Genomic DNA, 115,343 nt, shown 5'->3' with positions numbered 1-115,343 from the left:
GACGCAGGGGGCTTTCAAAAATAAAGGAGCTTTTCATGGGGAGTGTAACCAGAAAGATTTTAAACAGCTCTATTGGGTTGACTGTCTGGATCGTTCAATAATATGCAAACAATCCATCCTCTTGTTTACATAGGCCTGCTTCTTCTCTTGAGCTATACAGGCGGAAAAGCAGCAAACTACTTTAACGCCCCCCGTGTGACAGGATATCTTGTAATCGGAGTGCTGCTCAGCCCTTCGCTTCTGGGGTTGTTCCATGAGAGTCTGGTTAAAGAAGAACTAACTATAATTACAGATATAGCTTTGTCGATAATTGCCTTTTCAATCGGCGGATCTCTTAGCCTGATAAAGTTGAAAAAGCTTGGAAAGCATATTTTCTGGATTACATTTACGCAGTGTTTCGGCGCTTTCATCTCCACGACGCTGATGCTTTCCCTGTTTTTTTATTTTATTCACAGCCTGGGAGCGATTCAGTTATCTTTCCGGACATCGTATTTTCCCATGGCCTTTGTAATCGGCGCTATCAGCGCTGCCACAGCTCCTGCCGCAATCATGGCAATTGTTCATGAATACAGGGCAAAGGGGCCGTTTACTACCATACTCCTGGGAGTAATTGCCCTTGATGACGCTCTTACGATTCTCTTTGCTGCTTTTGCTTTTACCATGGCCCAATTCTTTATAAACCAACAGGCCGCATCTTTTGCCAACCTGTTTTTCCCCCCCATGTTTTCCATTCTTCTTTCCCTGCTTATCGGAGGCGTGTTGGGAATCTGCCTTCAAAAGCTGATCGGTTTTGTATCGCGAAAAGGGGCAATCCTTGGAGTGATAACAGGAGCCATTTTTTTAGCAGGCGGTCTGGCAATAAGCCTTAAGGCATCTCCTTTGCTTGCCAATATGGTGATGGGATTTGTGGTGGTCAATTTTGTAAAGCACAGTGAAGATCTTTTTGCAGTGGTGGAGAGCATAGAAGAGCCTATATTTGGAATGTTTTTTACACTGGCAGGGGCTCATATGGATTTCAAGGTAATGCAGACCGCTGGGTTGATCGCCCTGGTTATCGTACTTGGGCGTTTTACCGGGAAGCTGCTGGGGAGCCGCTTGGGGGCTCAAATATCCGGTGCGCCTGAGGCGGTTAGAAAATATCTGGGCACTGCTCTTTTGCCAAAAGCCGGAGTCACAGTTGGGCTTGTTCTGGCAGCAGGGGAGGTGTTCGGAGATACATATCTGTCGGAAATAATGGTAAACGCTGTATTGGGGTCGGTAATAATTAATGAACTGATAGCACCGTTTTTTGTCCGGTTTTCACTTAGAAGGGCAGGGGAGGCGTAAGGACAGAGCATGAAGCGTGTTGAAAAAGTTACAGAAAATACAAAGGTAGCCGAACTGGTTGCTCTTCTTAAAAAGAGAAGGGTTCCGATTATTCATGAGAATGCCGATATTAAAGAGGTGGTTGACATCGTGATCAGTTTTGAGCCCAGGCGCCTCCTTTATGTGGTGGATGATGAAAAAAAACTTGTCGGCTGCATCTCTTTGGGGACTCTTGCAAAACACGTATTTGCTCCAAGCCATGAACCCCAAATCCACCCGAGGTTTTTAATCAATATGATTACCGCTGAAACAGCAAAGGACATAATGAAAAGAAAAACAGTGGTGGCGACCGAAAATGAAGAGGCGGGGATGGTATTGGATAGAATGATCAGGACCAATACGCATGAGATGCCTGTTCTGGATGATGGAAAAAGGGTGGTTGCCGATATTACCCTCATCGATCTGTTAAGATTTTTAGTCAAGTAAAAAGGGCGGCTTTGTAAATCGCGCTATTTTTATATTCACCCTGGTTATTTTCCTTGTTTTCCATAAGCGCTTTGACCGGTTCGAGGCCGTAAGGGGTGCCTTCTTCTATAGCCTTAAGAACCGTGCCGCCTCCGGTGAAAAAGAAGTATTTGGCATTGTCCATGGCCGCAAGATAAAGGCCGGGGCTGAGGTTTTTGAATTCCTGGAGAGTATCTCCGCCGCCGTAAAGCTTTTGAGCTTGTGTATTCTTGTCAATTGTACGGTCAAGTTTTTCAGAACCTTCGAAAAAGTGCGGTGTAAATCCCATGACAGCATTGACAAAGATGGTTTTTGCGGAACCGATAACATCGGCGACTTGTGGAACTTCGAACGATTCAGGAGCAACATCAAGGAAGTATCCATATTTGTTTCCGGGCTTAAAATCCATGATGTTGAGCGTCCTGTATTTTCCATTAACACGCCCCTCAATAGTATCCGACTCAACTACAAAGGGCAGCTCCACAACCTTTCCGGCCTTTTCATCCTGCTTGACAAGATTTTTGGCCGCATTAATGTCTGATTCACTCACACCTGCCACCCGAATATCGTATTTGGCGCATAAAAAGGTATTATAAATAATTCCGCCAAGCAGCAGGTGATCAACCTTTTTGTAAATCTCAGTTAGCGGCCCGATTTTGGTGTCGTATTTTGCTCCGGCTACAACAGCCACAAAAGGTCTTTTGGGTTCCAGAACCATTCTCAGGTGAGCTATTTCCCTTTGCATTAGAAACCCGGCAAAACCCGGCAAGTATCTGGTTATATCACAGGTGGAAGCATGGGGCTGCCATGAACCAAAAGCGTCGTTGACAAAGACATCGGCAAGTCCGGCAAGTTGCAGGGTAAAACGCTGTCTTATATCGCCCCGCGCCTCCTCTCCTTCAAACCAGCGTGTGTTGGGAAGATAAATGCCTCCTATTCTGCGGGCGCGCAGATCACGTATGTGCCAGTTGATGGATGTGTCGATCTGTTTAATACCTGCATCAGGATCAACCGGAAACTCAGGCACCGAGAATTTTGTGTGCAGTTTCCGTTCCAGGTATTCAACAACAGGCTGTACAGAGGTGTTATTCTCAACTTTGATTTTACCTGTTTTCTTGTCCCGTGTTCGGCCCACGTGCGTCATAAGAATCGGCCGGCCGCCTCGTTCAACAATGCTGTACAGGGTTCCCAGAGTAGCGTCAATCCGATACGGGTCCGTGATTATACCTTTTTTAACCACATTATGGTCTACTCTGACCAGAACGATTTTATCTTTCAAGTCAGCGTTCTGGACAAGCGGCAGCCTAGGGTCCAATTCTAAATCCATTTTTTTACCATCTTTTTACGAATTCATCATTATTCGTTAGGTTCATATTTATTAGAATTTATTAATTATCTGATTTTATCAAACAGAAAAGTTATGATGAATGAGGGGCAGCTGAGGCAATCTTGGGGATTATCAACAGATACTGAAGCTATTTACAGCTTAGTGACGTTTTTTGCCTCAGGGCCGCGATCACTTTCTTCAACGTCAAAGCTAACCTTGTCCCCCTTTCCCAGGCTTTTAAACCCTGTCATATTAATAGCTGAGTGGTGAACAAAAAGGTCCTTATTCCCTTCCTGCTCAATGAAGCCGTATCCTTTTTTATTGCTAAACCATTTTACTGTTCCTTCTGCCAAAACACTTACCCCCTTAAATTAGCTATTATTAAGTGCGCTGCTTCGGCAAAGGAACCGGTTCCTTGATGCGGCGTAAGGCTTAAAACCTTAATCCTTGAAATACTCAATGTATTTTTTTCGTAGCTCTTTGGTCGGGACGACTGGATTTGAACCAGCGACCCCAGCGTCCCGAACGCTGTGCTCTACCAGGCTGAGCCACGTCCCGACATTTCACAATTTTTATTTCAATAAACTTTATATGTCAATTAATAATTAAGGATCATCTCCAAAAGAGTTGGTAGGATTATAAGGATTAAAGGGGTCAGGGGTTCAAGTAAAATACCTCGAACCCTTTGCCCCTTCTATTCAAAAGGATTACTAATCATTATTGTTTCATCTCTTGCAGGGCCAAGCGATATTATTTGTATCGGGGTTTCGGCAATCTCTTCAATCCTATTGAGATAATTTCTTGCATTTTGAGGCAAACCTTCAAGTTTTCGAATATTAGAAATATTTTCCGACCATCCAGGCAGTGTTTCATATATTGGTTTACATGCGGAAAGGACATTGAGGCTTGCCGGAAAATCATTAATAATTTTTCCATTATACTCATAGCCGGTGCATATTTTAAGAAATTCCTGCCCCCCCAATACATCCAGCTTGGTTATGGCCAGGCTGGATAGACTGTTTAACCGCACGGAATTACGCAGTATTACCGTATCAAGCCATCCGCACCTGCGCCTTCTGCCGGTTGTCGCGCCGAACTCCGCCCCTTTTCCCTGAATGTTATCTCCTGTTTCGTCAAAGAGTTCTGAAGGGAATGGGCCTTGCCCAACCCTTGTGGTATAAGCCTTTACAATTCCGATTACATCTGTGATTTCTTTCGGGCCGATGCCGGCGCCGGCGCAGGCATTCCCGGCAATAGTGTTGGATGAGGTGACATAAGGGTAAGTGCCGTGATCAATATCAAGATGGGTTCCCTGAGCGCCCTCAAAAAGGATTTGCTTCCCCTCTTTGATTGCCCGGCCTATTACAAGAGAAATGTTTGTAACAAATGGGGCTAATATTTCGGCATATTCAGAATACTTATTAATTATATCATCAAAATCTAATGGATTAGAGGAAAGATATTCTTTAAGATAGAAATTTTTTTCTTCCAATATGGGTTTTACCTTTTCGCTAAAAACCTCTGGATCAATAAGATCGACAAACCGTATTCCCCTGCGGGTTGCCTTGTCTTCATAGCAAGGCCCGATCCCGCGTCCTGTTGTTCCGATTTTTTTATCGCCCTTCATCCTTTCACGGGCATGATCTATCTGTTTATGATAGGGCATGATAATATGGGCTTTTTCGCTTATCATAAGATTATCCTGCCCAACATGAATGCCCTTGCTCTTTAAATAATCAAGTTCTTCTATAAGCACTTCAGGATCTATTACCATGCCGTTTCCGATAAGGCAGGTTTTTTTCTGCAATATGCCGGAAGGAATTAAATGGCTGATAAACTGTTTGCCGTTTACAACCATTGTATGGCCGGCATTATTTCCGCCCTGGAACCTGACAACAATATCTGCAAATTCTGCAAGCAGATCCACGACTTTACCTTTTCCTTCATCTCCCCATTGAGTTCCAACAACAACAATGTTAGCCACAGCTTACTCCTTTTGAGACCTGGTTTAAATTTAATTATACTTGAAACGCATTTATTTTCAAGGGGCTAAAGTGTTACAAAAGATTTTGTTTCTCTTCGCGCGGAAAAAAACCTGAATTATGTTTTTGCATTCATCGTTGCAAACATTGCAAATAATTTCAGGCCTGTGATTTAACCTCATATCATCTGCCAGGCTGTACAGCGAACCTGCCGCTCCCCATCTTGGATCATTCGCGCCAAAAACAACTCTTGATATTCTGGCGTGTATAATTGCGCCCATACACATAACACAAGGTTCAATCGTAACATACAGAGTCGTCTTTAACAATCTATAATTTTGAATCTTTTTGGCTGCTTCACGTATTGCCAATATTTCCGCATGGGCTGTGGGATCGGCAAGACTTATGACCTGGTTGTGTGCGGATGAGAGTATTTCGCCCGATTCCGCAGCAAGAAGCGCTCCAATTGGAACTTCATCTTTTTGTTCGGCTTTTGCCGCTTCCTTTAATGCCAGTTTCATAAATTTTATATGAATTGTATCCATGATATAAAATAAAATAAGTAACCGTTCCGAATATATTTTAACTTACCATTGACATGAAGATTGGTATGGCATAAAAACAGTCTGATTTTATGTGCGCCCGTAGCTCAGCCCGGATAGAGCGCCGGACTACGAATCCGTAGGTCGCAGGTCCGAATCCTGCCGGGCGCACCAATAAAATTTATTCAGGGCCGTTTCCACAAAAGTATCATGCTGTTCGCATCAAGGGAAGGGATTTTGATTTTTTCAATATCTTCGGAAACTTTAACGGAAGAGTCGTTTAAATACTTTGTTCTTAACTGGTAAGAACCTGGAGCAATTTTAAGACAAAGGATATGCACCGAGTCGGGCAGGTTGTCCCAGTAGCGCGTGTCGGCATAAGTACGCGTTCTCGCTGCAAGTGCCATTTCAGCAACACCCAGAATCCCCAGCGCTGCGCTTACCCCGGACAGAGTATCGGAATGCGAAGTTAGAGGGCTTGCCAATAGCATGTTTGACGAGATATCCGTCAAGGTGGTGCCGATTTTTTCGTGAGTTTTGCGGAATTGAATCTGACCCTTGATTATCTTGTCAACAGGTCTTCCTCCGCGTGTCATGGCCTGCCATGCGATATCCTCTATCGGGTAGGCTGCGAATTCCTTATCATCTATATTGAGCGTAACCCGTTTTTCCATGATATTGCGGCCTCTGAAGAATTTTAGCTCTCCATGGCCGACACCGTCGGCAAGTTTACGCGGTGACGTTCCTGTCTCAACAATTATAAGAAGATTAGAATCGCGGGGGGGAAGAATGAAGTCCGGCCGCAGTTTTTTCAATTCATCAAAAGCCGCTGTTGCCAATTGATGATCTCCAAGCTTCAGGGAAGAATATCCTTCCAGAAACAACAACAGAGCAAAATCGCAGCGGTTTTGGTTTTCTTCGGCAAAGGCATCCTGGATGATGCCGGATTTGAAACATGCTCTGGCATTCTCGTAATCTTTGTCTGCCAGGTATAGAAGCCCCCTGTAATAATATGCCATGGCGCGTTCATAGGGCTCACCCTTAAAATCTTTCATACCCTCTTCATACCATAAACTTCTTGCTTTTTTTGCCTTTTCATTGTCGGCAAAAACAGCTTCAATATAATTTAAGGTATTGTCAAAACAGTTTTTTGCAATCTCACGATACCCCAGCTTCAAAGCATCTATGCCGACACGCATATTATTTAAAACATAATTTCTTTTTCCCTCCTCAAGCATGACACGAAAACCAGGTCTGAGTTTTGCGGGTTTGTCGGCAAGATATGACTGCATATCTGCATCAGGAACATCGATTTTCTTAAATTGTTGTCTTCCCGCACAACCGGCAATAACCAGTAAAACAGCAGCTAAGATAAAGGGAAATTTAATGCGACTAAAATTTTGCATTACAGACTTTTTTCATTTTTACGTCACTTCCGCGAAATCGGGAGTCCGGTCGGAAAAGCATTCAGTGGTTGCATAAAACCGTGAACCTTGTGAAACCTGAACCAGTGAACGGCTAGTTATTATTTTATCTGTATATAATGTCTTCCTGGCCGACTTTTTTAAAGTTATAGGAGCCGCTCCATACTATTTCGCTGGTATTTAAATCTATCATTTCAAACAGAATCTGGTGATATCGGGCAAAGCTGCCGGTTTTGGGATCAACCGAATCCATAGTGGAAATACGTCCTCCCAGCCGAAAATCACCTCCGTAAGCCTTGGGTTCTGATGTGGATTCCCCTTCATTGATTACGCCTAATTGTTTTAATTGCAGTTCTTTTAGCATCATATTCAGATACTCTCGGCCGATAAATATCATTTTGCCTCGAGCAGCTCGGTTGAGCTCTGTTCTGAGCCGATCTGTAATCATATTCTTATTGATTCTCGTAGAACTTTCATTCTTAAAGTATTCTGCATCAATGATAACCTTAGGATGTGTCTTAGTCTGGAAGAATAATGGTGTGGCCAGTATATCGCTCATCATTTTATCGGTCATATTAATGATGTCTTGAGATTCAATGCCGACGCCGGAGACTTCGCTCTGTTGGCCTGGATCAACATAGTGCGCTGCAGTACCACCCGCGTGCCTTGGGGCTGTTGCACAACCGGAAAAGAAAATAGCCAGGGAAAACAGAGCCACACCGAGTTTTATCAACTCACGATTAATTGCAAAAAACATATTTGAATCCATAATGTACTATTTGGCTGGAGCGTTTAAAAGGGCGTTATAATACCCTTTTTTTAGCTCCGGGTATATTTCCATGGTTGCCTGGAGGACTTCCTGGAAATGTTCATTAGCAGAGTATGTTGCATAAATATACACTGCAAGATCGTTTGCATTATCAAAAGAAATATCGCTTGTGCTTTTTATGTAATCCCATCCGCCGCTCGCCTTAATGGCAATTGCTCGGCCCGCTGCTTCACCGGCCATACTTCCTAACCATCCGCCGACAAAGGGGACATTCTCTAATGCTTTTTGTCCAAGATAGGCACCGGCGTGTTTGCCGATAGTTGAACCCATTTTGGCATTTATGGCCTTATCTACCCACTCAGCGACAACGCCATCCTGTGTATATGGACACAAATAGGCGCCTTCATTATCAAGCCTTGCGGATGGTGGCATTATTTGGTTTGGTTGGAGTGGTTGTCTCATGGGTACGCAACTTGTGATACTTAAGACCACCATGATTGCGATTAGTGTCGCAGGAAAGCTCTTTTTAACAGATGTCAGGTTCATAATTTTAACCCCTTTCTTTCAATAAATGAATCGTCAACGACCTTATTGTTTTTATGAAGAAACAGGCTGAGTGTCAAGAAAAAATATGGTAATTATTCAGGTTGTTTAGGCTGAAGGCTGTTAGTTATAGGGTTAAGGCCTGAATGCCTGCGCAGCTACAAAAATATGCAAGCACGTGATTTGCGGGGAGCAAGCCGGTCAAGAGTCGATTTAATTTGACAGACAAAAAAGAAGTTTGTAGTTTTATATAATTCGGTTAAACTGAGACAGGCAATATGTAAACCAACTTTGAGACCTTTAAAAACTTTAACTGAAAGGATCTTGCTGTGGAAAAAACAGTATTTGAAACTAATTTCCCTGAATTAAATTTAATAAAAACCGGTAAGGTGAGGGATATATACGACCTTGATGAATGCCTTTTAATGGTAGCGACCGATAGAATTTCCGCATTTGATGTTATCATGCCGGAGCCTGTTCCTGAAAAAGGAAAAATTCTAACACAAATTTCGCTCTTCTGGTTTAAGGTAATGGAGTCTGTTTTATCCAACCATGTTATTACCAGCAATGTGGATGAATATCCTTCTGTATGCAAACCTTATGCTGAAATACTTCGGGGAAGAAGCATGCTCGTTAAAAAAGCAGAGCCGCTTCCTGTCGAATGTGTAGTCAGAGGATATATATCCGGATCAGGCTGGCTGTCTTACCAAAAATCAGGAAGTGTTTGCGGCATAAAGCTTCCTAAGGGCCTGAAAGAATCAGACAGACTTCCCGAACCTGTTTTTACCCCTTCAACAAAAGAGGAGAAAGGCACCCATGATATAAATATAGATTTTGAAGAGACCGCAAAGAGAATAGGGCAGGCAGATGCAAACAGGGTTAAAGAGCTTAGCATCGCAATCTATAAAAAAGGTGTTGAGTTGGCTGATAAAAAAGGGATAATAATTGCAGACACAAAATTTGAATTCGGCCGCGTTGGTAAAGACATAATCCTTATTGATGAGGTGCTGACACCTGATTCATCAAGATTCTGGTTAAAAGAGACTTACAGACCAGGCGGTTCGCAAAAAAGTTTTGACAAACAATATGTTAGAGATTACCTGATTTCCATAAACTGGGACAGAAAGCCGCCGGCGCCCAATCTCCCGAATGAAGTAATTGAAAATACACGTAAAAAATATATGCAGGCATTGAAACTGTTAACAGGGGTTAGAGGGTTAGAGGGTTAGAGGATTACAGCAACCATCAACGAGAATCTTATGCGCTTTAAGATAAAGACAGTTCCTGTCTCATGTATTGATTCAGAAGATAATACCTACCGTGTAACAACCAAAACAAAACTAGATGATCTTATCAATTCCATTAATAAGGTGGGGTTGATAAACCCGCCGTTATTAATAGCAAAGGGATCGGCATTTATTATAATATGCGGTTTCTGCAGGATTGAAGCATGTCGATATCTTGGATGTGCAGCTCTTGAAGCAAAAATACTTGATTCTGATACAAGCAGACTTCAATGCGCAAAAATTGCAATAACAGATAATGCCATGCAAAGGCAGCTTAACCTGATCGAAAAGTCTAAAGCGTTAAGCATGCTTTCCAGCTTTTATAAAGATTCTGTCAGCCTTTCTAAAGCAGCTTCGGACCTTGGTTTTCCGGAAAATCCAGCTTTGATAAAAAAAATTAAAAATATCTGCCGTCTCCCATTGGGTGTTCAGGATTGCATACTTTCAAACAGTATTCCTTTAAGTATAGCCGTGGAGTTAGGCATGCTTGAACAGGATGCGGCGATTTTACTGGCAAACCTTTTTCATGAATTTAAATTAAGTTTAAATAAGCAAAAAGAAATAATTACCCTGATTAAAGAGATCGCATTTCGCGAAAATATCTCTATAATGGAAGCGCTGCACAAATGCGATTTTCCGGATATTTTAAACAGAGAGGATATTGACCGGACGCAAAAAACCCAAAAAATTAGAGCTTATTTAAAGCAGAGGCGATTTCCTGAAATAACAAGAGCAAAAAGAGAATTTGAAAACAATGTCAAGGAGCTAAAGCTTGGCAGCGACATAAAACTAATCCCTCCAGCTGATTTTGAAGGCCGGACCTATATGTTAAATTTAAGGTTTAACACTATTAAGGAGCTTCAAGAATGTGCCGTCAAACTAAACAACATCGTGGAAAACCCCATCCTTGAAAAAATACTTTAAGGTTTTATACTGGCAGGACTATAATGAACTTGAACAAGCCTACAGTTTTTTAATGCAGCTAAGATTTATTCGGCAGATTACATCGGTTATTGATGAAAATAGAAAGCTGGACAATTACGTTAATCCAAAGAAACTTTCCAGCATAGAACAGGCAATGCTGAAAGAAATATTCAAAAGGATAGAAAAGATTCAAACAAAATTAAGCTTTGAATTCACAGGGTCGCCCTGATTTTTTTCTTGACTAAATAAAAAAAATATATTAAAGTAAGTTTTAACAAATAAATCAGATTCAGCAAATTATGGGAATACAGGAAAGAAAAGAGCGTGAAAGGGGAAGAAGGCGTCAGCAGATCATGTTGGCTGCAAAAAGGGTGTTTTATAATAAAGGCTTTGCCAAGGTAACAATGGAAGATATTGCCAGGGAAGCCGAACTCAGCCCGGGCACCCTTTATCTTTATTTCAAGAACAAAGATGAGCTATGCGCCTCCCTTTCTCTTAGAATACTTCAATATCTAAATATCAGATTAAGGCATGTAAGCTCTGAAAAGGAGTTGGATGGACAACAAAAATTAGAGGCATTAAAGAAGACTATAATTGATGTTTATGAATTTGATCCATTAATCCTTATAAACCTGTTTCGTCTTCAATCAAGTGAAATTCTCAAAAACTTATCACCGCAACTCCTTGCAGATATCAAAAAACTTTTTAACAGCTCTCTTAGCGCAATGTCCGATATATTTAATGAAGGGATTAACAAAGGCGTTATTATTGACAAAAAACCTGAAGCTCTTGCCGACCAGCTGTGGGCGTTATTTTCCGGTATTGTTCTCTGGGGAGAAAGTAAAAAAATAATGTATAATAATAAAGATTATTTAAAACAGGCTCTTGAAACAGCATTTGAAGTATTTTTGCTTGGAATAAAAAAGGGGAAATAGAGCTTAGAGTAGTTTTGAGATTGATAAAAAACAAGAATGACGTTTTTAACAACCCTTGGTGTTTTCAAGGGTTTTTTTGTTAAATCACAGCAGGGTTTTATTTCCCGCCCCTTGGGGCGTTCAATATTTTTAAAGATACCCCTCTGCTTGCGGCAGGGTAGTTCATTTTTGAGGAGGTTAATTATGACAAAAAATGAAGCAGTAGAAACATCAGAAGCTCAAATAGCTGTTCACTGGAAGGAGGAGGAATATGTTTATCCTTCCAAAGAATTTATTGAACAGGCCAACATAAAGGATAAAACAATTTACGAGCGTTTTGCTTTGGATAATTTCCCTGAATGTTACACGGAATATGCTGATCTTTTACACTGGGACAAGAAGTGGGATACTGTTTTGGATACAAGCGATGCCCCGTGCTGGAAATGGTTTACAGGCGGAAAGATAAACGCGTGTTACAACTGCGTTGACAGGCATCTTGAGAAGAATAAAAACAAAACCGCCATTCATTTTGTACCGGAACCTGAAAACGAACGGGTTCAGCATATCACATATCAGGAACTTTATGTGCGGGTTAACGAGGTCGCGGCACTTCTTCAGGATTTTGCGGGTTTAAAGGCAGGAGATACGGTAACACTTCATTTGCCTATGACGGCTGAACTCCCAATAACAATGCTTGCCTGCGCCAGGCTCGGAGTTATTCACTGTGAAGTATTTGGAGGGTTCAGTGGAAAGGCGTGTGCAGACAGGATAGTTGATTCTAAAAGCAAAGTGCTTATTACCATTGACGGTTATTATAGAAACGGGAAATTGATTGACCATAAACAAAATGCCGATATAGCTGTTGATTTTGCAAAAAAGGACGGCCAGAATGTTAATAAGGTGCTTGTATGGCAACGTTATCCCGGGAAAAATTCAACTCCTGCACCGATGATTGAAGGACGTGATTATTTTATAAATGATTTACTTAAAGATTACCGTGGGAAAAAGGTAGATTCTGTTCCAATGCCGGCTGAAGATCCTCTTTTTCTCATGTATACCAGCGGTACGACAGGAAAACCAAAAGGGTGCCAGCACAGCACAGGAGGCTATCTTGCCTATGTGACGGGTACATCAAAGTATATTCAGGATATCCATCCGGAAGATGTTTACTGGTGTATGGCTGATATTGGATGGATTACAGGCCATTCATACATAGTTTACGGTCCCCTGTCTCTATGTGCCTCAACGGTGATTTACGAAGGGGTCCCCACCTATCCTGATGCGGGCCGCGCATGGAGGATAGCGGAAGAGCTTGATATAAACATCTTCCATACAGCTCCGACCGTTATACGGGCATTAAGAAAAATTGATCCTGATCTGCCTAAAAAGTATAATCATCATTTTAAGCATATGACAACTGTTGGAGAGCCGATTGAACCCGAAGTCTGGCGATGGTATCATAAGGTGATCGGAAAGAATGAAGCTGTAATAGTTGATACATGGTGGCAAACAGAAACCGGTGGGTTTCTTTGCAGCACCGTGCCGGCAGTAAAACCGATGAAGCCTGGAAGCGCCGGCCCTGGAGTACCCGGCATTTATCCGATTATTTATGATGAGCTTGGAAATGAAATAAAGGCCGGAGAGGGCAGGGCAGGCAACATTTGTATAAGGAATCCCTGGCCTGGCGCGTTTCAGACAATATGGGGAGATAGGGATCGATATGTTTCAACCTATTATGCAAAATACTGCAAGGACAAAAACAGTAAAGATTGGCGAGACTGGCCGTATCTTTCAGGCGATGCCGCTATGAATGCTGAAGACGGATACTATCGTATTCTTGGTAGAATTGACGATGTAATCAATGTTTCAGGCCACAGGCTGGGAACCAAAGAAATCGAGTCTGCCGCCCTTACGGTAATGGAGGTTGCCGAGGCAGCCGTTGTTCCTGTTTCCGATGAGATAAAGGGGGTTGTCCCTGATCTGTATATTTCTTTAAAGCCGGGATATGAGCCGACCGATGAACTGGCAATGAAGATTTCAGCAAAGATTTGTGACACAATAGGAAAGATTGCAAGGCCGAGAAAGGTCTGGCTTGTATCTGACATGCCCAAGACACGTTCCGGCAAGATCATGCGCAGGGTGCTTGGAGCTATTTCAAATAAAAAGGACGTAGGTGATGTATCTACGTTGGCTAATCCTGAAATCGTTGATGAAATCAGGAGGGTCACATCGTGATCAGCTGATTTTACGAATCACGATTCCGCTGAAAAATGCCCTTTTCCTGTCTCAGCCGTATGGTTTATGTTTTGATTTCCTTTTTAGTCTTAATTTTTCTGAGGTCCCGCCATTTTTCAAGTCTTTGTTTTATTGTCTTTTCATATCCCCTGTTTGTCGGAGAGTAGTAAAACCTGCTCTGGAGTTTTTCCGGCAAATAGTTCTGGGGAGTAAATCCTTCTTCATAGTCATGCGCATACTTGTAATCTTTTCCATACCCTATCTCTTTCATCAATCTGGTTGGAGCATTCCTTATGTGCAGCGGAACAGGTTGCGAGCCTGAACTTTCAATCTCTTTTTTAACCATTTTAGAAGAGGTGTATATACTGTTGCTTTTCGGCGCTGTTGCAAGATAAACAGCAGCCTGGGTTAGAGCCAGATCCCCTTCAGGGTGTCCTAAAAACTTAAATGCTTCCATGGCGTTTAAAGCGATTCCGAGCGCATATGGATCTGCATTCCCCACGTCTTCGGATGCAAACCTGACCATCCTGCGGGCAACATATAAGGGGTTTTCTCCGGCAGACAGCATGCGCTCGAGCCAGTAAATAGCCGCGTCCGGATCGCTTCCCCGCAGGCTTTTGTGAAAGGCCGATATAAGATTAAAATGCTCTTCACCTGACTTGTCATATAAAAGAGCCTTTTTCTGCAAGGCTGTCTCAATAACCTGCAAAGTTATATGCCCGGTTGTCGCGTTTTGAACAGGTTCTGTTTCAGGCATGAGCAAAGAAGCCGCTATTTCAAGGTTGTTTAACGCGATGCGGGCGTCCCCTTCGGCGATTTGTATAAGAAATAAGAGAGCATCCCTGTCAAGCACAAGGCTCATTTTTCCAAGGCCTCTTTCACTGTCTTTCAGGCTATGATCAATTATAGCCGCAATATTATCAGATGACAGGGTATTTAAGATTATCAGGCGGCATCTGGATAAAAGAGGCGGTATTACTTCAAAGGAAGGATTTTCCGTGGTAGCACCGATTAATGTTATAAGGCCGCTTTCCACATGATGAAGAAATGCATCCTGCTGAGCCTTGTTGAATCTGTGTATTTCATCCACAAAAAGTATGGTGCTTTTCTGGTAAAGCTTTTGCTGATTTTTTGCATCTTCTATAACAGATCTTATCTCCTTGACGCCCGAAAGCACAGCAGAGAAATGAACAAAATATGAACCGGTTTCATTGGCAATAATCCTGGCAAGAGTTGTTTTCCCGCATCCAGGAGGCCCCCAGAGAATCATTGAAAAAATTCGGTCTTTTTCAATGGCTTTACGAATCAAAGTCCCGTTGCCCACAACATGGCTTTGTCCAATAAATTCATCAAGACTCTTCGGACGCATCCTTTCGGCCAGTGGTTTTGATGCGGCTGATGCCTTCTGCGCTCTATATTCAAACAGATCCAAATTTTACCCTTCGAGAGTTCTTTGACAGGATTAACAGGATGTTCAGGATTAAAAAAAAACATCAAAACCCATCTTGTAAATCCTCATCAAAATCTTTTACTTTGCGTTTGATTTTAATTTTTAGTTCACCAAAATTAATAATTAGTGCCTGAACAAAACCTTTTTTTTTGTTGTTATCTTGTTTATCCTGTTATCCTGTCTAATTTTTTTCAAATGGCTTAAATGTTACTTTCTTTTTTTGTTTTTTGAATACCTTTTATCATCTTTTCCTGTTCGCTGCCGGAAGAATAGCCGGACAGGTGTTTTGTCAAGACCTGCTTCAGCCCTAATCTGATTGATAAGATATCTCTTGTAGGAAAAATGGATGGCATCAGGATAATTGACAAAACAGATAAAGGTAGGCGGTTTTGCTGATGCCTGCGTGGCATAATAGAATTTAAGCCGTTTTCCCATGTGAATAGACGGCTCATTTTTTTCGACTGCCCGTTCTAATATCCTGTTTATCTGACCGGTTCCTATACGCAGGGCATACTGGTCGTAAACTTCATCCACAAGTTTAAAGATTGTTGAAACTCTTTGACCGGTTAATGCTGAGATCGTTATGGCAGGAGCAAAGCTCAGATACTTTGCTTCCATTTTCAGCTGGTCGTAGTATTTTTTTGCCGTATTGGTGTCTTTTTCAACAAGATCCCATTTGTTCAGCATAAGAATACAGCCGCAGCCGCGCTCAAAAGCATATCCAGCGATATTTATGTCCTGTTCTGTAATCCCTTCGCCGGCATCCAGGACAATAAGCGCCACGTCACACCTGTCAAGGCTTCTTAGCGCCTTTATGATTGAAAACTTTTCAAGCTTTTTCGACACCTTTCCTTTTCGCCTTATTCCGGCAGTATCAATAAGAAGATATGATTTGCCGTTAATATCGCAGACAGAGTCAACAGAGTCACGCGTTGTGCCGGGGATATCGCTGACAAGAACACGGTTTTCTCCAAGAATGCGGTTTATAAGTGATGATTTGCCGACATTTGGCCTGCCGACCACGGCAAGCTTTATGATATCTGATAATTTTTCCGGAGCAGATTTCGGAAGAGCGAGAATCAGATCATCAAGAAAGTCATATATGCCGTAACGATGTTCCGCGGAAACAGAATATAACTTTTCAATGCCAAGACTGTAAAAATCGAATATGTTTTTTTCATGCTCTGGCCCGTCAATTTTATTTACTACATAAAAAACAGGCTTTGTAACCGAGCGGAGAATCTTGACAATATCTATATCAAAAGGAGAGAGCCCCTGCTTTCCATCAAGCAGAACAATAATAACATCTGCGTCTTCAATTGCCTGCTTAACCTGGAAGCGTATCTGATACGCAAAATCATCCTTATCTTCCAATGAAAATCCACCTGTATCAACAAGTGTAAATTCAATATCATTCCAGCTTGCATCACCATAAATTCTATCCCTTGTAACACCAGGGAAATTGTCAACAAGAGCATCCTTTGATCTGGTGATACGATTGAAAAATGTTGATTTGCCGACGTTGGGCCTGCCGACTATGGCGACAATAGGTTTCATATAATAAATATCCTTTAATCATTTTAGTTGTAACCGACCACACCTGTATGATAGTCGACCATCTTATATGTTTCAATAAAAAAGATTGATATACTGATTGCGAATCAAAATGCGCAAAAACTGACAGTCTGCAGCCCGAACAGCCTGACCTGAATAGTTTGGAAATTATGATAATACTCGGCATTGAAACCTCATGTGATGACACAGCCGCGGCAGTTGTGGTTGACGGCACAAAAATTTTATCCTCTGTTGTGTCATCTCAAATAGACATCCATCATCCATACGGCGGAGTCGTGCCTGAACTTGCTTCAAGGAAACATATTGAAGCTATTGTTCCGGTAGTCAACGAAGCAATAAGCAGGTCCGGCGCTGATTTAAAACAGCTTGATGCTATTGCCGTGACACAGGGTCCAGGGTTGATTGGATCATTGCTTGTCGGTTTTTCCTTTGCAAAGGCATATGCTTTTGCCCTTGATATTCCATGGGTGGGTGTAAATCACCTTGATGGACATATTAATTCGGTCTTTTTAGAGCCTGACCCACCTCCTTTTCCTTTTGTGGCGCTGCTGGCATCAGGCGGCCACACAAGCATTGTCCATGTTGTTTCCCATGCCGGAATTGAGCTGATGGGGCAAACCAGGGATGATGCTGCCGGAGAGGCATTTGACAAGGTCGCCAAACTGCTCGGTCTTGGCTATCCCGGAGGAATAGTTATTGAGAGACTTGCTAAAGACGGGGATCCGGGGAAGATTGATTTTCCCCGGACATATCTGGATAAGTCTGAATTTGATTTTAGCTTCAGCGGGATTAAGACAGCCGTAAGCCGGTATGTGAAGATTCATAAAGACACCTATAAACAGCAGATTCCTGATATTGCGGCAGGATTTCAGGAATCGGTCATTGATGTTTTATCATATAAGGTTATTAACGCCGCGCTGGAAAAGAGCTGCGATCATATCGCTCTGGTTGGGGGTGTGGCGGCAAACAGCAGGTTAAGAGAAAGGGTAAAACAGGATGCCGGCAAAAGAGGCATTACAGCTCATATACCATCTTTAGATCTTTGTGGCGACAATGCGGCAATGATTGCCGCAATCGGTTACCATTATTTAAAAGACGGAAAGGTATCAGGCATGAATGATGATGTGTTTTCAAGGGTTTCATAGAATATGTTTGATAACAATTTGAGCTGTTTTCCCGCCGTTCCAGTGGTTCCATTGCAGTTTGAATGCGATCTGATCGAAATTTTCCTGCAGGTTTTTGCTTGTATCTACATTAAAACAGATGGCATTAAAGGAATTACCCGTCCTGGAATCAGGCTGCTTTAAAAGCATGCGTCTGTGGTTTTTACCAACGATTTTTGAATCCATCACCCTGACATTTTTGGCCATAAAGAGAGGTTCATGGTTGCCTGTGCCAAAAGGTTTTAAGGTTTCAAGTTCATTGATTAAGGCTTCTGAAATGTCGTCAAAATTGAGTTCATAATCAATGGAAATTGTCTGCACAAAATTATCCGGCGAGGTCATCTGTTGAACAGCGTTTTCAAAGTTTTTTTGAAATGCATCCATATTCTCGGCCTTTATTTTCAGACCTGCCGCCATTGAATGGCCGCCAAAGGCTTCAAGAAGATCAGAGCATGACATAAGCCCTTTATAGATATTAAATCCAGGTATGCTTCTGGCCGATCCTTTGCCGATCCCGTCCTTTATCGCAATAAGGGCTACCGGCCGGAAGTATTTTTTTACCATCCTGGATGCAACTATACCCAGAACTCCTTCATGCCACATGTTACCTGATTTATTATCTGATAAGACCAGTGAGCTGTTTTTGAGCAGGTATTGATTGTTTTCTAAATATTCGAAGATATCCTCCATTATCTTTTGTTCAATGTCATGCCTTTTAATGTTCATGCTGTTAAGTGACAGGGCAAGTTGTTTGGCGGTTTTAAGGTTGTTCGCAGTCAGGAGCTCAACGGCAGTTGAAGCATGATTGATCCTGCCCGCGGCATTTAACCTTGGCGCCAGCCTGAAGGCGATATCTTCCGTATCCACGGAATTATTTTTTGTTCCACTGGATTCTATCAAGGTTTTTATGCCGCATCGATCGCCTGTATTTATTATTTCAAGCCCTGTTTTTACCAATATGCGGTTTTCATCTATAAGGGGGACCATGTCGGCCACGGTTCCAAGAGCTACAAGATCGCAAAGATTTTTAAGGTTGAGTTCCTGCCTGTTTTGCCAGAAATGATTATCGCGCAGGTGTTTTCGGAGGCAGATCAGAAGATAAAAAGCCACTCCGACACCCGCAAGTATGTGAAAATCGGATGAGCAATCATCACGCTTTGGATTTAGTACGGCAATGGCATGGGATGGTTTGTCGGATATTTCGTGGTGATCTGTAACTATTACATCAATTCCGGAATTTTGAGCTGTTTTTACGGCATTGTTGCTGCTTGAGCCGCAGTCAACGGTGATTATCAGGTTTATTCTATTTGGTATCGCGTAATCTGTTATATGTTTTGTGTGAAGACCGTATCCTTCTTTGGTTCTATGTGGGATATAATATGAAACATCTGCTTTGGTATAATTTAAAAACTCGAAAAGGATTGTTGTTGCGGTGATTCCATCAACATCGTAGTCGCCGAAGATTAATATTTTTTCATGATCTGTTATGGCTGAATAGATACGCTTTACAGCAGCATCCATATCTTTCATTGAGAATGGAGGCCGCATATCGTTAAGAGAAGGTTTCAGGAAGCGCAGGGCATTATCTTTTGAAATAATTTTACGATTTACCAGAATAGTTGCTGTAACATGATTGCATTGCAACTCCCCGCGGATTTTTTCGACCACATCAATATCTGGTTGTAAAAGCTGCCAACATTTTTTCATGAGAAGGATTATATATCCGATATCAATAATTTGAACAAGCCATTAAGACTTTTTTATTGATAAATTAATTCGTATGATGGTAATCAGTACTCAAGTTCCGCACCCTTGATTTCTATTAAGAATATATAACTTACTGAACTCGTAAGTGGTTTGTTATTGGTGTTGTTGTCGAAGCTTAAGAAATAATATTTTACTTTTAAAATTTATCTTGGCTCTTATTGTATTGGATTTACCTTGCAAACAATACAGAAATATTATCGTGTTGATCGTAGAAAAATCTGCTTTTTAAGATTTATTTTTGAGGCTTATGACGGCATCGCAATATTAACAACAATCGATCCTGGTTCAGGTTTTGTGGTTTTTAATATTTCTTACGGATGTGAAGAGGATGTTGAGATGATTTTGCAGGATCTTAAAAAAGAGATTATGATAGAGCCGGTTGCGAATTTCGATAAATCAAGGGAGGTGTCATGAAAAAAGGATTCTATTTTAGCCTCGTGGTGATAATATCTTTTTGTACGCTTGGACTGGGAGGTATGGGACAAGGGGACGCTATAACAGTGCCTGAGCCTGAAGAAAACTATGCGGTAACTCTTATAGACCAGTCTGACGTGTCAATTGAGCTTGAGAAATTTTCCTGTGACGGGCTGACCTGTCTTATAGGTAAACTAGGCAAGGTTGAAATATCTATAGGCTTTGACAAGATAAACTCTGTTTTTTTTCTATTACAGGATAAGGATGTTAAGGCAAAGGTGAATTTAAAAGACGGGAAGGTTATCGAGCTTATTGTGGACAAGACCAAGCCCTGCTATGGCGTATCTTCATTTGCAGATATCAGGATAGAGATGCAGGATATAAAAAGGATCACTATTCATAGGCAGATATCTGAAAAGGATTAATGAACACTAAATACTTATACATTAATACTATCGGATGTCAGATGAATGTTTACGACTCCGAACAGATTTCAAGAGTATTAAAACCGCTGCGATATAACATGACCTCATCTCCTGAGAAGGCTGATCTGATTATTGCAAATACATGCGCTATAAGGGAAAAGGCGGAGCAGAAAGTATTCAGCTTTTTAGGGCGTGTTGCGCATCTTAAAAGAAAAAAGCCGAATCTTATTTTAGGAGTTGGCGGATGTATGGCACAACAGGAAGGGGCTAAGATGCTGGAACGTGTGCCGTATCTTGACCTTGTTTTCGGGACCCATGCTATCGGCCGTCTGCCGGGCATGATCGAACGGATAGAGGCTAAAAAATGCCGTATTGTGGATGTTGAGATGCCGGAGCTAATAGACGAATCTGTTTTTAGCGCTGTCACAAATGATAAGGACAAGGTTACGAGTTTTGTAACTATAATGCAAGGGTGTGATAATTATTGCACATACTGTGTGGTTCCATTTGTAAGGGGCAGGGAGGCAAGCAGGAGACCTGAAAAAATAATTAGTGAGATCCGCAGCCTTGTTGAATCCGGCATAAAAGAGGTTACCCTCCTTGGCCAGAACGTAAACAGTTTTGGTAAAAAGGAGGAATCGTGCTCATTTCCAGAACTTCTTTCTCTTATTAATGAAATTGACGGTCTTTTAAGAATCAGATTTACCACTTCACACCCAAAGGATCTTTCAGATGATTTAATTTATGCCTTTAAAAACCTTGATAAATTATGCAGGCATATACATTTGCCTGTACAGTCGGGATCGGACAGGATATTAAAAAGGATGAACCGGAAATATGCCAGAGATTATTATCTTGCAAAGGTGGATAAACTGCGAAATATTTGTCCTGACATAGCTATTACCTCTGATTTTATTGTAGGTTTTCCAGGGGAGACCGAGGATGATTTTAATGAAACGCTGGGCCTGATCAAAACAGTGCAATATGATGATATATTTGCGTTTAAGTATTCCGATCGTTCAAAGGTTCCTTCAGCTCTTTTTCGCCACAAGATATCTGAACAGGATAAAAAGGACAGGTTGATGGAATTGTTGAAATCACAGGAGTATTGTACGAAAAAAAAGAACAAAGCTTTGGCAGGATCGACACAACCGGTACTTGTAGAAGGGTTGAGCAAAAAGCAGCTTCAAACCGACGAAAAAAACAAGCATGCCCAATGGACGGGAAGGACATCAACAAACAAAATCGTAAACTTTATCTCAAGCAATGATATTTCGGTACATGATGAAAATTTTTCAGGAAAGATAATTAATGTAAGGATTGAAAAAGCATTAGCCCATTCTCTTCAAGGGGTAAGAATGAAATAACTACTGGTTTGAAAGGAGAAAAATGCTTATGCTGCACAGGGTGAGCATAGCCGGTTTGACCATGGATCCTGCGTCCAACAACCCGATTATTATTTTAAAATCAGAGGAGGACGGTCAGACCATTCCAATATGGATTGGATTACTCGAAGCAACATCCATAGCTTCGAGCATTCAGAATATAAAGTTCGATCGTCCCATGACACACGATCTTTTCAAGAATTTTACCACTATGCTTGATATTGATGTGTTAAAGGTTGAGGTATGTGATTTAAAGGACAATACCTTTTATGCCCGAATATATTTTATCTCCAAAGAGAAAAATTTCAGCATGGATGCCCGTCCGAGCGATGCAATAGCCATTGCTCTGAGGTTTAGCGCTCCTATTTATGTTGATGATGAGGTTATTGCTAAATCAAAGCATGGAGATGTTAAGGCAGAAGCTGTGGACAAAAGCAAAGAAGGAAAAAAATGGGCGGAATATCTTGAACAACTTTCTTCAGAAGATTTCGGCAAATATAAGATATAGGTAACAGGTGTTAAGTGTTAAGGGCAAAAGGCTGAAAGGATTACAGGATTAAGAGGATATAAATAATCTATGATTGATCTTCATACACATTCAATTTTTAGTGATGGGGCTTTGATCCCGTCCGAGCTTGTCAGGCGCGCCGAATTTGCGGGGCTAAAAGGGATCGGGATTACCGACCATGGTGATTTGTCCAATCTCGATTTTATAATTCCCAGGATAGTCGCAATAGCGGAAGAGCTAAATAGAGTTCTAAAGATAAAGGTTATCCCAGGCATAGAAATCACACATGTTCACCCTTCCTTGATAGCTAACAATGTCAGAAAGGCGCGTTCTCTGGGCGCCAAGATCATCATCGTTCATGGCGAAACAATTGTCGAACCGGTCGCTGCCGGCACCAACAGGGCTGCTCTGGAAGCAGATATAGATATACTTGCGCATCCGGGAATGATTAGCGAAGAAGATGTTTTAACAGCAAAAGAAAAGGGGATTTTTTTGGAGATATCGGCACGTAAGGGGCATTCTCTAACCAATGGACATGTTGCAAAGCTTGCCGGTAAAATCGGCGCAAAGCTTGTAATTAATACCGACGCGCATGATCCTGGTGATTTGATCGATAAAAGCATGGCGCAACGCATTGTTTGCGGCGCTGGTTTGACCGAGAATGACTTTGAAATAATGCAGGGGAATGCATCATCTTTTCTATAATTATCTCGTGGATAGTATTGACAAGCTCGTAAAAAGTCAAAAAACACGTCATTGCGAGCAAAGCGAAGCAATCTCATAACACATAAGCCACGAGATCACCGCGCCGCCTTGCTCTTCGCAATGACCAGAATCGACCAAAAGAGACCTTCGTAAAACTCCACAATTTTGATTAAAATTTAGTTTTATGCTTTTAAGTGTAGAAAACAAATTTTATTGATAAAAAAGACCTCGAAAATTCGCTGTTAACCTCTAATAATTTGACTTATCCAATTGTTTTTACTTGATATAACATCTATTTTGTGCTATATTATCTGTTAAAATTTAACCGTAGCCTTAAAGAACCACTTATGCCTATGATACCAAAAACCAAATTACTTTTTGTTGATGATGAAAAAGGTTATCGGGAGAGTTTTTGCCGGTCCATGAGGAGAGAGGAAGCACTTTTGATCGAAACCGCCTCTGACGGTATGGAGGCTTTAAAAAAGCTTAAAACCTTTCCCGCAGAAATTGTTATTACCGACGTCCTGATGCCGGGCATGGATGGGCTGAGCCTGCTAAAAGAAATCAGAGAGCGCTATCCGGACATCTTTGTGTTTGTTGTAACCGGTTACGGCTCAATAGATAATGCGGTTCAGGCCATGAAGTTAGGTGCTTATGACTATATTTTAAAGCCGTTTGACTTTGATGTGGTTAAGCTGGTCTTTAAAAAGATTATTAACCATAAAAGGATTTTGCAGGAAAATATTTTTTCAGAAAAGGAGCTGAAAAAAGGGTATTGCTTTAAAAATATCATAGGACGGGATCCCAAAATGTACAGGGTATTCCAGATGATTACAGATGTAGCTAAAACCAACGCTACAGTCTTAATCACCGGAGAAAGTGGGACAGGCAAGGAGCTGGTTGCTGAAGCAATACACCATTGCAGTCTTCGAAGAGAGAATAGCTTGATTGCGGTGAACTGCGCGGCAATTACCGAGACACTTATCAACAGTGAACTGTTTGGTCATGAGAAGGGGGCCTTTACAGGCGCAACATCTCAAAAAAAAGGGCATTTTGAACTTGCCGACGGAGGGACTATTTTCCTGGACGAGATCGGCGATATCCCGCTGCCGACACAGACATCCCTTTTGCGTGTCCTTGAATTAAAAGAATTTCAGCGTGTAGGCGGCACCAGGACCGTTAAGGTGGACATCAGGGTTGTTTGCGCAACCAACAAAGATCTCTCCGAAAAGGTTAAGGAAAATCTTTTCAGGGAAGACCTGTTTTACCGGATTGATGTGGTTTCCATTCACATCCCCCCGCTTCGGGAAAGAAAATCCGATATACCTCTGCTGGCAAGTTTCTTTATGAAAAAATATTGCACGGAAACAAAAAAGAAGATTATCCGTATATCCGGAGCAGCTATGAGAATGTTGACTGAACACAATTGGCCCGGCAATGTCAGGGAGTTGTCAAATGTTATTGAGCGAGCTGTTATTTTTTGTAAAGGAAGTGAGATCATTCCAGATAGCCTGCCGGAAGATATTAAAAAAGGTTCTCAAGCAAAGGTTTTTGGACTCAGACTCTCTTCAAGGTCGCTTCCCCGCGCAGAATCGACACTGATCCGTAGAGTCCTGGAGGAAACAAACTGGAATCTGAAGCAGGCAGCTAAGGAATTGGATATCGCCAGGGGAACTCTGTACAGCAAGATGAAGAAATACGGGATAGATAAACCTTAAGGATCTGTTTCCCTTAACCCCCACAGCCTGATTTGGCATCTGAATTGCATCCTGTTTATCAAAGAAAGACAATGGACATTCCACTATCAGCCCCTCCCCGCATTCGGAGCCATCGACAAGGAGTGGTGTTTTTCTTGAATTTATCGGCTTTAAAGGAGCTTTTTTTATGTCAGATCACTTCGCAACAGAGACAGCAAAGGATGAGATCCTCCTCGACCTGATTGACCATTCTCTTCCCAAAGCAGAGGCGACCTTGATTCACAGGGTCCTGGAAGAAACAAACTGGAACCTGAAAAAAGCGGCGATGAAGCTTGAAATTGCTCGCGGCACATTGTACAGCAAAATAAAAAAATACAATATCAAAAGGCCTGCTATGCCTGTCCCCCTCTGAATGAATCGCAAGATAAATTCCTTATTCACAGGTTTCCGCATATTATTCAAATATTCTATCCATCCTAATAATCCATTAATCTACCCATTCAGCATCTTCCATGCTTTGGCTCCACTAATCATTAATCGCTTAGCCCATGTCGATTATTGAACACCCCTGCATTTCAACTTTTATAATTTAATATCAAGTTGTTATCCAGTCAGATCGCCACAGAACATCTATCATGTGTGATGTGTTTTGAACACTATCCCCTTTTTTTATGGGCGAAAAGAGCCTACTCTTTCAAGACCAACCTAAGTGAGATATAACCTGTTGATATTCCAAGAATTTTTGTAGATTAGCGCCGCCGGCATGATAGTTGCTATTTACAAAGATAAAACCCCAATACAGGTTTTTTGTTGTTCGACCAACACCAGGAAAGGAGATGGCCCAATGATTAATATAGATAATACGGATAATCAGCCTAAAATTCTAATTGTAGACGACGATCCTGTTTCCCATATTATTTTGGAAGGATATCTCCAACCCGATAATTATCAGATACATTACGTTGCCGGCGGCGAAAAAGCATTGAAATTGGTCAAAGATATCAAGCCGGATCTGGTTATTCTCGATATCATGATGCCGGGGATTTCAGGATTTGATGTTTGCAAGATATTAAAAAACGACAAGGCTACCTGTGATATTCCTGTTATTTTTACTACCGCTCTTTCAGATCCTTATTCTCATGAAATGGGGATTGAGTCTGGGGCAGAGGGATTTATAGTCAAGCCTTTTAATCAGGGTTTAATCCGTGCCTACGTAAAGGTATTTATCAAGATGAAAAAAACTTTAGACAATTCCAGGCAGAGATTGGCTCGTAATAAAGACTTTACGAGCATGATCATTCACGATTTAACCAATTTGAATATGGCTATTTCAGGTAATCTCGAACTGGCTATGACGGAGCTTGATGAATCCGCAAGCGCCAAGAACTATATGAGAAAAGCCTTATATATCCTTAAAAGCTCAAGCAAAATGCTTGAAAAAGCTCAGGACATAACATGCTTTAAATCAACCGTGAGCAACATGGATTTTAATCCTGTCAATCTTATCGACCTGATAAAGAAGGCTTCAGGGCTCTTTGAGACAGAGATGGAATCAAAGAATCTAAGATTTGATCTGCAAAAATCCGATCCTGTCCTTGTCCGTGGAGACAGCGGCTTACTACTGCGGGTATTGGTAAATCTTATAGGTAACGCCATTGAATCTTCCCAGACTGGAACCGAAATCGATATCGCAGTCACAAAGAAAAAAGAGGAAACAAAAGGCCCTGTTCAGTATGTGGAATTAACTGTTTCCAACCAGTGCAGCCCTATCCCGGAAAAATACCATAAAATGATCTTTGAAAGATTCAAACAGGCTCCAAACAGAGGAACGATAAGGCAAGGCCATGGCCTTGGCCTTGCCTTTTGCAAGCTGGTCATAGAATCACATAAAGGAAGAATCTGGGTTGAGTCTCCTCTGCCCGGAGAGGAAGGGGGCGTTGCGGTTCATTTTACATTGCCGGGTGCATTAATGGAAGAGGCTGGTCTGGAACTTAAAAGAGGTGTAAAATTTAAGAAAGCAACAAATCTTACCAAGCGAGACCTTTGCATAACCCCGGTATTGTCATTGCGGTTAGCCAAAGCTCCGAACGTAGCGAAGGGGGCAAGCAAAGCAATTTCATCACTGATAAGCCACAAGATTGCCACGTCGCCTTGCTCCTTGCAATGACCAGAATTGACCAAAATGAGGGTTGTGCAAAGCTCTCTAAATCGGAGGTCCTGCATTTCGAGACCTTTGCAAAACGCCCCCTTTTGCCCAATTTCGGCGTCAGGCTCAAATTTTAAGCCTCGAAATACTCAATGTATTCCTACGTTTAAGATTTTCGCCTTCCTTGAACTTGAACAAAATTGAGCATTTTTCAAAGGTCTCATTTCGCGGAAGAAAAATAATATGATGGCTATTCCAAAATACTTTGCTGCATTTGTTTTTATTATAGCGGTTCTCTTTTATGATAATTTATTTGCTTTATCAAAAAATGAGATACAACAAAACGAGTGTTTGCCATGCCATGAAATTGTTTACGAGAAAGGTATTTCCAGTCTTTATCAACAGTCGCCTTTTGAAAAAATAGAATGCGTTATATGCCATTTGAAAGGTGAAAGCATTACACCTGTTCGATATAAGAGCTCCGTTAATTTCGATATAGAGGAACCTATGATTTTATCCAGTCCTGATTATCTGGAAGAGCATACAATTTTTCTGAAGGGATTTGTCAGGAACGCCATGTATGACATTAATATTATGCTTAGTGATATGTCAAAAAACACGTTAAGGAAAGAATTTAAAGGGATGACCCCTGCAAAAGTTCAGAACATAAAAACAGATGATGAGAGGCCGCCTGTGATATCAGGAATCAAGGTCGGCCCCATAAAAAAGGCGATATTTCTTGAGACTACCATAACCTGGGATACTGATAAGCCGTCAACCTCTTATCTGCAGTACTGGATTCGTGAGCAATCCCGGAACAATGTCTCAGAGGATAACACTCTGACCAAGCATCACCGGGTAACACTGTATGGTCTGGTGGCAGGGAAGAACTATCACCTTCGCGTAGTGTCGCGGGATATGTTTGGCAATGAAGTTATATCTGAGGATATGGTTTTTAATACAGCAACAACCTCAAAGAGTTTTGAAGTTGAGACAACAGATAATATAGAACAAGTGGGGCAGTAGAATTAGCGGTAAACAGGATGGACATATCTTTATGCTTAATTCGGCGTTTGGTTTACACCTGGAGACCACAAAGCCCGTAAATGTATGTATAGAGTATATCAAGGTGGATGACCCAGCTGTGATAAATAATCCGCAAATTGAATCAGTTTCAGCCCTTAGAGACCGATGCCCGGAATTGAGGTCTGGAAAGGAGCTGACCATTGAGGTCTGTTATCAATGCCACTCGCCGGAGGATCTGGGATTGACCCATCCTGTCGGGGTTGTTCTAAAAGGAACAATGAAAACTCCAAATGATTTGCCGGTATTGAAAGGCAATATAATCACCTGCGTTACTTGTCATAACGTCCACGGAGCAAACCGACCGTATCTTGCTCGACAGGAGATGACCCATGATGTTTGTGTCTCCTGTCATGACGAGTATTGAAAAACATGATAGATATTATCTGAGTAAATTAATATACCAGGATATCAGACCAGGTCCGAAAAAGATATAGGTAGCGGCGCCTATAGATAGAAACGGGCCGAACGGCACGGCGATTTTCATTCCCTTTTTCGTGCGCAACATGATTGTGATTCCGACAAGAGTTCCGATAAGAGATGAAAAAAAGATTGTAAAGAGTATGCCTTTCCAGCCAATGATTGTTCCAATCATAGCCATGAGCTTTATGTCTCCGCCTCCCATGCCTTCGGCCTTTTTAATTAGATAATAGATACACCCAACCAGCAGGAGACTTCCTCCTCCGGCAAGCAGCCCCAGCAGAGATCCCTTGTATGTTATTGACGGAAGGGCAAAGGATGCCAGGAAACCGGCTGGTATGCCGGGAATAGTTATTATATCCGGTATGATCTGATGATCAATGTCGATAAAGGTTATTACGAGCAGAGTTGTAATAAAGGCAAAGTAAACAAGTGCTTCGAGGGTAGGCCCAAACTTGAGAAATGTGCAGAGCGCAAAAGCGCCGCTTATAATTTCCACAAGTGGATAACGGAACGATATCGGCTTATTACAATAGCGGCATCGTCCTTTAAGCAGGAGATAGCTTAAAACAGGAATATTATCGTAGAATCGTATTATACTGCCGCAATCCGGACAGATTGAACGAAGTGGATCAATGATTGATTTTGAGGCCGGCAGCCTGTATATACATACATTTACAAAGCTTCCTATGCACATGCCGAACATGAAAATTATTATTTGGATCAGGTAAGAAAACATTTTATTTATTCCTCAATCAAAATTTTAAATATTATAAGTATGTTTCATTTAAAAATCAAGATTGATATTGTCAAAGATAAATTATGTTTTATATTATTAGTTTTGAGTTTAAACTCTTTGCCTTTAAATAACCCTGAGCTTTTTTAAGCGGTTGTGAAGGGGAATACATTATAAGGAGAAATTATGGCTGAATCTGACAGAGATGACCTTATCAGCATTATTGACGGAGATGGAAAGGATGCTGACATACCTTCTGTTTTACCTTTAATGCCTGTTCGTGATGTAGTGATTTTTAATGATATGTTGCTTCCTCTTTTTGTTGGGCGTGAAAAATCGGTGCGTGCCGTAGAAGAGGCTGTAACAAAGGACAGTTTTTTAATGCTGGTTACCCAGAAAGATCCAAGTGTTGAAAGCCCAAAGCCCGGTGAAATTTACAAGGTTGGAACCGTCAGCCGTATTCTTCGCATGTTAAAACTTCCTGACGGCAGTGTTAAAGCCCTTGTGCAGGGAGTTTCCAAAGCCCGGATTGTAAAATATGTAAAAAGGAAGGATTTCTATATTGTAAAAATTGAAATTATTCCTGAAAATCCTGTAAAAAAAATAAACCTTGAAACCGAGGCTATGATGAGGAATGTCCGGGGTAATTCCAAGAAAATCCTGGCGCTCCGCGGGGAATTAACAGGAGATGTGAGCAGTATTCTGGAAAGCATAGATGATCCAGGCAAGCTCGCAGATCTTGTTGCCTCGAATTTAAAGCTGAAAATAAAAGAATCGCAGGCTTTGCTGGAGCATATTGATCCTGTAAAACGCCTCAACAAAATAAACGATCTGCTTTCCCGTGAAGTTGAGCTTTCATCCATCCAGGCCAAGATTCAGTCTGACGTCAGGGAAGAAATTTCTAAAAATCAGAGAGATTATTTTTTAAGGGAGCAGGTGAGGGCTATCCATAAGGAATTGGGCGAACAGGATGAAAGGAAACAGGAAATAGCCGAGTACAGCAAAAATATCAAAAAAGCAAGGATGTCAAAAGAGGCGGAAAAAGAGGCGAAAAAGCAGCTAAAACGGCTGGAACAGATGCATCCTGATTCTGCGGAAGCTTCGGTAATACGAACTTACCTGGACTGGCTTGTTGATATGCCATGGAGCATAACGACCAAAGATGTAATCAATATAAAGAACGCAAAAAAGCTGCTTGATGCGGACCATTATGCCCTTGACAAGGTAAAGGATCGCGTGCTGGAATATTTAAGCGTTCGCAAGCTTAACCCGGACAGCAAAGGCCCGATTCTTTGCTTTGTCGGCCCCCCGGGCGTTGGAAAGACCTCGATGGGCCGTTCAATTGCCAATGCCATGAAACGAAAATTTGCTCGGATTTCTTTGGGCGGCATACATGATGAAGCAGAAATAAGGGGTCACCGTCGCACATATATAGGGGCTTTACCCGGACGCATATTACAGGGCTTGAAACAGTGCGGCACAAGGAATCCTGTTTTTATGATGGACGAGATCGACAAAATCGGAGCTGATTTTCGAGGCGATCCATCTTCTGCTCTTTTAGAGGCTTTTGACCCTGAGCAGAATTTTAGTTTTAGCGACCACTATCTTAACCTGCCTTTTGATCTGTCAAAGGTTATATTTGTACTTACAGCAAACCTGACGGATACTATCCCTTCAGCTCTTCTGGACAGGATGGAGATTATTTCAGTTTCCGGATATATGGAAGAGGAAAAAAGGATAATCGCCGAAAAGTACCTTTTGCCTCGGCAGATAAAGGAAAACGGTTTAAAGCCCAAAACCATGAATATCAGCACAGGGGCGTTGGAGCAATTAATCAGAGAATACACGTCAGAGGCAGGCTTAAGAAACCTTGAACGGGAGATAGGAAGCATATGCCGAAAAGTGGCCCGCAAAATAGCCGAAGGGGAAAAAAGTCCTTTTAATATCACAAAAACCAACCTGCAAAAATATATGGGTGTGCCGAAATATTTCCCTGAAATGGATCAGGAAAACAGTCAGGTCGGCTTGTCTACAGGCCTTGCCTGGACACAGGCCGGCGGTGAGGTCCTGTATGTGGAAGCTTCTTTGATCAGGGGAAAAGGTGATTTGATTGTAACAGGACAGCTTGGAGATGTAATGCAGGAGTCTGCTCGTGCGGCCGTTACTTATGCCAGGTCAAATCTTGGTTTGTATAAAATAAAGGAAAACCTGTTTGAAAATCATGATGTGCATATCCATGTTCCGGCAGGCGCTATACCCAAAGATGGGCCGTCTGCAGGCATTGCAATGGCTACAGCCCTTATTTCCGCCATGACTAATAAGCCGATTTGCAAAGATGTTGCCATGACAGGTGAAATTACCCTTAGAGGGAGGGTCCTTCCCATAGGTGGTTTAAAGGAAAAATCTCTTGGAGCTTTAAGGGCCGGAATCCATACTGTTATATTGCCCGAGAAGAACAGAAAGGATCTGGCCGAGATCCCGGCGAATGTAAAACGTAAGATAAAATTCATTCCTGTAAGCAACATGGATGAAGTCCTTAGCATAGCCCTTGAAAAGCAAAAGAAATCAAAGCAACCGGCAAATAAATGAAAATACTTGCTGTTGATACTGCCGTAAAAAGTTGCAGCGTTGCGATAATTGATAAAGAATCCTTGCTGGCCGAGGTTACTCTGGGCGTTGAACAAACACATTCAAAGCATTTAATGGAAATGATAAACACCACGGTTGAATTATCGGGTATTATTATTTCCGAACTGGACGGATTTGCCGTAACCAGAGGCCCTGGAAGTTTTACAGGTCTTCGAATAGGAATAAGTTCAATAAAGGGGCTGGCTGCGGCAACCCGCAAACCCTTGGTAGGTGTTTCAAGCCTTGATGCGCTTGCCATGCAGTGTTTTTTTTCTCAACACCTCATCTGTCCTCTTTTAGATGCCTGCAGGGGGGATGTCTATTTTTCACATTACAGATTTAACAACGGTATTTTAAAAAAAGAGATTGACGAGCAGGTTCTGCCTGTTGGAGAAGCTGTTTGTGATATTAATGAAGAGTGTATATTTGTTGGAAACGGTGCGTTTGTTTATCAAAAAATTATCAGGGATAAGTTGGGAGGTCTTGCACATTTTGCCTTGCCCCATCAAACCACTATTCGGGCTTCGACGATAGCAAACATCGGCAGGCATAGATTTGAAAACAATGATACGGATGATATAAGCGATTTTGTACCCTTCTACATGCGAAAAGCATATGCAGATCTAAGCAGCAACAGCAGCAAAAGCTCTCATTGACATTATTGTTTGATATGATAATATAATTAAATGAATAATTTTTCTTTTTCCGATCCACCCGGGCAAACAGCATTTCCTGTGGCAAAAGCCGGGTATTCTTTTATTTTAGCCTCAGCATTTATAACTGCTGTGTTTGCTTTGTTGGGACTGACTTTTTTGTCTTTGACAGGGCTTGCGGTTACCATTTTTATCTGCTATTTTTTTAGAGATCCGGATCGGGTTACTCCCAATAAGAACGGCGCAGTTGTTTCGCCCGCAGATGGAAAGATTGTTGAAGCGTGTATCAAGGATAGCAGCCCGTATTTTGAAGGCCGTTGTCTTAAGGTAAGCATCTTCATGACGGTGTTTAATGTCCATGTAAATCGCATTCCGCATGAAGGGACGGTTGAAAAAATAAATTATTATCCAGGAAAATTTATTTCCGCAAATTTCAACAAGGCATCAACAGATAATGAACGAAATGCGGTTTTTATTAAAACAGACCAGGGGAAAAAATATTGTGTTGTCCAGATCGCAGGGCTGATTGCCAGGCGAATTATCTGCAAGGTTCATGATGGCGACCAAATGGCCCGCGGGCAACGTTTTGGTATGATATGCTTTGGCTCACGGCTTGATGTTTATTTGCCTGATGACACAAAGTTAAACGTGTGCATTGAAGACAGGGTAAAAGCAGGGACATCAATATTGGGATATCTGACATGAAAAGAAGAAAAATTAGAAAAAAGGACTTTCGTCGCGGGATATATATTCTGCCGAACATCTTTACTTCTCTTAATATTTTTTGCGGCTTTTATGCAATTATATCTTCGATAGATGGTAAATATATTGCAGCGTCTATAGCGATAATGATTGCGGTTGTGTTTGATACGTTAGACGGTAAGATAGCCAGGATTACAAAAACCACAAGCAGATTCGGCGTGGAATACGACTCTCTTTCAGATCTTATATCCTTTGGTCTTGCTCCAGGGTTAATGATCTACCTGTGGGCGCTTAAACCTCTTGGGAGGATCGGATGGCTTGCTGCATTTCTTTTTATGACGTGCGGAGCCCTGAGGCTGGCACGTTTCAATACACAGACAGGCAGTATCAGCGGCGAGTATTTTGTCGGTCTTCCAATACCGGCTGCAGCGGGCATGCTTGCCGCAACCATCCTGTTCTGTCACAGGTTCGACATAGCGGTGGATGCGAATCCAGTGGTAATTCTTGTAATGCTTTACATGCTTGCCTTTTTAATGGTTAGTACGATTAAATATAATAGCTTCAAAAAGAATTCAGAAATTTCTCGAACGATGAATTTTAATGTTCTGGTTACTGCGATACTGATATTGATTTTTATCGCTGCTCAGCCGCCTATTGCCCTGTTTCTTTTAGGGATTGCCTATATTGTCTCAGGTCCTGTCACTACAATAAGGTATCATAAACTTATAAAACAAAAAGAAGCCGAATTTCACGAAACAGATATGCACGACACAAAGCCTGTTTAATTAAGGATGTAAATATCAGGAGTCAGGTGTCTTGTGTCGGGTTTCAGGTTGTCGGCTATTGGGGGAGCATAGCATCATGTCAAAAGAATATAGAATTTCAGTTATTCCGGGTGATGGAACAGGCCCGGAAGTTATAACAGAAGGCATTAAAGTAATTGAAACAGTGGCGGATAAATGCGGTTTTATCTGCAAATTTACACATTACAATATCGGCGGTGAGCATTATAAAGAAACCGGAGAGATCCTGCCGGACAAGGTTCTTGAGTCGCTTGCGCTGTCGGACGCAATATACCTGGGTGCCATTGGTCATCCTGATGTTAAACCTGGTATTCTTGAAAAGGGCATACTTTTGAAACTCAGGTTCCATTTTGACCAGTATATCAACTTAAGGCCTGTTAAGCTGTATGAAGGGGTTAATACTCCGTTAAAGGACAAAGGGCCTGAAGATATTGACTTTGTTGTAGTGCGTGAGAATACGGAAGGCCTTTACGTGGGCGCGGGCGGCTGCTTAAAGTTCGGGACCGCTGATGAAGTGGCAATTCAGGAATCGATAAATACACGCAAGGGAGTGGAAAGATGCATAAGATATGCCTTTGAATGTTGCAGAAAACGCAACAAGGCAAAAAAGTTAACTCTTTGCGGAAAAACCAATGTGCTGACCTTTGCATTTGATTTATGGGAACGCACCTTTAATGAGGTTGCAAAAGAATACCCGGACATTGAAACAGATTATGCGCATGTTGATGCTGTCTGTATGTGGATGGTAAAAAATCCTGAGTGGTTCGATGTTATTGTTACTGATAACATGTTTGGGGATATTATTACAGATCTGGCTGCAATTATACAGGGCGGCATGGGGATTGCGGCAGGAGGAAACATCAACCCCGAGGGTGTTTCAATGTTCGAGCCGATCGGCGGATCTGCCCCCAAGTACACAGGCAAGCAGGTAATCAATCCGATTGCCGCTATTTTAGCGGCTAAACTTATGCTTGAAACATTAGGTGAGAATAAGGCGGCATCTTTGATAGAAGGGGCGGTAACAAAGGTTCTTCGAGACGATCTAAAGGATGTTGCAGCAGGGAAGATGGGATTTACGACAAAAGAGGTCGGCGACCTTGTGTCAGAATATATTAAAGGGGAAGGTAATCGTGTCTGAGAAGAAATTTAATGTTGCAGTGGCAGGAGCTACAGGCGCTGTCGGGAACCAGATGATAGCCTGCCTGGAAGAGAGGAACTTTCCTGTCAAGTCTATTAAGCTTTTGGCTTCCAGTCGATCAGTCGGCCGCAAGCTTTATTTTAGAGGGGATTTAGTGGAAGTTGAAGAGTTGAATAAAAATTCTTTCAGAGGCGTGGACATCGCCCTTTTTTCGGCAGGCGGGGGTATAAGTAAAAAATTTGCGCCAATTGCCGCAAAGGACGGGTGTGTTGTTATTGATAATTCCAGCGCCTGGCGGATGGATCCGGAAGTTCCTCTTGTTGTTCCTGAAGTTAATCCTCATGCAGTTGCTGCATATACAAACAAAGGTATTATTGCAAATCCGAACTGTTCTACAATCCAGATGGTTGTTGCTCTTGGTCCTATTTACAAAAAATGCGGAATAAAGAGGATTGTGGTTTCAACATATCAGGCTGTATCCGGCACTGGAAAGAAAGCAATTAATGAACTTTTTGACCAGACAAGATCCATGATAAATTTCATCGATTACAAGATAAATGTATATCCACACAGGATAGCCTTTAACTGTCTTCCCCACATAGATGTGTTTCTGGATAATGGATATACCAAAGAAGAAATGAAGATGGTAAATGAGACAAGAAAAATCCTGGAAGACTATAATATAGGGGTCACGGCGACAACGGTTCGTGTTCCAGTGTTTTTCGGCCATTCTGAATCGATTAATATTGAAACCGTAAAGCATATTACGGCTGCTGAAGTAAGGTCTCTTCTTGAAAATGCGTCTGGTGTTAAGGTTGTGGATGATCCTGCAAAGAATGTTTATCCGCTGGCTGTTGATGCCGCTGGTCAGGATTTGACACTTGTGGGCCGCATCAGGGAAGATGAATCGATTCCAAACGGGATAAATATGTGGGTTGTTGCCGATAATATAAGGAAGGGAGCTGCAACCAACACGGTTCAGATAGCGGAAATCCTGGCGGAAAATTATTTATAAAGATCGAAAATGGGGTTTAAATGGAGAGAGTACCAATTACAAAAGCTGGTTACGAGAAACTAAAAAAAGAGCTGGAATATCTTCGACAGGTTGAGCGACCCCAAAACATAAAAGCCATTGAAGAAGCTCGCGCGCATGGAGATCTTAGCGAAAATGCGGAGTTTGAAGCGGCAAAGAACAGGCAGAGTTTTATTGAAGGCCGGATAGGTGAATTAGGATATAAGCTGGCCAATGCTGATATCATTAATCCTGATACACTTACCAAGGATTGTGCTGTATTCGGCTGCACTGTTTTGCTTGAAAATATAGATAATGAAGAGAATGTAAAATATCAGCTTGTGGGGCCGGACGAATCAAGTATCGAGGAAGGTCGAATATCAGTATCCTCACCACTTGGCAGAGCGATTGTGGGAAAAAAACCAGGAGACGAGATCCAGCTTCAGGCTCCTGGTGGAAAAAGATTTTATGAATTGGTAGAGATATTGTAGCGTTAGTCGAGTAGTTAAATAGTCGAGTCGTCGAGTTGTAAGAGTCTTTGAACCACTCGACCAATCAACCGGTTGACCAAACTTAGTTCATAATGGAGGGTTTTATTTTGGCACGTATTACAATTGAAGATTGCCTGGAAAAGGTACCAAACCGTTTTTTGCTGTGCAACATGGCTGCAAAGCGCGTTAGGCAGATTAGCGAAGGTTCCGAATATCTGGTAAGTTCGCCGAAAAACGAAGACATTGTTATTGCCCTTAGAGAAATTGCCGCCGGCAAGGTAGTTCTAAGGCAAGATAAAGAAAAAAAGTAACCGTAAACTGTTTTCAATATCCAAAATGCTTGAATCGTTGCATAGTTCATTGAGAAACCTGTGAACTGTGAACCGACAACCGTGAACGGTTATTTTTTGTCAAAACCCGGCTATATATATAAGATGTTGAACAGGTTTGTTGGTAAAGCCCTGCATAAATATAATATGATATCTGATGGAGATAGAATATTAGTGGGGCTCTCCGGAGGAAAAGACAGTCTTACTCTCCTGACGATTTTAAAGGAACGTCAGCCTCGAATTCCCATAAAATATGAGCTGTTTGCTGTTTGTGTTGATCCCGGGTTTGAGGGAGGCCATAGTAAAGCCCTTGCAGGTTATTGCGATAAAAACGGCTTCAAGCTCATCGTAGAGTATACAGATTATGGAATTCTGGCTCATAGCCCGACAAATAGAGAAAATCCCTGTTTTTTGTGTTCAAGGTTACGCAGGAAACGGCTTTTTGAAATTGCCGATGAGCTTGGATGCAACAAGCTGGCCTTAGGGCATAATAAGGACGATATCATTGAGACACTGTTCTTAAATATGTGTTATTCAGGTGAGATTAGCACCATGGTTCCTTCCCAGTCTTTTTTTCAGGGAAGGTTCACGGTAATAAGGCCCCTTGCATTTGCGGATGAGAATATCATAAGCCGTTTTGCCGGTGAAAAAGGGTTTCCAGCCTTTGTCAATCCATGCCCTTCAGCGAAAGTATCTAAACGACAGGAAATAAAAACTCTTTTAAGGCAGTTATACACCAGCAATAAAAAGATAAAAGGAAATATTTTCAGGGCCATGAGCCATGTGAATACAGACTATTTATTGAAGTAGGGTAACACCTAAATGAAAGATATCCAGGACCAACACGATTTTCGCAATATACCTGTTGACAAGGTGGGGATAAAAGATATTCGATATCCCATCACGGTTCTTGACCGGAAGAACGGTTTTCAGCATACTATTGCTTCAATCAACATGTATGTGGACCTGCCTGAGAGATACAAAGGGACGCACATGAGCCGTTTTGTTGAGCTGCTCCATCTATTTCGATCTGAGATTTCTTTGAAAAAAATTTCAGATATTCTTGACCAGATGAAGAAGCATTTAAAAGCGGCTTCGGCGCATATTGAGATCACATTTCCTTATTTTATTGAAAAAAAAGCCCCTATAAGTAATTCTCCCGGACTCATGGACTATACATGCAGGATCATCGGATCAAGCGGCCATGACGGCAGACTAGACCTTGTATCAGAAGTAATAGTTCCTGTTTCTTCTGTTTGTCCCTGCTCAAAGGAAATAAGCGATACAGGCGCTCATAATCAGCGGGGAGAAGTGAGGCTCAGCACAAGATTTAAGAAATTTATCTGGATAGAAGATATGATAGAGCTGGTGGAGAAATCTGCGTCATGTGAAGTATATTCTGTGTTAAAACGTGTTGATGAAAAGCATGTAACTGAACAGGGCTTTTCAAACCCTAAGTTTGTTGAGGATATTGTTCGGGATGTCGCTGAAAAGCTGAAAAAAGACGGAAATGTTACCTGGTTTTCCGTAAGCGCTGAAAATTTTGAGTCGATCCACAACCATAATGCGTATGCATTCATTGCAAGCGGAAGAAGATAATTACACTTTTACATCCCTTAACATGTGCAAGGTGCTTCAAACTTTCGCCAAGATTTCTTTAATCTTTGCCATTATGGTCGTGGGTTCAAACGGCTTGACGACGAAATCGTTTGCACCTGCTTTAATCGCGTCGATGATGCGGTTCCGCTCGCCTTCGGTTGTGCACATAATGATAGGAACATTGTTTCCGCTTGCGCGAATCTTTTTCACAGCCTCAATCCCGGTCATGTTAGGCATGACCCAGTCCATTATTACCAGGTCCGGATTCTCTTCAGCGACTTTTTCTACAGCCATTGCTCCGTCCATGGCCTGCACTATAGTTTGTACACCAGCCTCATTCAGGGTTTTGACAAGGACATGACGCATTAACGCGGAATCGTCAGCTACCAGAACTTTCATGAGTTAACACCTTTCTTAATAATAGTTTTTTATTGGATTGAAACCCTCTGCAGTCCCGCCCAGCGGGCTTCGACTGTAAGGAGGTTTTTGCCCCCCCCTTATTTGATTCGCTTGCTAACCCCGTTTACCTTCGGAGGGCCTCAGGTGGACGTGGAATGCGCTCGCTTTTGCTGTTCAAAAGTAACATGGAGTGTAAACGGACCCAGGTCGCTTGTAAAGGGGACTTTAAACCATGTTGACTTTGAAGGGTACTGAACAACATATTCGTTGCCACTTAACACTGTCGGAAGGCCCAGGTCAACCGGAGGGCCGTCGTCTGAAGATAACTTTTTTTTAGCTCCGCCGGCAACCATATTTACCAGCTCCGCAACACCATCAGCCACAAGATCATCAACGACCCGCGTCTCGGAACCGAGCATACGATTAATAATAGCAAGCACGGTTTTCACTGGAAAAGTGAGTGCAACATTACCTCGAACCGGTCCGCTTAAACCGATAAGGGCTGTAATGTACCCTGGATTTACCGTGCTATCAGCGAGCCCGGTCTTCCCGGGAGTTGCCTTGCAACCCAGCATGGATACAAACAGGTTTTGGACACTTTCTATAAAAGGATTTATATGCTCTGCCTTCATTTCCGGGTTTTGCCTTATTCCCCTGCTTGCAATGCAACTGTTTTTATTATTCCGTTTCTTGGGGATAGCATGGCACCTCTTGTTCCACTTGTCTCAGTACAACCTTTTCGCCGGATAGAACAGCTTCCAGCGGCCCCGTGAACACCTTGTTTGCCAGCACCTTGTAGCCTGCGACGCATAAAATTGTCCCCGGATACAGCAATCCCCTGATTAATATGTGCGGTTTTGCGCGGGCGCGAGAATCAGCTTCGATTTTTTGCATCTCTGCTTTTACTTTTTCAACAGCCTCTTCCGCCTTTAAAAGCCTTTTTGTGGCAGCTTCACGTTCATCTAGCGAAAGCTCTTTCTGTTTGACCATCATCGGATCTAACAATTTGTGTATTCGCTCCACCTCTGCCTGAAGAGGCACGAGTTCCTTTTCCCTGGCTGCTATTTTAGCCGGGAGCAAATAGTCCTCGGCAACAACAAGTTCAGTGATTGCATGCCCGTTATTACCTACCTCTCTTGCAACGATACCACCAAGCGCTGTTATGCTCCCTCCAACCAGTTGCCCATCCGGGATGATCACCGCACCTTGTGCCTTTAGCGTGGACTGCATGATCTTATCCTTGACCACAATATCCCCCTTGGATTCAATGTGCCCCCCCAGGATATAGGTCGTCTTGATACCACCCTCGACCTTGATTTTTCGATCCTCCCCGCCGGCTATTCCCTTACCTACAATTAGATTTCCACCTGCATGAATAATTGCCGACTTCAGGGCTCCTTTAATCTCGATAGTATCACCAGTGGTGATCTTTGCGCCCGCCGTTACATCTCCCTCAATCACGAGCGATCCCGGATAATTCAGGTGGCCGTGTGTTATATCCACATCCCCGGATATTGTTTTTTCTGTGTTAACAGCGAGCACCCCTGAAACCCACTTAACACGGCCCCTTCTGGTCGCAAAATATTCCACTCTGTCATTTTTCTTCTGGACTTCGACATTCAACCCCGGGCGTATCTCAGCAGATTTTGGTTGGCGCGCTGCAATAGGTTTTCCAAACACGTTGCAGCCCTCCTGACCTTCCTTTGGGAGTGTGACGTATGCCAGAAGCTGGCCATTTTCGACTACCGGTCGTTCTGTCTGGAGCATATAGTCTCCATTTGTCGATTTTTTATCGACCATGGACCCTTTATCGAAAAAATCGCCGGCCCATTTGATAGTTTCGTCTATCGGTGGAACCGGTGGTCTGCCTTCGACGATAGGCATTTCACTTATACGAGTAGTTCCGCTTTTTATTGACCAGCGCAGGAGTGTTTCCAGTTCTTCCTCGCGTGGAATGGGGGTTACGCCGGCAGCTTCGAGCTCTTGCTTGATATGGGGTACAATCTCATTGGGATTGGTCTCTGATATGGTGCAGTCAAGCATAACCGCCATGTCGTCATCGGTGATACGCAGCTCGAATTTAGACTGATCTTCTACCATAACACCTTTTAAATATCCGCCATTCCCCTTGGCGAATGGCAAAATCATTATGCTCCTGATACTACCCGCACAAGAAAAAACAAGCTCTCTTCAACCCGCAATATGGAAGGGAAGGAAAAATAAAATAAATATAAGAAGAATTGAACTTGTATGTCAATTAAAATAATGCTGCAACAACATATTTTGGTAACGGGTATCAGACTGTCGGAGATTCTCAAAACACCGGAGCTTGTCGATGTCAAAAATAAAGCTATTCAAACAGGGGTAAGGGGGAATTGGCAAATTGTCACGGTTTTGCACGTCACCTCTTGCAGGCCAATTACGACGTTCGGACGATTCAACAAATATTGGGGCATAGCGATGTGCGAGCCACAATGATTTATACACACACGATTAAGAGTCAGACTACTAATTCCACCCTGACCGCACAGACCTTGAATCCCGGTATTCGAGATACCGGGTCGAGGGTGTCGCTGGTCAAAATATTGGCCGCCGCTTCCCCAAAATGAAACGGAATAAAGACAATTCCCTCCGGGCTTTTCCTGGTAAGGCAGGCGCGAGTGGTAATCTCTCCTCGCCGTGATGTTATTTTAACCATACTGCCGTCTGCTATCCCCTTTTTTTCCGCATCTAACGGATTAATCTCCGTGATTGCTTCGGGAGAAATCGAGTTAAGCCCCTCGACCTTGCGGGTCATGGTGCCGCTGTTGTAATGGTAAAGGACTCTTCCTGTTGAAAGAAGAAAAGGATATTCTTCATTTGGAAGTTCATCCGAGAGGATGAATTCCACGGATTGAAACAATCCTTTTCCACGGGTAAAACTACCTTTATGCAGATACGGAGTGCCCGGATGTTCCCGGTTCGGGCATGGCCACTGGAGACTATTCTTGTTGAGACGTTCATAGTGAATTCCACCGTAAATCGGCACAAGACAGGCGATTTCCTCCATGATCTCTTCAGGATCATTGTAATTCATAGGCATTCCCATCTTTTCAGACAGGCTGCAGATTATCTTCCAATCAGGTCTGGAATCCCCCAAGGGGGCTAATCCCTGCCTCACCCGTTGGACTCGCCTTTCCGTATTGGTAAAAGTACCCTCTTTTTCAGCAAAACTGGTAGCAGGAAGGACCACATTGGCCAGTTTTGCCGTTTCTGTCATAAAGATATCCTGAACCACCAGAAAATCTAATTTTTTCAGAGCCGCTTCTACATCTTTTGAGTTGGGATCGCTCACAACGGGATTTTCTCCCATGATGTACATCCCTTTTATCTTTCCTTCCAGAATGGCAGACCACATGTCTGTTACAGCCATGCCTGGTTTTGGCGGAAGTTTCTTGCCCCAGGCATCTTCGAATTTTCCGACGATCTCCTGGTCGGAAACAGACTGGTAACCAGGGAGTACATCTGGAAGGGCGCCCATATCGCAGGCCCCCTGCACATTGTTTTGACCTCGCAGCGGGTTAACCCCGCCCCCTTCGATTCCAACGTTTCCACACAACATGGCGAGATTGGCAATCGATTTAACATTGTCAGTGCCAAATGCGTGCTGGGTGATGCCCATGGCATATGCAATAGACCCTCTTCCGGCTTTGGCATAAAGACGTGCGGCCTTTCTCAAATCTTCAGACGGTATACCGGTGATCAATTCAACAAATTCCGGGTTGTATCGCATTACCGTCTCTTTCAAGGCCATAAAGTTTTCTGTTTTGTCTGCCACATAAGAGATATCATACAGTTCTTCATCTATAATTACATGCATCATTCCGTTTAACCAGACCACATCCGTACCAGGCTTTGGACGGAGCCAGATTTCAGCATACTGCACCATTTCTATCTCCCGGGGATCGACCACAATCAGTTTTGTTCCGTTTTCCTGTATGGCCTTTATCATCCCAAGGGCTATGACGGGGTGATTTTCAGTGGGATTGCTCCCTGTAAGGAGGATTACATCAGCCTTTTTAAAATCGGCTATCGGGTTGGTCATTGCCCCGCTCCCAAAAGACTGGGCTAAACCGGCCACTGTAGACGCGTGACAGAGCCGCGCACAGTGGTCCACATTGTTGGTGCCAACCACTGCGCGCATAAATTTCTGCATAAGATAATTTTCCTCATTGGTGCACTTCGCCGAACTCAAACCAGCCAAGCTGTCAGGATCATTATCCCTTATTTCCAAAAACTTTTGGGCGACATGAGAGATCACATCTTCCCAGCTTGCCTCCCAAAAATATCCCCTTTTTCGGATAAGCGGTTTTTTTAACCGATCCGGATGACGAACAAATTCATTTCCAAATCTCCCCTTTACACAGAGATTCCCAAAATTGGGGCCATCTTCAGGATCAGCGGTTACTTCAACAATTGAGTTTCCTTTCATGTTCAAGTCAATGGTACATCCGCAACCGCAGAACGGGCAGACTGTTTTGACTTTTTTGATTTCACCGGGGACAACAGGAAAGTCGACCGATTTTTTTGTCAGAGCGCCGGCTGGACAGTTATCCACGCAAGCGCCGCAAGAAACGCACCTGTCGTTAATTATAATGGCAATGCGTTCGGGGAATCCGTTTTCGTCAAACCCGGTCCCCTCTAATTCCAATGCACCATATTCACAGCTATTCTTGCAACGCTGGCAGAATATACACTTGTTCGGATCAATAATAATAAAAGGATGATGGCTGTCGATTCCGTACTGGCGCCTACGCAGCATTTCGGACACAGGAAACCTCACCCCATATTCTATGGATAATTCACGCAATTTACATTTAGAAAGAGCTGCGCATCCACACTGCAAGCATCGTTTCGATTCCCGAAACGCGGTCTCCTCAGTAAATCCCAATTCGATCTCATCAAAATCCCGGACGCGTCTTTCCGGCGCCCTTACAGGCATCTTTTCTCCCAGGCCGATCGGAATACCTTCAAAGTTATGCAGATCAATATCTTCGAACTTTTTACCTTTTGTGAAATTGATCTGCCGTTTGGGATGGTATAAGGGTTTTTTTCTAAGATATATATCGATTGATCTGGCCGCCTTTCTTCCCCCATTGATTGCCTGGATAACCGTTCTTGGGCCGCGTACCACGTCACCTCCTGCAAAGACTCCCTTCTCCGAAGTCTGAAGCGTTTGAGGAACGGCAACAATAGTTCCCCCGGGAAGGACATGCGGTTTCACCCCTTCATCCAACATCTCCATCCAGGAAAGATCAGGGGTCTGTCCGGTCGCTACAATCACATTATCTACTTCACAGGTCTCTTCGGATCCCGGATCAGGAATCGGCCAGCGCTTTCCACTCTTATCCGGCTGACTCAACTTCATACGGACTGTTTCAAGCCTGAGAAAATCTTTCTCTTTCTTTATCTTTGTAACCCCTGTCATAAATATAAACTTGACACCCTCTTTTTCGGCTTCAATGACTTCTCGATGGCTTGCCGGCATTTCCATCATCGAACGTTGATATATGACGACAACTTCATCCAGGTCCATCCTTACACATGTCCTGGCCGTATCTACGGCTATGTCAACCCCTCCGATCACGGCTACCCTCTGGCCTATGGACGGCATCTGTCCAAGGCTTATACTCTTGAGAAAATCAATACCTGAAATAACCCCTTCAATGTTCTCTCCATCGATACCCAACTGTTCATTCTGCCAGGCGCCGATACCGATAAAAATAGCCTTAAAACCATCCTCCTTAAGGCTCTTAATGGTAAAGTCAACTCCCAGCCTCTTTCCGGTTTGTGGGCGAACACCTGCTCTGAGTATATCCTCTATCTCTTTGTTAACGATCTTTCTGGGAAGACGAAATTCCGGAATCCCATAACGAAGCATTCCGCCTAATTGAGGCATTGCCTCGAATATAGTTACCTCATGCCCCATATGGGCCGTATAATAAGCAGCGGAGAGCCCGGCAGGCCCACCACCGATCACCGCAACACTGTGTCCGGAAGATGGGAGAGGAGGCAAAGCACGCGTTTCTTTGTGATAGATAGAAAAATCCGCCACAAATCGCTTTAGATGATTAATAGAGAGGCATTCGTCCACCAGGATACGGCGGCATCGAGTTTCACAAAAATGTGGGCAGACCCTTCCAACGGAAAGAGGAAGGGGATTCTTCTCTTTGATAAGTTTCAGGGCTTCTGTAAACTCACCCTTTGCAATTCTATTGAGATAACCCTGAATGTTAATACCGGCTGGACATGTCAGAGAACAGGGTGCAATACAATCGCCATAATGTCGCGACAGCATCCGTTCTAAAACATCTTGTCTTGCTTTTATAACCCGATCGCTTTGAGAAGTTACCACCATGCCGCCTTCCACAAGGGTGGAACAGGCATGAACCAATTCTTCTCTTCCATCGACTTCGACAACACATATTCCGCAAGGGTGCTCGTTGTCTTTGCCGGGCATATAACACAGCGTTGGGATAAAAATTCCAGCCTTGAGTGCGGCATCCAATATTATTGTGCCAAGATCAACCCATAACGTCCGGCCATCAATTTTTATTTCTAACTTAGCCATTTTGTGATTGTTGATTGACAATCATCAATCCTAAGTGGTTAACCACGAATGTGAATACAGAACCTTACCCATGAGAACACGTGTGGTTTTGTAATATTCCAATTCGGTTTGTCCCAGGGATGCAGGGTCAGGTTCGTTTCCGTCCATTATGTCATGCACTAATTTAACATGTTCAGGCCTTTTACCTCCGGCAATCGCGAGCAGTTCATTGTCAAATCCATCGACAATTGCGGAATAAATATCATATTTCATAAGCATCATTAAATAGGCGCGATTCAGATATGGACGGAGATTTTCCGGAGCGCCGTTGGAAACATTTGAAAGCCCTACAATCGATTTGGCTTCAGGCGCTATTTCACCCAACATGCTCATGAATTCCAGACCAGACAAAACCTGATTTACATCAACGCATATCGGCGTTGCAATCGGATCGATCCAGATGTTTGAGGTGGAAATTTCCGCCTCATTTGCCTGGTAAATAAAATCGACTGCCATAGCAGCCCGCTCATCGGCATCCCGCGGCATTCCATCTTTTCCCCACAGAAGTCCTATCGCGTCCGCATTATACTTAATTATCATGGGAAGCCCTTTTTCCAATCGCTCAGGCTGAAGCGAAACAGAGTTTATCAATGATTTCCCTTTTATGTTCGCCTTTAATCCTGCTTCCATGGCAACCGGATTAGTTGTATCAAGTGAAAGAGGAAGATCGGTTACTTCCTTAACCGTCTTAACCAGCCAATCCATCAGCTCATCGCCGCCCTTTCTGGCAGGTCCGATATTCAGATCAAGATAGTCAGCGCTGTTTTTAGTCAGAGCCCTTGCCATATCCTGAATCGGACCGGCATTTTTCTCCTTCATTGCAGGCCCGAGCGTCTTTGACATAATATTAATATTTTCCGCAACACATATTACCATAGTCGCTTTGCTCCAATGTTAAATGTTGAATGTTGAATTAATTTAAAATTAAGAATTAAAAACTCAAAATTGTTTTCACGCGCTCCATTGTTTCAAATAGGCAGGCAGATGGCTTGCCTCTCTCGGCCCGATGAGAATTTCCCAACCCGGAAGCTCTTCTTCCAGCTCTCCGCTGATGGATGCAAGATAACCCGGAATCACCAATTTGCGATGTTTGACCTTCTCCTCAATACCGCATTTCTTTACAAAGGGCGCAATGGTGTCTGCTCCGAATTTGCCGGCAGCCCATGCGGTTAAGACCGAAAGGCCCTCTGTGTCCTTAATCAATAGATATGACGGCACACGGCTTGCATCTATCTCACCTGAAACAATAAAATAGGTAAGAGAAAAATTTCCTGTAATAAGAACAGGTGAATTTTCATTTGTAGCGCCGATCTCATAAATCTTTTGTTCGACGGCCATAGGCCTTTGCGGATCCGTAAAGATATTCATACTCGCAAGGAGAAGCGGGAAGATGCTGTGGCCTTCTATTTCAGAGAGAATAATGATGCTGCCGTATTTTACAACCATCTGACAGGCGATCATCGCTTCTTTCATCGGGTTGTCGGTCATTTCACACGGGAAGACAATTGTAGGAAATCCAAAGGGCTTAAATTTTTTCATCAATGCTGATCTTCGGATAATAATCTGATCTTCCAGGGACTTTCCCGCGGTTCTTGCCCCTGAATCAAGAATCAGATCCTTAAGCCCCATTTTGATCAGTTTTTCAGAGAGTTCTGCCAGCTCCTCCAGGCTATTTCCTTTAACCGCTAACGGACATGAAAGTTCCCTGGCAAGGTTTCCCAGTGTTTCCACATTTTCCCTGGTAGCGGCATAAAGGAGCGGCTTTCTGTTTGAACAGGTTTTGGCAGCCTGTGAAAGCGCATCTGTATCTTCGTTCATCAGCACAAGCGCCGCATCTGTATCATTACAGACCTTTTCAACCAATGCCATAAATAAGGCGGTATCTTTGGATTCTCCTTTAACGGCAACCATTGCAGGCCGCAGCACAATGCCGACGCGTTCATAGGTGGTTTCTTTAAACTTGGTTAGTTTAGCCGAAATTTCAGCCTTATCCATCTTGTCCGAAAGGAGAAGGGTAAATGCAGGGGGATTTTCAAACCGCTTCTCGTGACGGAACAGAACTGTTTCCCCGCCCAGTTTTACCGCGCGTTCACCAATACCGATAACCACTGTTCTTACAGGAGGAGCCGAGGCCTCCCCGAGTTCTTCTTTCATATCTTCAGACAAATCCGGGCACGCGTCAAGTTCAGCCTTACCCGTAGCCAATTTCATGGCAAAAGCCAGGCAGGTAGGAACCCCACACTTGCCGCAATTTGTCTTTGGTAGTTTTTTAAATATCTCTATTCCCGAAAGTCCCATAATTATTCTTTCCCCCTAAATTCCTGAATTCATCCATAGATTTCGCATATTTCCACAGATTATTAAACAACAATCCCTCAATCCCTCTACATCAACGGATCCATGGTAAGAGCCGGATGCCCTTTTTCTTCGAGAAACGGAAGGATCTCCTCTTCCGTGGTTCCGATTGTTTCATCGGCTATCATCTCAGGGAAATTTGGAATCCCCATTTCTTCGCATATCGGTTTTATCCGTTCGGCGATCTCCTCTTTTAACATTTTAGGCAACCATACCACACGCTTTAAGCCTCCTTCGGCCTTGAGAAATTTTCTGCTGCAAATGTAATGTTTGCTTACTCCTAAAAAACCGGGTGTCTGGTTTCCGCCGCCCACCATTCCGGCCAGGGTAGTAAATTTCATGCCGCAGGGTGTCATGCCCATAAAATTCCTGTTTACTATCATAATGCCATTGCACAGGGGAAGGATTGTCGCCACGCACTCAAAGCACCCACACGCAGTCATCGGTGACTCCATCAAGCTGTAAGCGCTTACCTGCTCAATTTGTTGGCGCGAGGCATTGAATACAAAATCGTTGATTCCTTTCCACTGGCCAGTTATCGGATTGGTACATTCTCCCTTTTTGATCGGTTGATTTGGGCCTGTAGGGTTGATTTCATAAGAGACCTTGCAGTCGAGCCAGTTGTAAGCGCCGCACATCCCTGTTCGTTCCGGCGTAATTACGCAGACATGGCTCGGGGCAAATGACTGACACAGGGTACATGAATAGAAGGTCTCTTCTGTTTCGTCGGTCATATTCTCAACCCGACTATCTCTTTCTTTATACAGCCTGTTTGCCATTTCCAGGACTTCTTTGACTCTTTCTTCATCCGTGTAAATCTTTATCTGCACCTTATCGATAATATTCCCAAAGTCCTGATGGTATTTAGCATGTATTACCTTGCCTAAATGTTTGAGTAAAAATCCTTTTTCAACAGCCGCCTTTCCTACCCGTATCCACATAATATTTCTCTGTCCGATATGCATTATACCCTGGACATAGTTAATCAGGTGATGGAGCTGGCGTTCTAAGATCGGCTCAAATTCCGGCTTCATCTGCCGACCCGCTACTTCGATCAGTGCCGCAAAGGGGAGTTTGTCCCCCTCTTTAATCTGATCCAGGTCAGGACCGATCATTTCAATTTTTCCGTCCTCAACTTCCGACATATTCTTAGAGATAGTCAGCTCTACTCCAAGTGTTCTCCCCCCGCCGCATTCAAAGTAGAGATCGTCCTTTCTGATACGTTCTCCCTCAAAAGCAGGCCCATAGGACATGGGGATATCCACCTTGGTTATAGCTACCTTTAACCCCCGAACTTCAATTGCCCTGGCGACTATCTGATCATGCGGCACGTTGCTGACCACATGTTCATAGGTGCATATCCCGGTCGGCAGGATCTCAGGAATAGGTGTGTCGGCTATGGTGGGGAAGCCCCAGTTGATGGCTCCGGCTGCATTGGCATACCATTCATCCGTCACGGTTCCAAGCGGCATTGCAAAGGCAAAAATCCTGTCTTTATTATAACGTAAGTTTGCTGCAAAATCTCCGGGCTTGACCCCGCCGAATGACATGGCGGCGCGTGTCGCAAACCCCATTGCAAACACGGCCGCGGTATAGCTCGGTCCAAAAGAGACCAGACGGGTAGGCCAGCCTATCTGAACGCCGGCCTCTACCAGTTGCTCGGACATGGTCTTTCCTTCGTGATCCGAACACATAAAGACATACAGATTCTTTTCTTGAAGCTCTATTGCTATTTTTGCCGCAATCTCAGGGGTAGGCGCAGCGCCCAATATAGCGGCAAACCCCGGAGCTGTCCCGTCAACAAATTCCACACCACGTTTTCGCATGATAACGTCATCGGCAGCCCCCAGCCATATATTATCAGAAAGCGGGTCCTCTCCCTGTGTATAATAATCTGGTTCTTCCAAATATCTTATCGCCTCAATGATCTCTTCCGCGAAAAACGTAGCCATGCCGGCTTCCAATGCAGGCGCCAGATAGGGGAGCCATACATTATCGCTTACCTGTGCTGGAAGAAGTTCCTTGCACTTGTCAAGCACCTGCTTTGCATCCCCCAGTGTCTTTACTGGAATACCGAGTATCCCGTAGATAATCGGAAGATAATAGGTGGTATTCGGAAATCCGATCTCTTGATCAGGCCCCCACTTTTTTAATGCCACCTCGCACTTTGCCTCTGCCGTACCCACGATCTTGTGAGCGCCTCGAATAGCTGCGGAACAAATTATCTTAGACACTATTAGCCCTCTCCTCTGATCATCAAATCTCTAATCGATTCTTTTACTAAATTAACAGCTTCAGGGTGCCTCATTACCAGAATATCAGCACCGGCAAGGAGTACGCACTGAGCCGTTAAGGCCTCCATCAATATACCTCTCTTTTTTTGATCTCCTAAAAGCGGAGCTTCCATTTCACTCATTTTTACCTCTTTTGTCTTCCATACCTCTTTTGCAAAATTGGCAATGATGGGGAACTGGAGTCTTTCGTCGTTCTGAACAAGCGCGGCCATTCGGATTCGTTCCATTACGCTGTAACAATACTCAAGCCCGTATCCAAGAGCGCCGGTCGTCGGATCAATAATGATCTTATCGTCAGGAACGTTCAAGTTTCCCAAAAGGATATTGAGCTGCTTTGCCAGGTTTATGTCGATTGGTGTTGAAGCCATAACAGTATGTTTATAACCGATTGCCGTGGCTCCGATCGCCCGATAGTTTCCTTCCGATAGAGGGCCTATAATCAGGTTTTTCCCCTCACACGCCTCGCAAACCGCCCTTAATACCTCGGTATCTTTATCCACATTTGAACTTCCAAAAACAATCAAAGGAACATCCACCGCATCAGCGACTTTTTTTGTAATCGCGGCGGCCTCGTCAGCCGGTATGTCCTCAGCATTCGGATCAGTGCTTGCCAGTTGCAGCGCTATCATTTCAGCCCCATAAGTATCGACACATTTTCGAGCCCATGCCACAGGATCATCTGCAACATCGGCAAACGGTTCCAGCACTATATCGGGCCAATCCACAGGCGCCCTGTCATACACCTCCATCGCTATTTTAGGAGCATGCGTCATAGCCCCTTCGAACAGATGAAACGGATAGCATGACTCGCCACCTACTGTTATGGTATTCCCTTCACATCCCAACGGGATCTCTTTTATCTTTCCGGCATAAGCAACCCTTGGTATTTCTATGGACAATTTATATACCCCCTTATATCTAAGTTAAGTGAGCTAAGGTGCCTAAAGTGAGCTAAAGTGCCTAAAGTTAAGGAACGCGCTTGTCAGGCACCCCACGCTTTATCATCTTGGTCTCGGAAGCAGGCCGGCTCGCTTCGTGATCTCTGGTATGGCGCTCTCCCATTCTATTGCCATGATATGTACACCGGCCACACCTTCTATCTCTTTTACCTTGTTAATAATATCTACACAAATATTGATCCCTTCTTCCTGCACGTCCTTTTTGGCATCTTTAGCCCCCTGGAGGCGAGCTATCACATTGTCGGGAATATCCAGGCCAGGTACATTGTCTTTCATGTATCTGGCCATTCCAATCGACTTTGGAGGTGTAACCCCGGCCAAAATGTAACATTTTTTATGGAGTCCAAGATCTCTGACCGCTTTCATCCACGCGGCAAATTTATCGATGTTATAAACAATCTGCGTCTGAATAAACTGAGCGCCTGCCGCAATTTTTTTTGCCAGACGAAGGGCTCGAAACTCAAACGGATCTGCAAAGGGATTGGCTGCAGCTCCCAGGAGAAAGTTCGGTTCTTTCCCTTTGATTTCCTCTCCACACTGAAAGACCTTTTCGTCGCGCATCATCCTTACCATCTGCAAAAGCTGGATCGAATCCATATCAAAGACGCCGGTAGAATTAGGATGATTTCCGAATTTTTGATGATCCCCTGTAAGACAGAGTAAATTTTTCAGACCCAGTGCTGCAGCGCCCAGGAGATCGCTCTGAATGGCGATACGATTCCTGTCTCTGCACGTCATCTGGGTTATCGGCTCCAGACCTTCCTGCATCAAGACAACAGATGCCGCTATACTCGACATCCGGACAATGGCGGTTTGACAGTCGGTAATATTTACCGCGTCAGCGCAGCCTGAAAGCAACTTTGCCTTTGCGCGAATAACTTCTGCATCTGCATTTTTTGGGGGACCCAGTTCCGCTGTTACGGCAAACTGTCCGGATGTCAACACCTTTTTCAAATTGCTTGCTGAACTCATAGTTTTAGATCCTCCCGGACGATTTTTCTGGGACCTCCGTGCAGGCTGCTCGACCAATCCTTCATGGGAAATATCTCTTGCAGCTTCTCCAATTGATTCAACCCCTTTAAGCGATCATATATTAATTGCCAGACACAGGCAATATCAGCATTAATTTCACACTTCCCGTTCTGCGATCCTCCGCATGGGCCGTTAAACAAACGCTTTGAACAGCGTGCAACAGGACACAAACCGCCGGTCTTATCAAGAACACAGTTTCCGCAGCCCGCACACCGTTCCGACCATACCCCCTGCTCATCTGAAACACCCATAAAGCTGGTGTTTAAAGCCGGAAGAATAATGGTTTTTGGATAGATGTCAGCCATAAAGTTCACCCCCACACCGCAGGCCATGGAAAGGACAGCGTCATATTTGTCAACCTCATCTTTTAATTCTTCCAGATATTCCATATCGCACTGCCGGGCAAGAGTCTTTTCTTTTGTTTCAACCGGTTCCCCCGTTTTTTTGCTATTGATCCGAAGGATTGAAGCAAGAATTTCAACCTCCTTTTCTCCTCCGGCAGAACAGACCGTAACGCATCCACCGCATCCAAGGATCAGGATCTTTTTAATTCCTTTCAACATTTCGAAAATTTCCTGAATCGGTTTTCTCTGTCCGACAATCATATTCTATTTCCCCTTTAAAGGACTTGGTCCCAACTTTTTGATACGCATGGTCATTTCTTTGGCTACTTCAATAAATCCGCGATTCGGCTCGCGAGAAATCATAAACATCTCTATCCGTTCAGGTTCTATATTAAGTTGGTCAAAAACATCTTTTGCGTAATCAACCCTTTTTTTTGCAACCCGGCTTCCTCTTATATTGTGACAGGTATCATCCTTGCATCCGGCAACGTAAATTCCGTCCGCGCCTTGTTCAAATGCTTTTAACAAACGGATTATGCTGATCCTGCCGCTGCAGGGCAGAATTTCCAGCCTCACGTTCTCCGGAAACCCCAATCGAGGTAAGTTCCGCAAATCCTGTGAGCATGCATAGGCGGTATAATGGCAACAAAAAGCCACAATATCCGGTTCATTTGAATTAGTCATATTATCATAGTTCCCTTGAGAGCAAAAATTCACATGAGGCAAACTGCCTTACGTCTTCAGATGTTTTCAGTTCAATAGCCCCGGCAGGACATTCGGCCACACATATTCCGCACGCCACACATTTTACCGGCTCAATATGAGCAAGCCCGCTTCCTTTTTCCATATAAGGCGCTTTGAACGGGCATACTCTCACACAAGTCAGGCAACCTGCACAGTATTTCTCGTTTACAACGGCCAGCTTTCCCATTTTACTCAGGGTGGCCGTATCCACATAGCCGTCACGCAAAGCCATGCTCCTCAGCGCCTTGATCGCATTGCTGAAGTTCACATCCTGCGGACACACAAACTCACAGGTTTGGCATCCTGTGCAATACCAGATCAAATCGGATGAAAGGAGACGATTTTTCAAACCAAGCATGATCATATGAAGGATCTTTCGCGGATCGAATTCAGGGATTACCTGGCTGACAGGACAAGTGCCCGTACAACTGCCGCACGCATAGCATCCCTTGACATGTTTACCTTCCGGAAGTTCCGCTACTTCAAATTTGAACCGAGGTTCTAAATCATCTCTGTCTATTGCCATAATTTCCTTCTGGTTACTCGTTACTCGTTACCGACAGGTACCCGTCAGTTTCCGTTATCAGCCCTTTTTTGCTGAAGGTGGAGACATATTTCTCGATCTCTGAAAGAGTTGCGCCGATCTTTTTTTCCAGGTCATTAAAAGAGACCGGACCATCTTTTTGGATCCGAAGAAATGTTTCCTGTTTTGCAATTTCAGTATTTATGACACCGGCTACTTTCTGATCCAACTTATCATGAATAATCTGTTCGGAATAATCACCTTTCTTGTGCAGATCCTTTGCAAGATTTCCAAACATGGTTCGCAACTTCATCTGCTTTACCGCTGACTTTGCTGCTGATATCTTTAACCTTAATTCATCCTTGTCTTTCCCTTCCGCCTTGCCTAAGGGGCCTAAGCTTTTGATCTTGTTTGTGAAATTCGTTATAATCTCCACAAAGCGAGGTCCCTCTGCAGCGGAGGCCCATTCAAGAAGAAATCTTTCTGCTGAGAGTCCGGCCTCTTCCAATAACTTGCGCGTTAGGGCAGCAACCACCAGTGCCTCATAGTTTCCGGTCTGGTAATGACATTCCCCGAGGTGGCATCCACCAATAAAGACTCCATCTGCTCCACAGGAAAAAGCCTCAAGGATAAAGACAGGATCAATCCTTCCTGAACACATCACCCTGATGACCCTTATATTCGGCGGATACTGGTATCTTGCTACCCCTGCTGAATCTGCCGCTGTATAACAGCACCAGTTACATAAAAAACCGAGTATCTTCGGCTTAAATAAATCCTGAGACATTTTATCGTCCTTGTTATATCAAAACAATTTTTAATTAAGAATTCCGTATTCCCTGTTAAGTCCATCAAGAATCAGACGCTGTAATGTTTTTCAACATTTGAGCTGATGATTCTGAAAGACCGCCCCCGGCCATCGCAATATCGACCGTATAAAAGCCCAGTGTCTTGTAAAGGCCGAGAAGGTCGGGCGTCTTTAAACCTATCTGTACTAAATGCTTTTTTACGGTTTCAATATCTCCCCTGGCAATTGGGCCGGTGAGCGCCCTGGTAATCCCGACTTTTTCTATATTGGAAAGCGTTCCTTCAATTAGTGGTTTTAGCGCCTTTAAAGCATATGCGCCTGATATTCCCGCTGCTTCAATAAGCTTTAATGAAAGGCCGATCACTGTTACAAGGTAGTTTGATGCAGCCACTGCCGAAGCATGGTAAAGTGTTTTGGCCTTTGTTTGTATTGTAAAGCAGGTTGCGCCAAGGTCGGTTGCAATTTTCTTTGCCTCACCGACAGCTTCTTTTTCACCTTCCAGGGAAATTATTATATCCTGAAAAGGATTTTTTTCAATTTCAACTGAAGCAAAGCTCTGGAGAGGATGCATTGACCCTGCAAAAGCGCCACACTCTTTTACAGACGATAAAATAGTTGAAGGGAGCGCACCACTGCAGTGCAGTACCGCAACATTTTTACAGAAACCTGAATGAAGGGAGATGCTGTTGCACGTGTCGGCTATAGCGCTGTCAGGTGTTGTTATAAAAACAATATCGGCCTTTTTTGTTATTTCCCAGGGGATCCGGCTGAAATTATCAGAACCGATAATTTCAGCAGCCCTCTTGGCAGATGAAAGGCTTTTACTGGCAAACCCGGCTGGTTTATAGCCGGCCTTTGCAAGAAATTTCCCCAGCGTGGTGCCGACCTTTCCGCATCCTATAATGGCAAAAGATGGTTTCATATTTCAATAACAATGTTTTTTGGCAGGAAATTTACCTGCCTGCACTTCCTCTATATACTGTTTTATTCCGGCTTTCGCATCATCAAGCAGATTAGCGTATTGTTTTACGAACTTTGGCACATGCCTGTCATTTAACCCCAGGAGGTCGTGCAGCACAAGTATCTGCCCGTCGCAATGTGGACCCGCTCCTATTCCTATTGTCGGTATTGCAAGCGCTTTAGTTATCTTTTCTGAAATTTCGGATGGGATACCTTCTAAAACAACGGAAAAGGCTCCGGCGGATTCTATCTCAAGGGCATCTACCATGAGCTGTTCTTCATTGCGCTGAACTCTGTAGCCTCCCATCTGGTGAACAGATTGCGGTGTAATGCCTATATGGGCCTGTACCGGAATTCCAGCTCCTGAAATTGCTTTTATTGTTTCACTGACCGCTCTTCCTCCCTCCAGCTTGATTGCAGCAGCGCCTGCTTCTTTAAGAAAACGTCCTGCATTGGTAATCGCATCTTTTATGCTTGTCTGGTAAGACATAAACGGCATATCACCGACAATCATCGCGTTTCCGGCGGCTTTTGACACAATGCGGGTATGGTATATCATTTCATCCATTGTAACCGGCAGGGTGCTTGATTTTCCCTGAACCACCATTCCTACTGAATCCCCTACAAGGATCATATGGACCCCTGAATCATTAACTATCTTTGCAAACGGATAATCATAGGCGGTAAGGGCAACAATTTTTTCGCCTTTTTTCTTCATCTTGTAAAGAGTGGTAAGGGTAACTTGTGTTTTCATGATTTTATTGCCTGATTTCCACCAAACGCCCTTATCTGGGCTATTATCTCTTCATTAGTGAAGCCCCCCATTGATATGGCAAATGTTGGGCAATGTGAGGCGCATATACCGCACCCCTTACATGAAGCTGAAATCGTCTCGGCTTTTTTACCCTTTCCCACCCTGATTATTCTGATCGCACTATATGGGCAGAGACTCTCACAGATGCCGCAGCCGATACAGGCATCGGTGTTAACTGCCGAGACAATCGGTTCCACCGATACAAATCCCTTCGCCAGCGAGGCGCCGGCTTTTGATGCCGCAGCCTTTGCCTGTGCAATCGATTCATCGATAGGTTTAGGGGAATGCGCCAGCCCGCACAAATAGACACCGCTTACAGAGAATTCTACAGGGCGAAGCTTGGCATGAGCTTCCAGGAAAAACTTATCACCGGTAAGAGGAACCTTGAGTTCCTTTGCCAGGTGTTCCACATCATTTGGCACAACCCCTACGCTCAATGCCAGTAAATCCGGTTTAATGGCTATCTTTTCATCAAGCAGGGGGTCCAAAAATTCAATCTTGACCTTTCCGCCTTCTTCAATAACTTCAGGGAGAGCATCCTTTTCATAGCGGATGAAGATTACACCTTTTTCTCTTGCCTTTCTGTAGTAGTCTTCCGCAAATCCATAGGTCCTCATGTCCCGGTAAAGAATATATACAGTGGCACGTGAATTTAATTCCAGTATCTTCAAGGCGTTTTTAACCGCCTGCATGCAGCATATCTTGCTGCAATAGGCAAGGTCTTGCCCACGTGAGCCCACGCATTGAATCATAACGATGTCCTGAATCTTCTGAACCTCGGCAGGAGAAGAGATTATCTTTTCCAGTTCAAGCTGGGTAACTACCTGCTTTGATTTTCCATAAAGATATTGTGTGGGCTGGTATGGTCTGCCGCCGGTGGCTACCACGATGGCGCCATGTTCCACATCCTCGGTCTTGGAACCCGAGTTAATTGACGTGGTAAAATTCCCCACATAACCGGACACGTTTTCAACAAATGCATTGGTATAAACATGTATAAGCGGTTCCTGTTCTATCCTGTTTTTGAGTTGATTGAGAAGGGTATGCGGATCGTCTCCGGAAAGAGTAAAAACAAGATTACCGATATTTCCGCCAAGTTGACCGGCTTTTTCTACAAGAAAGCACTCAAACCCCTGGTCTGCGATACTTAAGGCCGCAGTCATGCCGGAGACACCCCCACCGATAACAAGCGCCTTTGGGATAACCGGAACTGTCTGTTCAACAAGGGGCTCAAGGAGATTTGCCTTTGCCACAGCCATCCTTACAAGCTCTTTCGCCTTGTCTGTTGCCTCTTTTGGTTCATGCATATGCACCCATGAACACTGATCTCTTATATTAACCATTTCAAATAAAGAACGGTTCAGGCCCGCATCTCTCAGTGTCTCCTGGAATAATGGTTCATGGGTACGAGGGGTACAGGCAGCGACTACTATCCTGTTTAACCCATGTTCTTTAATTTTTTCTCTGATTGTAGTTTGAGTATCCTGCGAACAGCTATAAGGATTCCTGCCCGCATATACTACATTGTCTAATGTAGAGGCATATTTCATTACTTCAGGCACATCCACCACGCCACCGATATTGATCCCGCAGTGACAGACAAGCACGCCGATTCGGGGTTCTGCTTCTATCTCTATTTCGACCGGATATTCTTTTTTCACCACACCGGTTCCACGAACATCCCGCAGGAGTTCCGAGGCAAGAGCGGCCGCGCCACATGCCTGAGTTACGCTGTCCGGGATATCCTTTGGCCCCTGGAAAGCGCCTGCCACAAAAACCCCCGGCCGGGTTGTTTCAAGCGGTGAAAAGTTGCCTGTCTTGCAAAAATTATAGTGATTGAGATCTATTTCAGCGGCAGATGCCAGTGATTCAGCATCAGAGGGTGACTCAAGGCCCTGGGCCAGGATCACCATATCAAATTCTTCGGCTATGTGCTCCCCCTTTTCGTTTACATAGGGGATCCTTAAGTTTTTGCCGTCTTCCCGGACACCGGCAACCCTTGCTCGGACAAATCGGAGGCCATACTCTTTTTCGGCCCTTTGGCGAGCAGCGTCAAATCCCTTACCCTGAGTCCGCATCTCCATATAGAAAATAACAATTTCAATATCAGGGGCATGCTCTTTTACGACCGTGGCCTCTTTTATGGCATACATGCAGCAAACCGATGAACAGTATCCATTGCCGCATGTTACATCTCTTGAACCCACGCACTGTAAAATGGCGATACGTTTTGGATGCTTTCCATCTGACGGCCGAAGTATTTCTCCATTGGATGGACCCGAGGCGCACATCATCCTTTCAAACTCGAAGCCGGTAAGCACATCAGGGTAGTCGCCGTAACCAAAACGACTCAGCACATCTTCGCTGATCGAGCCATAACCCGGGGCAAGTATTACAGCGCCTACTGCCAAGTCAAGCGTCTCTTCCTTTGCATCAAGGTCGATCGCCTGGGCCTGACAGGTAGAGGCACATATACGGCAGGTCTGATTGTTGACAAAAAGGCACTCCTTTGGATCAATATGGAAACTGGCAGGAACAGCCTGGGGATAGTCCATATGAGGATTTTTTGTTACAGTAAAACCCTCATTGTAAGCGTCAGGAATGACTATGGGGCAATACATGGTACACATTCCGCAGGCAGTGCACAGTTCTTCATTAATGTATCGTGGCTTACAGCAAACCGTGGCAGTGAAGTCGCCTGCCTCTCCGTCCACGGATGTCAGGGTTGCTTTTGTTATAATCTTTATATTCGGTGACCTGCCGGCCTCAACCAGTTTAGGCGCCAGGATACAGATGGAACAGTCATTAGTAGGGAAGGTCTTGTCGAGGCGGGCCATAGCCCCCCCAATTGAAGTTGACTTTTCGATAAGATATACATAGAAACCCAGATCAGCAAGGTCGAGCGCCGCCTGAACGCCGGCAACCCCTCCGCCTACGACGAGGACAGCCCCTTTTTTTGTTTTTTTACTTTCTTTCATATCTGTAAGTATTCAGCCACTTTTGATTTTTAAATATTTATTACAGCTCACGCCTCATAGCCATGTCAAATAGGACTCTTTTCTTTTTCTCCTGGATACCGAGAGCATCTCTGCCTTTTTCTATACGCTCAATCATCATTCTTGCCATCTTTATCGGATCGGATTCAACCGCCCACATTCCGCCGTACAGCTCTTCCATTTCCCTGAATAGAAAATCGGTCACAACCTTGCTTCCGGTCGTTGGAAAGGTTCTGCCGAATACAACAAAAACGCCGCTTGCCACAAAATATTGTCCAATTGCTATGGCCTTTTCGCTCATCCACTCTGGTGCGCAACCTGCCGCAGGTATCTGTGAAATATCGTCACCAAGCCCCCCCTCACGGACAATCTGCGTTGCAGCGATTAATATCCGGCTGTTATCCACGCACGAGCCCATGTGCAATACCGGCGGCATACCGACTGTTTCACATACCTCTCTGAGACCCGGCCCCGCTAAACTGGCAGCTTCCGGCCTAAGCAGCCCCTCACGACCACAGGCTGTGGCAGCGCAGCCCGTCGTAAGAACCAGAACATCGTTGGCTATCAACTCCTTGACCACTGTAGTATGCATGTAACCGGAGCGAACACGAGCGCTGTCGCAACCAACAACAGCTCCCAAACCCCTTATGCGGCCGTTAATTATATTGTCATTTAAAGGCCTGTACGAGGCGCGAAACGTTCCGCCAAGCATGTGATTTATGGTTTCGTGGCTGAATCCCGCCACAACATCCATCTTATGACTGGGGATATTGATCTCCCCGCGCTTCGGATACAGGTCAATAGCGCGTTGGACTATCTGCCTTGCCGCCTTCAATGCATTGTGATGATGTACTTCTATATGTTTTGCGCCAGGGATTTTTGCCCGGTCAGACGTGGTAATAACCTCGGTGTGGAAACACTTGGCCACAGCAGGAAGAGACTGCATGACGCACTGAACATCTACTACCATTACCTCTACAGCGCCTGTTGCAAGTACGATCTCCTGCTGGATAAAGCTCCCTGCAACAGGAATCCCGTGACGCATGAGAATCTCATTGCCGGTACAGCATACACCAACCAGATTGATCCCCTTTGCCCCTGCCTTTTTGGCTGCCTCTATCATCTCCGGTTCCTCGGCAACCAATACCATGGCCTCAGACAGGATAGGTTCGTGACCGTGTACAACCACGTTGACCTCGTCTTTGGAAAGGACGCCGAGATTTACCAGCGATCGAGTCGGAGTAGGGGTTCCGAACATGATGTCCTGAAGTTCGGTAGATATCATGGAGCCGGCCCAGCCGTCTGCCAGGGCGCACCTGGTGGCCTGAAGAATCAGGTTGCGATAATCCTGGTCGGTCCCCATATGGGTCCGATGCATCATCTCTACTACTTCCCGCTGTATGCCACGCGGGACAACCCCATTTTTCTTCCATATTTGCTGCTGCTTTTCAGGGGCCCGACGTATGCAGTAGAGGCCTCCTTCCTGCTTTCCGAATTCAGCCAATGCCTTTTCACCAAGCTCGATAGCAATATCTTTAGTGCTCCGGTTTTCGGTCTTTATATCAAAGACCTCTGCCAGCGCGCAAAGCTTCTTTTCATCCTTGATTTTATACTCGGATTCTCCCCTGGCCGCGGCCAGAAATGCCATTGTTGTCTCAAGGGCGTGGTCCATGTGAGCGGAAGCTCCTCCTGCAACCATACGGCAAAAATTACGCGCCGCCACAGTAGCTGGAGTGGCCCCGCAGATTCCAATCGATGTTGGAACATCATCGATCATCATGCACGGACCAAAGGAACAAATACGACAACACGTCCCGCCCTTGCCGAAAAGGCAAGGCTCAATAGTGCGATTGTTCACCCGTTGCATGTAAGTAACAACACCCTTGCCCTCGGCCTGTTCTGCAACACAGGTGCTTCCTTCACAATCAATGCCTAGACAGCGAGGCGCCGTGCCTATAGGAGATCTTCTTGATCCCATAATCAGTCCTCCAAGTTAGCTGGTAAGCTGTTGAGTTATTAAGTTTACCAGCTTATATTGTATTCTTTGCGGATTCAACCGTATTCTTCATCAGCATGACTATCGTCATGGGACCTACGCCACCTGGTACAGGTGTAATAGCAGCGGCTTTTTCTTTTACACTTTCAAAGTCCACATCACCAACCAGAATCGCCTTTCCTTCCGGGGTCTTTCCTATCCGGTTTACCCCCACATCGATAACCACAACCCCTTCTTTTACCATGTCCCCTGTAACTGTCTTGGGATAACCGGTAGCTACTATCAGGATGTCTGCCCGCTTTGTGTGGAAGGCCAGGTCTTTTGTTCTTGTATGGCACAGCGTTACCGTTGCATTGCCTGCAGGTCGTTTTTGGAGCATCAGATTAAGGACAGGTTTCCCAACAATGTTGCTCCTGCCGATAACCACGACCTCGGCGCCTTCTGTTTGCACACCGGAACGGGCCAGAAGCTCCAGTATTCCATGAGGGGTGCAGGGGAGAAAACACTTTTCTCCGACCACCATCTTCCCAACATTTACAGGATGGAAACCATCCACGTCTTTAGCAGGATCAATGGCATATATAACACGGGATTCATTGATCTGTTTCGGAAGAGGGAGCTGAATCAATATCCCGTGAATCCGCGGGTCCTTGTTCAATTTCTCAATTTGCGAGAGAAGCTCTTGCTCCGAGATATCTCCAGGCAAATCGATTCTTTCCGAATATATCCCCAAATTGCTGCACGACTTCTCCTTTTGCCCTACATATACCTTGGAGGCTGGATCGTTGCCTACAAGAACTGTAGCCAACCCCGGAGTTACACCATGTTTTTCCTTTAATTCCTTTATCTCTTTTTTCAGTTCTTCCCGTATCTGTTTGGCAATCTCAGTGCCGCTGATGATCTTTGCAGACATTTATAATCTCCTTAAAAAAGCCCCTTTACCTTTCCGGTCTCCACATCTACATCAACACGCCTGTAAGCAGGATCAGAAGCTGTTCCAGGCATCAGACTTATTGCCCCCGCTACCGGCACCACGAATCCCGCCCCTTTATAGGTCAGGATATCCCGGACAGGAAGAGTCCATTCCGTTGGCACACCTTTTTTAGCCGGATCATGAGAAAGACTTAGATGAGTTTTGACCATACATGTTCCCAAATTTGCCAGTTCAGGATCCTGTTCTATCCTCTTTGCTTTAGACTCAGCCTCCGGGGTATAACTTACACCGTCCGCGCCATATACCTCTTTGGCAATCAATTCAATCTTCGCGCGCAGGGGAGTTTCAATATCGTAAAGAAAGTGGAAATCGTTTTCCTCCTCACACGCATCAACAACTGCATCGGCAAATTCCAGAGCCCCGTCACCACCTTTAAGCCAGTGTTCGGAAATGGCAACGCGGGCGCCTGCGGCCTCTGCGGATCTGCGAACAGCCGCTATCTCATCCTTGGTGTCGGTGTAAAAGGAATTGATGCAGACCACTGGGTTAATCCCTGCTTTCTTTACCGTTTTTATGTGATGAACCAGATTTTCACAACCCTTTTCCACCCAGTCCACATGCTCCTCAAGGTAGGCCGGATCCATTGATTTTCCTGGGGGCAGGGGAGGTCCTCCGCCATGACATTTCAACGCGCGAATAGTCGCTACAAGCACAGCGCAATGCGGTTTCAAGCCACTAAAACGGCATTTTAAATTCCAGAATTTTTCAAATCCGATATCCGCCCCAAAACCACTTTCCGTAACATTGTAGTCCGCAAGTTTCAGCCCAACCCTGTCAGCTATAATGGATGACTGGCCTATTGCAATATTTGCAAAGGGTCCCGCGTGTACAAATACCGGCTGCCCTTCTAAGGTCTGAAGAAGATTAGGATTGAGCGCTTCCACCATCCATGCGGTCATGGCGCCGTCAACCTCAAGGTCTGCCGTGGTAACAGGCTCCCCTTTTTTGTTATAGGCAACAACGATTTTTCCCATCCTCTCACGCATGTCTTTCAGGTCGGTGGCAACCGCCAGAATAGCCATTATTTCCGAGCTTACGGCAATACCGAATTTAGACTGCATGGGGAAACCATCCATTTTTCCGCCAAGGCCTATAATAATATTCCTGAGCGATTGAGCGCAAAAATCGATAATCCATCCCATTTCCACATTTTTGGGATTAATATCGAGCCGTTTCAGATTTTTTTCCGCCAGTATCTCGTCAGAATAGTTGTTTTCATGCTGCATCCTGGCTGTCAAAGCTACCATGGCCAGATTATGCGCATTCATGATGGCGTTAATATCACCTGTAAGCCCTAATGAAAACGGAGCAAGAGGGATACACTGGGCCAGGCCGCCGCCTGCCGCACTCCCTTTTATGTTCATGGTCGGGCCACCGGAAGGTTGACGGATAGCGCCGACAACCCGTTTTCCTCGCTTGCCAAGCCCGGACACCAATCCCATGGCAGAAGTGCTTTTGCCTTCTCCAAGCGGGGTGGGAGTAATGGCGGTAACATCAATATATTTACCGTCTGGTTTATCTTTTAAGCGTTTTAAAACCTTTGCGAAATCGATTTTTGCTACATAATGTCCATGCGGAAGGAGCTCCTCTTTCTCCAATCCGAGCTCCTCTCCTAATTGATAAACTGTTTTCATGCTCTTTTCAGCATGTTCGGCAACTTCCCAGTCTTTATATCTGGTTGGATCGAGAGCCATGATTCCCCCCCCTTTTTCTGTATTTAAATAATTTACTGAATCACATTTATTTATTTAATCTTTATAAATAGCACGCTTTATTTAGTCAAGCATAAAATATCTATTTTTTTATGCAACAACAAATTTTATTGCTGGTTGCTGGTTGCTTTTTCTCTTGACACATAATTCAATTACCCCTACTTTTTGGCCTACCCAAAAGAGAGTTTATCTATAGGAATAACAATGAAAATCGCAATCACAGGCAAAGGCGGTGTCGGCAAGACCACACTCGCGGGCACGCTTGCCCGCCTTTTCGCAGCGGACGGCTTTGCAGTTCTTGCAATCGATGCCGATCCTGACATGAACCTGGCATCTGCCATCGGCATTAAAAACCCACCGGTTCCACTCACCGAACATAAAAAACTAATCGAAGAACGTGCAGGCACAGGCATAGGGGGTATCTTCAAGCTGAACCCAAAGGTAGATGACATTGCTTGTCGATTTGGTGTAACCGAACATGGTGTTTCAATGCTGACCATGGGAACTATCGACAAGGGAGGGTCGGGATGCATGTGTCCCGCATCCTCGCTGCTGCGTGCGTTGCTGCGCCATGTGCTGCTTAAGGAACAGAGCATTGTGATCCTTGATATGGAGGCCGGCATTGAGCATCTCGGACGCGGAACCGCCAGCGGTGTTGATCTGATGATCGTGGTGGTCGAGCCTGGAACCAGATCAATCGAGACAGCGGCGCGGATACGGAAATTAAGTAAAAAGATCGGAATCGGAAGATTGTCTGCCGTAATCAACAGAGCAAGCGAGCGCGATATCGGCGCAATCAGCGAGAATCTGGACAGACTCGGAATATCCGTGATCGGCGCAATTCCGTATGATAATAATCTGATACAGGCGGATATCAATGAGCAGTCGCCGTTTGATGTTGGTGGCGATGCAGTTTCGGCGATCAAAAGAATAAAGGATGCAATTATAGCGTCGACATAACCGAGAATTGCTGACGCACGGATAGATGATTGGGGTGGTTAGTGGATGAATTGATAATTCTTAATCTTCATGCATCCGCCTGTCTGCAAGTTTTTTCAAAGATTCTTTGACTGTATATAGTACTGTAAATTTCTCTTCCAAAATATCGACTAGTTTTGCCAGCTGTTCCTGTTCCATATGCTGAATGCGAAAATAGACATTTCTGTACCCTTTATCCGCCAGGTCATAGCTTGTAAGTATACTCACAAGACGACCGCCCATACCGCGAATAACATCTGCGGTTTCATGCACTGATCCGGGTTTATCTTTCAGGCAGAGAGCAAACTGGATATCGCCGCTGTATACTCCGGTAATATGGATTAAAGCTTTAAATACATCTGTTTGGGTAATAACGCCGATTAAATTGTGTTGATCATTTACTACCGGAAGTCCTGAAATCTTGTTTTCGAGCATCAAGACCGCTGCGAGTTCAATTGTCTCATCAGGTCTCACATAAATTACATCTTTTGTCATCAATTTTTTGACTTTAATCTCAGATAGCAGATAACTTATTTCATAGATATCCAGAGTGGTCGCCTTTGATGGAGAAGCCTCTTTTAAGTCCGTATCGGTAACAATCCCAACCAATTTTCCTTTTCTGACTACAGGAAGACGACGAATATTGTTCTCCTTCATAAGGACGGAAGCCTTCATCATAGAAGTCTCTTCTTCGACCGAAACTACATCGCTTGACATCCATCCCTTAACTAACATAATATTTCCTCCATTGCTCGCAACCTGTATTTTTATTATTTTATGCCATTAGCTTTTAACCGGTTTAGTAAAATATAGGTATAATTAAATTGTGTGTCAAGAAAAAAAAGTGACGCAACATGTTGTAGTTCAAGGTTATCCTGCCGCTAAAGGCTTGTGCGGAGGGGAGATGCGGGCACACACCTTCACCGAGCGAAAAAGCGAGGGATCAGTATGGGGTAGAAATCCGGCAGCGCTGAATCTGTTCATGAATTCCTGATTTACATTTAATTCAAGATAGGTAACGCTGTCTCTGATCTTATCGATCTCATCTAAACACTCACTCGATGTAAGCGCCATGGTTGCTCCGCCAATAGAGCTGTTGCCCAGTGATTTATAACGGTCAATCGGCAAATCAGGAAGCATTCCAATAGAGATGGCAGACCTGGGATTGATAAAAGATCCAAAGGTGCCTGCCACATAAAATGTCGAAAGATCATTAAAAGAGATTCCAACAGAAGATGTAACAGTTTCAAGTATTGTATACATGGCAGCCTTGGATCTGATAAGGATGTCAATCTCTGCCTGACTTATAGTAAGGTCAGACCCTGTGGCGGAATCTATTGCAGGTACTACCACAAGATGCCTGATACCTTCTTTCTCCTTTAATATGCTGCCGCATATCGACGGCAGTATCTTGCCCTTGATGTCGATCATGCCACAAAGAAAAAGGTGGGCTGCAAGGTCTATCAGACCTGAACCGCAAATCCCTTTAGGCGGCATATTGTCAATGGTATGCAATTGAATATTATAAGTATCATGATCAATCGCAACCCGATCAACCACCCCTGGGCCCGCCATCATGCCAATCCCTGTTACTCCGCATTCCAGGGCAGGCCCGGCTGCTCCGGCACAGGCAATAAGCCAGTGTCTATTTCCTAATACAACCTCTGCATTTGTCCCAACGTCAACCAGAATAGCCGTATCCTCTGTTTTGTTTAAGCCGGAAAACAGAATTCCTGCGATCAGGTCTCCACCAAAGTAGCTGCCGACATTTGGAAAGATCAGAACTCTGGCCGCAGGATTAACCTTGATTCCCAGCTCTTCAGCCTTTACAAGTCCGGGTCTGTTTATAACCGGAATATATGGCTCACGTATTATCCAGTGAGGACTAAGACCCATGAAGAGATGGGTCATGGCTGTATTGCCGGCCACAGAAAGGGAGTATATGTTATGTGGCTTTATTTTACAGGAATCGCACAATTTTATGATCATTCGGTTAAGGCCGTCGATAATCATTTTGTTGAGCCTGTTCAGCCCTCCATCCTGGTCTGCAAAGTGTATCCTTGTCAGTATGTCGGGTCCTGCTGATATTTGAGGATTGTCAAAAGATGTTTCTGCCGGAATCCGGCCTGTTGAAAGATCTATAAGGCGCAAGACAATTCTGGTGGTGCCGAGATCAACGGCCAGGCCGTATATGGGACTTGTATCCTGCGGATGCGTAATACCTGTAACAAGCCACCTTTTCCGATCCTTGAAAAGGATGCAGTCGACATTGTATTCGCATCTCCTTAAAAGATCCGGCAACCTTTTTAATAAGTAAAGGTCTATATCAACGGCATCGGTATCAAGTTTGCTTTTTAATTCTCCTATAAGCCGATCAGCATCTGCGGTATTGTTTTGCAGAGTCGGGGGAGTGATAGAAACATGTCTTATCCAGCCGGTGTTGTTTTTATTCGTCTTCAATAATAAAGGTCTCCGAAATATTAATGAGAATAAACTATGCGTAAACTTATCGAATTGCAAATGGAATTTTGGGGAAAAAGTAGCCGTGACAATAGAAAAAGCGGTTTCCCCTTTTACACATAATTCTTGACACTATTTATATAATAACATAAAAATTACATAAATGGTAATAGATCAACCATAAGGTCGCAAAGGCATTAAGATTCTAAAATTATTACTTATTTTTATGCAGGCAAAAAGCAATATCTGTAATTTTTTTGGGGAATGAATTCTTCCTTTGTGACTTTGTGGCTGAACTTATAAAACGGTTTTTAGAAAATATGAGAGAATAAGGTAGGGACGATGAGTATTAATGTTGTTGAAAGGATCGATGATTTAATTACGGTGAAGCACATACTTGTAAGTGTTTCAGACAAAAATGGCCTCGACAGGCTAATACCGGAGCTGCTTTCAGTAAATCCTGAGCTAAAAATTTTTTCAACCGGAGGCACATACAGCAGTATAAAAGAGATACTCGGCTCTGATGCCGCATCCTGCCTGACACAGGTGTCAGATTACACAGGGCAGCCTGAAACTCAGGGGGGGCTTGTTAAAACACTGGATTTTAAGATATATCTTGGTCTTCTTACCGAGACTTATAATGATGCACATAAAGATGACTTGAACAGGACGGGTTCAATGCCTATTGATATGGTTGTTTGCAATCTGTATCCTTTTAAAGAAACTATTTCAAAACAAGGAGTAACAGTTGAGCAGGCCAGGGGTAATATAGATATAGGCGGTCCCTGTATGATAAGGGCGTCAGCAAAGAATTTTTTGCGGGTTGCATCTGTTGTTGAACCATCGGATTATGAAAAGATTATTTCTGAAATAAAAGCAAATGACGGTAAGACCTCTCTTGAACTTCGTTTTAATCTGGCGCAAAAGGCTTTTGCGCACACGGCAGTTTATGATCGCACTATTGCAGATTTTTTTGGTTCTAAATCATCTAACGATGCAAAAAGCTGTTATAAGGGTTTTTAAAGGAGATATAAATGGCTGAAGATCTAAAGAAAATATATAAAACAATCATGGATGACCATTTTACGCCGAATATGGAAATCAGCTTTGTGGACAAAGATAAAAGGCAGACTCTTTTTTATGAAAAAGTTACCTGGACTATAGATAATGTTGAAAAAGGCTTAAGATACGGTGAAAATCCAGGACAGGAAGCCGCACTTTACAAACTTGTTAATGGGAATCTGATCCTTGCAGAAACAGAAATTATACAGCCCGGCCAGTATCTGGTGTCGGATATTGAGCTTTTGCAGTCAGGCAAGCATCCCGGCAAGACAAATTTAACCGATGCCGATAATTCCCTTAATATCCTGAGATATTTTAAAGACAAACCCACTGTGGTAATTGTAAAGCACAACAATCCATGCGGGGTCGCCCAGTCTGATACACTTGAGGATGCCTATATTAAGGCTAATATGGCAGACAGAGTTGCTGCATTTGGTGGTTGTATCGCTGTAAACAGGGCTGTTGATAAAGCAACGGCAGAAGCGATTAACAGGCAATATGCTGAAGTTGTGGTAGCTCCTGACTTTGAAGCCGGGGTTATGGATATTTTTGCAAAGAAGAAAAACCTCAGGGTAGTAAGAATAGGAAATATAGACAGATTAACAGATTTTGTCGGGCAGAGATTTGTAGAATTCAAAAGTCTTATTGATGGCGGTATTGTTGCCCAGTGGTCTTTTGTACCCGCTGCCCGGACGAAAGATGATCTTAAGATAGCTGAGTGTGAATACAAAGGGAAAAATTACAAAGTTAACCGGGAGCCGACAGAGAAGGAATATAATGATATGCTGTTTGGATGGCTGGTTGAGTCAGGAGTTACATCTAACTCGGTTATTTTTGTAAAGGATCTGGTAACAGTTGGTGTTGGCACAGGAGAACAGGACAGGGTAGGGGTTGCCGAGATAGCCAGAGATAAAGCATATCGAAAGCTTGCCGACCGTTACTGTTTTGAGATGTATCAAATTCCTTATAATGAATTAAAAGACAAGGATAAAAAGGAAGAGATTGACAGCAGAGTCGCAGACGAGAAGGGCGGGCTGATCGGTTCTGCAATGGTTAGTGATGCATTTTTCCCGTTCAGGGATGGTGTTGAAGTCGGCCTGAATGAAGGTATTTCCGCTGTGATTCAGCCTGGCGGTTCTAATAATGACTATCAGTCGATTGAGGCATGCAATGAGTTAGATGTTACAATGGTATATACGGGACAAAGGAGTTTTAAGCACTAAGGGAGCGGGGGAACGAAGGCATAGCTCTCATAATCAACTATCTGATGAACACTGTCCATAATGTTTTGCATTGATTTGCCGGGCGAGTTCAGCATTACTGCAAAGCGATACACTTCCCCTTTTTTATTTTCAATATAGCCTATCCTTGTTGTTATGCCCTTTAATGTTCCTGATTTATAATACTCTCTGTTTGAGCGGCGCATTAAATTGTAGTATGGTTCAAATTGTTTGATAATTTCAGCCAGATTCTTTGCGGAAATCCTGTTTTTTTTAGATATTCCAGAGCCTTCAACAAGGCAAATGTTGTCTATATTAAGCACGTTTTTTACATAAGTTGATGCCGCGAGTATCCCTTTGGCCAGTGTTCCAGGAGGACCGAAAACCTTTGCCCCTGTCGCAATTAATATCTGGTTTGCCATAAAGTTGTTTGAATGCTCAAGTAGTTTTGGTATTATCTGTTTTAAGGTAAATTGTGAAGTATATTGATAAATTAGTTTATCTTTGTCTTTCCGAACCTTTCCTAATCTTATCTTCCCCTTTATTTTGATTCCTTCCTTATTCAGGAAATATTGAAAAAGATGTCCGGCATAGAGTGTAATTTCATTTTCAGCATGAGTAAGCACTATTCTTTCCTTTTTGAGGCCGGATTGTTTAATCCTTTTAAAAGCGATCGGCAAAAGAGGTGTCTGAGGCTCAGCGCTGATAAAGGAGCCGTCTTTAAGCTGTTTAAAATAAACAGTGTTAAAATTGACGCACAAGGCGCCGTTTGGCGCATCATACGGCTCTAATGATTCTGTTTTCCCGGGGATTATTAGCTTTTTTGTAAAATATGAGTCATCTAAAACAAGATCGTTGATTTTTTGAGTCTTTATTGAAAGGTCGGTGCTTAAGGATTTTGATATTTCCGTTAAGACTTCTGATATCAAAAGCGGATCGCCGTAGCCCTTTATTTTCAGATTTGCCTTTGCATCCATGTAGAATTCAGTTGTGAATCTGTAATCAGGGCCTAAATAATGAAGCGCCACAAGAGATGTCAGTATTTTCAGGGTGGAAGCGGGAATCAGGGGCTTTTCGGCATTTTTGGAAAAAATAATTTTGCCTTGCTGGTTTGCGACAAGCACAGCATCATTACTGCCTATGTCATGTTGCAGGGCTTGAAGCGCCTTGCTTATAGAGCGCTTTGCCGGATGATTGTTTTGAGCATATTGATTTTTTGCCCATAAATTTTCCGGTTGCCCGAAATGCAAGAAACAGAAAAACAATAAGATCCAGGCAGATGATAAGGAAGGTTTCAATATATTCCCCTTAATAGGTTTTGTTTCCCCGTTTCAACGGGGCATGGCATTTCAATATTTGACAAAATGGCGGCGCAGTTATAATTAATAATTTAGTAAAGCGGTTTTTGGGCCGGAAGCATCTTATCTTCATAAAAAAGGATATTATAATAACTGATAAAAGAAAAGAGCCTGTTTTATGAAATATTAGGTTTTTATGCTTTCAAGAATCAGAGTAATCGGTCCGTCATTAATTAAAGATATATCCATTATTGCGCGGAATCGGCCGGTTTTGACGGTTATGCCCCTTTGCTCAACCTTTTTTACAAATTGTTCGTAAAGTTCGTTAGCCGCCACCGGTTCGGCGGCATCAATAAATGACGGGCGCCTGCCTTTCCGGCAGTCACCGAGCAGGGTAAATTGCGATACCACAAGCATTTCGCCACCTGTTTCAATCAACGACCTGTTCATCTTGTTGTTTTCATCTTCAAAGATCCTTAAATTAGTTATTTTATCTGCGAGGTATTCAGCGCCACCAGTATCATCCCCTTTAGCTATGCCGAGAAGCACAAGAAGGCCGGAGCCTATTTCATTGATTATCTCATTGTGTACAGATACAGAACTCTTTTTTACTCTTTGTATTACAGCGCGCATCTTCCTGCCCGGTATTATGTTTTATTTGGATTAATATATAACATGATTATCAAAAATTGACAACAAACTCAAACCCTGATTAAAGTGAACTGCAAGCTGCTCGTTAATGAAAGTCCTGTGGCGGCTTTCCGAGGGGTACTCTGTCGCCGTGAAGCTCTTTGCAGATGGTTTGTTGCATAAGACTAAAATATTACAGCTATTTTATTGTATAAATAAACAGCTTTTTATGTTATCAATCAAAATTGATAAGCTCGTAAAAAGTAATACACCAGGTCATTGTGAGGAGTACAATGATGAAGCAATCTCAAAACATGTTGACAACCCACAAGATTGCCACGTCCGGCCGCTTTACTCGCGGCTAAAGGCTCACTTGCTCCTTGCAATGACCGGAATTGAGCAAAATGGGGGTTGTGCAAAACCCCTGAGAACTTTTGGCTGACAAGGGTATAGGAGGAAATGTTGAAACGGTGTATAATAATATTTTTGATTGCTTTATTTTTTTTTGCGGATACAGGATGGACAGAAGAGGCTGCAGAAGAGTGGTTCAGTAAAGGGGTTAAAAGCATTGAAGAAAAGAATTATGAGCAGGCTATTAACTGTTTTAAAAAAACTATAAATATTTATCCCAACCATGTGCCCAGTTATAACAATTTAGGTTATATTTATAATATTATGGGAATGTGGGATAAGGCAATCGAAACATATAAAAAGGCCCTTACCATAAATTCCAATGATGTTAGTATTCATCATGATCTTGGAGTTTCATTGTATAAAAAGGAACTGCTTGATGAAGCAATTGCGGAATTTAAAAAAGCCATTGCTCTGGATTCTGAATTTGATCTTCCATATCATACATTAGGAGTTATTTACCTTGAGAAAAAGATGTTTGATGAAGCAATTGCGGTGCTTAAAAAGGCTTTGGAGATCGCGCCTGACAATCCTGTAGCGCATCGTAATCTTGGGCTGGCATATAAAGAAGTCGGCAAAAATATTTTGAGCGCCGATCATTATTATCAGGCAGGTATTCTTTATTTGAAAGCAGATAATAGAGAAGAGGCATTAATCGCCTATAAAAATATTCTTCAGTGTTCCAAGGAAATCGCCGGTGTTTTTTTAATAAAACTTTATCCGGACAAAGAAGCTTCTGATCCAACGACTCCGTTGTCTTTCAAAAAAAAGAGTCGGTGGTATGTTCTGCTCGCCGGAATGAATATTCGAAAGAACCATTCTGTCGGCAGTGAAATTATCGGTCAATTAGATAGAGATGTAGAATTTCAAATAATCAGGGAGGCGACGGATAATACTCCAGTTTATTCCTGGTATCTCATCAAAACCAAATCCGGATTTAGTGGTTGGTTATGTGGAGTCTATAACGGGATTGTTAAATATAATATTGTCAGTGAACGTAATGAACCATCATTTAAACTTCCTTAATAAATGAGGATTAAAGGAGGTTGTACGAGGATTATGTCTGCAAGGGGATCTCCTCGTCCTGTGAACAGGTGCAAATTTATTGTACAGCAGAAGAATAATGACATGATAGATATTGATGAACTCGTAAAAAGTCAAATTTCTAGCCTTTTTGTCATTTCCGTTAAAGCGGGAATCGAGCAACCTCAATTAGTTATAGACTCCAGCTTTCGCGGGAATGACATACAAAATGACTTTTTACGATGCCATCAACATTGATGCCCTGTGAACCGCAATAGCGAGCGAATCTAAAAAAATGGCTAACTTCCTTACGGTTGAAGATTCCCTGTAGCTTGCTACAGGGAATCTTCAATAAAAACAATATTTATTGTATTTTAGTGCTTAAAAAAAACAGGAGGTTAAGATTAATGAAAAAATTTGCTTTGATCGTTATCCTGAGTTTGTTTGTTTCAGCTTGTGGAACACTGGCAAAAGAGTCTGAATTTTTTGAGCATGACACAATGTACAAAAACTGGGATCACCTGAAATTCAGCATATATGGGTTCAAATGTCCTTCAGTAGAAAGCTCAAAGAAAACAGATGAACAAGGCTGGTGGGGCAAAGAAATACCCATAAATCCTGATAAATAATTATGAGATACAAACACCTGGTCATTGTCCTGAAGCTGCAAAGCCTCCAAGGGTTGGTTTAGTTGTTAATAATTAATTTTTAAGTTAGCATTTATGAGCGAGATAATATTTATTTTCGGAGGATGCAGGAGCGGCAAAAGCAGGCATGCTCTTGAATTGTCGGGCAGCATTTGCGGAAAAAACAGGATTTTTATTGCCACCTGCTTGCCGCTTGATGAAGAGATAAAGCAAAGAGTAGAGTGCCACCAGAAGGAAAGAGGCCAAGGCTGGACAACCATTGAGGCGCCGGTCCGCCTGCCGGAAGCGATAATTGAAAACCACCTGAAAGCCGATGTAATTGTTGTGGATTGCCTGACGTTCTGGACAAGCAACATTATTCTGGAGACAGATGATCAGGAAACAATTTTCAGGCATATGCACAGCCTGATACAGTCTATTAAAACAGCTCAATGCACTGTTATCCTGGTTGCAAACGAAGTCGGGGCAGGTATTGTTCCGGATAACGTTCTTGCAAGAAGGTTCAGGGATGTGGCCGGGTATGTCAACCAGAATGTGGCTGCATGTTCTGATAAGGTTATATGGATGGCTGCCGGCATACCTGTAAAGATAAAATAAATAATGAAAAGCCTTATTGCAGCAATACAGTTTATAACAATTTTGCCTGTTGGAAAGCCGGGAGGGTTTGAGCCCAAAAGCATGATACAGCTTTTCCCGGTTGTGGGCATAATTATCGGCTTGCTGGTTTCAGCCTTTGATATGGCTGTTTTACAATTATGGCCTAAGCCTGTTGCCTCACTGCTCGATGTGATATTTCTTGCGCTCATTACAGGCGCATTTCATCTGGATGGTCTGGCAGACACAGCGGACGGTCTTCTGGGACACAGGACCAGAGAACATGCCCTTGTCATAATGAAGGACAGCAGAATCGGCGTGATGGGGCTTGTAGCCGTTGTCTGCGCGCTGGCGATTAAATGGGCTGGCATCGCAAGTTTAGATGTTCACCGGAGCCTGCTGCTTGTTATTATACCTGCCTACGCAAGGGGAAGTATTTTATTCGGCATAAGGTTTCTTAAGTACGGCAGAACTGAAGGCGGAACCGGCCATGCTTTTTTTAGCGATCCATTAAAAATCAGCTCCTTTTGGGGATTGCTGATACCTGTTGCCCTTTCCTTTTTTTTAGGATGGAGAGGAGCCCTGTTAAACCTGATTTTTATCATTATAACAGCGCTAATCCTGCTTTACTATAAAAAGCGGATCAGATGCATTACAGGCGACATGTTAGGAGCAATGACCGAAGTTATTGAATCAATGCTTTTTTTGATGGTTTCGATAACTCTCTCCTTTTTGTAACTATTCAGCCACAGATTCACCCCAGTACGATCATCCTGACCTACGGGGCAGGCACAGATGAACGCAGATATATTTAAATACAAAGAAATTACGGAATATTAAGAATTATATTATAATTTTTAACCGCAAAATCGAGCAAAGCGGGCAATGATATAAAATTTGGATTTTAGCCAATCAACTTTGAACAATATGTATTCAGCTCTTCCTAAATCATACAAAGGACTATATCCGTTCAGGCTGGGAACAACGTCATTTATATACCCTGATCATTATATACCTAATGTTAAAATGCTTGGCCCTTATCTAAATGAAATCGAACTTCTTTTGTTTGAAAGCAGTTATGACAGTCTTCCTTCAAAGCACGAGATAAAAGAGCTCTCCATGCTCGCAGAGGAATTCGACATTACTTATGACATTCATTTGCCTATAGATATATTGTTGGGGGATGAAGATCGATCAGTCAGGTGCCGCGCCATTGAGTCGGTTCAACGTGTAATAGACCTTACCCTGCCTTTAATACCTTCAGTTTATATACTTCATCTTTCATTTAATGAAGATTTGAGTAAAACAGATAACATAAGCAAATGGCAGGAATGTATTTATGAGAGCATGGACAGGTTGCTTGCAACCGGAATAAACAGCAGATCAATAGCAATTGAAAACCTGATGTATCCCTTTGAATGGGCAGAAGAGGTTATATCTTCGTTAAATCTATCCGTGTGTATTGATACAGGGCATCTTATACGGATGAATGCAGATATAAAAAAGGTTTTCGACAAACACCATGACAGGACATCAATAATACATCTTCACGGAGTTAAAGACAACCTCGATCACTTGTCGCTTGATAAATTGAGAGATAATGAAACATCAGATATTATGAAAATATTAAAAACATATGCCGGGATAGCGATAATAGAGGTGTTTTCATATAACAACCTGCAAGCCTCACTAAAATATCTGGAAAAATGCTGGAACCAATAATCTATTGTGCAAGACCATAAATTGGCCTTTAAGGGTTTAAAAGCAGCCTGTTATGATTTGACACAAACTGATTGAGATTTTAAGATGATTTTCAGATAGGTTCACAGAAGATTTTTTGCGATTTTTACTTTTAAAACAGTCGGGAGGTTGAGGGAAAATGGTTTCAGAAGATATTGGATTGGTTGAGATTGTAAAACAGATTATACCTGTTGACGAAAAATGGATAAAAAAGGGGCGTGAAAGAACAGCTCAACTCCTGATGCCTGCCAGGGCCCTTGGAAGGCTGCATGACATATCTGAACGTTTATGCGGCATCCAAAAAACTCTTAAACCTTCGATAGAGCGCAAAGCATTTATGGTCATGGCCGGAGACCACGGTGTTGTGAAGGAAGGGGTAAGTGCTTTTCCTCAGGAAGTAACAGGCGAGATGATAAAAACCTTTTTAAACGGCGGCGCAGGCATCAATGTTCTTGCAAGGCAGGTTAATGCAGATGTTTTTGTGGTTGATATGGGTATTGTTTCCAACCTTGACCCTGTCACACTAAATGGAGGGGATCGTTTTTTCATGTACAAGGTGGCAAAAGGCACGGCCAATTTTTCCCAGGGACCTGCCATGACACGTGAAGACGCGGAAAAATCAATATTAACAGGGTTTCAACTTGCGGCTGGCCTTTTTAATAAAGGGGTACAGATTCTCGGTACAGGTGATATGGGAATAGGCAACACCACCCCTTCTGCGGCTATCGGGGCCGTCCTTACAGGTAGGACATTAGAGGAAATGGTCGGCCGCGGGACAGGTGTGGATGATAAAGGTCTTTTCAGAAAGCAGGAAGCGATTCGCAAAGGAATCAAGATAAACCAGCCAAACAGGGAAGACGGCCTTGATGTTCTTTCAAAAGTCGGAGGTTTTGAGATTGGCGGAATTGCCGGGTGTGTTCTGGCTGGTGCATATTATAAACGACCTGTAGTAATTGACGGGTTTATTTCAACTGCCGGCGCGCTTATCGCCCACTCACTTTGTCCTGCGGTTGTGGATTATCTGTTCGCCGGGCATTGCTCCGAAGAGCTTGGCCACAGATTAATGCTGGAGCATCTCGGGCTTAAACCGATTCTCGATCTTGGCATGCGTCTTGGAGAAGGTACCGGCGGCGCGCTCGCCATGTGTATAATTGAAGGCGCTGTGCGTATTTTTACAGACATGCTTACTTTTGGAGAAGCCGGTGTTACTGGTACGGGATCTCCGATTTGATCCGACAAGCTACGGGGTTAGTCGCTGTTGCGGTTCAAAAGGCGGGCCTTGCAGTAAGTCTGTTGCTGACGGCCTGATTGTTATTGACACCCATGCCAGGATTGTCTTAATAGAGATGGCTGCCGAAGATCTCCTGGGTGTTTATTTCAGCGATGTGATTGATCGGCTCATCAATGTTGCCATCAAGCATGAGACACTTGTAATGTTAACATAATGATTTAGGAATTTAGATTTCTGAGTTTGGATCTGAAGAAAAGAGAAAGATAAGATGAAAAAAATTCTTATAGTGGATAACGAGTTAGACATCAGGGAATTGGTGGAGGCAACTCTCAGGGCTGAAGACTACCAGATTCTTCAGGCTAAAAGTGCGGAAAAGGCTATTGAGATTGTGAAGGCTGAAAAGCCGGATTTGATAATTATGGATATCATGATGCCCAGGGGGATGGATGGTCTGGAAGCAACCCGGATTCTAAAAAATGACCCGAAGACCAAGGACTGCATCATAATCATGCTGAGTGTAAAAGGTCAGCAGGTTGACAGGGAGAAGGGCATTGCAGCAGGCGCGGACGACTATTTTACCAAACCCTTCAGTCCTCTGGAATTGATAAAGAAGGTTGCAGGGGTGCTTGCATAGCTTGAGTATTTTTCAAGGGTCTCACTGTGAGACAGGTGCCGAATTTATTTTCGCAGTTGATATTTTTTTACGGCTTTGTTGTGTTCGTTTATGCTTGCTGAAAACTTGTGTGTCTGGTCCTTTTTTGAAACAAAATAAAGAAAATTCGTATCAGCAGGGTAGAGGGCGGCTTCTATTGCTTTAATTCCCGGGTTTGCGACAGGGCCGGGAGGGAGCCCTTTCATTGTATATGTATTATAAGGGGTTTGGGCGGAAAGATGCTTTCGTGTTATGTTGCCGTCAAAGTTCTTTAAACCGTAGATGACTGTTGGATCACTTTGAAGACGCATCCTTTTCTTTAAACGATTGTGAAAAACAGATGAGATAACAGGCCGCTCAAAAGAAACGCCTGTTTCCTTTTCAATAATCGATGCAAGTGTCACCACCTGATGAATCGATAAATTAAGATCTTTTGCCCGCATTTTCCATTTTTGATTAAAGATTGATCTGAATTGCTCAACCATTGCAGCTATTATTTTTTCCTGTGTTATATCTTTTGGAAAGTTATAGGTATCCGGGAAGAGATATCCTTCAAAGGTTTCAGCATTAATTCCCTGCTTATACACAAAGGATGAGTCTGTTGCTGCTCTTAAAAAGTCTGCCCTGGTGCCCAGTTTTGCTTCGGAAATAATTGATGCAATCTGTTCCAGATTATAACCTTCCGGTATGGTTATTTTATAGAGCCGGACCTTTCCGCTTGCCATTATTTTCAGTATTTTTATCGGAGTCATAGAGGAAGAAAAGAGGTATTCACCGGCCTTTATCTTTTTGTCGCTGCCTTTAATACGGGCCAACAACTTAAATTTAACCGGATTTTTTATAACACCTGTATTGTTCAGATGGTTGGCAATAGTTGAAAGGTTTTGGCCGGGCAATATTACTACAACCTTTTCTGAATTATCGGTATTTGCGCTTTTGTCCGCATAAACTAAAAGATCAAGAAAGAGGCATGCCAGGGCTGCAAAAGAGATAAATGCAGATATTAAAAAAAATGTTTTTATTTTATCCAATTCGCAATATTCCCTGTTTTGAGTGCCTAAAGTGAGCTAAAGTGCCTAAAATGCCTAAAGTTAAGGAATGCGCCTCTGGCGCTGCTAATTTTAACTTCTACAAAACAAGTATAGATCACTTGAAACCTTTGCCCAAGCCTACTATACGTGCCGGTAGTTAGTGCCAAAGCAGGCTTTTAAATAGGCAGAATACATTAACTTTAGGCACTTGTAACCGACTAATTCCTATAACGGTAGAACCTTCTTATGGTACCACTTCCAGCGGTAGTGGTTTAAACCGATTGCCAAATTATCAATAAACCATATTTTAAACATCCGCAAGTTGTTTAAGCTCGGAGAGAATATGTCGTTATGACGGAAAATGATCAATATCAGAACCAACCTGCAGGCATATATATTCATGTCCCTTTTTGCTTAAGGAAATGTCCTTATTGTGGTTTTTATTCAATAAGCGATCTGTCCCTTACGAAAGCATTTCTTAAAGCCCTGATGCTCGAAATGCGCATTCTTGGTAATATTCCCTTTGTGTTTGACACGATCTATATTGGAGGAGGAACCCCTTCGATCTTAACACCAGAGGATATTGGTAAAATAATTGAGGATGCCTGCCACTTCTTTAAGATTTTGGAACATGCTGAGATAACAATGGAAGTAAATCCAGGCGCTGTGGATAAAGAGCGTTTTATCGGTTATAAGAGGGTAGGGGTAAATCGCATTAATATCGGGGCGCAGTCATTTCAGGAGACAAATCTTAAATTTCTTGGGCGGATTCATTCAGGAAAGCATATAAATCCTGCTGTAAAATGGGCTCGAAAGGCTGGTTTTGATAATATTGGACTTGATCTTATTTACGGCATTCCAGGGCAGACAATGAAATCATGGCTTTTTGACTTGCAAAAGGCCGTTGACCTTAGACCCGAACACCTTTCATGCTATATGCTTACCTATGAATCAGGCACCCCTATGTATAAAGGCCGGCAGGAGGCAAGGTTTTGTCCTTTGCCTGAAAATCTTGCAGGCGATATGTTTGAATCAACAATAGAATTTTTAAATATAAATAATTATGTCCAATATGAGATATCAAATTTTGTGTTACTTCAATCAGGTAAAAGGGACAACATGTCAAGGCATAACAGAAAATACTGGTTGTCTGCGCCATATATCGGGCTTGGCCCTTCAGCCCATTCATTTGTTGAGCCCGTGCGTTACTGGAACACCCGCAGCGTGACAAAATATATCAAAGATATCAATGGGAACAGGCTTTCAATAGATGGAAAGGAGGTTTTATCAAAAGAGCAACAGATGATAGAGGCAATTTCGCTTGGGTTGAGAATGACGGATGGAATTAAAACAGATATTTTTGATAAAAAATTTGATGTAAGCTTTAATAAAATATTTGCCGAAACGATAGCGTATCTTGAAGAAGACGGGTTGATCAGGGCCGCTGAAAACCGATGCTCGCTTACACGCAAGGGGCTGCTGTTTGCTGACAGCATTACCTCCCTGCTGATATAAAGTCCCAAAATCGTCATGCCGGACTTGACCGGATTGCTCCACGCAAGCCCCATCCCCAATCGTCCCCCGGTCTTCCGAAGGATGAAATAGAAAATATTTGCGGTAATAACGCTGCCAACCTTCTTAAACTGTAGTTCGTCTTTTGTGCAAAGATTTTTTTGACTTATGACTCTCTTTGTTTTACGCTGCAATCCACGTATTTTAATCCACAGATTACGCAGATTTTCCTGCCTGTGGGTGTTCGCTACGCAGACAGGCGTGAGTTATTGGTGAGGGGTAGTTTATTAAAAAAGGAGGAAGATAAATTGGAGAGAAAAACACAATACAAGCCCATATACGAGTTGATCTGTGTGAAAACCGTGGATGGTTTAATCATGGAGGGCAAGGTGAATATCGCAGGAAAAAAAAGGGTTTCCGAGCTTTTTACCGCTAGCGACAAGTCTTTTATTGTATTGGTAGATGTTAAGTTAAAAGGAGGGAGCACCAGTGAACTTTTTATTAATAAGCGGCATATTGTATGGGTTAAACCCAAGGATATAGCAAAAGGGGACAAAGTGTCTCTGGCGGATTAAGATTGCCAAGTAACCGTTCACTGTTCAGGGGTTAAAAATCGTATACATATAATTTTCCACCCACCACAGAGACCAGAATATGATATATCTTGCCTATGACGGGTCGCTTAATGGTGACTGGGTATCACGCTACGGTATCCGTCTTGCGGCCCATACCGCTGAAAAAACGCTGACACTTGTCCACATTCAGGACGGTAGTGTTTCTCCTGTACAAGTTCTCGAAAAGATTGGTAAAATTGAGCAAGAATGCAGCGCTCAAGGTATAGAGCTAAGTAGTAAAATCCTTCCTTTAAAGAAGAATGTTTTCCAGTCGCTTGTTAATGCCATTCCTCACGGCAAAGAGAGTTTTGTTGTGTGCGGAACTCGGATTCGCTCCAAGAGACAAGCCTTTTTATCTGGAACCATTTCTGAAAAACTCATCGAGTCCGACAAATTCAATGTACTGGCTGTGCGCGTAGTACAGCCGGGTTTGCTTGCGAATCCACGCAAGTTCTTAATTCCACTGGCAGGACATCCGAGGGGTTTTAAATCAGCCTGGCCATTTTTCAAGCTGTTTCTGCCTGAAGTAGAAGAAATCTATCTCCTTCGGGTCATGAATGTCAGTTCTTTTCAGCTTCTCCATTCCTCTCCGCATCGCATGCAGGAATTACGCAAAAAAGGGTTGAAATACCTTGCTGCTGTTATGCAGGACATTAAGCAGGGATGCGGAGCTGCCGGCTTTCGGATAGACTATCGTGTGGTAGTAAGTAACGACTGGTCGAGAGAGATCCTGGTTCACGGCAGCAAGTTAAAGACACGCATGATTCTACTGGGTGCATCAGAGCGCACACGTCTTAATCGAGCTGTTTATGCCGATTCGCTGGAGAGAGTTCTCTGTGGAACTCCTTGTGATATGGGAATCTACAGTGGAATATGAATAAAGCAAAACAAATACAAAATGTTAATCCTGATGAAGTTTATTCTTACCTGTCAAGCCGACCAGAGGGTTTGAACGACCAGGAGGTCGAAGAACGCTTGCTGGAGGTCGGCAGGAACTCTGTGGAAGTCCGCGATCAATGGAAATGGGTTCGTTCCCTCTTAAAACAGTTTACAAATTTTTTTACCATCCTTTTGAATGTTTCTGCTGTTATCTGCTTTGTCGCCGATAATATCCAGCCCGGCGAAAGTATGAATGTGCTCGGATGGGCTCTGCTTGGGGTCTCTTTCCTAAACGCATTGTTTAGTTTTGTACAGGAATATCGCGCAGAAAAAGCAATGGAAGCCCTCAAGAAATTTCTGCCTCCTCGTGTCTGGGTCAGGCGTAATGGAAATAATGTCGAAATCCTTGCCGAGGATCTTGTCCCCGGAGATGTGCTTATTGTCTCGGAAGGCGACCGTATCGCGGCTGATGGCCGGTTGGTCAAGAGCGGGGATCTGGTGGTAAACAATGCTCCACTCACAGGGGAGTCCAAGGCACAGAGCCTCCATGAATCAGCAGTAGATAAACGAATGTCGGAAAGCGAAAATCTTGTTTTTGCAGGATGCTCTGTTTTCAAAGGCAGTGGCGAGGCAGTCATCTTTGCAACAGGTATCAGAACAGAGTTTGGTAAGCTGGCTCAGCTTTCTCAGGCTATCAGAAGAAGCCCATCCCCCCTGGAGTACGAGACCGGCCGCATGGTGAAGATTCTGACTATTATTGCCGTCAGCATGGGGTTTTTGTTCTTTCTCTATGGAGTTTTTAGCGGAAGGTCTCTCTGGGTAAACCTGGTGTTTATGATGGGCATTATCGTGGCCAACGTTCCTGAAGGTCTTTTGCCCACGTTTACCCTGTCTCTGGCAATCGGCAGCTTGCGGATGGCTAAAAAGAACGTACTGGTAAAAGAACTGAAAGCCGTGGAGGCATTGGGTGCGGTTCATGTGATCTGCACGGACAAAACAGGAACTCTAACTCATAACCAGCTGACAATTACACACCTGGGAGATGCCCTTGCCTGCGAAAAATTCAAAGATAAGGGCTCAGAGAATTTTCTACTGAAGCTTGCCCTCAGTGCATCCGAAGTCCGCAAATCAGAAGAGGGGTTTTCAGGAGATCCTCTTGATGTCTCAGTTGCTGATTCCTATGTGAAAAAAGGTGGGGATTTTGCTGGTTTTGAAAAAAATATCGAAAAACATTTTGCCTTTGACGTTGATAAAAGAAGATCAGCCGGTATCTTTTCGGAGGATTCTCAGAAGTTCTTTGTAGTCAAAGGAGCCTCGGTGGCCATTCGCCCGTTTATTTCTCAGATGCAAGCGGACTTGGCGGCACAGCCGGTCAAGGTTGATGAAGAGGCTCTTGAAAAGGCTGAGGCGGCAATGAGAAAGGTCGCTGCAACAGGTTTACGTGTTATTGCCATAGCCTATCGCGTACTTGCGGAAGGGGATTATACAGATGCCAAACAGGAGGACTTGGAGCATGATCTTATCCTTGCCGGTTTTATGGGGATCGAGGACCCCATTCGCAAGGAAGTACCCCCTGCGGTTAAAAAGTGTCAGGATGCCGGTATTGATGTTATTATGATTACCGGCGACCACCCTGATACAGCCTTAGCCATTGCTCGGAAAAGCGGAATTGTGGTGGATGGCCGGAATATGGCGGGAGTCCTGACAGGAGATATTTTAGAGGAATTGACACAAGAACAGCTTATAGAGGCGCTGGGCAAGGGGGTTTCGGTTTTTGCGCGAACGACTCCTGAGCAAAAAATGAAAATCGTAGCCGCCCTTAAGGCTATGGACAAAGTAGTGGCCATGACCGGCGACGGGGTGAACGATGCTCCGGCCCTCAAAGCAGCCGATGTTGGTGTTGCTATGGGAAAAAAAGGTACTGATGTGGCCAGGGAGTCGGCGCAGATCGTCCTGTTGGATGATAATTTTGCTTCTATTGTAGCAGGAGTTGAAGAAGGGCGAGCGATTTACAGCAATATAAAGAAATTTACCAATTATGTGCTCGTGAGCAATGGACCTGAAATCCTGCCATATCTTATTTATATTTTGCTGCCGGTTCCGTTGGCCCTTACGGTGATTCAGATACTGTCTATTGATCTGGGAACGGATATCATTCCATCAATGGGGCTGGGGCAGGAACCACCCGATCCCGAGGATATGCGTCGGCCTCCACGGGACCGAAGCGAGGGGCTTCTTACACGTCCTCTAATCATGCACAGCTATCTGTTTCTTGGATTACTCGAGGCTCTGTGGTCTATCTTTTTGTTTTTCCTTGTCCTTGTAGAAGGTGGATGGGAATACGGTCAGGAGCTTGCTTCAAACAACGCACTTTACCGTTCAGCAACAGGCATTGCCTTGTCCACCATTCTGCTCATGCAGATCGGAAACCTTATAGGGCGCCGTTTTATCTATCGTTCAGGACTGGACATGGGTATCTTTAAGAATAAACTTATTTTTTTCGGAATTATTATTCAGATTGTATTTTCCTGGGTAGTCCTGTACTTTCCTCCGGCACAAAAAGTCATGGCTACAGGACCGGTTCCTGTAGAGATTTACTTACTTGCCTGGCTCGGCATTCCTCTGATTTTTGGACTGGATTTTATTCGCAAAAAAGTTGTGCAACGCTATTAGAATCTTAGTAATATTTTAGCCTTAAATCTATTTTTTACGCTTGTCACGAACATAAAGGGCCTTTGAATTGGTGTTGCCTATTTGTCTTTCTTCCATGTCAAAAAGCTTTGTTGCAGAAACCAGCTCACCCAACTTTCCATACCCGTAATTACGTGGATCAAACTCAGGTGATTGTTTCGCAATATTACTGCCGACAGATGCAAGATGAGCCCACCCGCTTTCATCGGAGGACGATTCCACTGCATTACGTATCAGGCTTACCAGTTTTGTATCCTGTTTTAACTCCCCACTGGATTTTTTGACAATCGCTTTACTTTCATCGGTCTTCGCGCGAAGGACCTCTGTGTAAATAAATTTGTCACAAGCTGAAACAAAAGCAGAAGGGGTCTTTTGCTCTCCAAAGCCATACACCAATAATCCTGATTCTCTAATTCTTGACGCCAGCTTGGTAAAATCACTATCACTCGATACTATGCAGAATCCGTTAAAGTTGTTGGTGTACAATAAGTCCATTGCATCAATAATCATTGCGCTATCAGTTGCATTTTTTCCTTTTGTATACGCAAATTGCTGCATCGGCTGAATAGAATATTGCAATAGAACATCTTTCCATCCTTTCAGGCCGGCCGAGGTCCAATCGCCATAGATTCTTTTGACGCTGGCTATTCCGTAATTTGCTATCTCTGACAGTAAGCTATCCACAATACTTGGTTGAGCATTATCCGCGTCTATAAGAACTGCTAACTTTTCGGTTTTTTCCATAGCTTTTTAGTCCTCCAAAAAAGAAAGTCGTGGTTCTGTTATTCTAAAATAAAAAAGGCAGAGCCATTGCTGACACTGCCTTACAGCTCTATATCTAAGTGATGCAGCGCAGTTTTTAATGAGAACCACCACCTTGTTTACCGTTGCCGGCCATAGCGTTCATAGCTCGATCAGGATTTGCCTCAACCTTTTTCAGGATATCCATTGTTTTACTTTCCGGCAGCCAATTAATAACACCTGCGCCTACATCATAAATAGCGCCAATTACTTTTGTTTTTCCACTCTTTACAAGATCTCTGCTTGCAGGGCTTGCCATGAAGAGGTCTTCAATTCCCACCCACACATTTTCTTCAATAGCATATGGGATAATTGCATCCCCTTTTACATCAGCGTGTTTAGACATTGCAATTTTCACTGCGGGCTGAATATTGTCAACAAGAGGCGGAATATTTCTTTCCAGGGCGTGTCCTGTTCCATGGACAGCATTAGTAACGGCGGTAACGGCTCCACACTGGGTATGGCCAAGAACAACCAAAACCGGAGTATTAACATGTGCTAAACCATATTCAATTGATCCGACCTCGTCTGTATCACAAACATTACCAGCGACCCTGATAACAAATATATCCATTACGCCTGCATCAAAAATTAACTCAACAGGTACACGTGAGTCTGAGCAAGTAATAACCGTAGCATAAGCATGATCCCCCTGATTTTCTTTTCCAGCCTGAATTAGACGGGCGCGATTGATGTGAGGATGATTTGGGATTCCGTCAATAAATCTGGAGTTACCTGCCTTGAGCATTTCAATGGCTTTGTCAGGGCTTGGTTTTGCTTTTTCCATTGCCGCCTCATGTTTTACAGCAGGCTTTGCCTCTGCCTTTTTAGCAGGAGCTTTATTTTTCTCTGCGTCGTCCCCACCACAAGCTACAGGAAACATTATCAATGAAAAAATAAAAATAGCAGCAATAATTGGTTTGATAAAACGATTCATTCTCCCCCCTTTTTTTTAAAAAAAATGTTTAATCTTTATAAGGCCAGACCAAAATTTTCGAACCAGATCTTTACATCCTCTCCTATAGAGGCATAACATTTAAAACTTTTCACATATATTTTGGCAGATATATTGTCAAGAAATTAGCCCTTAATTTCCTCAAGAATATCTTTTTCGTTCCAATCATTTGGAAATTGCAACTTAAAATTTACCAGCGACTAAGTATATAGTAATATTTTACAATCCTTAGCATATTTCAAAAATTTTTCAGCTGTTTGGATTATAACTCCATCTATGAAGTCTTTTTCTGAAAATTGCATCATATCTACAGTCATCTTGCAAGCAACAAACTTCACACCTTCGACTTGAGCTACTTCCTGAAGGTCGGAAAGAGGAGGAATATTCGCTTTTTCCATTTTTTCCTTCATCATCCATGTGGCAACGGCCGACATCCCTGGGATAGCGCCCATGAATCCCGGAGGCTGGAATTTGGCTTTATCTATCCAGCCTTTTCGGATAACGTTTATTCCCATAAAAGTATAAAACACTGTAGACTCCATACCTAACCGTCTTGCGTTTATTGCTAATATGAGTCCCGGATAGACTCCATCAAGAGTGTCTTTGGATGTAATAAAAGCAGCAGCATTTTTTTGACCCTGAATTTCATCCATTTCTTTCCTCCTTTTGTCCTATAGATATTCCGCTTGATTTTGGCCACCCATTCCGCTCCATTTTGGCCACCTTATAAATCAATATAATTTATAGCGACGCTGGATAATTTAACTTTTAATCTTTATGTCTTCCTGTCTGAGTGCATGGCGTTGTTCCGCGTCAATTTCCTCTCGTCTCAAATTGCTATCGTTCAGCCTATGGTAAGTTCTGATTCTCTGACGCTAAAAAAAAGGATTTCACCTTTGCAACTATTTGGTTTTCGGTTAACCTGTCGGAGGTTTCGACTGCTGCAATCCTGTCGTGCCGGCTTTTTATTTTCTCAATTTCTTTTGCCAGTTCAAGTTTCGCTTTACCAGGACCAAAGATGAAGATATTGTTGGCTTTGCCGACCTTTTTAATTATCATCTGATAGAAGTCATGAAACTGGTGTTTGCGGCGCTCATCCGCTTTTTGCTCTTTTGATATTGACTGAGCCACGTAAGTGCCACTCGCCTTCCATCCGCCTGATGGACGAAAGTGGCTTTCGGCGCCTGACTCGATACGCTCAATCGTTGTTTGGTCGCCTTCTATCGAAACCAAAATTGCCTCCTTGTGATCGATCCAGATACCAATCTTTTGCTTCATGATGTGCCCTAATGTTGCCATATTGCCTCCTTTATCCTGCATGTATATATAGGATGTCCCGAAACTCTTTCTACTTGACTGAATCTGATTTGTAAATAGAGGGAGGGGCTCATTTTTATGAGGGAATTCACCGGGAGGCAGGAATTTATCATAAGCAGGTTAGCCTTTCCAGTGGCCCACGTCGATCAGACCAAGCCTTGTCGCATACCCGACCAGTTACATATATTAATTTATCAAGGAACGAAACTCCCTCCATAAGTGCGGCTGCCAGGAAGCCGATGATGCCGACGAGAGGGATGCGGAACAGGAAACGCGGTGTCTTGGAAAGAACGATTAATGTGGAGCCGATTATAAGGGCTTTACCTGAGCTTTTTCCAGCGGTTAAGCATTTATTCCTCCTTCTCTTTTTTAATAGCCTCTTTTGCTCCCTTCCACATGCCGGAGATAGCTCCCTTTGCCACAGCTACAGACCTTTTCCCGAGTTCCTTTGCTTCTTCGGCCATAATATGGGCTGCTTTGCCGACAGCTTCCGTGGTTGATTTTGTTGTTTTTTTGGTCTTATCGGCAAGATCATTCAATACGTCCTTTGCCACATCTCCCGAACGTTGGGCTACTTTGCGGGTAGTCTCAATGAAAAGGCTCTCGATCGCCTCAAAATCTTCCTTTGTCCGGGCAATGTCCTCACGGACAAATGCCTTTGTCTTATCTCCAACAGATTCTATTCCTGTTGCGATCCCTTTCTGAACCCCTTCAAAAGTGCCAACAGCAACATTCTTAATCTCTTTGCCGGTCTCCTCGGCGGCTTCCACCGCGCCGGACATGACTTTTTCGGCAATTCTCTTCACTCTGTCCGCACTGAACCGGCCTTCTTTCAGAGCTCTTTCCGCGGCATCTCTGGTAATCTTAGCAACAGTTTCTTTGACATCTTTGCCGGACTCAATGGTGTGTTTGACTGCTTCTTTAATAGTCTGTCTGGTCAAACCCAACAGTTCCGTACTTTTCAGTTTAATGTCGGATACAGCAGATTCAACCCTCTCTCTGATATCTTTGGGCAATGCAGCCCCTGCCTCTTTTGCCCCTTCAATGCCTTTTCTGAGACTTTGCGCCAGCTCCGTCTTCTCATCTTCGAGCCGTTTTTCGAGTTTCCGGAGTTCGTTCCGGGTAGCCTCCACTGCATGATCTCCGTGGCTGCGAACGCCGGCAATGGCACCTTCTACAGCACCTTCTACGGTCTCTTTTGCCTCTCCGGCATCCTTCAAACTATCCACGGCCGCAGCTACAGCATCCTTAACAACAGGGCGAAGCGCCTCAACACTGCCCCTGGTTTCGGCCACGGCATCAGATACCGCTTCCCTGACAATCTCACGCACCTTTTCCGTAGTGATCTGTCCAGCCTCTTTAGCCTTCTTTAACTCCTCTGCAATACGATCTTTCATCTGACTTTCCGACATGATCTCTACCTCCTTAAGATTGATGTTGGTGTTTGCTCTCAAAAGGCACTAAGTTTATATTCTATGTGTACTTACGGGATGCTCTTCAGTTTATAAGTTTGTATTATCAAAAATAGAACAGCTAAATCTTTTTTTTAGTTCATGGTTCCAGATCCAGGCCTGCATAAGCAAAAAGCCCCATCCTTCATATTTCTGAAGAAATGGGGCTTCATTTTTTTAATACCATGGCTGGTCACGTGATCCTCCGGTTTGAGGTTCAAAAAACAGACCGAAATTAATTTAAAACAATATATATCATGTAAACATCCAAGTCAATTTATTATCTTTTCGATGAGTCCACTCTATCCTTTGTCTTTTTTGCCATAAGCAGCCTGCGTTTGATGATATGCACCCCCCGATTCCACAATGCGTGATGTGCCATACGTGTCCTGGAAGGTAATGTCTTTTTGCTCTTGCCATCCTCTTATACACTTTTTACCTTAAAAAGGTATTTTACATCACAAAAACACCTTTTCCCTTTTGTGGTAAACAAGATGACAAAAATTGGTGATTAAAGTATTTAATACTTAATACCGATTAAAACATTAAAGCCTTTTTAGTAAATTTTATTCAGGGACAAGGCTGCGCAAGGATTTTAAGGAGATTACTCATGGATATTATAATAGGAAATACAGCACCAGTTAAAATGGATACCTCTAAAAAAGGGCTTAATGCTTATGTCGCAAAGAGAAATGGTTTTCGCAAGGATCTGCGGAAAAACAGGGATGATCGCCGGAAAAGCGTAAGAGAAGGGATCTTTGTTTTTCTCTCTGTAAAGAACGATCGGCGTGGCTTAAGGGAACGAAGAAGAAGTTGAAATATGCAATAGATCCATTAAGCGCTGATAATCTATTAAAGCATATCGTTGACGAGGCTCCTGAATTTCATTATACCCACCCAAATTCCATTCTGATGGATGGCTGACAACCCCTGCACGCACCCAACAGCACAAAAAAACAACGAAGGCATGAGAAACTTATAAACTTAAGATCGTTACCCTTTAGTCCCCCTTTACAAGAGGGTTTTTGCCACAGGCGTAGCAGCGCTACGTCGAGGACGGAAACCCGCGGAGAACGCTGCCTCGGGGCAAAAGATGCTATTTCTGGATGGACATTAACTAATTATATATACGACGTCTTTTCTGTTGCCCCCCTAATATCAGGCCTATTATTAAGCCACAGAGTAGAACCAAAGCGCCGATAGTAAGCCATTTAGTTCTTTTCGAAGACCTCAAGTCCTTATTTTCCTTTGTCAAGGTATTAATAGCGTTGGTTAAATCCTGTTCCAGACGGGTTGTTACCGCCTGTTTTTTTTCAATACTGACCAGTCTTTCCTTGAGCAGAGCATTTTCCTTTATCAAAGACTTAGCCTGAATTTCCCATGGTAGACGTGAAATAAGGTAACGGCTAAGGACCCATCCCTGGAAGTTGCTATTCTCGCCTTCGGAGACGGTAATGCGACACCAACCCTCTTGAGATTCTGAGACTTCTACTGCCTGACCCGAGGGAAGAAATTTCAGGATTTTGTTTTCAATGCTTGGTCCTCTACGAAGGCTGATTCTAAACTCATCTGTAACGTAAGCCTTTTGGGCCCAAACGGTTTGCCCCATTAAACACAGTGTTAAAATCACAGGAATGAATAGTTTGAATCTTTTCATATCTTCTCCAAGCCGTCTAAAACAATATATATTATGTAAACATCCAAGTTGATTTGTTATCTTTTCGATGAGTTATCACTAATCACCAATTAGTGGCGCGGATCACCACGTCCGCTGAAATGCTCATATATGTGTGTTAGCTGTTAAAACGATGGATTATGACAGAGCATATGCTGAGGGAATGGTTTTACCTTTTTCCATTCCTGTGATTTCGTTTCTGCTTCCCATAAATCATAGTTTTTCTGCAAATTAAGCCATAAATCTGGAGTAGTATCGAACGCACGGGATAAGCGCAAAGCCATATCTGGTGTGATTGCCCCTCTTTCATTAATGATCTTTGATAATGTTTTCCTTGAAACACCAAGATTTGCAGCCATATCCTTGATTGTAATGGATAGGGGTAAAAGATAGTCTTCTTTTATTATATTGCCCGGATGTGTTGGGCGTCTTATCATTTTTAGCATTGTTTTAATCTCCTAATGGTAATCGTCATAATCGACAATATAGGCGTCACCATCCATAAATTTAAAGAATATACGCCAATTGCCGGATACTTTTACTGAATGAAGGCCCTTTTATTTCCGCTCAACTGGTGGAGGAAAGAACCTGGGTAATTCATATCTTTTATTTCACTTGCGGAATTAAGCCGATCAAGGATTCGTTCAAGCCTATTGGCATATTCAGTCTTAATTCCTCTCTTGCTACCTGTATAAAAAAAATCCTCCAAGCCTTTATGCTTAAACGATTTTATCATAACATAAAAAATGTAACCCGTGAAGTTACATCCGTCAATATAAAATTTACTCTGTAAAGCGAAAAGCCCCATCCTTCATATGACTGAAGAAATGGGGCTTTATTTTTTTGTAATATTATGGCTGGTCACGTGATCCTCCTGCTTGAGGTTCAAAAAACAGACCAAAATTAATCTAAAGCAATATATATTATGTAAACTTCCAAGTCAATTTATTATCTTTTCGATGAGTTGTCTATGATGGATTCGTAAAAAGTCGGGAAATACCGGTTCTCATCATTCCGGTCCCGCATCAAATGCGGGATAAACTCCAGCCGTGCCTGTGGCAGACAAGCCGGGCACGTAGTGACACGAAGTGACATGTAGTAAAGCGGAAGCGCTAACCATCAGCGCTATCCAGTCTTTTGGAGTGACGACTTTTTCTATTCAGAGAGGATTAGGGACTTGGGCTGTGGAAAATGTATGTTGTGTCATGATGCATGTCCGGTCGGAGCGATAAAGGGCGTAACTACAAAAGATCGTTACAAGAACAGGGCTGAAACCCTGTATTTTCATAAATGCGTAGGAAAGCTTACAAATGAATTCGCAAAAATACCTGATCACCGATATGTGGAATTTGTATAAAAGTCTGTCCGTTTGGCAGGAAACCGGAGATAAAGAAGAAAAGTAGGGAATCGACAGCGGGCCCGGCCTGTCCGTTATGATTGGATTAAAGAATGATTCCACGGTTGAAGCTTTTGCGGGCTTCTTCCGGTATGAAAAAGGATACCCGACTGGAAGAAACTTTAAGCTCAAGTTGTTTCTCTACCTTTTTCAGGACGTCTTTCAGGGAAGCATCCCCTTGTTTGTCACGAAAAAACCTGCAAAACACCTCTCCCCAACTGGTCATATAGAATACTGTATATTCATGGATTCTTTTCAAATTTCGATCTAAGTTAAAATTAACCGCTATAAGGAGTTTGCGTGGTTGAGCATTTTTCAGAAGGGCTTCGGGAGCAATCGGGTCGGCTTCCGCAGACGGGAAAACCCGGAGCAGGTTTTTAAGAAGGTCAAGAAAGTCCTGGATCGAAATTGGAGTTGGGTTTGGCATAAGTTCTATCGAAGTAGTGGACGAATAAAGCCCATTATGAACCAGCCATATTGCAATCTCTTCTATCCGTGCCGTTTTTTTCAATAATTGGTCATTATTTCCTTTTTTCTCCGTTGTTGTCTTTGGGTGGTATAAGTTCCAGGTTGCGTTCTCCCCGTGTGGTTGGGAGTATTGCAGTTTCAGCCGCTGAAATAAAGACTTGCCGCTCGCTACAAGGGGAAGCTTTTCCACCTTGTGAGGCTGCCTGGAAAATTGAACGAACATCTTACGCCCCAGAATCGTCAGGTCCCGCTGAGTGATTATTGTGTTTCGATCTTCTGTATCCTTCAGAATACGACTTGATCTCTTGTAAGTTTCTATCATGTAATGATTGATTTTAGAGCTTAGTTGAAATATCTTGTCAAAGTCCCATTCCTTAAATCGCCCTAAATCCTGAACACGCTTCTCATCCCAGCCCCAGGCGTCAATGTAGCCCTGGACCACTTTCTTCCGCACCCTTATGACTAAATTATCCAGGGCGGAGATAGACTGGATACCGAGTTTCAGAAAAAAACAAATTTTCAGCAAAGACTCCGGATCCTTTTGCTCTGTTCGTTGACAATATTCCAGGACTTCTTCAAAGAGCAACACATAAGGATCAAGAGACCTCAAGTCTGACCTGCCAAGTGACCAGCCCGACTTGAGCCGGTCGCATAACAGTACGCTACGCCCTTCCTCCTGAATATATTTGTCCAGAAGTGACATCTTTATAACCGATTTGTAGGGGCTTTTGAGGCTCTTAAAAATCTGCCATATTGACGCTCCAAAGTACTCTCCTTTTGGAATGGACGAGATGGTCCCCATGTCAACATAATCTTTATATAACCGCGGCGCCAATTCAACAAGGTACTCATGGTGGTTGTCGTTAAGCCATTGAGGGGTAGCGCACCACAAGGGGAGCTTGCCTGCCACAAAGAGCATGGTTCTATAGAACTCTTCTTTCAGGATCTTTCCTTGCGCTGACCCGGAACTCTCGTGATCACTTCCACCGAAACTATTCTCGCGTACGCTGGGAAGGTCGACCAGAAAAAAATGGATTTCAACGTGAAATACTTTGAATGCCCATTCTTCAATCGCCTGAAGTTTTGCCTGGAGCAGTTCGCAGCCTTCATCTCCGAGTTCGTCTTTTTCTACACAGACCCAATAGTCTATATCAGAGTCAACGGACTGGGCAATGGTTCCTGTGCTGCCGATAGTAAACAGCCCCTCTATGTTAGCCTTTTTATCAAGACTTATTCTGGAATCATCTACAATTAAGTATTTCTTTGCGAGCCGCAGGGTCCTGGGATTAGGGTGGTATCCGAATATTCCTGCCGGCGCTTTTTGGGTCGGATTCTCAACAGGCAGCAAAGCCAAACTTGAATCAACCACAAAGGGTATCAGTTCAAACAGATCGCCGCCCTCAGGGGAAAAGGTGTCCAGTGCGAGCTCTGTTCTCCTGCGATTGAATTCAAGGAATCGTTCGCGGAGTCTTTCTATTTCCTGGCTAATGATGAGAAGATTAAAACCGATAGACCCGTCAGGATCATCTTCAAAAAACAAAGCAGGAATCTTTATATCCTCAAACAAGACTGAACGAGCATTTAAATCAGCAAGGACACTGGTTACGGCCGTAAAATCAACACCTAAAAAGTCACACATCTTTGCATTGACCAGTGAAAAATCGGACAGATCCAGAATGGCATAGTTGAAAGCAACCCGTGAAAGACTGGCGCCGACAAAGTAGGTTTCGGTAAGATTTGATCCGGAAAAATCGGTTTTTGTTATCTTTGCATTGCCAAAATACGAACCTGTCAAGTCAGCAGAATCAAAAGACGAGCCATATATCCACGAATTGCCTAAATTGCAGGACCTAAGCTGGGTTCTTGCCGCGCTTACCCCTTTTAAGACAGCGCTTTCAAATGATACAGAATCAAGCATGGAGTTTTCTATGCTGACGTTTTCAAAATGAGCCCCTTTGAACGTTACAGACTGAAGATTCGCATAAGAAAGGTTCACATTGGAAAATGAGGCCCGGTCAAAATTAACGTTTTGAAGATTAACACCTTTAAGATTGACATTTGAAAAGACCTCTCCTTGAAAGTCAGCGTCTTTGACAGGCTCGCGATTTAAAAGCTGTTTTAGAGCCTTTCGCTGCCATCCTCCTGTTATCCTCTCAAAAAACCCCTTCTTGACCTTGCCTAACGGGAAGCTGACCCGAGTGTTGTCTTCCGATGCTTCGTCAAGCTCTTTTTTCTTTATTGAATCAATCGTGGCAAGGAGTTTTAATGCCTTGTTTTGAATTTTATCATTCGAGTTTTTTGTATACTGATTCAAAAAGAAGATCAGTTTGTCAGGGTTGTTTTTAACAATCTTGCGGGAAATAGTCGCCTTTGACTCAATGCTTTGATCAGGTGGCAAGGCATCTAAAACGGCTTTGAGTTCAGGAAATTCCAACTTGCTCAGGCAATCGCAAAGATAAGACCTCTCGGAAGGATATTTTTCAAAGAGGAGGGGCGCAGCCTTCGAAAGGCCGATTGCTTTCAATGAAACAAGGGACTTAAGGGCATGGAGCGCCACGTCCTGATCCTTGTCATCCAACAACTTATAAACAGCCTGGATAATTTTCTGATCTTTCTTTGCGTTCGCCCTGGCGAGCATTTTCAGGCACTCAACGCGAACACTTTTGTGCTCGTCCGAAGAAAGCAGCGGCAGGCAGGAATAATAACCGGGCAGTTCTTCCAGGTACCCTATTACCTTCAACCCTTTGACCTTTGTTTCCTGATTGTCGGCCTGTAATTCTGTTTGTGTTACGGTTTTGCCGATTTTAAGTCTTTGGCACAAATCCTCAAAAGCAGCATCCAGGAAAACTCCCTGGTCGAAAAGATCTGCTAAAATATCAATAACCGTGTTTCGATCATTGATATTGTTTAAAAGGAGTCTTGGCAACGCCTTATGATTTCGGCGAACGGAAATATTATCCAGCGTATATTGAAAGACGAAAATCAACCGTAGTTTTTCGGGGAACTTCTTGATCGTTCCAACAAGCATATTGTGAGGGACCATGCCCTGGTTGAAGAATTTCCAACTGAGAAAAGACCCCCTTCCGCCCATTTTCAACAGCGTTTGAAACAAGAAAGCCACCAACTCGAGATTGATGGTGCTGGCCTTCATCTCTTTGTATATAATGAACGCAAAGTACGCTGACCTTTTTACAACATCAGGCAAAAGGCTCAAACCTGTATCCCCCCCAAAGACCGTTTGTTTGAAAAGCCGTTCAATGGCCGTTTGCGCCTCTTTCCTTACATCCCCAACAAAGTCTTTTAGCCCGAGCAAGACAGGACGCAATCCGTTTTCAACCGGCAAGCCTCCCGCGAAAAGGATCATCTTCCGCTTTAGTTTGGCGTTTGCCCTTTTCCATTGCTCCTCAAAGGCCTGAAAAAAAGATGAACTCAGTTCTTCTGCTGTTTTTTCATCTTGGGGGGCGTTGCTATTCAGGAGGGGGAACATCTCTTTGAAGTTGATTTCAGATTTTCTTTTGTTCATGACTTGCTATTTCAAAATTATTTTCCAAAAACCTTTCCCTGACAAAAACCTTAAAAAACAAGGCGTTGTACTCTTTTGCCTGTGCCGATATATTCAGTAAAAAAATAGATTTTCACGAATCAGTTGAAAAAACAACTTTTAATTTTGATGGTCTCGCGAAAGTCCGCCAAAGCGCTTGAATTTGAACCGCAATAGCGAGCGCTAACCCCGCAGCCTGACCTCTTCCCCTGATTCCGAAGTTTATGAAATATTCCATGGCGCCTCTGATTTGGGGATAGAGCGATAAATCGCATCTGCCTTTAACTTCATATCCTGTTTGTCTGTTTTCTCATCCATGCATATCTTCAACGAAATATGAAGCTGTTGTTTATCTTCATTAGATATCACAATCTCAAAATAATCTCCTCTATCGTGTAGAGATTTGTACGGATAATCATCTCTTTCAGCAAAGAGTGTTGCCCTGCACACTTCATCAAACGTTAAAGGAACCGGTTTAAAGCAGATCTCCAAACACTTCGGGTCAACATCAACACCAAGTTTTTTTGCAAATTTCTCTAATTGTTCCCGCCCACAGTTGATTGTTCTGTAGAGCCTTCCTTCCGAGATATCTTGGCATTCCCGAACCATATATTCTATAAGAAACCGGCAGATTTCTTCTTTCCAGCCGAAAACCGCTCTATTCTTCAGTGTTTGATATTTTATTAACCTTTCATAATTTATTATAGCTCTCTTCATTCCCCGAAACACAGGAGAACTCCTGTTGGTGTAATCAAGATCGCGCAATATAATGTTTTTGTATCGATATATTACCGCGTCTTCTAAGAGTTTAATATCTAATGGAGCAAGCGTCAGCTTTGGCCCATCTTCCTGTTCAGTAAGATAAGAAACAGCTTCATAAAAGGCTACCTCTGGTATTTCCCCGGACTCCTCAATCCATTCCGCTTCTTCCTGGACATAATTTTCACCAATATCCATATAATTTATTCCAACCTTAAATCTACAGTTTGTCAACTTTTTTATTCATTTATTCTTTAAAACAAAAAACCCCTTAATCTTTGCGTCCGGTGTTATTGCTGGTTGCACCAGGGCAGGCCTGTTATCCTGTCAGGATTTTTTTCAAAGGGCTAAAAACATTATCGTTTTTTATATTTTTATGTTATTTAAATTATGTTTAACATAATCAGGAGGAATCGAAATTGGGAGGAATATAGAGCGGAGGCATTATGCCGGGCATATTCCATTAAACTTTCCATTTAACTGTGCTCTTTATTCTTTATTTCAGAGGTAGCATTTTGATCTTCATGAACCGGCTTAGCCAAAACGTGTCGCATCATAAACTGTCTGGATACCAGGGTACCGGTCGGCCGATAAAACGCAGCAGTGCATCGAGGGTTGTCAGCGGATGCGGCGGGCAGCCGGGGATATAAAGATCGACGGGCAGCACCGAAGCTGCGCCGTCGGACGCTTCGGGATGGCCGGCATATATTCCGCCACTGATTGCGCAGGCACCGCAGGCGATGACGATACGGGGCTCAGGCACGGCCGCATAGGTTTTTTCGAGGGCCAGACGCATGTTGTCCGTCACAGGGCCGGTTATCAGCAGGCCGTCCGCGTGCCGAGGCGAGGCAACAAACTGGATACCGAAACGGCCCATGTCCCAGGCCGGTGTTCCCAGCACGTTGATATCCGCTTCACAGGCATTGCACCCACCGGCCGAAACCTGCCTGAGCTTTAAGGAACGGCCAAAAAATTTGCGGGCTCGTTCGGACATGGCCTCGATACGGGCTTGTGAATCCGCTGAAAGGATCAGGTCCTCCCGTTGTGCGGCCGCCAACTGAGGGTTTGGGCTGAACGAAAGCGCTCCGCAGGAGCAGGCCTCTGCGCAGGCTCGGCAGAAGATGCAGCGCCCCAGGTCCAGCGTTAAGCGCTCGCCTTCGAGCCGGACGGCTTCGACCGGGCAGGCATCCCGGCAGGAACGGCATCCTTTTAGGCATTCACCGCAGAAAACCGGTCGCCCGGCAAACCGGTCCGGCATTTCCGGCAAGGAGCCGGCGGGATACCGCATCGTCCGGTGTTTCTGTTGCCATCTGGCTTTTAAAATATGGAACATAGTTCTGCCTTCTTTATAAATCGTGTCCGCAATAGGACAGGTTAAAGCTCTTGTTGCATAGTGGAAAATCCGAAATTTCCTGCCCGCGCAGCGCATAGGCCAGGCCGAACCAGTTGTGAAATGAGGGGTCGATGACTTTATAGAACTCGAAACGCCCCTGGGCGTCCGTGGCTGCCACATGGCAGATTTCCCCCCGCCAACCTTCGCTAAACGCGACAGCCATCCGGTCGGGGCCCGGCGAGTTGCACGCCTCAACCAGGCCGTTTTCAGCGGCTGGGGCTACAAGTTGCCGCCGGACAAACGCGATCGAATGCTTCAGTTCCAGCCAGCGGATGTAGGCTCTGGCAAAACAGTCACCCGTATGGTACGTGGCGGTAGGCAGGCTGTCGAACCTGTAAAGGGAATAGGGCAACTGGGTCCGAGCGTCACAGGGCAGCCCGCACGCCCGGGCTGCCACGCCCACCAGCCCGATTTGCCGTGCCAGATCCGCCGTCAGCGTCCCTGTTCCTTCCATGCGCGACAAAACCGAAGGCGCGCTGAACATCAGCGGCACGGCAGAGTTGAGATCTTTTTCCACGGCATCGAGGCGTTCTGCCAAAAGGCGGCGACGGTCCGCGCTGAGGCCGAAACGGACGCCGCCCGGTGTCAGCAGCCCCCGGCCGAAACGATTGCCGCAGATCAGCGCGGTCATATTCAGAACATCTCCCCGGATTCGACCGCAATAATTCAGCGTGGGCAGGAAACCAACATCGCCGGCCATCGCTCCTATATCCCCGATATGGTTAGCCATCCGTTCTAATTCGGCGGCAATGGCTCGGATCGCCTCGGCGCCGAGCGGCACCGTTGTTGCACAGAGGGCCTCCATTATAGCGCAGTAAGCTGCGGCATGGCCCACTGTGCTGTCGCCGGCAAGGGTCTCCATGTAATGCATAGTGCGCCGGCCGGGTCCGCCGACGAGGGCTCGTTCGATCCCGCGGTGCTGGTAGCCGAGTGAAATTTCCAGGTGATAAACGGTTTCACCGTGGCACTGAAAACGAAAATGCCCCGGTTCGATGATGCCCGCGTGTACCGGCCCAACCGCAACCTCGTGGACCTCCTCGCCGGCCATGGTGAAAAAATCGGTAATGCCCACCGCCGGCGTACCGGCGCCGCGGGCCGACGGCTGGAAGCGGATCGGCTTGAGCCAGGGGTGACCTTGCGGCCGAATCCCCCACTGCTCGAAGATTTCTCGCTCGAACCAGTGGGCCGATGGGCAGTCCGGCGTCAGTGACGGGTATATAGCATCGATTTTGGTGGCTACAATTCCTGCCTGTTCGCGCGCCGGCAGGCACAGTACCGCATAGAGCCTGAAACGACCGTTATGCTGTACTGCGAAGAGCGCCGAAAGGCGGCCGCCTCCGGCAACTTGCTCGATCACTTCACAGCGAAACCGATCAATGCCGATGAGCGGCACTGCCGCAGTCAAGACGGTTTCACCATTATACAGAAAGGGCATGTTCATGGACATCAGAAACCTCCTCCCAGGGTCGCGGCAGAGGCCTTGATCAACTTCCACAACGGCGGGGGCACCCACAACCCCAGTACGAAAACCACAGCCAGCAGTGTCGCCGGAACAGCCACGGATAGCATGGATTCGGCAGCCGGCCTCGAATGAATGAGTGGGGTATCCGGGAGGCCATAGGCCATCCGCATTCCGGCCCATGCCATGGCGGCAAAGGCTACAAATAAAGCTGTCAGATAACAGCCGGCTACGGCCCAGCGGCTCCCGGCGAGCGCGCCTTTGAGGATCATCAGCTCGCTGGTGAACAATCCAAAGGGAGGCGATCCGGTAATGGCTATAATTCCAGCCAGCCACAGCACGCCGCTGACCGGCAGGATGCCGAGCAGCCCACGGGCATCTCCGACATTCTTGCTCCGGTAAACCGCCAGGATATTGCCGGCCACAAAAAATAGCGCGGCTTTCGTCAAAGAATGGTTCAGCACATGCAGCATGGCTCCGGCGGAGGCTGCTCCGCCCAAACCGATGCCCACCGCGAGAATTCCCATATGTTCGACACTGGAATAGGCCAGCATGCGTTTATAATCGGTCAGGGAAATCAGTAGTATAGCCGCCCATACCATGGAAAACAGGCCGAAGAGAACCAACATGTCGCGTCCGAAATCGCCCAGGCCAGCGGCGACCAGCACGGTATGCATGCGCAGAATCGCCAGAAAAGCGCAGTTGAGAAGAGCCCCAGACAACAGTGCCGACACTAAGGATGGCGATTCGCTGTGGGCATCCGGTAGCCAGGTATGCATTGGGGCCAGGCCCATTTTGGTGCCGTAGCCCACCAGCATCAGCATAAATGCGGCCTTGAGCCAGGTTGGTGAAAAACCGGCGGCGTTTTTGACGAGCTCCGGCAGCAGCAAACTGTGCTCCAGACCGGGTCTGGCGGTGGTTGCGACGGCCAGAAAGAAATTGCCGAGCAGTGCCAGCGCGATTCCTACCGAACAGATCAGCAGATATTTCCAGGCCGCTTCCAGGCTGCGATGGTGCCGGTGATAATAGATCAACGGTGCACTGGCAAGCGTAGTGGCTTCCACCGCCACCCAGAGGATACCCATGTGGCTGGAAACGATTACCGTGGTCATGGCGGCCAGAAACAGCAGCAGGCAGCCGATAAAAATCTGTTCGGGGCGATTGCCGAATTGAAAGCCTTCCAGGTAATCGCGAATCGGGGCCTTTGGCGAGCGCTCGAGGTAGTCGATCGCATACAGGGAGGCTGCCAGAAACAGTCCGCTGCAGATGCTCAGAAATAAAAGAGATGCCGCGTCTACCGTCAGCCAGCCGGTTGCTGCGTTAAACGGCAGCGGCATTTGCCATGCCGCCAGCACAAGGGCGAAATGGGCCAGTGCGGCCGTGACCAGCAGGGTGCGGCTCAGTCGGTCGGAAGCCAGGGGGAAGGCCAATATGCCGCAGGCTGCCGGAATCAGAATTAATGCCCAGATCATGACTTCAATCCTTCAAATTTGATAACCGGTTCGTATCAATATGATCAAATTCCCGGTTGATATGACAAATCATGATGCCCATGATGAAAACGGCCGCAAAAACGTCCAGCAGCACTCCGGCTTGGACGAGCCACGGCTCGTGTATCGCAAAGGCGACGCCGAACAGGTAGATGCCGTTTTCCATAGTGACAAAGCCCAATACCTGGTTGATGGCCTTGCGGCGGGTTACGATGAGAAACAGCCCGGTCAGCATCGTGAACAACGTACCCGAAACCAGCCAATGCGCCCCCCCAGCGGCAAATGGCACCTCCAGCGACCGTGTCGCCAGGAGACTGAGCACGAACATGCCGGTACCGATCAGAACTGAAAGGGTGTAGCCGACCAAGGGATCGATTTCCCGCACCACGCCGGTCTCGCGCATGGCCCTGCGGACCATGGCGGGAAGGACGCCGGCTTTAATGGCTGTGGCTGACGTCACAAGGGCCACCGTCCAGAAACTTGGTGCTGTTTGCGACAGGAGCGCCAAGGCGCCGATCACCAGCGCCTGGATAGCCACCGTCTGCACGCAGGCACCGAGCCGGCTGACGCCCATCAGCCTGAGATTCAACAGGATCATCACAATTACCAGAAATTCATCTAAAGCTTGCATCATATTCACCGTACCGCCATGATGACGGCCAAAAGGGAAAGTACGCCGGCGGCTACGATCAACTGGGGCACGCGGACCAGTCGCAGGCGGGCCATCATCGATTCGATGCACCCAACAACCACCCCAAGAATCAGCATTGCTCCCAGACCGAGTGCCAGATTCAAGACGGGAACCGTCGTCCGCAGAGGCAGTGCAATGGAAACCAGGAGGGCGCTTAGCACCCAGAACTTGATAGCGGATGCATACTCAATCAGCGCCAGGTCCACACCGCCGTTATCCAGTATCATGACCTCGTGGATCATCGTCAGTTCCAGATGGGTATTGGGGTCATCAAAGGGAATGCGGGCATTTTCAGCCAGCAAAACCACCAACAGTGCGCCCGATGCCAGCAGCACGGTGGCACCGCCTTCCCAGGCCGGCACTCCGGCCCAGACCTGGCTGCTGAGTGTACTCAGTGAAACGGCATGAACTTTAGCGGAGATGGCGGCCAATCCAGTCAGCAGCGCCACTTCCGTCAGAGCTGAAAACTGTACTTCCCGACTGGCCCCCATCCCTTCAAAGGCTGAGCCGGTATCCAGGGCGGCTATAACGGTAAAAAAACGCATCAACCCCAAGGTGTATGCCATAAGCAGCAGATCGCCCGGAAAAGCCACCAGGGCTGGAATATCACCCAGGGGTACCAGCAGCAGTGCTATTAACGCGGCCGCCAGTCCCACCACGGGACCGGCGCGGAAAACCCACGATGTGGTACGGCTGTATACCGCTCCCTTGCGAAGCAGCTTGAACAGGTCATAATAGGACTGCAGCAGCGGCGGGCCGCTTCGACCTCCGAAGAAGGCCTTGACCCGATTGATCAGGGCCAGCAGCAGAGGGCTTGCCGTTAACGCCAGCAAAATATGAAATAGGGCATAGGCATGTGTCATGGCTCGGTCCTCACCACAGGTTCCAGATCAGCAGCAGCAGGACGGTCACAAGGATATACAGAATATACAGGTGAGTTTGTCCCTGCTGGATCCGGCGAAAAATGTCGGCCAGCCTGACGATTGTCCGGATTGCCGGCGCGTAAACCCTCTGGACAAATAAATCCGGTGTTTGGTTGTGCAGGCCGGCAGCGGCGGGGAAGAGGCCCTGCGGCTTCTTAAGGTCGCAGCGCGTTCGCAAAACCGTCTGGAACATTCCGATCAGGGGCTGGGCATATGAAGAGGCGGTATATTGCATGCGTGGTGTCGGGGCCGCATAGCCGCAGTCCCAGGTAACAGCTGTGCGGACCATGCGGCGTCGCAGCAGCATCGAGCGCAGTCCGGCAAGCAGCGCCGTCAAACCTATCAGAACCAGTGCTGCTATGCTGATTGGAGTCATCAGGTCCTGCAGCCTTTTCAGGAGGACGGTATTTACCGCAGCAGGCGTTAGTTGGGCCACCGCCGGCATCACCAGCTGGACCATTTCCGCTGCGGTCAGGCCGATGAAGACGCACAGGGCCGCCAGCGTAACCATAGGCCAGCACATGGACAGCGGCGCTTCATGGACCCCGACTGCGTCGCTGGTGCGTGGTTCTCCCAGAAAGACTGCTCCTAATGCCTTGGTGAAACAGGCTGCCGCCAGACCGCCGATAAGGGCCAAACTGCCGATGACAACGATTCCGCCCCAGACCTGGGTACCTGCGGCCACGCTGCTGAAAGCGGCGGAATAAATGAGGAACTCGCTGACAAACCCGCTAAGCGGTGGCAGGGCGCAAATCGCCGCTGCCCCCACCAAAAAGGCGGCGCCGGTCACCGGCATGGGTTTGATCAGACCGCCCAGGCGATCAATCGCCCGGGTCCCGGTGGCGTGCAGGACAGACCCGGCACCCAGAAAGAGCAGACTTTTGAAAATGCCGTGATTGATCACATGCAGCAGTGCGCCGCAAAAGCCCATCGCCGCCACGACAGGGTTGCCGGAAACGTCCCCCAGGATGCCGATCCCCAGGCCCACTGTGATAATTCCCATATGTTCGACACTGGAATAGGCCAGCAGCCGTTTTAAGTCATGCTGCGCCAGCGCAAAAAGAATGCCGGCAACACCGGACACCGCTCCGATCACGATCAGCGCCCAGCCCCACCAGGCGTCGGGTGCCTTGAGAAACGTCATTACCCGCAGCAGACCGTAGATGCCGGTTTTGATCATGACGCCGCTCATCAGGGCCGAAACGTGCGAAGGAGCCGCCGGATGTGCCTCGGGTAGCCAGAAGTGCAGGGGCACGAAGCCGGCCTTGGTTCCGAAACCGATCAAGGCCATCGCAAAGACTATCGATGCCAACAAACCCGACGCAGACAAGGCGGCAAAATCCAGGCTGTCGTCGGCGCCCAGCAACAGAAACATGATCAGTAAAAATGCCGTTCCCAGATGGGCGGCCACCAGATATGTCCAGCCGGCCCGCATCACCTCGTCCTTTTCATGGTCGAACATGACCAGAAAAAATGAGGACAGGGACATGGCCTCCCAGGCCAGCAGAAACAGAAAGCCGTCCCGGGCCACCACCACCAGCAGCATGGCGGCTATGAGCAGATTGTACCAGCACCAGCTCATCGCGACCTTTCCATTGCCGGGATCATCTGCCAGATAACCGCGGCCATAAGCTGCCGCCAGCACGCCGATTACTGCAATTAAGGACACGAAAAGCGCCGACAGGGGATCGAGGCCGACGTGCAGCGATCCCATTGGCACCTGCCAAGGAGCCGCGATGTCAACCGTCGTTCCGGCGATCAGGCTGCGCAGTCCGGCGAAAGCCGCAATAGCCGCACCGGCTATTGCGCTCCAGGGCCCGATCCACTGCGTCCGGGTGCAGCGCAGAACAGCCGCGGCTATCGCCCCGACGAGCAAAATAAAAAAAGATAACAGCAGGGGCGTCATGACAGGTTTCCTCTATCCATCAAATTTTGGACGGCAACCGTTCTGTCGATGGCTTCGGCTTGTTGCAAAAGTTCCTCACGCGGTGCCTTGCGGGCGATCGCCGCCTTGAAATCGGGCTGACGCATGGCAAAGGAGAGCCGGGACAGCAACTGCAGATGGCCGTGAATTGTGGAACTGACAATGGTAAAAAGGGTATGTACGGGCCGGCCGTCGAGGGCGTCGAATTCAACCCGCTGTTCCAGGAAGCTCAGCGACATGATCGGTCGGGGAACATGCATGACGATCGGATTGCGGACGTGCGGGATGGCCACCCCGTCGCCGATTCCGGTGGAACACAGCGACTCGCGTGCCAGGAGCACTTCCAGTAGAAAATCCCGGTCCACTTCAGCGGGCAGCGACATGATCCGGACCACTTTTGCCAATACCGCTGCCTTGTCCCCGCCGGGAACATGGTAGAAGACCCCGCCCGTCCGCAGCGCTTCCGCTATTCCCGGAAATTCGCACGGGTCGTCCGGGTGCGCTTTTCCCAGGATATCGGGAGCCAGTGGCAGATGTTTCGCCATTGCCCAATCGAGCAGTTCAATACGGTTGAACCGGTACTGATCGTTGATGCAATGGGCAGGCAGGTTGCGTTTGGCAATCCATTGATAAACGGTCTTTTCCGAAACATTCAGAAGTGCCGAGACATCACGAACGACAAGTTTCATTATACCTTTTCCCGCAGTCTTTGGAAGACCATAAGACGCTCCTTAAATTGCATAAACTTTTTTCTTTACACCCGGTCCTGGCGGCTGTCAAGATGATTTAGCCGGATTGTTCCATACCCATGTGGTGAGCAAGAATAAGTTCGGTTTAATCAGACCCCTCGATTAAAAGTGTCTCAAAATAAAAAAGTTTACTATTATATGGAATCCGCATAATCATGATAATTTAAATAAAATGTGGAAAAAAATACAACTTTATTATAAGTACATGTCATATCTTTATCAACTTATCCACTGGACACTTGCTTGCCGACCTTCTTGAACCAAGAGCAAAGTTTTCACCACTGTGGGGGAGATTATGGAAGATAATTATCAGGGGTTTTTTAAGGGACAGTTTCTTATAGCTATGCCGGGCATGACAGATCCGAATTTTTTCCAGACTGTCATCTGTATTTCTGAACATACCCAGGAAGGTGCCGTGGGTATTGTTGTGAATCGACCTCATCCTGCCATAGTTGGAAAGGATATTTTTGATGAACTTAAAATAAATCATGTTTCCGATTCTGAATCAATACCTATATATATTGGCGGGCCTGTTCATGTCGGTGAAATTTTTGTTCTGCATGGGCCTCCATTTAACTGGGAGAGCTGTCTTATGGTTACACCTTCCCTTGCCATGAGCAACAGCAGGGATATTATAGAGGTGATAGCAATGGGCGAGGGGCCTGAAGCCTGCATTGTAAGTGTAGGATGTGCCGGCTGGGGTGAAGGTCAGCTTGAATCGGAGATAAAGGAAAATGTATGGCTGACATGCCCTATTTCTGAAAAGATTATTTTTGAGATACCGGGTGAGTACATGTGGGAAGAGGCTGTGAAAAAAATGGGGATAGATCCGGGTAAGCTTTCGGATATAGCGGGGCATGCCTGATAAAAATAAAACCGCCCCTCATATTAATCTATTTTTTTGGTTTTTGCTTTTGGTTCGGACTTCTTTTTTCTAAGACAAACCTTGTCTTTCCTGACAAAAGCGCAAAGTTTGGGATTGTAATACTCTTTACAGTTTAATGGATTATATAACGGGCATTCCGGGTTTTTTTCTGACATAAATATATTTCCTCGTAGATTAATTTTCTCCCTCAGGAAAGGGAGTTGTGCTTATTGCCAACATAAGACTAATCGTCAAATAAGCTGGCAATTTTATTTAACATAACACAAAATATTAAATTTTACAAGGCATTAAGTCAGGAATGTTGTCAGGAATTGTTTTACATGTTATGTCCGTCGCAGTTTCTCCAGATTAGTTTTTGCAAAATCAATTTCAGGATCTATTGATAAGGCTATTTCATAGTACTTGATGGCCTTTCCCCTTTTTCCCATGTCACGATAATTAGAGGCAATATTTGCATAATCGATGGCAGAACCCGGATCGAGTTTAAGTACTTTCCGGAAGCACTCTATAGCCTTTTCATGCTTTTTGAGAGAAAAATTGCAAAAACCCATAAGATTGTAAATATCTGTTTTTGCGCTGTCGGATTCTTCCCCTTTTTTTAATACATCAAGAGCTTTTCTATATTCTCCGATATTTTTCAGACATACACCCATATAGGAATAGATGCTTGCAACATCCTGTTTTATAGGGTTAAGTTCAAGCGCCTGGTTAAAATAGGTTAATGCTGTTTCAGGGTCGTTAATAGATAGAAAGCATGAACCAAGATAGAATTTAATATAATACTTTCCAGGAAGCAAACTATCCATCTTTTTTAGTTCAGAAATAGCCGTTTGGGGGTTTTTGTTTTTTGATATCAGCTTGGCTGAAAACATCCCAACACTGGCCCCCAGTGAACGTTCCCTGAAATGCGCTCCTGGTATAATTGTATAGAAAGCCGGTATTTTCAGTAAGGGATGCGTTGTATCAACTATAATCACCTCAAAACCTTTTTTTGCAAGCATGGAAATGCAGTTTTGAACCTCAATCTTTATGTTATTGTCTGAAATGTCGGGAAGGGCGGTTATATTGATTTTAGTTTCCGAGTTGGTTATGAATTCAGCTTCTTTGATTTTTTTTAATTTAGGGAGACCGCTTGCCACATAATTGGAGCAGGTATTAAAGTCACCGGCAAGCTGGGCTACTTCTGAGAGGGCTCGACTTAAAGCTTTTTGCGGATCCGGAGTTGTTCCAGCGGTCCATACAATTTCGCTTTTTTCCGGGAAGGTCGATGGGTCATAGGCCAATATCCCGACTGTGGGGATACCTAAGTCGAGCGTAAAATCCGAAATATAAAGTTTTATGCCGGCATTTCTGTACTTTTGAATCATTTCCTTGACAAGCGGTTCTGTGGCTGAATCAGCACTAATTGAGGGTATTTTCAGGTTGTTTTGACCGATTATGGATGATGTGTGCCTTTCCACAACCTCGCAGATGCCTTGTATTAAGGCTTCTTCGGCACAGTTGCCTGCAGATGTCCCATTAAACTCATTGATTGTGAAAAACCAGTTAAAAGGGATAAGGGTTTCTTTATTTTGTGTCAGATTATATGCCCGTGTCCATTTTAAGGGTATGTTTTCAAATATTTTTTTGGTTGTTTCCAGTTCGTTTGAATCATCATGAACTGATTCGGCAATCATCTCAAAGGATATTGCCCTGTCTTTTAAATTTCTATATTTTTCAATGATAAAGTTATCAGGATTATTGTAGAAACTGTAAAAGGAAAATCTTTCTGCCAGCTCCATTACAGCGCTGGCCTCTGCCTGATGCGGGGTGGCTCCTTTTCCCATTTGTTTTTTTGTTCCAATAACCGACAATGCATCCTTGCCGCAACAGCTAAGATAAACCGGTATGCCCAATCTACCATTGTCTATTCTTTCGGTACTTTTAAGAATGTCGAGGTCAAGATTTTTCAGTTTTTCCTTGAACCGCTTAACTGTTTCTTCAGGGGGCACTATTTTATCCTGATCCAGTGTAAAGCCTTTAAATGCATCGTTTAATATAATCTTATTTGTCATTGATTTCGTTGTATTTCCTTATTTTGTATGTCATGTAATTAACTCAAGAAAATCCGGACGCGCTCACAGTGATATTTTTTTACCACAATTTTATATCATATAATAATAAAACTTAAAACTTGTTTTAAATTGACCGGTTTTATGCTATTTGATATATATATAAAATATTTTGTGGGGATGTAGCTCAGCTGGGAGAGCGCGGCGTTCGCAATGCCGAGGCCAGGGGTTCGAGCCCCCTCATCTCCACCATATTTTAACATATTAGAGAGGAACCCCTGTTAAATAAAAAATATTTAAAAAAAGGGTATGGATATGAGGATGAATATGGAACGTATGGCTGAAGTTAAGCGAAAAACAAAAGAAACAGAGATTAATATTAAGATGAATATAAGCGGAACAGGTAACCATGAAATTTCTTCCGGCATACCATTCTTTGATCATATGCTTAGCCTTTTTGCTGTTCACGGATTTTTTGATGTCTCAATATTTGCCGAAGGGGACATTGAAGTTGATTTTCATCATACTGTTGAGGACGTCGGACTTGTATTAGGGGATGCTTTTCATAAGGCTCTTGGAGATAGAAAAGGTATAAAACGATATGGTCATGCTGTTGTGCCGATGGATGATGCCTTAACCTCGGTTACCGTTGATCTGTCAAACCGTCCTTTTCTTATTTACAATGTTTCTGGTATTACATGCTCAAGTGGAGGTTCTTTTGACATTCATATTGCCAAGGAATTTTTCAGAGCATTTGCGACCAGGAGCGGAATGAATCTTCATATTAATGTATTGTACGGTGAGAATGAACATCACGTTATTGAATCTATTTTTAAGGCAGCCGGCAAAGCTCTTGATCAGGCGACCTCTTTTGATGAGCGTATATCAAGCGTTTGTTCCACTAAAGGCAGCTTATAAGAGAGGCTCCTATATATGCATACAATTAAACAAAATTTAGCATTTTTCAAGGGTCTCAAATTCTTTAATGCCGCGTTGCTTAAGCTTTTGTTTATTTCCTTTATATTTTTATTGCCTGCCTGCAGGTCACATGTAACCGCTCTGGAACCAGCGTCTGCTCCTTTGACCAGGGAAAAACTTCTAATTTTACCTTTTAAAAACATATCCGGGATATATGGGGAAAACATTAGTGCCAGGTGCCCTTTGTGCGGCAATGTTTTTATGACCGGAGAGGTGATTGATGATGCAGAGGATATTTTAACGCAGAGCCTGATTTCTTTGATGGAAAGCCGTAAAGGGGTGGAGTTAATTCCTTTGGAACAGGCCCGGGGTGTCTGGTCCGAAATGTTATCAAGAGATGAGAACAGACTGTCGGAGCGTGACCAAATAGTTGAGACAGGACGCATTTTAGGCGCTGACGCAGTTATGGCCGGATATGTTTATCGCTTCAGGCAACGGATCGGCACCGGATATTCTGTTGATTCGCCTGCTTCCGCGGCGTTTGATGTCCATCTTGTTGATGTGAGCGGCCGCCGTATATTGTGGACACGACGCTTTGATGAGACTCAATGTTCACTTTTTGAAAATCTTTTTAAAATCGGCACTTTTTTAAAAAGAAAGGGGGCCTGGGTTACCGTTGATAAAATGGCTGTTTCCGCTCTCGAAGATATGCTTAAAACATTAGTAACCCTGAAACCTGAACCCTGAACTTATGAACACATACAAATCATGATTATAATACCTGCGATTGATATAAAAAATGGTAGATGTGTGCGCCTCTTTCAGGGGAAGATGGATACTGAAACTGTTTTTTCCGATGATCCGGCGGCTATGGCCAGGAGGTGGGAGAAGGAAGGAGCGGAAATCATCCATGTGGTTGATCTTGACGGGGCTTTTGAGAAAACTCCGCAAAACCTGCATTCCATAAAGAAAATAATTGAGAGCATAAAAGTGCCTGTTCAGGTTGGAGGCGGAATCCGTAATATTGATACTATTAAGTTATTTTTGGATCTTGGAGTAACAAGAGTTATTATCGGAACAGAAGCGGTCAAAAACCCTCAGCTGGTAAAGGATGCGTGCAGGCTGTTCCCGAAACAGATAATCGTGGGAATTGATGCGCGTAATGGGCTGGTTGCAATAGAGGGTTGGGCACAGACTACTAAAATGGTGGCCGTGGATCTGGCAAAAAAATTTGAAGATTGCGGGGTAGCTGCAATAAATTTTACAGATATCCAGAGGGATGGGATGCAGACCGGTCCGAACATTATTGAAACCAGACATCTTGCAGAGGCTGTATCTATACCTGTGATTGCTTCAGGGGGTGTTTCAACAATAGAGGATATAATAAACCTGATTTCCTTAAAACAGGCCGGCGTTGTAGGCGTAATAACCGGCAGAGCATTATACAGCGGAACTCTTAGCCTGAGAGAGGCTATTGAAGTGTCAAAAAAATATCATTAAAACCTCTTATAATAAAATCCACCCGGTTTTTCCGTATTAGTTCAGCCACAAAGGCCTGTCTGTGTGCGAGTTCATATTTACAAGTCTTAGAATCTTTATGGCTGAACCGCAATAGCGAGCGCATTCCCCGCAGCCTGTCAGAGTAAAGCGGAGATTATTATATTTTCTCTTGACAATGTAATATAAAATAATAATATTAAAAGTTTAAAAATAATATTTTAATAAATGAAGTTCTCCATTTATATAGAACCTTCCGATACTACCTACTTTCCCTTTTCAAGGGTAATGGAGGATGCATTTCTTGGTGGTTTATATCCCAGAAGAAAAAATTAATAACATTAAAAACGCAGCTGATATTGTTGATATTATATCAGAGGTGATAGTTTTAAAGAAGTCAGGAAAAAATTTTCTTGGACTTTGTCCGTTTCATCCAGAAAAAACCCCTTCCTTTACCGTTAGCCCCGGCAAACAGATATTCTATTGCTTTGGATGTGGTGCAGGAGGAAATGTTTTTAGCTTTCTTATGAAACAGGAAGGCATTTCATTTCCTGAAGCGGCAAGAATGCTGGCCAGGCGATACAGCATCGATATCCCGGTTCGAACAATGTCTCCGGAACAGAAAAGACAAATTAGCGAAAGAGAAAGTGTGCTTGCAATAAACAGACAGGCAATGGATTTTTTTCGCTGCGCCTTGCTTGAAAACATATCAGGGAAAAAGGCAATGAAATATCTGCTGAACCGGGGGATAAGCAGAGAGATTATCGATGATTTTAAGCTTGGATATGCGCCGGAAGGTTGGGATAATCTTGCGATTTATTTTTCAAAAAAGAAACAACCGGATGGGCTTGTTGAGAAATCAGGGTTGATTATTCCAAAAAAAGGCAAGGGCGGTTTCTATGATCGTTTTAGATCCCGTATCATTTTTCCGATTTTTGATATAAGTATGCAGGTTATCGGTTTTGGCGGACGTGTGCTGGATGATTCCCTGCCAAAATATCTTAATTCTCCGGAGACACTTGTGTACAACAAGAGCCGTTCCCTTTATGGGTTGCATATGGCTAAAGGAAAATGCAGAGAAAATAAAACTGTTTTCATTGTTGAGGGCTATTTTGATCTTTTAGCGCTTCATCAGCACGGCATCCAGAATTCAGTCGCAACCCTTGGGACGTCGTTGACTCCGGAACATGTGCAGATTCTCAGAGGATTTATCGGAAAGAATGGCAGGGTTGTGCTTGTCTATGATTCAGACATAGCCGGGATAAAGGCTGCTCAAAGAAGTATAGAGGTGTTTGACAAAGGATATGTGGACGCCGCTATTGTTGTATTGCCTGTTGGTCATGATCCTGATTCGTATCTTTTGGAATTTGGGGCTGAGCCATTTATAAGTCTGGCTGCAGAATCAAAAGGTGTTATCTCGTTTTTAATAGATTGCGCGGTTAAAAAGCATGGGCTTTCAACTGAAGGGAAAATACATATTATTTCAGACATGAAAGTACCTTTAGCAGCTATAAACGATAATGTCGCAAGATCATTGTATGTCAAGGAACTTGCCGAACGTTTTGGTATCGATGAAACAGCGGTTTTGGAGAAGGTGAGACAAGCCTCTTCGGGAAGAAGCTCGGATGTCGCGAAACCTGTTGCGGATTATGTGCTTAAAAATAATGGTAACAGGCTTGAGACGCAGATAATAGCGATGATGCTTCAATTCCCGGAAGTATTGTCCGAAGTAGATAATCGTGGGTTGCTCAATCTTTTTGAAGATAATATTTTGAAATCTATCGGACAGGTTATTTTAAAGCTCAAGGACTGCTCAGGTGAGCTGGCTTCAGAACTTATGACTATTATTGATGATAAAGATAAAAAAAGTATTATAGCATCTCTGGCAATGGGGGATGAGTTGTGGGATCGCAATAAGTGTTTAAAGCGTATTGCGCAATTTGAGTCCAGCAGGTATCGCCATGAGAGAAAGTTGTTACAGGAAATAAAGGATGCAGAAGATCGTAATGACGATGAGCTGGTATTCCGTTTGTTAAAGAAAAAGCGAACGCAGGTAAAAAACAAAATAAAAAACCCTTAAGTCTGTTGGAGGCTGGAATATATGGCAAAAAAATTGGTGGCAAAGCAAAAGAGTGTAAAGAAGGACAAAGGGAAGGTATTGCCGGAGAAGGTAAATAAAAAACAAAAGATCGCAAAGATGGTTAGCAGAAAGACATCACCAGAGATGGCGGATGCAGAGCAAAAAAAGATAGAAAAGGTTAACAGGAAGATATTAAAAAACCTTATTTTAAAAGGTAGAGAGCAGGGGCGCTTAACTTATGATGAAATTAATGCGGCGTTTCCCAATGACATACTTTCTTCGGAACAGATTGATGAAACGCTCATGATATTTGATGAACTCGATATTGATGTTATTGATAAAAAGAAAGTGAAAGTATCTGCCCGCAAACAAAAAACAGGAAATGATACAACTGCAGGTAATAATGAATCTACGGCAGATTTTGGCACAGTAGCTGATCCGGTTAAGATGTATCTGCGTGAAATGGGTTATGTGACCCTTTTAAGCAGGGAAGGGGAGGTTGAAATAGCTAAGAAAATCGAAGTCGGTGAGCAGGAAGTTTTAAGGGCGATGATAGATTCGGAAGTTGGAGTAAAGTATGTTTTAGCTATTGCAGACAGTATTGAAAATGAGGAGCTTCGTATAAAACATGTGTTAAGGGATGTTGACGAAGGAGATATATATATTGACGAAGTGTTTCAGGTTGAAAAGTTTTTAAGCACGATCCGTTCTATTGAGAAAATATACGAAAAAAACATGGTTTATCGAGAAAAACTTATGTCATCTGGTCTGAGCGCCGACAAACAACGTCGGATCAGGAAAAATATTACACTACAAAACAATAAAATATTCGACTTGCTAAAACAATGGCGTTTTGAAGTTGGGATAATTGACCAGATTGAAGCAATTATCAAAGGCCATATTGACTGGTTCGACTCGATGAACAAAAAGATAATAATGTGTGCTGATAAGGTTAACTCAACGCTTACCGAGCTTCGCGCCAATTTAAAAACACAAAAGAAGTTTGTTGAATGGGCGGGTGGCCGATGTAATCTGACTAAAGATGAACTGGTTTTACTTTTTATGGAACTAAAGAACATTTTAAATCAGATATATGATAACGAAAATCTCATAAAGGCCAATAGCCGAACCTTAAAAAGGGTTCTATCTTGTGTTGAAACCGGACGCCGCAAGGCTAAAATAGCTAAGAGTGAGCTGACAAAGGCGAATTTACGACTTGTCGTTAGTATTGCCAAAAAATATACAAACAGAGGATTGCAATTTCTGGATCTGATTCAGGAAGGAAATATAGGTCTTATGAAGGCGGTGGATAAATTTGAATATCGCCGAGGTTATAAATTCAGCACATATGCTACATGGTGGATACGACAGGCTATAACCCGGGCGATTGCGGATCAGGCTAGAACAATCCGGATTCCGGTCCATATGATTGAAACTATAAACAAGCTTATCCGAACCTCAAGATCCCTGGTTCAGGAGTTGGGGCGAGACCCTAAACCCGAGGAAATAGCTGAGAAAATGGAACTTCCCCTGGACAAGGTTCGCAAGGTTTTAAAGATTGCAAGAGAACCTATTTCACTTGAGACTCCCATCGGAGAAGAAGAGGACAGCCATCTTGGCGATTTCATAGAAGATAAAAAATTTATGCTTCCTTCGGATGCTGCTGTAAACCTGAACCTTGCAGAGCAGACAAGAAAGGTTCTTGCGACGTTGACTCCGCGTGAAGAGAAGGTGCTGCGCATGCGATTCGGGATAGGGGAAAAGGCTGATCATACACTTGAAGAGGTGGGACAGGATTTTACTGTTACACGTGAGAGGATAAGACAGATAGAGGCTAAGGCCTTGAGGAAATTGAGACATCCGACCAGAAGTCGTAAACTTAAAAGCTTTATTGAAACCTAACTCTTGACAAAACTTATTTCTAAGAGTAAAAAAATTGATTTGTGGCCAAGTTGATTCGTGGGCCCATAGCTCAGCTGGAAGAGCCACCGGCTCATAACCGGTCGGTCCCTGGTTCGAACCCAGGTGGGCCCATACATCTGTTTTGATCAAGGCGTGGGGATGAGTAACCACGCCTTTTTTT

At 44.2% G+C, this 115,343-nt stretch carries 105 protein-coding genes, 4 tRNA genes and 3 pseudogenes (1 of these 112 running past the window's edge); 56 read left to right on the top strand and 56 right to left on the bottom strand.

Annotation, left to right across the window (positions count from 1 at the left end; genetic code table 11):
• The 3 genes in view from VMW78_03645 to VMW78_03635 are tightly spaced (at most 9 nt apart) and all read left to right on the top strand, a layout consistent with a single transcriptional unit that may run on beyond the window.
• Positions 1 to 101, top strand: partial view of a universal stress protein gene (locus VMW78_03645; protein HUV50099.1) — the final stretch only. Its footprint begins 841 nt before the window's first position; only the last 101 of its 942 coding nucleotides appear in the window; its start codon lies beyond the left edge, outside the window; the stop codon is at positions 99 to 101.
• Position 102: 1 nt separating this feature from the next.
• Entirely contained in the window at positions 103 to 1,326 is a 1,224-nt protein-coding gene (locus tag VMW78_03640; GenBank protein ID HUV50098.1) for a cation:proton antiporter, read from the top strand.
• A gap of 9 nt (positions 1,327 to 1,335) precedes the next feature.
• Positions 1,336 to 1,791 carry a CBS domain-containing protein gene (locus VMW78_03635; protein ID HUV50097.1) on the top strand — a complete coding sequence of 152 codons (456 nt, stop codon included), beginning with the start codon at positions 1,336 to 1,338 and terminating at the stop codon, positions 1,789 to 1,791.
• On the opposite strand, the gene VMW78_03630 is transcribed toward VMW78_03635, so the two are convergent.
• The 5 genes from VMW78_03630 to tadA form a co-directional block, all read right to left on the bottom strand.
• Positions 1,784 to 3,136 (bottom strand): phosphoglycerate kinase, encoded by a 1,353-nt coding sequence (locus VMW78_03630; protein HUV50096.1) that lies wholly within the window; start codon positions 3,134 to 3,136, stop codon positions 1,784 to 1,786. The two genes, VMW78_03635 and VMW78_03630, sit on opposite strands and share 8 nt — an antisense overlap.
• 152 nt (positions 3,137 to 3,288) lie before the next feature.
• The gene (locus VMW78_03625) at positions 3,289 to 3,489 is read right to left on the bottom strand and encodes a cold shock domain-containing protein (protein HUV50095.1); all 201 of its coding nucleotides are present in this window, start codon (positions 3,487 to 3,489) and stop codon (positions 3,289 to 3,291) included.
• Positions 3,490 to 3,617: 128 nt separating this feature from the next.
• Positions 3,618 to 3,694: transfer RNA gene (locus VMW78_03620), tRNA-Pro, on the bottom strand.
• Between the two features lie 136 nt (positions 3,695 to 3,830).
• Complete coding sequence (locus VMW78_03615; protein ID HUV50094.1) at positions 3,831 to 5,120, bottom strand: adenylosuccinate synthase; 1,290 nt, start codon at positions 5,118 to 5,120, stop codon at positions 3,831 to 3,833.
• A gap of 57 nt (positions 5,121 to 5,177) precedes the next feature.
• Positions 5,178 to 5,639 carry a tRNA adenosine(34) deaminase TadA gene (tadA, locus tag VMW78_03610; protein HUV50093.1) on the bottom strand — a complete coding sequence of 154 codons (462 nt, stop codon included), beginning with the start codon at positions 5,637 to 5,639 and terminating at the stop codon, positions 5,178 to 5,180.
• A gap of 117 nt (positions 5,640 to 5,756) precedes the next feature.
• On the opposite strand from tadA, the gene VMW78_03605 reads away from it, so the two are divergent.
• A tRNA-Arg gene (locus tag VMW78_03605) sits at positions 5,757 to 5,834 on the top strand.
• Positions 5,835 to 5,845: 11 nt separating this feature from the next.
• On the opposite strand, the gene VMW78_03600 is transcribed toward VMW78_03605, so the two are convergent.
• From VMW78_03600 to VMW78_03590, 3 genes are all read right to left on the bottom strand, one after another.
• Positions 5,846 to 7,066, bottom strand: coding sequence for a hypothetical protein (locus tag VMW78_03600; GenBank protein HUV50092.1), 1,221 nt, complete (start codon positions 7,064 to 7,066; stop codon positions 5,846 to 5,848).
• A 124-nt stretch (positions 7,067 to 7,190) separates the two neighbouring features.
• Complete coding sequence (locus VMW78_03595; protein HUV50091.1) at positions 7,191 to 7,841, bottom strand: penicillin-binding protein activator LpoB; 651 nt, start codon at positions 7,839 to 7,841, stop codon at positions 7,191 to 7,193.
• Positions 7,842 to 7,859: 18 nt separating this feature from the next.
• Positions 7,860 to 8,399, bottom strand: coding sequence for a hypothetical protein (locus tag VMW78_03590; protein HUV50090.1), 540 nt, complete (start codon positions 8,397 to 8,399; stop codon positions 7,860 to 7,862).
• A 326-nt stretch (positions 8,400 to 8,725) separates the two neighbouring features.
• Here VMW78_03590 and VMW78_03585 point away from each other — a divergent pair, with 326 nt between their 5' ends.
• The 5 genes from VMW78_03585 to acs all read left to right on the top strand — a co-directional run bounded on the left by VMW78_03585 (position 8,726) and on the right by acs (position 13,755).
• The gene (locus VMW78_03585) at positions 8,726 to 9,625 is read left to right on the top strand and encodes a phosphoribosylaminoimidazolesuccinocarboxamide synthase (protein HUV50089.1); all 900 of its coding nucleotides are present in this window, start codon (positions 8,726 to 8,728) and stop codon (positions 9,623 to 9,625) included.
• A 30-nt stretch (positions 9,626 to 9,655) separates the two neighbouring features.
• The gene (locus tag VMW78_03580; protein HUV50088.1) at positions 9,656 to 10,606 is read left to right on the top strand and encodes a ParB/RepB/Spo0J family partition protein; all 951 of its coding nucleotides are present in this window, start codon (positions 9,656 to 9,658) and stop codon (positions 10,604 to 10,606) included.
• Entirely contained in the window at positions 10,590 to 10,835 is a 246-nt protein-coding gene (locus tag VMW78_03575; GenBank protein ID HUV50087.1) for a putative nucleotidyltransferase substrate binding domain-containing protein, read from the top strand. The genes VMW78_03580 and VMW78_03575 overlap by 17 nt, the downstream gene beginning before the upstream one ends.
• Before the next feature lie 70 nt (positions 10,836 to 10,905).
• The gene (locus VMW78_03570) at positions 10,906 to 11,541 is read left to right on the top strand and encodes a TetR/AcrR family transcriptional regulator (protein ID HUV50086.1); all 636 of its coding nucleotides are present in this window, start codon (positions 10,906 to 10,908) and stop codon (positions 11,539 to 11,541) included.
• Positions 11,542 to 11,724: 183 nt separating this feature from the next.
• Positions 11,725 to 13,755: an acetate--CoA ligase gene (gene acs, locus VMW78_03565; protein ID HUV50085.1), complete on the top strand. Its 2,031-nt coding sequence runs from the start codon at positions 11,725 to 11,727 to the stop codon at positions 13,753 to 13,755.
• Between the two features lie 64 nt (positions 13,756 to 13,819).
• Here the strand turns inward: acs and VMW78_03560 are convergent, their stop codons facing one another.
• Complete coding sequence (locus tag VMW78_03560) at positions 13,820 to 15,187, bottom strand: replication-associated recombination protein A (GenBank protein ID HUV50084.1); 1,368 nt, start codon at positions 15,185 to 15,187, stop codon at positions 13,820 to 13,822.
• Between the two features lie 225 nt (positions 15,188 to 15,412).
• Positions 15,413 to 16,762 (bottom strand): ribosome biogenesis GTPase Der, encoded by a 1,350-nt coding sequence (der, locus tag VMW78_03555; protein ID HUV50083.1) that lies wholly within the window; start codon positions 16,760 to 16,762, stop codon positions 15,413 to 15,415.
• A 167-nt stretch (positions 16,763 to 16,929) separates the two neighbouring features.
• Between der and tsaD the strand changes: the two genes are divergently transcribed.
• The gene (gene tsaD, locus VMW78_03550) at positions 16,930 to 17,925 is read left to right on the top strand and encodes a tRNA (adenosine(37)-N6)-threonylcarbamoyltransferase complex transferase subunit TsaD (protein HUV50082.1); all 996 of its coding nucleotides are present in this window, start codon (positions 16,930 to 16,932) and stop codon (positions 17,923 to 17,925) included.
• On the opposite strand, the gene recJ is transcribed toward tsaD, so the two are convergent.
• The gene (recJ, locus tag VMW78_03545) at positions 17,920 to 19,650 is read right to left on the bottom strand and encodes a single-stranded-DNA-specific exonuclease RecJ (GenBank protein ID HUV50081.1); all 1,731 of its coding nucleotides are present in this window, start codon (positions 19,648 to 19,650) and stop codon (positions 17,920 to 17,922) included. The genes tsaD and recJ overlap by 6 nt on opposite strands.
• Positions 19,651 to 19,884: 234 nt before the next feature.
• Between recJ and VMW78_03540 the strand changes: the two genes are divergently transcribed.
• From VMW78_03540 to VMW78_03495, 10 genes are all read left to right on the top strand, one after another.
• Complete coding sequence (locus tag VMW78_03540; protein HUV50080.1) at positions 19,885 to 20,124, top strand: DUF4911 domain-containing protein; 240 nt, start codon at positions 19,885 to 19,887, stop codon at positions 20,122 to 20,124.
• Positions 20,121 to 20,549: a hypothetical protein gene (locus tag VMW78_03535; protein ID HUV50079.1), complete on the top strand. Its 429-nt coding sequence runs from the start codon at positions 20,121 to 20,123 to the stop codon at positions 20,547 to 20,549. Before VMW78_03540 ends, VMW78_03535 begins: the two co-directional genes overlap by 4 nt.
• The gene (gene miaB, locus VMW78_03530; GenBank protein ID HUV50078.1) at positions 20,549 to 21,916 is read left to right on the top strand and encodes a tRNA (N6-isopentenyl adenosine(37)-C2)-methylthiotransferase MiaB; all 1,368 of its coding nucleotides are present in this window, start codon (positions 20,549 to 20,551) and stop codon (positions 21,914 to 21,916) included. The genes VMW78_03535 and miaB overlap by 1 nt, the downstream gene beginning before the upstream one ends.
• Positions 21,917 to 21,944: 28 nt before the next feature.
• Positions 21,945 to 22,442, top strand: a complete 498-nt coding sequence (locus tag VMW78_03525) for a bifunctional nuclease family protein (protein ID HUV50077.1) — start codon at positions 21,945 to 21,947, stop codon at positions 22,440 to 22,442.
• A gap of 69 nt (positions 22,443 to 22,511) precedes the next feature.
• A complete protein-coding gene (locus VMW78_03520; GenBank protein HUV50076.1) occupies positions 22,512 to 23,147 on the top strand; it encodes a histidinol phosphate phosphatase domain-containing protein in 636 nt (211 codons plus the stop codon).
• Between the two features lie 347 nt (positions 23,148 to 23,494).
• Positions 23,495 to 24,865: a sigma-54 dependent transcriptional regulator gene (locus VMW78_03515; protein ID HUV50075.1), complete on the top strand. Its 1,371-nt coding sequence runs from the start codon at positions 23,495 to 23,497 to the stop codon at positions 24,863 to 24,865.
• Positions 24,866 to 25,031: 166 nt separating this feature from the next.
• Positions 25,032 to 25,256 carry a helix-turn-helix domain-containing protein gene (locus VMW78_03510; protein ID HUV50074.1) on the top strand — a complete coding sequence of 75 codons (225 nt, stop codon included), beginning with the start codon at positions 25,032 to 25,034 and terminating at the stop codon, positions 25,254 to 25,256.
• 432 nt (positions 25,257 to 25,688) lie between these two features.
• The gene (locus VMW78_03505; protein HUV50073.1) at positions 25,689 to 27,011 is read left to right on the top strand and encodes a hybrid sensor histidine kinase/response regulator; all 1,323 of its coding nucleotides are present in this window, start codon (positions 25,689 to 25,691) and stop codon (positions 27,009 to 27,011) included.
• A 222-nt stretch (positions 27,012 to 27,233) separates the two neighbouring features.
• Positions 27,234 to 28,016: a fibronectin type III domain-containing protein gene (locus VMW78_03500; GenBank protein HUV50072.1), complete on the top strand. Its 783-nt coding sequence runs from the start codon at positions 27,234 to 27,236 to the stop codon at positions 28,014 to 28,016.
• Between the two features lie 31 nt (positions 28,017 to 28,047).
• Entirely contained in the window at positions 28,048 to 28,440 is a 393-nt protein-coding gene (locus tag VMW78_03495) for a cytochrome c3 family protein (GenBank protein HUV50071.1), read from the top strand.
• Positions 28,441 to 28,455: 15 nt separating this feature from the next.
• Here the strand turns inward: VMW78_03495 and VMW78_03490 are convergent, their stop codons facing one another.
• Complete coding sequence (locus VMW78_03490) at positions 28,456 to 29,232, bottom strand: prepilin peptidase (protein ID HUV50070.1); 777 nt, start codon at positions 29,230 to 29,232, stop codon at positions 28,456 to 28,458.
• Between the two features lie 183 nt (positions 29,233 to 29,415).
• Here VMW78_03490 and lon point away from each other — a divergent pair, with 183 nt between their 5' ends.
• From lon to folE2, 10 genes are all read left to right on the top strand, one after another.
• On the top strand, positions 29,416 to 31,818 hold the full coding sequence (gene lon / locus VMW78_03485) for an endopeptidase La (protein HUV50069.1): 2,403 nt from the start codon (positions 29,416 to 29,418) through the stop codon (positions 31,816 to 31,818).
• Positions 31,815 to 32,513 (top strand): tRNA (adenosine(37)-N6)-threonylcarbamoyltransferase complex dimerization subunit type 1 TsaB, encoded by a 699-nt coding sequence (gene tsaB, locus VMW78_03480; protein HUV50068.1) that lies wholly within the window; start codon positions 31,815 to 31,817, stop codon positions 32,511 to 32,513. Before lon ends, tsaB begins: the two co-directional genes overlap by 4 nt.
• Positions 32,514 to 32,543: 30 nt before the next feature.
• On the top strand, positions 32,544 to 33,215 hold the full coding sequence (locus tag VMW78_03475; GenBank protein HUV50067.1) for a phosphatidylserine decarboxylase family protein: 672 nt from the start codon (positions 32,544 to 32,546) through the stop codon (positions 33,213 to 33,215).
• Positions 33,212 to 33,997 (top strand): CDP-diacylglycerol--serine O-phosphatidyltransferase, encoded by a 786-nt coding sequence (gene pssA, locus VMW78_03470; GenBank protein HUV50066.1) that lies wholly within the window; start codon positions 33,212 to 33,214, stop codon positions 33,995 to 33,997. The genes VMW78_03475 and pssA overlap by 4 nt, the downstream gene beginning before the upstream one ends.
• A gap of 76 nt (positions 33,998 to 34,073) precedes the next feature.
• On the top strand, positions 34,074 to 35,153 hold the full coding sequence (locus tag VMW78_03465; protein ID HUV50065.1) for a 3-isopropylmalate dehydrogenase: 1,080 nt from the start codon (positions 34,074 to 34,076) through the stop codon (positions 35,151 to 35,153).
• On the top strand, positions 35,146 to 36,168 hold the full coding sequence (locus VMW78_03460; protein HUV50064.1) for an aspartate-semialdehyde dehydrogenase: 1,023 nt from the start codon (positions 35,146 to 35,148) through the stop codon (positions 36,166 to 36,168). Before VMW78_03465 ends, VMW78_03460 begins: the two co-directional genes overlap by 8 nt.
• A 20-nt stretch (positions 36,169 to 36,188) precedes the next feature.
• The gene (greA, locus tag VMW78_03455) at positions 36,189 to 36,656 is read left to right on the top strand and encodes a transcription elongation factor GreA (protein HUV50063.1); all 468 of its coding nucleotides are present in this window, start codon (positions 36,189 to 36,191) and stop codon (positions 36,654 to 36,656) included.
• 107 nt (positions 36,657 to 36,763) lie between these two features.
• Positions 36,764 to 36,967 carry a DNA-directed RNA polymerase subunit omega gene (gene rpoZ, locus VMW78_03450; GenBank protein ID HUV50062.1) on the top strand — a complete coding sequence of 68 codons (204 nt, stop codon included), beginning with the start codon at positions 36,764 to 36,766 and terminating at the stop codon, positions 36,965 to 36,967.
• A 60-nt stretch (positions 36,968 to 37,027) separates the two neighbouring features.
• A complete protein-coding gene (locus VMW78_03445; protein ID HUV50061.1) occupies positions 37,028 to 37,795 on the top strand; it encodes an ATP-binding protein in 768 nt (255 codons plus the stop codon).
• A 12-nt stretch (positions 37,796 to 37,807) separates the two neighbouring features.
• On the top strand, positions 37,808 to 38,584 hold the full coding sequence (gene folE2 / locus VMW78_03440) for a GTP cyclohydrolase FolE2 (GenBank protein ID HUV50060.1): 777 nt from the start codon (positions 37,808 to 37,810) through the stop codon (positions 38,582 to 38,584).
• 36 nt (positions 38,585 to 38,620) lie between these two features.
• Here folE2 and VMW78_03435 read toward each other — a convergent pair whose 3' ends face one another.
• The 3 genes from VMW78_03435 to VMW78_03425 form a co-directional block, all read right to left on the bottom strand.
• The gene (locus tag VMW78_03435) at positions 38,621 to 38,983 is read right to left on the bottom strand and encodes a response regulator (protein HUV50059.1); all 363 of its coding nucleotides are present in this window, start codon (positions 38,981 to 38,983) and stop codon (positions 38,621 to 38,623) included.
• Between the two features lie 140 nt (positions 38,984 to 39,123).
• Positions 39,124 to 39,615: a chemotaxis protein CheX gene (locus VMW78_03430; protein ID HUV50058.1), complete on the bottom strand. Its 492-nt coding sequence runs from the start codon at positions 39,613 to 39,615 to the stop codon at positions 39,124 to 39,126.
• Between the two features lie 46 nt (positions 39,616 to 39,661).
• On the bottom strand, positions 39,662 to 41,131 hold the full coding sequence (locus VMW78_03425) for a FapA family protein (protein HUV50057.1): 1,470 nt from the start codon (positions 41,129 to 41,131) through the stop codon (positions 39,662 to 39,664).
• A gap of 239 nt (positions 41,132 to 41,370) precedes the next feature.
• Here VMW78_03425 and VMW78_03420 point away from each other — a divergent pair.
• Positions 41,371 to 41,478 (top strand): annotated as a pseudogene (locus VMW78_03420) (tyrosine-type recombinase/integrase).
• 5 nt (positions 41,479 to 41,483) lie between these two features.
• Here VMW78_03420 and fdhF read toward each other — a convergent pair.
• The 16 genes from fdhF to VMW78_03340 all read right to left on the bottom strand — a co-directional run bounded on the left by fdhF (position 41,484) and on the right by VMW78_03340 (position 64,145).
• Complete coding sequence (fdhF, locus tag VMW78_03415) at positions 41,484 to 45,593, bottom strand: formate dehydrogenase subunit alpha (protein HUV50056.1); 4,110 nt, start codon at positions 45,591 to 45,593, stop codon at positions 41,484 to 41,486.
• Between the two features lie 30 nt (positions 45,594 to 45,623).
• On the bottom strand, positions 45,624 to 46,508 hold the full coding sequence (locus VMW78_03410) for a dihydropteroate synthase (GenBank protein ID HUV50055.1): 885 nt from the start codon (positions 46,506 to 46,508) through the stop codon (positions 45,624 to 45,626).
• Between the two features lie 75 nt (positions 46,509 to 46,583).
• Positions 46,584 to 47,930, bottom strand: coding sequence for an acetyl-CoA decarbonylase/synthase complex subunit gamma (gene acsC, locus VMW78_03405; protein ID HUV50054.1), 1,347 nt, complete (start codon positions 47,928 to 47,930; stop codon positions 46,584 to 46,586).
• An 86-nt stretch (positions 47,931 to 48,016) separates the two neighbouring features.
• Positions 48,017 to 50,221 carry an acetyl-CoA decarbonylase/synthase complex subunit alpha/beta gene (acsB, locus tag VMW78_03400; protein HUV50053.1) on the bottom strand — a complete coding sequence of 735 codons (2,205 nt, stop codon included), beginning with the start codon at positions 50,219 to 50,221 and terminating at the stop codon, positions 48,017 to 48,019.
• A gap of 2 nt (positions 50,222 to 50,223) precedes the next feature.
• On the bottom strand, positions 50,224 to 51,180 hold the full coding sequence (locus tag VMW78_03395; GenBank protein ID HUV50052.1) for an acetyl-CoA decarbonylase/synthase complex subunit delta: 957 nt from the start codon (positions 51,178 to 51,180) through the stop codon (positions 50,224 to 50,226).
• 102 nt (positions 51,181 to 51,282) lie between these two features.
• Positions 51,283 to 52,212: a methylenetetrahydrofolate reductase gene (locus VMW78_03390; GenBank protein HUV50051.1), complete on the bottom strand. Its 930-nt coding sequence runs from the start codon at positions 52,210 to 52,212 to the stop codon at positions 51,283 to 51,285.
• Positions 52,209 to 52,877 carry a methylenetetrahydrofolate reductase C-terminal domain-containing protein gene (locus VMW78_03385; protein ID HUV50050.1) on the bottom strand — a complete coding sequence of 223 codons (669 nt, stop codon included), beginning with the start codon at positions 52,875 to 52,877 and terminating at the stop codon, positions 52,209 to 52,211. Before VMW78_03385 ends, VMW78_03390 begins: the two co-directional genes overlap by 4 nt.
• Positions 52,878 to 52,880: 3 nt before the next feature.
• Complete coding sequence (locus VMW78_03380) at positions 52,881 to 53,300, bottom strand: hydrogenase iron-sulfur subunit (GenBank protein HUV50049.1); 420 nt, start codon at positions 53,298 to 53,300, stop codon at positions 52,881 to 52,883.
• 4 nt (positions 53,301 to 53,304) lie between these two features.
• Positions 53,305 to 53,886, bottom strand: a complete 582-nt coding sequence (locus VMW78_03375) for a 4Fe-4S dicluster domain-containing protein (protein HUV50048.1) — start codon at positions 53,884 to 53,886, stop codon at positions 53,305 to 53,307.
• 13 nt (positions 53,887 to 53,899) lie between these two features.
• The gene (locus tag VMW78_03370; GenBank protein ID HUV50047.1) at positions 53,900 to 54,670 is read right to left on the bottom strand and encodes a hydrogenase iron-sulfur subunit; all 771 of its coding nucleotides are present in this window, start codon (positions 54,668 to 54,670) and stop codon (positions 53,900 to 53,902) included.
• A 64-nt stretch (positions 54,671 to 54,734) separates the two neighbouring features.
• Positions 54,735 to 55,613, bottom strand: coding sequence for a Rossmann-like and DUF2520 domain-containing protein (locus VMW78_03365; protein HUV50046.1), 879 nt, complete (start codon positions 55,611 to 55,613; stop codon positions 54,735 to 54,737).
• A gap of 3 nt (positions 55,614 to 55,616) precedes the next feature.
• Positions 55,617 to 56,405, bottom strand: a complete 789-nt coding sequence (panB, locus tag VMW78_03360) for a 3-methyl-2-oxobutanoate hydroxymethyltransferase (GenBank protein HUV50045.1) — start codon at positions 56,403 to 56,405, stop codon at positions 55,617 to 55,619.
• On the bottom strand, positions 56,402 to 59,443 hold the full coding sequence (locus VMW78_03355; GenBank protein HUV50044.1) for an FAD-dependent oxidoreductase: 3,042 nt from the start codon (positions 59,441 to 59,443) through the stop codon (positions 56,402 to 56,404). Before VMW78_03355 ends, panB begins: the two co-directional genes overlap by 4 nt.
• A gap of 40 nt (positions 59,444 to 59,483) precedes the next feature.
• Positions 59,484 to 61,439 carry an anaerobic carbon-monoxide dehydrogenase catalytic subunit gene (gene cooS, locus VMW78_03350; GenBank protein ID HUV50043.1) on the bottom strand — a complete coding sequence of 652 codons (1,956 nt, stop codon included), beginning with the start codon at positions 61,437 to 61,439 and terminating at the stop codon, positions 59,484 to 59,486.
• Between the two features lie 52 nt (positions 61,440 to 61,491).
• Positions 61,492 to 62,370, bottom strand: a complete 879-nt coding sequence (folD, locus tag VMW78_03345; protein HUV50042.1) for a bifunctional methylenetetrahydrofolate dehydrogenase/methenyltetrahydrofolate cyclohydrolase FolD — start codon at positions 62,368 to 62,370, stop codon at positions 61,492 to 61,494.
• Positions 62,371 to 62,381: 11 nt separating this feature from the next.
• Complete coding sequence (locus VMW78_03340) at positions 62,382 to 64,145, bottom strand: formate--tetrahydrofolate ligase (protein ID HUV50041.1); 1,764 nt, start codon at positions 64,143 to 64,145, stop codon at positions 62,382 to 62,384.
• Between the two features lie 222 nt (positions 64,146 to 64,367).
• Between VMW78_03340 and VMW78_03335 the strand changes: the two genes are divergently transcribed.
• The gene (locus tag VMW78_03335; protein HUV50040.1) at positions 64,368 to 65,123 is read left to right on the top strand and encodes a carbon monoxide dehydrogenase accessory protein CooC; all 756 of its coding nucleotides are present in this window, start codon (positions 64,368 to 64,370) and stop codon (positions 65,121 to 65,123) included.
• 60 nt (positions 65,124 to 65,183) lie between these two features.
• Here the strand turns inward: VMW78_03335 and VMW78_03330 are convergent, their stop codons facing one another.
• Together VMW78_03330 and VMW78_03325 are read right to left on the bottom strand one after the other, a co-directional pair.
• On the bottom strand, positions 65,184 to 65,876 hold the full coding sequence (locus tag VMW78_03330; protein ID HUV50039.1) for a CBS and ACT domain-containing protein: 693 nt from the start codon (positions 65,874 to 65,876) through the stop codon (positions 65,184 to 65,186).
• Positions 65,877 to 66,011: 135 nt separating this feature from the next.
• Positions 66,012 to 67,601 carry an ASKHA domain-containing protein gene (locus VMW78_03325; protein HUV50038.1) on the bottom strand — a complete coding sequence of 530 codons (1,590 nt, stop codon included), beginning with the start codon at positions 67,599 to 67,601 and terminating at the stop codon, positions 66,012 to 66,014.
• 342 nt (positions 67,602 to 67,943) lie between these two features.
• On the opposite strand from VMW78_03325, the gene VMW78_03320 reads away from it, so the two are divergent.
• Both VMW78_03320 and VMW78_03315 read left to right on the top strand, forming a co-directional pair.
• Entirely contained in the window at positions 67,944 to 68,624 is a 681-nt protein-coding gene (locus tag VMW78_03320) for a hypothetical protein (GenBank protein ID HUV50037.1), read from the top strand.
• Positions 68,625 to 68,635: 11 nt separating this feature from the next.
• Positions 68,636 to 69,886: an IMP cyclohydrolase gene (locus VMW78_03315; GenBank protein ID HUV50036.1), complete on the top strand. Its 1,251-nt coding sequence runs from the start codon at positions 68,636 to 68,638 to the stop codon at positions 69,884 to 69,886.
• On the opposite strand, the gene VMW78_03310 is transcribed toward VMW78_03315, so the two are convergent.
• Both VMW78_03310 and dtd read right to left on the bottom strand, forming a co-directional pair.
• Positions 69,883 to 71,181 carry a D-alanyl-D-alanine carboxypeptidase gene (locus VMW78_03310; protein HUV50035.1) on the bottom strand — a complete coding sequence of 433 codons (1,299 nt, stop codon included), beginning with the start codon at positions 71,179 to 71,181 and terminating at the stop codon, positions 69,883 to 69,885. The genes VMW78_03315 and VMW78_03310 overlap by 4 nt on opposite strands.
• A 186-nt stretch (positions 71,182 to 71,367) precedes the next feature.
• The gene (gene dtd, locus VMW78_03305; GenBank protein ID HUV50034.1) at positions 71,368 to 71,814 is read right to left on the bottom strand and encodes a D-aminoacyl-tRNA deacylase; all 447 of its coding nucleotides are present in this window, start codon (positions 71,812 to 71,814) and stop codon (positions 71,368 to 71,370) included.
• A gap of 456 nt (positions 71,815 to 72,270) precedes the next feature.
• Here dtd and VMW78_03300 point away from each other — a divergent pair, with 456 nt between their 5' ends.
• From VMW78_03300 to VMW78_03265, 8 genes are all read left to right on the top strand, one after another.
• The gene (locus tag VMW78_03300) at positions 72,271 to 73,248 is read left to right on the top strand and encodes a tetratricopeptide repeat protein (protein HUV50033.1); all 978 of its coding nucleotides are present in this window, start codon (positions 72,271 to 72,273) and stop codon (positions 73,246 to 73,248) included.
• A 404-nt stretch (positions 73,249 to 73,652) separates the two neighbouring features.
• Complete coding sequence (locus VMW78_03295) at positions 73,653 to 73,874, top strand: hypothetical protein (GenBank protein HUV50032.1); 222 nt, start codon at positions 73,653 to 73,655, stop codon at positions 73,872 to 73,874.
• A gap of 93 nt (positions 73,875 to 73,967) precedes the next feature.
• Positions 73,968 to 74,489, top strand: a complete 522-nt coding sequence (gene cobU, locus VMW78_03290) for a bifunctional adenosylcobinamide kinase/adenosylcobinamide-phosphate guanylyltransferase (protein HUV50031.1) — start codon at positions 73,968 to 73,970, stop codon at positions 74,487 to 74,489.
• A 3-nt stretch (positions 74,490 to 74,492) separates the two neighbouring features.
• On the top strand, positions 74,493 to 75,224 hold the full coding sequence (cobS, locus tag VMW78_03285; GenBank protein HUV50030.1) for an adenosylcobinamide-GDP ribazoletransferase: 732 nt from the start codon (positions 74,493 to 74,495) through the stop codon (positions 75,222 to 75,224).
• Positions 75,225 to 75,413: 189 nt separating this feature from the next.
• Positions 75,414 to 76,208, top strand: a complete 795-nt coding sequence (gene cbiR, locus VMW78_03280; GenBank protein ID HUV50029.1) for a cobamide remodeling phosphodiesterase CbiR — start codon at positions 75,414 to 75,416, stop codon at positions 76,206 to 76,208.
• 157 nt (positions 76,209 to 76,365) lie between these two features.
• Positions 76,366 to 77,457, top strand: a complete 1,092-nt coding sequence (gene cobT / locus VMW78_03275; protein HUV50028.1) for a nicotinate-nucleotide--dimethylbenzimidazole phosphoribosyltransferase — start codon at positions 76,366 to 76,368, stop codon at positions 77,455 to 77,457.
• Positions 77,429 to 77,671: a hypothetical protein gene (locus tag VMW78_03270; protein HUV50027.1), complete on the top strand. Its 243-nt coding sequence runs from the start codon at positions 77,429 to 77,431 to the stop codon at positions 77,669 to 77,671. Before cobT ends, VMW78_03270 begins: the two co-directional genes overlap by 29 nt.
• A gap of 54 nt (positions 77,672 to 77,725) precedes the next feature.
• The gene (locus VMW78_03265; GenBank protein HUV50026.1) at positions 77,726 to 78,091 is read left to right on the top strand and encodes a response regulator; all 366 of its coding nucleotides are present in this window, start codon (positions 77,726 to 77,728) and stop codon (positions 78,089 to 78,091) included.
• Positions 78,092 to 78,135: 44 nt separating this feature from the next.
• Here the strand turns inward: VMW78_03265 and mltG are convergent, their stop codons facing one another.
• Entirely contained in the window at positions 78,136 to 79,140 is a 1,005-nt protein-coding gene (mltG, locus tag VMW78_03260; GenBank protein ID HUV50025.1) for an endolytic transglycosylase MltG, read from the bottom strand.
• A gap of 351 nt (positions 79,141 to 79,491) precedes the next feature.
• Here mltG and hemW point away from each other — a divergent pair, with 351 nt between their 5' ends.
• The 4 genes from hemW to VMW78_03240 all read left to right on the top strand — a co-directional run bounded on the left by hemW (position 79,492) and on the right by VMW78_03240 (position 84,818).
• Positions 79,492 to 80,655: a radical SAM family heme chaperone HemW gene (gene hemW / locus VMW78_03255; protein ID HUV50024.1), complete on the top strand. Its 1,164-nt coding sequence runs from the start codon at positions 79,492 to 79,494 to the stop codon at positions 80,653 to 80,655.
• A 305-nt stretch (positions 80,656 to 80,960) separates the two neighbouring features.
• Entirely contained in the window at positions 80,961 to 81,227 is a 267-nt protein-coding gene (locus tag VMW78_03250; protein HUV50023.1) for a hypothetical protein, read from the top strand.
• Positions 81,228 to 81,306: 79 nt separating this feature from the next.
• Positions 81,307 to 82,143 (top strand): universal stress protein, encoded by an 837-nt coding sequence (locus VMW78_03245; GenBank protein ID HUV50022.1) that lies wholly within the window; start codon positions 81,307 to 81,309, stop codon positions 82,141 to 82,143.
• Positions 82,140 to 84,818, top strand: a complete 2,679-nt coding sequence (locus VMW78_03240) for a cation-transporting P-type ATPase (GenBank protein ID HUV50021.1) — start codon at positions 82,140 to 82,142, stop codon at positions 84,816 to 84,818. Before VMW78_03245 ends, VMW78_03240 begins: the two co-directional genes overlap by 4 nt.
• A 27-nt stretch (positions 84,819 to 84,845) precedes the next feature.
• Here the strand turns inward: VMW78_03240 and VMW78_03235 are convergent, their stop codons facing one another.
• The 5 genes from VMW78_03235 to VMW78_03215 form a co-directional block, all read right to left on the bottom strand.
• Positions 84,846 to 85,580 carry an NYN domain-containing protein gene (locus VMW78_03235; protein HUV50020.1) on the bottom strand — a complete coding sequence of 245 codons (735 nt, stop codon included), beginning with the start codon at positions 85,578 to 85,580 and terminating at the stop codon, positions 84,846 to 84,848.
• 115 nt (positions 85,581 to 85,695) lie between these two features.
• Positions 85,696 to 86,574, bottom strand: coding sequence for a carbonic anhydrase (locus VMW78_03230; protein HUV50019.1), 879 nt, complete (start codon positions 86,572 to 86,574; stop codon positions 85,696 to 85,698).
• A gap of 218 nt (positions 86,575 to 86,792) precedes the next feature.
• On the bottom strand, positions 86,793 to 87,245 hold the full coding sequence (locus VMW78_03225) for a DsrE/DsrF/DrsH-like family protein (GenBank protein ID HUV50018.1): 453 nt from the start codon (positions 87,243 to 87,245) through the stop codon (positions 86,793 to 86,795).
• Between the two features lie 196 nt (positions 87,246 to 87,441).
• Entirely contained in the window at positions 87,442 to 87,891 is a 450-nt protein-coding gene (locus tag VMW78_03220) for a hypothetical protein (GenBank protein HUV50017.1), read from the bottom strand.
• Between the two features lie 368 nt (positions 87,892 to 88,259).
• The gene (locus VMW78_03215) at positions 88,260 to 89,321 is read right to left on the bottom strand and encodes a DUF6781 family protein (protein ID HUV50016.1); all 1,062 of its coding nucleotides are present in this window, start codon (positions 89,319 to 89,321) and stop codon (positions 88,260 to 88,262) included.
• 649 nt (positions 89,322 to 89,970) lie between these two features.
• Between VMW78_03215 and VMW78_03210 the strand changes: the two genes are divergently transcribed.
• The gene (locus VMW78_03210; protein ID HUV50015.1) at positions 89,971 to 90,177 is read left to right on the top strand and encodes a hypothetical protein; all 207 of its coding nucleotides are present in this window, start codon (positions 89,971 to 89,973) and stop codon (positions 90,175 to 90,177) included.
• Between the two features lie 3 nt (positions 90,178 to 90,180).
• Here VMW78_03210 and VMW78_03205 read toward each other — a convergent pair.
• The 4 genes and pseudogenes from VMW78_03205 to VMW78_03190 form a co-directional block, all read right to left on the bottom strand.
• Positions 90,181 to 90,300: pseudogene (locus tag VMW78_03205) on the bottom strand (transposase).
• Between the two features lie 177 nt (positions 90,301 to 90,477).
• Positions 90,478 to 91,017, bottom strand: coding sequence for an SH3 domain-containing protein (locus VMW78_03200; protein ID HUV50014.1), 540 nt, complete (start codon positions 91,015 to 91,017; stop codon positions 90,478 to 90,480).
• Between the two features lie 143 nt (positions 91,018 to 91,160).
• A complete protein-coding gene (locus tag VMW78_03195) occupies positions 91,161 to 91,481 on the bottom strand; it encodes a HigA family addiction module antitoxin (GenBank protein HUV50013.1) in 321 nt (106 codons plus the stop codon).
• 12 nt (positions 91,482 to 91,493) lie between these two features.
• A pseudogene (locus tag VMW78_03190) lies at positions 91,494 to 91,771 on the bottom strand (type II toxin-antitoxin system RelE/ParE family toxin).
• A 459-nt stretch (positions 91,772 to 92,230) separates the two neighbouring features.
• Between VMW78_03190 and VMW78_03185 the strand changes: the two are divergent.
• Positions 92,231 to 92,392 carry a hypothetical protein gene (locus VMW78_03185; protein HUV50012.1) on the top strand — a complete coding sequence of 54 codons (162 nt, stop codon included), beginning with the start codon at positions 92,231 to 92,233 and terminating at the stop codon, positions 92,390 to 92,392.
• A gap of 85 nt (positions 92,393 to 92,477) precedes the next feature.
• On the opposite strand, the gene VMW78_03180 is transcribed toward VMW78_03185, so the two are convergent.
• The 9 genes from VMW78_03180 to VMW78_03140 all read right to left on the bottom strand — a co-directional run bounded on the left by VMW78_03180 (position 92,478) and on the right by VMW78_03140 (position 105,768).
• A complete protein-coding gene (locus VMW78_03180) occupies positions 92,478 to 96,422 on the bottom strand; it encodes a class I adenylate cyclase (GenBank protein ID HUV50011.1) in 3,945 nt (1,314 codons plus the stop codon).
• A gap of 240 nt (positions 96,423 to 96,662) precedes the next feature.
• Positions 96,663 to 97,397: a hypothetical protein gene (locus tag VMW78_03175; GenBank protein ID HUV50010.1), complete on the bottom strand. Its 735-nt coding sequence runs from the start codon at positions 97,395 to 97,397 to the stop codon at positions 96,663 to 96,665.
• Between the two features lie 355 nt (positions 97,398 to 97,752).
• A complete protein-coding gene (locus tag VMW78_03170) occupies positions 97,753 to 98,532 on the bottom strand; it encodes a hydrogenase (protein ID HUV50009.1) in 780 nt (259 codons plus the stop codon).
• A gap of 13 nt (positions 98,533 to 98,545) precedes the next feature.
• Positions 98,546 to 100,039, bottom strand: a complete 1,494-nt coding sequence (locus tag VMW78_03165; protein ID HUV50008.1) for an NADH-quinone oxidoreductase subunit C — start codon at positions 100,037 to 100,039, stop codon at positions 98,546 to 98,548.
• Positions 100,039 to 101,523 (bottom strand): proton-conducting transporter membrane subunit, encoded by a 1,485-nt coding sequence (locus tag VMW78_03160; GenBank protein HUV50007.1) that lies wholly within the window; start codon positions 101,521 to 101,523, stop codon positions 100,039 to 100,041. Before VMW78_03160 ends, VMW78_03165 begins: the two co-directional genes overlap by 1 nt.
• Before the next feature lie 4 nt (positions 101,524 to 101,527).
• Complete coding sequence (locus VMW78_03155; GenBank protein ID HUV50006.1) at positions 101,528 to 102,175, bottom strand: NADH-quinone oxidoreductase subunit K; 648 nt, start codon at positions 102,173 to 102,175, stop codon at positions 101,528 to 101,530.
• A gap of 2 nt (positions 102,176 to 102,177) precedes the next feature.
• Entirely contained in the window at positions 102,178 to 103,095 is a 918-nt protein-coding gene (locus VMW78_03150) for an NADH-quinone oxidoreductase subunit H (protein ID HUV50005.1), read from the bottom strand.
• Positions 103,096 to 103,105: 10 nt separating this feature from the next.
• Positions 103,106 to 105,061 (bottom strand): proton-conducting transporter membrane subunit, encoded by a 1,956-nt coding sequence (locus VMW78_03145; GenBank protein ID HUV50004.1) that lies wholly within the window; start codon positions 105,059 to 105,061, stop codon positions 103,106 to 103,108.
• Positions 105,058 to 105,768, bottom strand: a complete 711-nt coding sequence (locus VMW78_03140) for a PTS sugar transporter subunit IIA (GenBank protein HUV50003.1) — start codon at positions 105,766 to 105,768, stop codon at positions 105,058 to 105,060. The genes VMW78_03145 and VMW78_03140 overlap by 4 nt, the downstream gene beginning before the upstream one ends.
• 355 nt (positions 105,769 to 106,123) lie before the next feature.
• Between VMW78_03140 and VMW78_03135 the strand changes: the two genes are divergently transcribed.
• Positions 106,124 to 106,693, top strand: a complete 570-nt coding sequence (locus VMW78_03135; protein ID HUV50002.1) for a YqgE/AlgH family protein — start codon at positions 106,124 to 106,126, stop codon at positions 106,691 to 106,693.
• A gap of 23 nt (positions 106,694 to 106,716) precedes the next feature.
• Here the strand turns inward: VMW78_03135 and VMW78_03130 are convergent, their stop codons facing one another.
• Both VMW78_03130 and VMW78_03125 read right to left on the bottom strand, forming a co-directional pair.
• On the bottom strand, positions 106,717 to 106,869 hold the full coding sequence (locus VMW78_03130) for a hypothetical protein (GenBank protein ID HUV50001.1): 153 nt from the start codon (positions 106,867 to 106,869) through the stop codon (positions 106,717 to 106,719).
• A gap of 168 nt (positions 106,870 to 107,037) precedes the next feature.
• Positions 107,038 to 108,768 (bottom strand): YcaO-like family protein, encoded by a 1,731-nt coding sequence (locus VMW78_03125; GenBank protein HUV50000.1) that lies wholly within the window; start codon positions 108,766 to 108,768, stop codon positions 107,038 to 107,040.
• 173 nt (positions 108,769 to 108,941) lie between these two features.
• Between VMW78_03125 and VMW78_03120 the strand changes: the two genes are divergently transcribed.
• From VMW78_03120 to VMW78_03090, 7 genes are all read left to right on the top strand, one after another.
• A tRNA-Ala gene (locus tag VMW78_03120) sits at positions 108,942 to 109,017 on the top strand.
• Positions 109,018 to 109,092: 75 nt separating this feature from the next.
• Positions 109,093 to 109,683: an imidazoleglycerol-phosphate dehydratase HisB gene (gene hisB / locus VMW78_03115; protein ID HUV49999.1), complete on the top strand. Its 591-nt coding sequence runs from the start codon at positions 109,093 to 109,095 to the stop codon at positions 109,681 to 109,683.
• A 15-nt stretch (positions 109,684 to 109,698) separates the two neighbouring features.
• Positions 109,699 to 110,430 (top strand): hypothetical protein, encoded by a 732-nt coding sequence (locus VMW78_03110; protein ID HUV49998.1) that lies wholly within the window; start codon positions 109,699 to 109,701, stop codon positions 110,428 to 110,430.
• Positions 110,431 to 110,451: 21 nt separating this feature from the next.
• Positions 110,452 to 111,183, top strand: coding sequence for a 1-(5-phosphoribosyl)-5-[(5-phosphoribosylamino)methylideneamino]imidazole-4-carboxamide isomerase (gene hisA, locus VMW78_03105; protein HUV49997.1), 732 nt, complete (start codon positions 110,452 to 110,454; stop codon positions 111,181 to 111,183).
• Between the two features lie 304 nt (positions 111,184 to 111,487).
• Positions 111,488 to 113,260 (top strand): DNA primase, encoded by a 1,773-nt coding sequence (dnaG, locus tag VMW78_03100; protein ID HUV49996.1) that lies wholly within the window; start codon positions 111,488 to 111,490, stop codon positions 113,258 to 113,260.
• 21 nt (positions 113,261 to 113,281) lie between these two features.
• The gene (gene rpoD / locus VMW78_03095; protein ID HUV49995.1) at positions 113,282 to 115,162 is read left to right on the top strand and encodes an RNA polymerase sigma factor RpoD; all 1,881 of its coding nucleotides are present in this window, start codon (positions 113,282 to 113,284) and stop codon (positions 115,160 to 115,162) included.
• A 59-nt stretch (positions 115,163 to 115,221) separates the two neighbouring features.
• Positions 115,222 to 115,294: transfer RNA gene (locus tag VMW78_03090), tRNA-Ile, on the top strand.
• The last annotated feature ends 49 nt before the right edge of the window (positions 115,295 to 115,343 follow it).

The organism is Anaerolineae bacterium, from assembly GCA_035529315.1.
Taxonomy (GTDB): Bacteria; Desulfobacterota; Desulfobacteria; order Desulfobacterales; family ETH-SRB1; genus Desulfaltia.
The sequence above is the reverse complement of the archived record's forward strand: the minus strand, read 5'-3'. Positions and strand labels throughout refer to the sequence as shown.

Coding starts and splice junctions, on each gene's coding strand:
- VMW78_03640 (HUV50098.1), top strand. CDS start 103: ATGCAAACAATCCATCCTCTTGTTTACATAGGCCTGCTTCTTCTCTTG.
- VMW78_03635 (HUV50097.1), top strand. CDS start 1,336: ATGAAGCGTGTTGAAAAAGTTACAGAAAATACAAAGGTAGCCGAACTG.
- VMW78_03630 (HUV50096.1), bottom strand. CDS start 3,136: ATGGATTTAGAATTGGACCCTAGGCTGCCGCTTGTCCAGAACGCTGAC.
- tadA (HUV50093.1), bottom strand. CDS start 5,639: ATGAAACTGGCATTAAAGGAAGCGGCAAAAGCCGAACAAAAAGATGAA.
- VMW78_03600 (HUV50092.1), bottom strand. CDS start 7,066: ATGCAAAATTTTAGTCGCATTAAATTTCCCTTTATCTTAGCTGCTGTT.
- VMW78_03595 (HUV50091.1), bottom strand. CDS start 7,841: ATGTTTTTTGCAATTAATCGTGAGTTGATAAAACTCGGTGTGGCTCTG.
- VMW78_03590 (HUV50090.1), bottom strand. CDS start 8,399: ATGAACCTGACATCTGTTAAAAAGAGCTTTCCTGCGACACTAATCGCA.
- VMW78_03580 (HUV50088.1), top strand. CDS start 9,656: ATGCGCTTTAAGATAAAGACAGTTCCTGTCTCATGTATTGATTCAGAA.
- VMW78_03570 (HUV50086.1), top strand. CDS start 10,906: ATGGGAATACAGGAAAGAAAAGAGCGTGAAAGGGGAAGAAGGCGTCAG.
- acs (HUV50085.1), top strand. CDS start 11,725: ATGACAAAAAATGAAGCAGTAGAAACATCAGAAGCTCAAATAGCTGTT.
- der (HUV50083.1), bottom strand. CDS start 16,762: ATGAAACCTATTGTCGCCATAGTCGGCAGGCCCAACGTCGGCAAATCA.
- tsaD (HUV50082.1), top strand. CDS start 16,930: ATGATAATACTCGGCATTGAAACCTCATGTGATGACACAGCCGCGGCA.
- recJ (HUV50081.1), bottom strand. CDS start 19,650: ATGAAAAAATGTTGGCAGCTTTTACAACCAGATATTGATGTGGTCGAA.
- VMW78_03535 (HUV50079.1), top strand. CDS start 20,121: ATGAAAAAAGGATTCTATTTTAGCCTCGTGGTGATAATATCTTTTTGT.
- miaB (HUV50078.1), top strand. CDS start 20,549: ATGAACACTAAATACTTATACATTAATACTATCGGATGTCAGATGAAT.
- VMW78_03525 (HUV50077.1), top strand. CDS start 21,945: ATGCTGCACAGGGTGAGCATAGCCGGTTTGACCATGGATCCTGCGTCC.
- VMW78_03520 (HUV50076.1), top strand. CDS start 22,512: ATGATTGATCTTCATACACATTCAATTTTTAGTGATGGGGCTTTGATC.
- VMW78_03515 (HUV50075.1), top strand. CDS start 23,495: ATGCCTATGATACCAAAAACCAAATTACTTTTTGTTGATGATGAAAAA.
- VMW78_03510 (HUV50074.1), top strand. CDS start 25,032: ATGTCAGATCACTTCGCAACAGAGACAGCAAAGGATGAGATCCTCCTC.
- VMW78_03505 (HUV50073.1), top strand. CDS start 25,689: ATGATTAATATAGATAATACGGATAATCAGCCTAAAATTCTAATTGTA.
- VMW78_03500 (HUV50072.1), top strand. CDS start 27,234: ATGATGGCTATTCCAAAATACTTTGCTGCATTTGTTTTTATTATAGCG.
- VMW78_03495 (HUV50071.1), top strand. CDS start 28,048: ATGCTTAATTCGGCGTTTGGTTTACACCTGGAGACCACAAAGCCCGTA.
- VMW78_03490 (HUV50070.1), bottom strand. CDS start 29,232: ATGTTTTCTTACCTGATCCAAATAATAATTTTCATGTTCGGCATGTGC.
- lon (HUV50069.1), top strand. CDS start 29,416: ATGGCTGAATCTGACAGAGATGACCTTATCAGCATTATTGACGGAGAT.
- tsaB (HUV50068.1), top strand. CDS start 31,815: ATGAAAATACTTGCTGTTGATACTGCCGTAAAAAGTTGCAGCGTTGCG.
- VMW78_03475 (HUV50067.1), top strand. CDS start 32,544: ATGAATAATTTTTCTTTTTCCGATCCACCCGGGCAAACAGCATTTCCT.
- pssA (HUV50066.1), top strand. CDS start 33,212: ATGAAAAGAAGAAAAATTAGAAAAAAGGACTTTCGTCGCGGGATATAT.
- VMW78_03465 (HUV50065.1), top strand. CDS start 34,074: ATGTCAAAAGAATATAGAATTTCAGTTATTCCGGGTGATGGAACAGGC.
- greA (HUV50063.1), top strand. CDS start 36,189: ATGGAGAGAGTACCAATTACAAAAGCTGGTTACGAGAAACTAAAAAAA.
- folE2 (HUV50060.1), top strand. CDS start 37,808: ATGAAAGATATCCAGGACCAACACGATTTTCGCAATATACCTGTTGAC.
- VMW78_03435 (HUV50059.1), bottom strand. CDS start 38,983: ATGAAAGTTCTGGTAGCTGACGATTCCGCGTTAATGCGTCATGTCCTT.
- VMW78_03430 (HUV50058.1), bottom strand. CDS start 39,615: ATGAAGGCAGAGCATATAAATCCTTTTATAGAAAGTGTCCAAAACCTG.
- VMW78_03425 (HUV50057.1), bottom strand. CDS start 41,131: ATGATTTTGCCATTCGCCAAGGGGAATGGCGGATATTTAAAAGGTGTT.
- fdhF (HUV50056.1), bottom strand. CDS start 45,593: ATGGCTAAGTTAGAAATAAAAATTGATGGCCGGACGTTATGGGTTGAT.
- VMW78_03410 (HUV50055.1), bottom strand. CDS start 46,508: ATGGTAATATGTGTTGCGGAAAATATTAATATTATGTCAAAGACGCTC.
- acsC (HUV50054.1), bottom strand. CDS start 47,930: ATGGGACTTTCGGGAATAGAGATATTTAAAAAACTACCAAAGACAAAT.
- VMW78_03390 (HUV50051.1), bottom strand. CDS start 52,212: ATGAGTTCAGCAAGCAATTTGAAAAAGGTGTTGACATCCGGACAGTTT.
- VMW78_03385 (HUV50050.1), bottom strand. CDS start 52,877: ATGATTGTCGGACAGAGAAAACCGATTCAGGAAATTTTCGAAATGTTG.
- VMW78_03380 (HUV50049.1), bottom strand. CDS start 53,300: ATGACTAATTCAAATGAACCGGATATTGTGGCTTTTTGTTGCCATTAT.
- VMW78_03375 (HUV50048.1), bottom strand. CDS start 53,886: ATGGCAATAGACAGAGATGATTTAGAACCTCGGTTCAAATTTGAAGTA.
- VMW78_03370 (HUV50047.1), bottom strand. CDS start 54,670: ATGTCTCAGGATTTATTTAAGCCGAAGATACTCGGTTTTTTATGTAAC.
- VMW78_03365 (HUV50046.1), bottom strand. CDS start 55,613: ATGAAACCATCTTTTGCCATTATAGGATGCGGAAAGGTCGGCACCACG.
- panB (HUV50045.1), bottom strand. CDS start 56,405: ATGAAAACACAAGTTACCCTTACCACTCTTTACAAGATGAAGAAAAAA.
- VMW78_03355 (HUV50044.1), bottom strand. CDS start 59,443: ATGAAAGAAAGTAAAAAAACAAAAAAAGGGGCTGTCCTCGTCGTAGGC.
- cooS (HUV50043.1), bottom strand. CDS start 61,439: ATGGGATCAAGAAGATCTCCTATAGGCACGGCGCCTCGCTGTCTAGGC.
- folD (HUV50042.1), bottom strand. CDS start 62,370: ATGTCTGCAAAGATCATCAGCGGCACTGAGATTGCCAAACAGATACGG.
- VMW78_03340 (HUV50041.1), bottom strand. CDS start 64,145: ATGGCTCTCGATCCAACCAGATATAAAGACTGGGAAGTTGCCGAACAT.
- VMW78_03335 (HUV50040.1), top strand. CDS start 64,368: ATGAAAATCGCAATCACAGGCAAAGGCGGTGTCGGCAAGACCACACTC.
- VMW78_03330 (HUV50039.1), bottom strand. CDS start 65,876: ATGTTAGTTAAGGGATGGATGTCAAGCGATGTAGTTTCGGTCGAAGAA.
- VMW78_03320 (HUV50037.1), top strand. CDS start 67,944: ATGAGTATTAATGTTGTTGAAAGGATCGATGATTTAATTACGGTGAAG.
- VMW78_03315 (HUV50036.1), top strand. CDS start 68,636: ATGGCTGAAGATCTAAAGAAAATATATAAAACAATCATGGATGACCAT.
- dtd (HUV50034.1), bottom strand. CDS start 71,814: ATGCGCGCTGTAATACAAAGAGTAAAAAAGAGTTCTGTATCTGTACAC.
- VMW78_03300 (HUV50033.1), top strand. CDS start 72,271: ATGTTGAAACGGTGTATAATAATATTTTTGATTGCTTTATTTTTTTTT.
- VMW78_03295 (HUV50032.1), top strand. CDS start 73,653: ATGAAAAAATTTGCTTTGATCGTTATCCTGAGTTTGTTTGTTTCAGCT.
- cobU (HUV50031.1), top strand. CDS start 73,968: ATGAGCGAGATAATATTTATTTTCGGAGGATGCAGGAGCGGCAAAAGC.
- cobS (HUV50030.1), top strand. CDS start 74,493: ATGAAAAGCCTTATTGCAGCAATACAGTTTATAACAATTTTGCCTGTT.
- cbiR (HUV50029.1), top strand. CDS start 75,414: ATGTATTCAGCTCTTCCTAAATCATACAAAGGACTATATCCGTTCAGG.
- cobT (HUV50028.1), top strand. CDS start 76,366: ATGGTTTCAGAAGATATTGGATTGGTTGAGATTGTAAAACAGATTATA.
- VMW78_03265 (HUV50026.1), top strand. CDS start 77,726: ATGAAAAAAATTCTTATAGTGGATAACGAGTTAGACATCAGGGAATTG.
- hemW (HUV50024.1), top strand. CDS start 79,492: ATGACGGAAAATGATCAATATCAGAACCAACCTGCAGGCATATATATT.
- VMW78_03245 (HUV50022.1), top strand. CDS start 81,307: ATGATATATCTTGCCTATGACGGGTCGCTTAATGGTGACTGGGTATCA.
- VMW78_03240 (HUV50021.1), top strand. CDS start 82,140: ATGAATAAAGCAAAACAAATACAAAATGTTAATCCTGATGAAGTTTAT.
- VMW78_03235 (HUV50020.1), bottom strand. CDS start 85,580: ATGGAAAAAACCGAAAAGTTAGCAGTTCTTATAGACGCGGATAATGCT.
- VMW78_03230 (HUV50019.1), bottom strand. CDS start 86,574: ATGAATCGTTTTATCAAACCAATTATTGCTGCTATTTTTATTTTTTCA.
- VMW78_03225 (HUV50018.1), bottom strand. CDS start 87,245: ATGGATGAAATTCAGGGTCAAAAAAATGCTGCTGCTTTTATTACATCC.
- VMW78_03220 (HUV50017.1), bottom strand. CDS start 87,891: ATGGCAACATTAGGGCACATCATGAAGCAAAAGATTGGTATCTGGATC.
- VMW78_03215 (HUV50016.1), bottom strand. CDS start 89,321: ATGTCGGAAAGTCAGATGAAAGATCGTATTGCAGAGGAGTTAAAGAAG.
- VMW78_03210 (HUV50015.1), top strand. CDS start 89,971: ATGGATATTATAATAGGAAATACAGCACCAGTTAAAATGGATACCTCT.
- VMW78_03200 (HUV50014.1), bottom strand. CDS start 91,017: ATGAAAAGATTCAAACTATTCATTCCTGTGATTTTAACACTGTGTTTA.
- VMW78_03195 (HUV50013.1), bottom strand. CDS start 91,481: ATGCTAAAAATGATAAGACGCCCAACACATCCGGGCAATATAATAAAA.
- VMW78_03185 (HUV50012.1), top strand. CDS start 92,231: ATGTTGTGTCATGATGCATGTCCGGTCGGAGCGATAAAGGGCGTAACT.
- VMW78_03180 (HUV50011.1), bottom strand. CDS start 96,422: ATGAACAAAAGAAAATCTGAAATCAACTTCAAAGAGATGTTCCCCCTC.
- VMW78_03175 (HUV50010.1), bottom strand. CDS start 97,397: ATGGATATTGGTGAAAATTATGTCCAGGAAGAAGCGGAATGGATTGAG.
- VMW78_03170 (HUV50009.1), bottom strand. CDS start 98,532: ATGTTCCATATTTTAAAAGCCAGATGGCAACAGAAACACCGGACGATG.
- VMW78_03165 (HUV50008.1), bottom strand. CDS start 100,039: ATGTCCATGAACATGCCCTTTCTGTATAATGGTGAAACCGTCTTGACT.
- VMW78_03160 (HUV50007.1), bottom strand. CDS start 101,523: ATGATCTGGGCATTAATTCTGATTCCGGCAGCCTGCGGCATATTGGCC.
- VMW78_03155 (HUV50006.1), bottom strand. CDS start 102,175: ATGATGCAAGCTTTAGATGAATTTCTGGTAATTGTGATGATCCTGTTG.
- VMW78_03150 (HUV50005.1), bottom strand. CDS start 103,095: ATGACACATGCCTATGCCCTATTTCATATTTTGCTGGCGTTAACGGCA.
- VMW78_03145 (HUV50004.1), bottom strand. CDS start 105,061: ATGACGCCCCTGCTGTTATCTTTTTTTATTTTGCTCGTCGGGGCGATA.
- VMW78_03140 (HUV50003.1), bottom strand. CDS start 105,768: ATGAAACTTGTCGTTCGTGATGTCTCGGCACTTCTGAATGTTTCGGAA.
- VMW78_03135 (HUV50002.1), top strand. CDS start 106,124: ATGGAAGATAATTATCAGGGGTTTTTTAAGGGACAGTTTCTTATAGCT.
- VMW78_03130 (HUV50001.1), bottom strand. CDS start 106,869: ATGTCAGAAAAAAACCCGGAATGCCCGTTATATAATCCATTAAACTGT.
- VMW78_03125 (HUV50000.1), bottom strand. CDS start 108,768: ATGACAAATAAGATTATATTAAACGATGCATTTAAAGGCTTTACACTG.
- hisB (HUV49999.1), top strand. CDS start 109,093: ATGGAACGTATGGCTGAAGTTAAGCGAAAAACAAAAGAAACAGAGATT.
- VMW78_03110 (HUV49998.1), top strand. CDS start 109,699: ATGCATACAATTAAACAAAATTTAGCATTTTTCAAGGGTCTCAAATTC.
- hisA (HUV49997.1), top strand. CDS start 110,452: ATGATTATAATACCTGCGATTGATATAAAAAATGGTAGATGTGTGCGC.
- rpoD (HUV49995.1), top strand. CDS start 113,282: ATGGCAAAAAAATTGGTGGCAAAGCAAAAGAGTGTAAAGAAGGACAAA.